Origin of the sequence: Flavobacterium sp. ZB4R12 (assembly GCF_048276375.1) — a bacterium.
Lineage (GTDB): Bacteria > Bacteroidota > Bacteroidia > Flavobacteriales > Flavobacteriaceae > Flavobacterium > Flavobacterium gawalongense.
Window position 1 is genome coordinate 1 of sequence record NZ_JBLNKS010000014.1, and the last position, 115,343, is coordinate 115,343.

Annotated in this window: 113 protein-coding genes and 5 pseudogenes (1 of these 118 running past the window's edge); 83 read left to right on the top strand and 35 right to left on the bottom strand. The window is 33.7% G+C overall.

Annotated elements, in window-relative coordinates; all coding sequences use genetic code 11:
- The first annotated feature begins 216 nt into the window (after positions 1-216).
- A complete protein-coding gene (locus tag ACNO7W_RS11150) occupies positions 217-726 on the top strand; it encodes a hypothetical protein (RefSeq protein WP_417938186.1) in 510 nt (169 codons plus the stop codon).
- An 82-nt stretch (positions 727-808) separates the two neighbouring features.
- Here the strand turns inward: ACNO7W_RS11150 and ACNO7W_RS11155 are convergent, their stop codons facing one another.
- The 5 genes from ACNO7W_RS11155 to ACNO7W_RS11175 all read right to left on the bottom strand — a co-directional run bounded on the left by ACNO7W_RS11155 (position 809) and on the right by ACNO7W_RS11175 (position 5,755).
- Positions 809-1,537, bottom strand: coding sequence for a hypothetical protein (locus ACNO7W_RS11155; protein ID WP_417938187.1), 729 nt, complete (start codon positions 1,535-1,537; stop codon positions 809-811).
- A gap of 98 nt (positions 1,538-1,635) precedes the next feature.
- A complete protein-coding gene (locus tag ACNO7W_RS11160; protein ID WP_417938188.1) occupies positions 1,636-2,700 on the bottom strand; it encodes an ABC transporter transmembrane domain-containing protein in 1,065 nt (354 codons plus the stop codon).
- Positions 2,701-2,734: 34 nt separating this feature from the next.
- Positions 2,735-3,790 (bottom strand): hypothetical protein, encoded by a 1,056-nt coding sequence (locus ACNO7W_RS11165; protein ID WP_417938189.1) that lies wholly within the window; start codon positions 3,788-3,790, stop codon positions 2,735-2,737.
- A 12-nt stretch (positions 3,791-3,802) separates the two neighbouring features.
- The gene (locus ACNO7W_RS11170) at positions 3,803-4,612 is read right to left on the bottom strand and encodes a DUF2490 domain-containing protein (RefSeq protein WP_417938190.1); all 810 of its coding nucleotides are present in this window, start codon (positions 4,610-4,612) and stop codon (positions 3,803-3,805) included.
- A 135-nt stretch (positions 4,613-4,747) separates the two neighbouring features.
- The gene (locus ACNO7W_RS11175) at positions 4,748-5,755 is read right to left on the bottom strand and encodes a hypothetical protein (RefSeq protein WP_417938191.1); all 1,008 of its coding nucleotides are present in this window, start codon (positions 5,753-5,755) and stop codon (positions 4,748-4,750) included.
- Between the two features lie 361 nt (positions 5,756-6,116).
- Here ACNO7W_RS11175 and ACNO7W_RS11180 point away from each other — a divergent pair, with 361 nt between their 5' ends.
- The 3 genes from ACNO7W_RS11180 to ACNO7W_RS11190 all read left to right on the top strand — a co-directional run bounded on the left by ACNO7W_RS11180 (position 6,117) and on the right by ACNO7W_RS11190 (position 8,214).
- Positions 6,117-6,503 (top strand): RNA polymerase sigma factor, encoded by a 387-nt coding sequence (locus ACNO7W_RS11180; protein WP_417938192.1) that lies wholly within the window; start codon positions 6,117-6,119, stop codon positions 6,501-6,503.
- Positions 6,484-7,644 carry an IS4 family transposase gene (locus ACNO7W_RS11185; protein WP_417938193.1) on the top strand — a complete coding sequence of 387 codons (1,161 nt, stop codon included), beginning with the start codon at positions 6,484-6,486 and terminating at the stop codon, positions 7,642-7,644. Before ACNO7W_RS11180 ends, ACNO7W_RS11185 begins: the two co-directional genes overlap by 20 nt.
- Before the next feature lie 129 nt (positions 7,645-7,773).
- On the top strand, positions 7,774-8,214 hold the full coding sequence (locus ACNO7W_RS11190) for a hypothetical protein (protein WP_417938194.1): 441 nt from the start codon (positions 7,774-7,776) through the stop codon (positions 8,212-8,214).
- A 299-nt stretch (positions 8,215-8,513) separates the two neighbouring features.
- On the opposite strand, the gene ACNO7W_RS11195 is transcribed toward ACNO7W_RS11190, so the two are convergent.
- Entirely contained in the window at positions 8,514-9,032 is a 519-nt protein-coding gene (locus ACNO7W_RS11195; protein WP_417938195.1) for a nuclear transport factor 2 family protein, read from the bottom strand.
- A 182-nt stretch (positions 9,033-9,214) separates the two neighbouring features.
- On the opposite strand from ACNO7W_RS11195, the gene ACNO7W_RS11200 reads away from it, so the two are divergent.
- The 6 genes from ACNO7W_RS11200 (at position 9,215) to ACNO7W_RS11225 (ending at position 13,643) form a co-directional block, all read left to right on the top strand.
- On the top strand, positions 9,215-10,120 hold the full coding sequence (locus tag ACNO7W_RS11200) for a helix-turn-helix domain-containing protein (RefSeq protein ID WP_417938196.1): 906 nt from the start codon (positions 9,215-9,217) through the stop codon (positions 10,118-10,120).
- A gap of 321 nt (positions 10,121-10,441) precedes the next feature.
- A complete protein-coding gene (locus tag ACNO7W_RS11205; protein ID WP_143385730.1) occupies positions 10,442-10,954 on the top strand; it encodes a hypothetical protein in 513 nt (170 codons plus the stop codon).
- A 341-nt stretch (positions 10,955-11,295) separates the two neighbouring features.
- The gene (locus tag ACNO7W_RS11210; RefSeq protein WP_143385731.1) at positions 11,296-11,514 is read left to right on the top strand and encodes a helix-turn-helix domain-containing protein; all 219 of its coding nucleotides are present in this window, start codon (positions 11,296-11,298) and stop codon (positions 11,512-11,514) included.
- Positions 11,511-11,840, top strand: coding sequence for a HipA N-terminal domain-containing protein (locus ACNO7W_RS11215; RefSeq protein ID WP_144064397.1), 330 nt, complete (start codon positions 11,511-11,513; stop codon positions 11,838-11,840). The genes ACNO7W_RS11210 and ACNO7W_RS11215 overlap by 4 nt, the downstream gene beginning before the upstream one ends.
- Positions 11,837-12,823: a type II toxin-antitoxin system HipA family toxin gene (locus ACNO7W_RS11220; protein WP_417938197.1), complete on the top strand. Its 987-nt coding sequence runs from the start codon at positions 11,837-11,839 to the stop codon at positions 12,821-12,823. The genes ACNO7W_RS11215 and ACNO7W_RS11220 overlap by 4 nt, the downstream gene beginning before the upstream one ends.
- Positions 12,824-12,980: 157 nt before the next feature.
- The gene (locus tag ACNO7W_RS11225; RefSeq protein ID WP_417938198.1) at positions 12,981-13,643 is read left to right on the top strand and encodes a transposase; all 663 of its coding nucleotides are present in this window, start codon (positions 12,981-12,983) and stop codon (positions 13,641-13,643) included.
- Between the two features lie 222 nt (positions 13,644-13,865).
- Here ACNO7W_RS11225 and ACNO7W_RS11230 read toward each other — a convergent pair whose 3' ends face one another.
- From ACNO7W_RS11230 to ACNO7W_RS11245, 4 genes are all read right to left on the bottom strand, one after another.
- A complete protein-coding gene (locus ACNO7W_RS11230) occupies positions 13,866-14,159 on the bottom strand; it encodes a hypothetical protein (protein ID WP_417938199.1) in 294 nt (97 codons plus the stop codon).
- 132 nt (positions 14,160-14,291) lie between these two features.
- Complete coding sequence (locus tag ACNO7W_RS11235) at positions 14,292-16,520, bottom strand: TonB-dependent receptor (RefSeq protein ID WP_417938200.1); 2,229 nt, start codon at positions 16,518-16,520, stop codon at positions 14,292-14,294.
- Positions 16,521-16,582: 62 nt separating this feature from the next.
- The gene (locus ACNO7W_RS11240; protein WP_132070809.1) at positions 16,583-16,921 is read right to left on the bottom strand and encodes a heavy-metal-associated domain-containing protein; all 339 of its coding nucleotides are present in this window, start codon (positions 16,919-16,921) and stop codon (positions 16,583-16,585) included.
- 77 nt (positions 16,922-16,998) lie between these two features.
- Entirely contained in the window at positions 16,999-17,349 is a 351-nt protein-coding gene (locus tag ACNO7W_RS11245) for a hypothetical protein (protein WP_132070807.1), read from the bottom strand.
- 533 nt (positions 17,350-17,882) lie between these two features.
- On the opposite strand from ACNO7W_RS11245, the gene ACNO7W_RS11250 reads away from it, so the two are divergent.
- On the top strand, positions 17,883-20,042 hold the full coding sequence (locus ACNO7W_RS11250; protein ID WP_417938201.1) for a TonB-dependent receptor: 2,160 nt from the start codon (positions 17,883-17,885) through the stop codon (positions 20,040-20,042).
- A gap of 9 nt (positions 20,043-20,051) precedes the next feature.
- Positions 20,052-21,233 (top strand): MFS transporter, encoded by a 1,182-nt coding sequence (locus ACNO7W_RS11255; protein WP_417938202.1) that lies wholly within the window; start codon positions 20,052-20,054, stop codon positions 21,231-21,233.
- Between the two features lie 167 nt (positions 21,234-21,400).
- Here the strand turns inward: ACNO7W_RS11255 and ACNO7W_RS11260 are convergent, their stop codons facing one another.
- Complete coding sequence (locus ACNO7W_RS11260) at positions 21,401-21,994, bottom strand: TetR/AcrR family transcriptional regulator (RefSeq protein ID WP_417938203.1); 594 nt, start codon at positions 21,992-21,994, stop codon at positions 21,401-21,403.
- A gap of 383 nt (positions 21,995-22,377) precedes the next feature.
- Between ACNO7W_RS11260 and ACNO7W_RS11265 the strand changes: the two genes are divergently transcribed.
- The 17 genes from ACNO7W_RS11265 to ACNO7W_RS11345 all read left to right on the top strand — a co-directional run bounded on the left by ACNO7W_RS11265 (position 22,378) and on the right by ACNO7W_RS11345 (position 40,406).
- On the top strand, positions 22,378-22,656 hold the full coding sequence (locus ACNO7W_RS11265; protein WP_417938204.1) for a hypothetical protein: 279 nt from the start codon (positions 22,378-22,380) through the stop codon (positions 22,654-22,656).
- A 5-nt stretch (positions 22,657-22,661) separates the two neighbouring features.
- Positions 22,662-23,498 (top strand): DUF6671 family protein, encoded by an 837-nt coding sequence (locus tag ACNO7W_RS11270; protein WP_417938205.1) that lies wholly within the window; start codon positions 22,662-22,664, stop codon positions 23,496-23,498.
- 8 nt (positions 23,499-23,506) lie between these two features.
- Positions 23,507-24,466: an L-threonylcarbamoyladenylate synthase gene (locus tag ACNO7W_RS11275; RefSeq protein ID WP_417938206.1), complete on the top strand. Its 960-nt coding sequence runs from the start codon at positions 23,507-23,509 to the stop codon at positions 24,464-24,466.
- Positions 24,467-24,490: 24 nt separating this feature from the next.
- Positions 24,491-25,453, top strand: coding sequence for a sodium-dependent bicarbonate transport family permease (locus ACNO7W_RS11280; protein WP_417938207.1), 963 nt, complete (start codon positions 24,491-24,493; stop codon positions 25,451-25,453).
- A 362-nt stretch (positions 25,454-25,815) separates the two neighbouring features.
- Positions 25,816-26,301 carry a carbonic anhydrase gene (locus ACNO7W_RS11285; protein ID WP_417938208.1) on the top strand — a complete coding sequence of 162 codons (486 nt, stop codon included), beginning with the start codon at positions 25,816-25,818 and terminating at the stop codon, positions 26,299-26,301.
- Between the two features lie 37 nt (positions 26,302-26,338).
- Positions 26,339-26,596 (top strand): hypothetical protein, encoded by a 258-nt coding sequence (locus ACNO7W_RS11290; protein ID WP_417938291.1) that lies wholly within the window; start codon positions 26,339-26,341, stop codon positions 26,594-26,596.
- 136 nt (positions 26,597-26,732) lie between these two features.
- Complete coding sequence (locus tag ACNO7W_RS11295) at positions 26,733-28,391, top strand: peptidase domain-containing ABC transporter (RefSeq protein ID WP_417938209.1); 1,659 nt, start codon at positions 26,733-26,735, stop codon at positions 28,389-28,391.
- 5 nt (positions 28,392-28,396) lie between these two features.
- A complete protein-coding gene (locus ACNO7W_RS11300) occupies positions 28,397-29,746 on the top strand; it encodes an HlyD family secretion protein (RefSeq protein ID WP_417938210.1) in 1,350 nt (449 codons plus the stop codon).
- Positions 29,746-31,134 carry a TolC family protein gene (locus tag ACNO7W_RS11305; RefSeq protein ID WP_417938211.1) on the top strand — a complete coding sequence of 463 codons (1,389 nt, stop codon included), beginning with the start codon at positions 29,746-29,748 and terminating at the stop codon, positions 31,132-31,134. The genes ACNO7W_RS11300 and ACNO7W_RS11305 overlap by 1 nt, the downstream gene beginning before the upstream one ends.
- A gap of 20 nt (positions 31,135-31,154) precedes the next feature.
- Positions 31,155-31,964, top strand: a complete 810-nt coding sequence (locus tag ACNO7W_RS11310) for a DUF2490 domain-containing protein (RefSeq protein WP_417938212.1) — start codon at positions 31,155-31,157, stop codon at positions 31,962-31,964.
- 127 nt (positions 31,965-32,091) lie between these two features.
- Positions 32,092-33,438 (top strand): dihydroorotase, encoded by a 1,347-nt coding sequence (locus tag ACNO7W_RS11315; RefSeq protein WP_417938213.1) that lies wholly within the window; start codon positions 32,092-32,094, stop codon positions 33,436-33,438.
- A gap of 13 nt (positions 33,439-33,451) precedes the next feature.
- Complete coding sequence (bioD, locus tag ACNO7W_RS11320) at positions 33,452-34,072, top strand: dethiobiotin synthase (RefSeq protein ID WP_417938214.1); 621 nt, start codon at positions 33,452-33,454, stop codon at positions 34,070-34,072.
- Positions 34,073-34,648: 576 nt separating this feature from the next.
- Entirely contained in the window at positions 34,649-35,092 is a 444-nt protein-coding gene (locus tag ACNO7W_RS11325; RefSeq protein ID WP_417938215.1) for a phosphate-starvation-inducible PsiE family protein, read from the top strand.
- 66 nt (positions 35,093-35,158) lie between these two features.
- The gene (locus ACNO7W_RS11330) at positions 35,159-37,891 is read left to right on the top strand and encodes a cation-translocating P-type ATPase (RefSeq protein ID WP_417938216.1); all 2,733 of its coding nucleotides are present in this window, start codon (positions 35,159-35,161) and stop codon (positions 37,889-37,891) included.
- Between the two features lie 99 nt (positions 37,892-37,990).
- Positions 37,991-38,113, top strand: coding sequence for a hypothetical protein (locus tag ACNO7W_RS11335; protein WP_417938217.1), 123 nt, complete (start codon positions 37,991-37,993; stop codon positions 38,111-38,113).
- 375 nt (positions 38,114-38,488) lie between these two features.
- Positions 38,489-39,436 carry a TerC family protein gene (locus ACNO7W_RS11340; RefSeq protein WP_417938218.1) on the top strand — a complete coding sequence of 316 codons (948 nt, stop codon included), beginning with the start codon at positions 38,489-38,491 and terminating at the stop codon, positions 39,434-39,436.
- 127 nt (positions 39,437-39,563) lie between these two features.
- The gene (locus ACNO7W_RS11345) at positions 39,564-40,406 is read left to right on the top strand and encodes a universal stress protein (protein ID WP_417938219.1); all 843 of its coding nucleotides are present in this window, start codon (positions 39,564-39,566) and stop codon (positions 40,404-40,406) included.
- A gap of 448 nt (positions 40,407-40,854) precedes the next feature.
- Here the strand turns inward: ACNO7W_RS11345 and ACNO7W_RS11350 are convergent, their stop codons facing one another.
- The 3 genes and pseudogenes from ACNO7W_RS11350 to ACNO7W_RS11360 form a co-directional block, all read right to left on the bottom strand.
- The gene (locus tag ACNO7W_RS11350) at positions 40,855-41,370 is read right to left on the bottom strand and encodes a ferritin (RefSeq protein ID WP_417938220.1); all 516 of its coding nucleotides are present in this window, start codon (positions 41,368-41,370) and stop codon (positions 40,855-40,857) included.
- Between the two features lie 360 nt (positions 41,371-41,730).
- On the bottom strand, positions 41,731-42,078 hold the full coding sequence (locus ACNO7W_RS11355) for a DUF6686 family protein (RefSeq protein WP_417938221.1): 348 nt from the start codon (positions 42,076-42,078) through the stop codon (positions 41,731-41,733).
- 99 nt (positions 42,079-42,177) lie between these two features.
- Positions 42,178-42,409, bottom strand: a pseudogene (locus tag ACNO7W_RS11360) (DUF6607 family protein); the annotation flags it as partial.
- A 617-nt stretch (positions 42,410-43,026) separates the two neighbouring features.
- Between ACNO7W_RS11360 and ACNO7W_RS11365 the strand changes: the two are divergent.
- From ACNO7W_RS11365 to ACNO7W_RS11375, 3 genes are read left to right on the top strand one after another with little or no spacing between them, the layout of a single operon-like run.
- A complete protein-coding gene (locus ACNO7W_RS11365) occupies positions 43,027-43,392 on the top strand; it encodes a c-type cytochrome (RefSeq protein ID WP_143385756.1) in 366 nt (121 codons plus the stop codon).
- Positions 43,393-43,419: 27 nt separating this feature from the next.
- Positions 43,420-43,974, top strand: a complete 555-nt coding sequence (locus tag ACNO7W_RS11370) for a YceI family protein (protein WP_417938222.1) — start codon at positions 43,420-43,422, stop codon at positions 43,972-43,974.
- A gap of 5 nt (positions 43,975-43,979) precedes the next feature.
- On the top strand, positions 43,980-44,927 hold the full coding sequence (locus tag ACNO7W_RS11375; protein ID WP_417938223.1) for a DUF5777 family beta-barrel protein: 948 nt from the start codon (positions 43,980-43,982) through the stop codon (positions 44,925-44,927).
- Between the two features lie 604 nt (positions 44,928-45,531).
- Here ACNO7W_RS11375 and ACNO7W_RS11380 read toward each other — a convergent pair.
- From ACNO7W_RS11380 to ACNO7W_RS11390, 3 genes are all read right to left on the bottom strand, one after another.
- Positions 45,532-45,855: a transposase gene (locus ACNO7W_RS11380; RefSeq protein WP_417938292.1), complete on the bottom strand. Its 324-nt coding sequence runs from the start codon at positions 45,853-45,855 to the stop codon at positions 45,532-45,534.
- Between the two features lie 34 nt (positions 45,856-45,889).
- Entirely contained in the window at positions 45,890-47,119 is a 1,230-nt protein-coding gene (locus ACNO7W_RS11385) for a DUF4856 domain-containing protein (protein ID WP_417938224.1), read from the bottom strand.
- 161 nt (positions 47,120-47,280) lie between these two features.
- Positions 47,281-48,243, bottom strand: a complete 963-nt coding sequence (locus tag ACNO7W_RS11390) for a sterol desaturase family protein (protein WP_417938225.1) — start codon at positions 48,241-48,243, stop codon at positions 47,281-47,283.
- A gap of 281 nt (positions 48,244-48,524) precedes the next feature.
- Here ACNO7W_RS11390 and ACNO7W_RS11395 point away from each other — a divergent pair, with 281 nt between their 5' ends.
- Both ACNO7W_RS11395 and ACNO7W_RS11400 read left to right on the top strand, forming a co-directional pair.
- Positions 48,525-49,688, top strand: coding sequence for an imelysin family protein (locus ACNO7W_RS11395; RefSeq protein ID WP_417938226.1), 1,164 nt, complete (start codon positions 48,525-48,527; stop codon positions 49,686-49,688).
- Positions 49,689-49,755: 67 nt separating this feature from the next.
- A complete protein-coding gene (locus ACNO7W_RS11400; protein ID WP_417938227.1) occupies positions 49,756-51,150 on the top strand; it encodes a di-heme oxidoredictase family protein in 1,395 nt (464 codons plus the stop codon).
- 577 nt (positions 51,151-51,727) lie between these two features.
- Here the strand turns inward: ACNO7W_RS11400 and ACNO7W_RS11405 are convergent.
- Positions 51,728-53,689, bottom strand: coding sequence for an aconitate hydratase (locus ACNO7W_RS11405; protein WP_417938228.1), 1,962 nt, complete (start codon positions 53,687-53,689; stop codon positions 51,728-51,730).
- Positions 53,690-54,398: 709 nt separating this feature from the next.
- Here ACNO7W_RS11405 and ACNO7W_RS11410 point away from each other — a divergent pair.
- The 34 genes and pseudogenes from ACNO7W_RS11410 to ACNO7W_RS11575 all read left to right on the top strand — a co-directional run bounded on the left by ACNO7W_RS11410 (position 54,399) and on the right by ACNO7W_RS11575 (position 87,898).
- Positions 54,399-55,268, top strand: coding sequence for an ABC transporter permease (locus tag ACNO7W_RS11410; protein WP_417938229.1), 870 nt, complete (start codon positions 54,399-54,401; stop codon positions 55,266-55,268).
- A 280-nt stretch (positions 55,269-55,548) separates the two neighbouring features.
- Complete coding sequence (locus tag ACNO7W_RS11415) at positions 55,549-56,913, top strand: ATP-binding protein (RefSeq protein ID WP_417938230.1); 1,365 nt, start codon at positions 55,549-55,551, stop codon at positions 56,911-56,913.
- Between the two features lie 183 nt (positions 56,914-57,096).
- A pseudogene (locus tag ACNO7W_RS11420) lies at positions 57,097-57,492 on the top strand (ATP-binding cassette domain-containing protein); the annotation flags it as partial.
- A gap of 53 nt (positions 57,493-57,545) precedes the next feature.
- Positions 57,546-58,028, top strand: coding sequence for a hypothetical protein (locus tag ACNO7W_RS11425; protein WP_417938231.1), 483 nt, complete (start codon positions 57,546-57,548; stop codon positions 58,026-58,028).
- Positions 58,029-58,124: 96 nt separating this feature from the next.
- Entirely contained in the window at positions 58,125-58,301 is a 177-nt protein-coding gene (locus ACNO7W_RS11430; RefSeq protein WP_417938232.1) for a hypothetical protein, read from the top strand.
- Between the two features lie 465 nt (positions 58,302-58,766).
- On the top strand, positions 58,767-59,126 hold the full coding sequence (locus tag ACNO7W_RS11435) for a DUF1016 N-terminal domain-containing protein (protein ID WP_417938233.1): 360 nt from the start codon (positions 58,767-58,769) through the stop codon (positions 59,124-59,126).
- Positions 59,127-59,205: 79 nt separating this feature from the next.
- Positions 59,206-59,442 carry a hypothetical protein gene (locus tag ACNO7W_RS11440; protein WP_417938234.1) on the top strand — a complete coding sequence of 79 codons (237 nt, stop codon included), beginning with the start codon at positions 59,206-59,208 and terminating at the stop codon, positions 59,440-59,442.
- An 8-nt stretch (positions 59,443-59,450) separates the two neighbouring features.
- Positions 59,451-59,738, top strand: a complete 288-nt coding sequence (locus ACNO7W_RS11445; protein ID WP_417938293.1) for a type II toxin-antitoxin system RelE/ParE family toxin — start codon at positions 59,451-59,453, stop codon at positions 59,736-59,738.
- A 179-nt stretch (positions 59,739-59,917) separates the two neighbouring features.
- Positions 59,918-60,139: pseudogene (locus ACNO7W_RS11450) on the top strand (ABC transporter ATP-binding protein); the annotation flags it as partial.
- A gap of 308 nt (positions 60,140-60,447) precedes the next feature.
- A complete protein-coding gene (locus tag ACNO7W_RS11455) occupies positions 60,448-61,332 on the top strand; it encodes an FkbM family methyltransferase (RefSeq protein ID WP_417938235.1) in 885 nt (294 codons plus the stop codon).
- A 27-nt stretch (positions 61,333-61,359) separates the two neighbouring features.
- Positions 61,360-62,208, top strand: a complete 849-nt coding sequence (locus ACNO7W_RS11460; RefSeq protein ID WP_417938236.1) for a glycosyltransferase family 2 protein — start codon at positions 61,360-61,362, stop codon at positions 62,206-62,208.
- Positions 62,209-62,433: 225 nt separating this feature from the next.
- Positions 62,434-63,705 carry an ABC transporter ATP-binding protein gene (locus tag ACNO7W_RS11465; RefSeq protein WP_417938237.1) on the top strand — a complete coding sequence of 424 codons (1,272 nt, stop codon included), beginning with the start codon at positions 62,434-62,436 and terminating at the stop codon, positions 63,703-63,705.
- Positions 63,706-64,671 (top strand): FkbM family methyltransferase, encoded by a 966-nt coding sequence (locus ACNO7W_RS11470; protein ID WP_417938238.1) that lies wholly within the window; start codon positions 63,706-63,708, stop codon positions 64,669-64,671.
- A 61-nt stretch (positions 64,672-64,732) separates the two neighbouring features.
- On the top strand, positions 64,733-65,968 hold the full coding sequence (locus tag ACNO7W_RS11475; RefSeq protein WP_417938239.1) for a glycosyltransferase family 4 protein: 1,236 nt from the start codon (positions 64,733-64,735) through the stop codon (positions 65,966-65,968).
- A gap of 3 nt (positions 65,969-65,971) precedes the next feature.
- Positions 65,972-67,057: a glycoside hydrolase family 99-like domain-containing protein gene (locus tag ACNO7W_RS11480; protein ID WP_417938240.1), complete on the top strand. Its 1,086-nt coding sequence runs from the start codon at positions 65,972-65,974 to the stop codon at positions 67,055-67,057.
- Positions 67,057-67,983, top strand: coding sequence for a glycosyltransferase (locus ACNO7W_RS11485; RefSeq protein ID WP_417938241.1), 927 nt, complete (start codon positions 67,057-67,059; stop codon positions 67,981-67,983). The genes ACNO7W_RS11480 and ACNO7W_RS11485 overlap by 1 nt, the downstream gene beginning before the upstream one ends.
- A gap of 120 nt (positions 67,984-68,103) precedes the next feature.
- Positions 68,104-68,952, top strand: a complete 849-nt coding sequence (locus tag ACNO7W_RS11490; protein ID WP_417938242.1) for a glycosyltransferase — start codon at positions 68,104-68,106, stop codon at positions 68,950-68,952.
- A 7-nt stretch (positions 68,953-68,959) separates the two neighbouring features.
- Positions 68,960-69,802 (top strand): glycosyltransferase family 2 protein, encoded by an 843-nt coding sequence (locus tag ACNO7W_RS11495; RefSeq protein ID WP_417938243.1) that lies wholly within the window; start codon positions 68,960-68,962, stop codon positions 69,800-69,802.
- A gap of 56 nt (positions 69,803-69,858) precedes the next feature.
- Positions 69,859-70,968, top strand: coding sequence for a non-hydrolyzing UDP-N-acetylglucosamine 2-epimerase (gene wecB, locus ACNO7W_RS11500; protein WP_417938244.1), 1,110 nt, complete (start codon positions 69,859-69,861; stop codon positions 70,966-70,968).
- Positions 70,965-72,206 (top strand): UDP-glycosyltransferase, encoded by a 1,242-nt coding sequence (locus tag ACNO7W_RS11505; protein ID WP_417938245.1) that lies wholly within the window; start codon positions 70,965-70,967, stop codon positions 72,204-72,206. The genes wecB and ACNO7W_RS11505 overlap by 4 nt, the downstream gene beginning before the upstream one ends.
- A gap of 6 nt (positions 72,207-72,212) precedes the next feature.
- Positions 72,213-73,121 carry a glycosyltransferase gene (locus ACNO7W_RS11510; RefSeq protein WP_417938246.1) on the top strand — a complete coding sequence of 303 codons (909 nt, stop codon included), beginning with the start codon at positions 72,213-72,215 and terminating at the stop codon, positions 73,119-73,121.
- Between the two features lie 28 nt (positions 73,122-73,149).
- Positions 73,150-73,827: a cytidylyltransferase domain-containing protein gene (locus ACNO7W_RS11515; RefSeq protein WP_417938247.1), complete on the top strand. Its 678-nt coding sequence runs from the start codon at positions 73,150-73,152 to the stop codon at positions 73,825-73,827.
- 9 nt (positions 73,828-73,836) lie between these two features.
- Positions 73,837-74,877, top strand: coding sequence for an N-acetylneuraminate synthase family protein (locus tag ACNO7W_RS11520; protein WP_417938248.1), 1,041 nt, complete (start codon positions 73,837-73,839; stop codon positions 74,875-74,877).
- Position 74,878: 1 nt separating this feature from the next.
- Positions 74,879-76,000: a UDP-N-acetylglucosamine 2-epimerase gene (gene neuC / locus ACNO7W_RS11525; protein WP_417938249.1), complete on the top strand. Its 1,122-nt coding sequence runs from the start codon at positions 74,879-74,881 to the stop codon at positions 75,998-76,000.
- Between the two features lie 217 nt (positions 76,001-76,217).
- Positions 76,218-77,141 (top strand): annotated as a pseudogene (locus ACNO7W_RS11530) (IS1595 family transposase).
- Positions 77,142-77,193: 52 nt separating this feature from the next.
- A complete protein-coding gene (locus tag ACNO7W_RS11535) occupies positions 77,194-77,937 on the top strand; it encodes an FkbM family methyltransferase (RefSeq protein WP_417938250.1) in 744 nt (247 codons plus the stop codon).
- A 6-nt stretch (positions 77,938-77,943) separates the two neighbouring features.
- Positions 77,944-79,341, top strand: a complete 1,398-nt coding sequence (locus ACNO7W_RS11540; protein ID WP_417938251.1) for a hypothetical protein — start codon at positions 77,944-77,946, stop codon at positions 79,339-79,341.
- A 355-nt stretch (positions 79,342-79,696) separates the two neighbouring features.
- The gene (locus ACNO7W_RS11545) at positions 79,697-80,407 is read left to right on the top strand and encodes a glycosyltransferase (RefSeq protein WP_417938252.1); all 711 of its coding nucleotides are present in this window, start codon (positions 79,697-79,699) and stop codon (positions 80,405-80,407) included.
- A gap of 41 nt (positions 80,408-80,448) precedes the next feature.
- Positions 80,449-81,882 (top strand): MBOAT family O-acyltransferase, encoded by a 1,434-nt coding sequence (locus ACNO7W_RS11550; RefSeq protein WP_417938253.1) that lies wholly within the window; start codon positions 80,449-80,451, stop codon positions 81,880-81,882.
- Positions 81,882-82,760 carry a hypothetical protein gene (locus ACNO7W_RS11555; RefSeq protein WP_417938254.1) on the top strand — a complete coding sequence of 293 codons (879 nt, stop codon included), beginning with the start codon at positions 81,882-81,884 and terminating at the stop codon, positions 82,758-82,760. Before ACNO7W_RS11550 ends, ACNO7W_RS11555 begins: the two co-directional genes overlap by 1 nt.
- A gap of 3 nt (positions 82,761-82,763) precedes the next feature.
- Entirely contained in the window at positions 82,764-83,918 is a 1,155-nt protein-coding gene (locus tag ACNO7W_RS11560; RefSeq protein ID WP_417938255.1) for a glycosyltransferase family 4 protein, read from the top strand.
- 3 nt (positions 83,919-83,921) lie between these two features.
- Positions 83,922-85,463 carry a glycosyltransferase family 2 protein gene (locus ACNO7W_RS11565; protein ID WP_417938256.1) on the top strand — a complete coding sequence of 514 codons (1,542 nt, stop codon included), beginning with the start codon at positions 83,922-83,924 and terminating at the stop codon, positions 85,461-85,463.
- Positions 85,460-86,461: a glycosyltransferase family 2 protein gene (locus tag ACNO7W_RS11570; protein WP_417938257.1), complete on the top strand. Its 1,002-nt coding sequence runs from the start codon at positions 85,460-85,462 to the stop codon at positions 86,459-86,461. The genes ACNO7W_RS11565 and ACNO7W_RS11570 overlap by 4 nt, the downstream gene beginning before the upstream one ends.
- Positions 86,462-86,527: 66 nt before the next feature.
- Positions 86,528-87,898: a hypothetical protein gene (locus ACNO7W_RS11575; RefSeq protein ID WP_417938258.1), complete on the top strand. Its 1,371-nt coding sequence runs from the start codon at positions 86,528-86,530 to the stop codon at positions 87,896-87,898.
- Positions 87,899-87,944: 46 nt separating this feature from the next.
- On the opposite strand, the gene ACNO7W_RS11580 is transcribed toward ACNO7W_RS11575, so the two are convergent.
- Both ACNO7W_RS11580 and ACNO7W_RS11585 read right to left on the bottom strand, forming a co-directional pair.
- Entirely contained in the window at positions 87,945-88,703 is a 759-nt protein-coding gene (locus ACNO7W_RS11580; RefSeq protein WP_417938259.1) for a glycosyltransferase, read from the bottom strand.
- Positions 88,700-89,434: a hypothetical protein gene (locus tag ACNO7W_RS11585; protein ID WP_417938260.1), complete on the bottom strand. Its 735-nt coding sequence runs from the start codon at positions 89,432-89,434 to the stop codon at positions 88,700-88,702. Before ACNO7W_RS11585 ends, ACNO7W_RS11580 begins: the two co-directional genes overlap by 4 nt.
- Positions 89,435-89,803: 369 nt before the next feature.
- On the opposite strand from ACNO7W_RS11585, the gene ACNO7W_RS11590 reads away from it, so the two are divergent.
- From ACNO7W_RS11590 to ACNO7W_RS11615, 6 genes are all read left to right on the top strand, one after another.
- Positions 89,804-90,922, top strand: coding sequence for a glycosyltransferase family 4 protein (locus ACNO7W_RS11590; RefSeq protein ID WP_417938261.1), 1,119 nt, complete (start codon positions 89,804-89,806; stop codon positions 90,920-90,922).
- Positions 90,923-90,958: 36 nt separating this feature from the next.
- Complete coding sequence (locus ACNO7W_RS11595) at positions 90,959-91,669, top strand: class I SAM-dependent methyltransferase (protein WP_417938262.1); 711 nt, start codon at positions 90,959-90,961, stop codon at positions 91,667-91,669.
- The gene (locus tag ACNO7W_RS11600; RefSeq protein ID WP_417938263.1) at positions 91,666-92,784 is read left to right on the top strand and encodes a glycosyltransferase; all 1,119 of its coding nucleotides are present in this window, start codon (positions 91,666-91,668) and stop codon (positions 92,782-92,784) included. The genes ACNO7W_RS11595 and ACNO7W_RS11600 overlap by 4 nt, the downstream gene beginning before the upstream one ends.
- Before the next feature lie 15 nt (positions 92,785-92,799).
- The gene (locus ACNO7W_RS11605; protein WP_417938294.1) at positions 92,800-93,096 is read left to right on the top strand and encodes a glycosyltransferase; all 297 of its coding nucleotides are present in this window, start codon (positions 92,800-92,802) and stop codon (positions 93,094-93,096) included.
- Complete coding sequence (locus tag ACNO7W_RS11610) at positions 93,093-94,439, top strand: O-antigen ligase family protein (RefSeq protein ID WP_417938264.1); 1,347 nt, start codon at positions 93,093-93,095, stop codon at positions 94,437-94,439. Before ACNO7W_RS11605 ends, ACNO7W_RS11610 begins: the two co-directional genes overlap by 4 nt.
- A 229-nt stretch (positions 94,440-94,668) precedes the next feature.
- Positions 94,669-96,063, top strand: a complete 1,395-nt coding sequence (locus ACNO7W_RS11615) for an exopolysaccharide biosynthesis polyprenyl glycosylphosphotransferase (RefSeq protein ID WP_144064431.1) — start codon at positions 94,669-94,671, stop codon at positions 96,061-96,063.
- A gap of 228 nt (positions 96,064-96,291) precedes the next feature.
- Here the strand turns inward: ACNO7W_RS11615 and ACNO7W_RS11620 are convergent, their stop codons facing one another.
- Positions 96,292-97,431 carry a DUF4105 domain-containing protein gene (locus tag ACNO7W_RS11620; RefSeq protein WP_417938265.1) on the bottom strand — a complete coding sequence of 380 codons (1,140 nt, stop codon included), beginning with the start codon at positions 97,429-97,431 and terminating at the stop codon, positions 96,292-96,294.
- 311 nt (positions 97,432-97,742) lie between these two features.
- Positions 97,743-98,729: pseudogene (locus tag ACNO7W_RS11625) on the bottom strand (PorV/PorQ family protein).
- A gap of 662 nt (positions 98,730-99,391) precedes the next feature.
- Here ACNO7W_RS11625 and ACNO7W_RS11630 point away from each other — a divergent pair.
- Together ACNO7W_RS11630 and ACNO7W_RS11635 are read left to right on the top strand one after the other, a co-directional pair.
- Positions 99,392-100,108 (top strand): CDP-alcohol phosphatidyltransferase family protein, encoded by a 717-nt coding sequence (locus tag ACNO7W_RS11630; RefSeq protein ID WP_417938266.1) that lies wholly within the window; start codon positions 99,392-99,394, stop codon positions 100,106-100,108.
- 8 nt (positions 100,109-100,116) lie between these two features.
- Entirely contained in the window at positions 100,117-100,980 is an 864-nt protein-coding gene (locus tag ACNO7W_RS11635; RefSeq protein ID WP_417938267.1) for a glycoside hydrolase family 25 protein, read from the top strand.
- A 1-nt stretch (position 100,981) separates the two neighbouring features.
- Here the strand turns inward: ACNO7W_RS11635 and ACNO7W_RS11640 are convergent, their stop codons facing one another.
- The 5 genes from ACNO7W_RS11640 to ACNO7W_RS11660 form a co-directional block, all read right to left on the bottom strand.
- The gene (locus ACNO7W_RS11640; protein ID WP_417938295.1) at positions 100,982-101,155 is read right to left on the bottom strand and encodes a DUF5808 domain-containing protein; all 174 of its coding nucleotides are present in this window, start codon (positions 101,153-101,155) and stop codon (positions 100,982-100,984) included.
- 122 nt (positions 101,156-101,277) lie between these two features.
- Entirely contained in the window at positions 101,278-102,018 is a 741-nt protein-coding gene (gene lptB, locus ACNO7W_RS11645; protein ID WP_035667905.1) for an LPS export ABC transporter ATP-binding protein, read from the bottom strand.
- Positions 102,019-102,171: 153 nt separating this feature from the next.
- Positions 102,172-102,528 carry a carboxymuconolactone decarboxylase family protein gene (locus ACNO7W_RS11650; RefSeq protein WP_417938268.1) on the bottom strand — a complete coding sequence of 119 codons (357 nt, stop codon included), beginning with the start codon at positions 102,526-102,528 and terminating at the stop codon, positions 102,172-102,174.
- Entirely contained in the window at positions 102,521-103,336 is an 816-nt protein-coding gene (gene tatC, locus ACNO7W_RS11655) for a twin-arginine translocase subunit TatC (RefSeq protein WP_417938269.1), read from the bottom strand. Before tatC ends, ACNO7W_RS11650 begins: the two co-directional genes overlap by 8 nt.
- On the bottom strand, positions 103,336-104,301 hold the full coding sequence (locus ACNO7W_RS11660) for a KpsF/GutQ family sugar-phosphate isomerase (RefSeq protein WP_417938270.1): 966 nt from the start codon (positions 104,299-104,301) through the stop codon (positions 103,336-103,338). Before ACNO7W_RS11660 ends, tatC begins: the two co-directional genes overlap by 1 nt.
- A gap of 85 nt (positions 104,302-104,386) precedes the next feature.
- On the opposite strand from ACNO7W_RS11660, the gene recQ reads away from it, so the two are divergent.
- On the top strand, positions 104,387-106,582 hold the full coding sequence (gene recQ / locus ACNO7W_RS11665) for a DNA helicase RecQ (protein WP_417938271.1): 2,196 nt from the start codon (positions 104,387-104,389) through the stop codon (positions 106,580-106,582).
- 188 nt (positions 106,583-106,770) lie between these two features.
- Here the strand turns inward: recQ and ACNO7W_RS11670 are convergent, their stop codons facing one another.
- The gene (locus ACNO7W_RS11670) at positions 106,771-107,004 is read right to left on the bottom strand and encodes a hypothetical protein (protein WP_417938272.1); all 234 of its coding nucleotides are present in this window, start codon (positions 107,002-107,004) and stop codon (positions 106,771-106,773) included.
- Positions 107,005-107,109: 105 nt separating this feature from the next.
- Here ACNO7W_RS11670 and ACNO7W_RS11675 point away from each other — a divergent pair, with 105 nt between their 5' ends.
- The 3 genes from ACNO7W_RS11675 to ACNO7W_RS11685 are packed head-to-tail and all read left to right on the top strand — an operon-like array spanning position 107,110 to position 109,205.
- Positions 107,110-107,358, top strand: a complete 249-nt coding sequence (locus tag ACNO7W_RS11675; RefSeq protein WP_314897179.1) for a hypothetical protein — start codon at positions 107,110-107,112, stop codon at positions 107,356-107,358.
- On the top strand, positions 107,358-107,624 hold the full coding sequence (locus ACNO7W_RS11680; RefSeq protein WP_314897178.1) for a plasmid stabilization protein: 267 nt from the start codon (positions 107,358-107,360) through the stop codon (positions 107,622-107,624). The genes ACNO7W_RS11675 and ACNO7W_RS11680 overlap by 1 nt, the downstream gene beginning before the upstream one ends.
- Before the next feature lie 18 nt (positions 107,625-107,642).
- Entirely contained in the window at positions 107,643-109,205 is a 1,563-nt protein-coding gene (locus ACNO7W_RS11685; RefSeq protein ID WP_417938273.1) for an FAD-dependent protein, read from the top strand.
- 84 nt (positions 109,206-109,289) lie between these two features.
- Here ACNO7W_RS11685 and ACNO7W_RS11690 read toward each other — a convergent pair whose 3' ends face one another.
- The 7 genes from ACNO7W_RS11690 to ACNO7W_RS11720 form a co-directional block, all read right to left on the bottom strand.
- On the bottom strand, positions 109,290-109,649 hold the full coding sequence (locus tag ACNO7W_RS11690; RefSeq protein ID WP_185963053.1) for a cupin domain-containing protein: 360 nt from the start codon (positions 109,647-109,649) through the stop codon (positions 109,290-109,292).
- A 287-nt stretch (positions 109,650-109,936) separates the two neighbouring features.
- Complete coding sequence (locus ACNO7W_RS11695; protein WP_417938274.1) at positions 109,937-110,542, bottom strand: PAS domain S-box protein; 606 nt, start codon at positions 110,540-110,542, stop codon at positions 109,937-109,939.
- A gap of 253 nt (positions 110,543-110,795) precedes the next feature.
- A complete protein-coding gene (locus ACNO7W_RS11700; protein WP_417938275.1) occupies positions 110,796-111,578 on the bottom strand; it encodes a CHAD domain-containing protein in 783 nt (260 codons plus the stop codon).
- Positions 111,579-111,670: 92 nt separating this feature from the next.
- Positions 111,671-111,883 carry an SHOCT domain-containing protein gene (locus ACNO7W_RS11705; RefSeq protein WP_143385810.1) on the bottom strand — a complete coding sequence of 71 codons (213 nt, stop codon included), beginning with the start codon at positions 111,881-111,883 and terminating at the stop codon, positions 111,671-111,673.
- A gap of 383 nt (positions 111,884-112,266) precedes the next feature.
- Complete coding sequence (gene msrA / locus ACNO7W_RS11710) at positions 112,267-112,893, bottom strand: peptide-methionine (S)-S-oxide reductase MsrA (RefSeq protein WP_417938276.1); 627 nt, start codon at positions 112,891-112,893, stop codon at positions 112,267-112,269.
- A 1-nt stretch (position 112,894) separates the two neighbouring features.
- Positions 112,895-113,455: a peptide-methionine (R)-S-oxide reductase MsrB gene (msrB, locus tag ACNO7W_RS11715; RefSeq protein ID WP_417938277.1), complete on the bottom strand. Its 561-nt coding sequence runs from the start codon at positions 113,453-113,455 to the stop codon at positions 112,895-112,897.
- A 150-nt stretch (positions 113,456-113,605) separates the two neighbouring features.
- Entirely contained in the window at positions 113,606-114,067 is a 462-nt protein-coding gene (locus ACNO7W_RS11720) for a GNAT family N-acetyltransferase (RefSeq protein ID WP_417938278.1), read from the bottom strand.
- Positions 114,068-114,228: 161 nt separating this feature from the next.
- Between ACNO7W_RS11720 and idi the strand changes: the two genes are divergently transcribed.
- The 3 genes from idi to ACNO7W_RS11735 all read left to right on the top strand — a co-directional run.
- Complete coding sequence (idi, locus tag ACNO7W_RS11725; protein WP_143385814.1) at positions 114,229-114,756, top strand: isopentenyl-diphosphate Delta-isomerase; 528 nt, start codon at positions 114,229-114,231, stop codon at positions 114,754-114,756.
- Positions 114,757-114,858: 102 nt separating this feature from the next.
- Complete coding sequence (locus tag ACNO7W_RS11730) at positions 114,859-115,269, top strand: 6-pyruvoyl trahydropterin synthase family protein (RefSeq protein ID WP_417938279.1); 411 nt, start codon at positions 114,859-114,861, stop codon at positions 115,267-115,269.
- Positions 115,269-115,343 carry the start of a peroxiredoxin gene (locus ACNO7W_RS11735; protein ID WP_417938280.1) on the top strand. Its footprint extends 384 nt past the window's final position, so only the first 75 of its 459 coding nucleotides appear in the window; the start codon lies at positions 115,269-115,271; its stop codon lies off the right edge, out of view. The genes ACNO7W_RS11730 and ACNO7W_RS11735 overlap by 1 nt, the downstream gene beginning before the upstream one ends.

Genomic DNA, 115,343 nt, shown 5'->3' on the forward strand with positions numbered 1-115,343 from the left:
TGATTAATCATATGTTTAAAAGTGCGTTGAATACACCTTAAATATACTGATTATCAGACTTTAAAACAAATTAATTGAAAGTTATTTCTTTCTTTTTTTTCAACCCTTGATTCGCATTAAATGTTAACTAATTTATATTGGCATAGTTATTGGCTTCACAAAAAAAGTATTTACTTAAAGAGTTAATATAAAATCATTAAATTAAATATTTGAAAAATGAGAACATTAAAATTAATCGCCGCGGGAATAATCCTTTTTGCATCCAGTTCACTACATGCACAAATTTCAGTTAGTTTAAACATAGGTTCACCACCATCTTGGGGTCCTGTGGGATATGCGGAGGCAGACTATTATTATTTGCCTGATGTTGAAGCTTATTATGATATTAGAGCTACTCAATTTATTTATTTTGGTGGAGGAAGATGGATTAGATCAAGGTATTTGCCAAGAGAGTATAGAAATTATGATTTGTACAGTGGATACAAAGTGGTCTTGAACGATTACCATGGTTCAAGACCTTATAGATATTTTAATGATCATAAAGTGAAATATTGCAGAGGTTACCATGGCAGACCACAAAGAACAATAGGGTATAACAACCGTCGGGAATATGATAATCACAGAGAATACGATAATCGTCGAGAATATGATGATGATGATGATGATGATGATGATGATGATGAGGGACATGGAAATAAACATGGGAATGGACATAGAAGAGACTAATTCCTGATTAATCTTCACAGAATAGAAATAAAAAGAGGCTGTCTTTTATAGATAGCCTCTTTTTTAATAAATCCGTTTTTAATTAGTCCTTATCATCTAAGTCTGTTTCATTTTCAAGCAGATTTCTTATTTGCTCTCCAATATCATGATGTCCATCATCGTTATCGGTACTAATTTCGATAACTCCATCTCCATCGGTATCCTGAAGTAGATTTTGATTGGCTAATGTTGTTAATTTTGCCATTAGAGCATCAAGTTGTATTTTAATATTAAGAGTTACATCATTACTATTAACTGTAAAATCTTTAGTTGGATCTGCAAAATCCATTTCAAGTTCAGCATCTTTGCCACTCCAGATAATAAAGTTTTTACCGTTAATAGTACCTTTAATCAAAAAAGTTTTACCTTCCATTTCGCCAGGCTGAATACTTCTTTCAAACTTAAACTTAATTCCCTCATATTTCGCATTTGGAACATTAACAGAAGTAATAAATTGACTCAAAGTTTTGTTTGGATCAAGCAGATCTAATAAAAAGGGGCCTACAAGTTTTACATCATCATCATAAATAGAATCTGTATGATGCATTTCACCTTCTTCATCTAGTTCAAATTTTACCTTACTAATGTTTATTTTAAAATCCGTGATTACCACTGTTGATGCAGCAGTACGAGCAGTGGTAGAAGTTTTGCCTGTTACAGAAACGGCCGAAGCTTTTAATGTCACATTTCCGCTTGTAGATGGATTATCCGTACAAGAACTTATCATAATGACAAGTAATGCTAAAATTGATGTTTTTTTCATTTTTTTCATTTTTTTAAAGGTTAAGTAATATATAATTAGGGGTTAATAATTAATATTTTTGGCAAACAATTTTTATAAATACATTTATATTTTTTGATTTACATGAATTAAGCATCAAGAATAATATTATTTTTATCATTCCCAGCAACGACTACTTGATCCGCTTGGGTTAGGTTGATAGAGGAGTTAATTATTTCATTTATTTTGCCTAAAGAAATTTTTCCTTTATTTATTACAGAAGGCACTTTCAATAGGCGTTTCATTGGGGAAATCATCAGCAGTGTAATTAATATAAAAACCAGTGCATCAGTGCGGTCAATAGAACTTGAGGATAATGACATTAACCACAACAAGATCCCGATTATTGAGTATTGAAGCAAAGTTAACAATGCCTGCAACACACTGTCGAATTGGTTATTAGACATATTAGCAGTATATAACAGGTTGGACATTCCGTTGAAACGTTGTTCAGCTACTTCTTCTCTACTTTTTTCTTTAATGGATTTATGCCGGTGAAAGGTTCTTGTAACGAAAGCCAATAATTTGCTCCTCTCATTTCTACTATTACTGATCCGTTTTTTTTGCAATTTGGATATGATAAAAATCACTGCCATAATAATCACTGTCATGATCAATAGATAGATGGCAAGCAGGTGATGGATCATCCAAAGTAATACAAAGCCCATCAATACAAAGCATCCATCCTTTATACCACCCATAATGCCTTTGGTAAGGTAATTCTGCATACTCTTCATGTCATTGGTGTAACGCAGCAGGTATTTTCCAAAATGTCTTTGCTGAAATTTCTCCTGACTCCAGCTAATTTGTTTAAGGAATATTTTTTCACGTATATGCTTTGCATACAATTCCCCCTGCCGGTAACTTATCCACCGCTCTAAAAATTCAAATAGTGTCCTTATCAACAACAGAGCAATAAACAGTAGAAAAAATGCATAAAGTGTATGAAGTTTGATTCCAAATAGTTGTAATAATCGCCCTTTACTACTGTGAGAATGGAAATGAATTGTAAAAAACTCACCTATTAAAACAGTTACTAAAAAAGCAGCGCAGCTTTGTATAAGTCCAATAAAAATATATAGGGATAGAGCAGGTTTTATAGTACTGAAATATGCTCTTTGCAGATTTTTATTTTCTGAGGTCATGTTTTTCATAAAGTGCTGTTTACTTGGATATTTCTAATACAATTTAAAGAGCCTTTAATAGATTCCCTTTGTTTTCGAATTTATGTAGTATCTCTACCCCATTAGCAGAAAGTTCTTCAATATTAAGTACAGGCAGCATTGTATTGCTTTTTACCTCATTTATTAATAAAGGACTAGCTGTAAACAATCCGCTTAACACAAAAGGAGTTAGTCCCCATGAAGTTAAGTTATTCGAGCCATTTATAGCTGCAAGGCTGTCACCGGCCGAAAAAATAACACTATGAACCGTTTCTTTGAAACGGGGGTTCGTTAGTAACATAATCGTTTCCCGTTGGTAAAGGCCATCTGCAATTTCCATTACCGTATAGTCTGGTCTAATTGTAATTACTTTTTGAAGAAGTGATTCATATAAATCAAGCAACTCCGATTCTTCGCAGAGATAAGTAGACGGGAAGCCAAAGTCGCTGAAATCGGCTGTAATATCTGCCCCAAGGTCGTAGTTAAAATCACAATCTTTAGTATAGGCTGTTCCCGTAAGTTTAATATAAGCAACTTTATATCCAGCGTTCTTTAACCCGTTTACCATGTAGGCAGCGGAAGTGGTTTTTCCAGAATCCATTGAAGATCCTACTGATAGAATAACTTTAGTTTCTGCAGCGGCAGCTCCTGTAAAGGATGCTATATTGGATTGCTGATTAAGCTTAGTATTCATAACATTACCCCAATTATCTTTGACAAGGCCAACTAACCTAATGGTGGTAGGACCAATATCAATATAATTGTAATGCATGCTATGTACAACGCCTACAATACCCCCTGCACCAAGAATATGTAATTCTTCATTGCATTTATCAGGAACATATCCTTCAAACTGGGCTGTAGCATATCTATTGCCAAATGCGGCCATCATCAAATCACAAGCGATGATCCTTGCATTTCTCTTATCTTCATCCTCTACAGTTTTATGCTTACCTATTTTTATTATTTCAAATATACCAACATCTCCCACTTTGGGGTGGTAATCAGTTAAAATAGTTTCATCGATAGTGTAATCTTTTATATCCTTACAGATATAAGTCTTTTTAATTCGCTTTTTCATGAGATATGTATATTATAGGTTTGAATTCTCATTTGTTTTTGTTGTTTTTTCTTTTTGATTTCTTTTTATAAAGTCAAAATTGAATGTTGCAGTTACTCCTATTACATTATAATTATTAAACGGGCGAACAGTTCTTCCACTAACAGGATTTACCACATTAATTTTATGATAGTCATCTGAAAAAAGATTGAACTCTCGTTGCATCATACCATACAGCGACACAGATAAGTTTTTGGTAATCTTGGAGTTTAGATTTAATGATAACCGGCCCCGATGAAATCCATCAGGAGTTTGTTCAACAGCGAAATCATCATTTTGGTCATAATATTTAATCGGGTTCCCCCCGATATTATAGAACAATGAGTATGAAACTGACGGTCGCAATCGCAAAAAGTCGAACCGTTTTTTAGTTGCAAGCCTTGTAGTATAGAGAATGCGATACTTGTAGTGAGTCTCTTTGGAAGAATGTAACTCACCTTGCACAGAATTTGACCAGACCAATATATCAGCGATTGGAACTTTATAAGTTGAACGAAGTGTTAATCGATTAGCTCCATCTGAAGGAGAAAACCCTCCTATTATAACACCACTGGATACTGAAAATCGCTTAGTAAAATCATAATCAATACCTACCGACGATTGATTGAATTCGCTTATAAAGCCGTTACTGATGTTGTAGGATCGAAGATGGCCGATACTCACATCCATTTTTTTTGAAAGAGACAGATTAAGTTGCAGAGAATTCCAGTTTTTTAAATCATTTTGGGCATAACAAGAACTTATCGCAATGACAAGTAAAGCTAAAATTGATGCTTTTTTCATTTTTTTAAGGGTTAAGTAATAAATAATTAGGGGGCTAATAATTGATATTTTTTGAAAAGAATTTTTATAAATGCATTTATAAAAATCGGTTTCTCAAAATTTAAAGTAATTAATAAGGTTTGTGTTTAGTTTTAATTAGTTCTTAGTAAAATAAAGATAATCTGTTTCTCCACTACTACTGCTTTCATTTTTCAGTCTAACGTTAGTAGTTGTGTATTCCGTAATTTTCCAATCGTCTTCTAATTCATCTAATTTACTGTCATCAAATTTTAACAGCAATATATCTTGACCACTATTTAAAAAAGTTGACCAGGTTCCGCCAATATTATTTGTTCCTTTTACAGCCGCAACACTCCCATTAGAATTGAAAGTAAAATTATAACCATTGTAATTTGAAGTTTCATCAATATTGTCAAAATAGTAAGAAACATGCCATGTTCCATCTGTCAAAATCGAAGTGAAATTCGGATTTCCTCCAGTGCCTGAATTAGTATCACAATCCTTTATACTATCTTCAATACTGTCTTCAAAATCAGAGTTGTTTGTAATTACAACATTTTGACCATTCAGGTTTGTAATAGAAATAGGGTAGTTAATGGAAATAAATACATTACTTTCTATATCTTCTAAAAAGTTATATAAATCTGTATCGTTTTGAACAGTAATAGTCTTTGCAATTTGACTATTTGCATTATAAATATCAATCTTTATTGGGTAATTTATATGTATACAGTCAATCTCATCAAACCCATCATCTTCATCACAATTATCAATAACGTCGTCTAATTGATCAACATTTGTAATCAGTTGCGTACTGAAATTTTGATACTGAATTGTTATTGGATAAACAAAGTTTACTATATCATCATCATTTGAAAAAGCATCTAATGCGTTTTGAACCGTGTGGTAATCATTTTGGTTAGATACTGTAATATGCGTGCCATTTACAATAACAATAACCGGCAACTGAACATTAAAACAGCTAGAATTATCCAAAATATTATCCTTAGACGTAGGGTTTTGTGATACCCTAGAAATCAAACTCGTAAGAGGAGATACAGCCGTTAAGTTTTGAGTAGTATCTTGAATAACCAATGTTTCCTCATTTTGACAAGAAATAAATACTATTGCCGTAAAGCTCATTAATAAATATTTAATTGTTTTCATATGTAGCTAATATTTGTTTTTTTTCTGTCATCGAACTCCGTTTCGTACATCTTCATCGGTGTTTACTTCACTAAAACATTTATTTTTATAGGTGTTCAGTGATTGCTTCGCAGTTGTATCGAGTTTTCATTATGCTCATTTTATATGTTGATATTTATTGTTTTTTATCGGTCATATGTAATTCGCATATCATCATTGGTGTTCGCGACCCAATTACGGTCATGCTCATTTCATATAAAAAAATTAACGGTTTAATAATAAAACAGTTTACATCAACATTACCCTACCAAAATTTAAAAATAAATATACCTTTGTAAAGCAAAAAATCAAGAAATAAATGACAAAAAACTCATTATCAGAAACTTGTAATAAAATCATTTTTTCAATCTTTTTCAGAAGTCATGCAAAGTCACTCCGCAATTTTCTTTTTTATAAGTATGGAAATAAAGACCAAGCCGACGATTTAACCCAAGAAGCTTTTATTAAACTCTGGCAAAACTGTGCTGCGGTCCCCATTGAAAAAGCTAAATCCTATATATATATAATTGCCAATAATAACTCTCTTAACGAAATTGCACATCAAAAAGTAGTTTTGGAATATGAAAAGAATTTTACTGGTCTTGATAAAACAAATGAAAACCCGGAATTTATACTCGAAGAAAAACAATTCAAAAGCAAGCTCTTAAAAGCAATTAAAAATTTGAATGAAACACAACGAGTTTGATATTCTTGCACAAAAACATCAAACCGACCGTTATTACAAGTCATTCTCAGCTTGGACACAACTTGTAACCATGCTTTTCGGAGTTTTTAGTCGTTGCGATTCTATGGGTGAAATTTGCGATGGAATGTTAGCCATGCAAGGCAAATTGAATCATCTTGGTTTGAGTTCTTCTCCAGCCAAAAGCACCGCTGGCGATGGCTTACGTGAAAGAGATAACGAATTTTTTAAAGATTTTTACTTTTTGCTCCTAAAACACTTCGAACCACTTTTGTCGGTCAGCCGAATTGACAAGATTTCATTCGACAAACTTTATATTTTCGATTCCACCACCATTCGTTTGTTTTCACAAATAATGAAAGGTGTTGGTCGTAATCCAAAAGGAGAAGGCAAAAAGAAAGGAGGGCTAAAAGTTCACATGCTAATAGATGCACATTCGGACACCCCAACTTTTGTAAAGATTAGCGAAGCAAAATCACATGACAAGAATTTTATTCAATACCTAAATCTTCCTGCTCATAGCATGATTGTGTTTGATAGGGCCTACAATCATTATCTTCAATTTGCAAAATTCACCCAAAAATACATCAATTTTGTGTGCCGATTAAAGAAAAACGCGGTGTATGAAGTAGTTCAAGAATTATTTTGCCAAACACAGACCGACACAGGGTTTGGGGTGTTAAAAGAAGAACATATTCACTTGAAATATACTGATGAAAAACAAGAAAAAAACCTTTGTTTACGCAAGGTTACTTACCGAGATAACAAAGGTAGAATCTACGAATTTATTACCAATAATTTTGAAATCAGCAATGACGAAGTGGCTTTGGTTTATAAAATTCGTTGGCAAATTGAATTGCTTTTCAAAAAATTGAAGCAAAACTTCCAACTTCACTATTTTTATTCGGAAACAGAAAACGGAATAAAAACCCAAATTTGGATTACTCTTATTGCTCAATTGCTTCTGATGGTTCTAAAAACAAAATCTGAAACAAAAAAAGCATTTTCAACAGTAGCTGCACTTATAAGAATACATCTGATAAGCAATCTTGAAGTGCTTTGGGTAATCGAAAACAGTCGAAGGACTTATACAAAACGACAAAAAAGAAAAAAACCTCCATCATTTCAAACAGAATTATTCTGAAAATAGAGGGAGGTAGGTTTTGAACTTTAAAAGAACATTCTTGTAAATAAAGGGATGCAGGAGTTTCTTTGCCTATTTTTTACTTTAGTCGTTTGGTAGTGATTTTATATACCATTTACTAAAGACTTGTTGACCACCGAAAAACATAAAGATGAATTAACTGCAATTGAAGATGTTTTAATGATTGGATATCCAAATGGGATTTGGGACTCTGTTAATAATATGCCTATTTTCAGAAAAGGAACAACAGCGACAAATCCTTTATTAGATTACAATGGCAAAAAAGAAATAATGATTGACATTGCCGCTTTCCCCGGTTCGAGTGGCTCACCAGTTTTGATTTTTAATGAAGGGGGATATAGAGATAAGAAAGAGAATACCTATATGGGAGCAAATAGAATAATATTTCTTGGAGTTTTATATGCAGGACCTCAAGCAACTGCAACTGGTGAAATTATTATGACTCCAAATTTACAAAGACCAATTTCTGTTTCTCAAATTCCAAATAATTTAGGACTTATAATAAAATCAGAAAGAATATTAGAAATGGAAGACTTATTCAGAGAATAAAAAAACGAGATGTAAAAGCCGTTTGGCAAGATTGGGGTTTTTGTGGAATTAGCGTTTTTAATCGTTCATCCAAAAATACTATACTTATAAAACCCCAGCCACCTGCTCTTCGAGGTCACACGTCTTCGAACTATTGTCAGTTGCACCTAATGGATCCGGAATTGCATTCCATAATTATCAATGAAAAACTACCACTTCCCATACAACCCAATGTAATTGCTGATACTTCTAAATTCCCAAGTTTACATTTGAAGTTATTTAGTGGTGTATTCGTTTTATTATTTTGCATGACCTCTTTTTTAAGGTTTCATTTCTGTTTTTTCCGTCCATGTAAAATTAGATTGTCTTTTATTGATTAACCAATGACCGTTTTCTTTGACATAGTCATCATGGTAGATTACACCCATTGTGGTTTTCATTTTTTTATTATTTTCAGTTCCAATCAATACTACTTGACAGTATGAAATCCCCGAAGCCTTATTCCCATTTAAAGTAACCGTTTGCTGTCCGTTTATGTGATACACCACATCAAAAAGATTGAGAAAACCAGCAAATGCTTCGCCTATTTGTTTTCTTCCTGTTAATGTTCCGCCCGGCTTACCGTTAGTTACAGAAGAAACTTCGGCATTTTCAGTGAAAAGCAATAGTTGCGTTTTCACATCTTTTACATCAGCTAAAACTGAAAATGTATCTACTAAATTTTTGATGGCAATTCTATCTTCAATCACTGTAATTTTTTTGTTGTCGTTATTCATTTTTTGTGCGTTTACTGATAAACAAAGGATTACTAAAGCGAGTGCTAAAACAATTTTTTTCATGCTGATTTTATTTTAATTCTCATAATACTAAATTCTAATTTCTTATAGTACAAAGGTACTGGCACTTTATCCAAAATTTATACCCGTATTACAGAATGACATACCATTATTACAGAATAGATGTAGTATATAGCCAATACAGCAATAGTTTTAATAAATTTGTATAAGATAATTAAAACAATATGAAGCAAATAGCCCACATAGCAACAATAAGTGAGTATAATGATATAGTCGATATTGAAACATTACACCCTTTGGTTAGTTTTATTGATTATTCAAATGTAAAACCAGAAAAGAGAGAATCGGCAGAAGCAGTAAGCTTCGGCTTCTATTCCATTTTTCTAAAAGAGGATAAAAATTGCGAAATAAAATATGGAAGAAATAGTTATGATTATCAGCAGGGAACTTTAGTGTTTATTGCCCCACAGCAAATAGTGAGCATTATAGAAGATGGCAAAAACTATCAGCCAACTGGTTATGCCCTTTTGTTTCATCCTGATTTGATAAGAGGCTCTTCATTAGGAAAAAATATAAAAGAATATACGTTTTTCTCCTATGATGTACACGAAGCCTTGCACCTTTCAAAACAAGAAAAAAAATTGATACAGGAATGTTTCGAGAAAATAGTTTTTGAACTCAAACAATCGATAGACAAGCATAGTAAAAAAATATTGGTATCTAATATTGAATTGTTTCTGGACTATTGTACTCGTTTTTACGACCGCCAATTTATTACCCGTGACAATGCTTATACTGGCGTGGTAGAAAAATTTGATACCTTGTTAAATAATTATTTTCAATCTGAAAACCCACAAGCAATTGGTATACCAACGGTTGCATTTTTTGCCAACGAATTGAATTTATCCGCAAACTATTTCGGAGACCTAATTAAAAAAGAAGCTGGTAAATCGGCTTTGGAATATATCCATTTAAAAATAATTGAGACTGCAAAGGAGTTATTATTCGATACAGGAAAATCGGTGAGTGAAATCGCCTATGAATTGGGATACAAATATCCACAACATTTTACAAGATTATTCAAGCAACAGGTTGGTATTGCACCAAATGAATATAGATTTCTAAATTAAACAAATTAGTGTAACTTCTCAAGCGACTCAGTGTACAATCTGCACCGAATTTTAATTTAATAGACCACAATCTATTAAAGCAGTATCTAAAAGTATTGGCTTTGTATTTTGGGTTTTTAAAAGCGATTTTTAACGCTTTTTACCGTTCGTTTTCTTTTAAGAACTATCAAGTGACTTTTTCTGAAAAGAATTTTATTTGTAGTTTAAATCCAATATATTTACCTTCTAATTAGCTAAATTTAGATTCGTTTGGAGGTTTTATCCCGACGCTTCGAGCGAACTGATGCTAGCAGTAGACTGCTCCCAAAACTTAAAAAAATAATGGAAAAATACTTACGACAATTAATTTCAATAGAATTTGACGACAAAAAAGAAATCTTTAATGGCTTTCTTATTGATTGGACTGAAGATTGGATTTTACTGAAAAACAATCCTGTTGATTTTATAATTGATGGCTATACGATATTAAAAAACAAAAATGTAAAGTCAATTATTCAAGACAAGGATCATGAATTCACAGAAAGAGTAATTAAACTTAAAGGTTTAAAAACAAGCGCAGCGGAAATAATTCCGCTTAAAGATTTGTCTTCAATTATAAATTTTTTAGCAAATAAATATGAGATTTTTCAGATTACAAAAAAGTCAGATAAAGCTGTTTATCTCGGCAAACTCATAGAACTAAATGAGGAAGAACTGGTAATAGATTTTTTGGGAACCGAAGGGGAATTTGAGGGTGAAATGAGTTTTAAGCAAAACAAAATAAGAGTGATAGAATTTGATACTGATTATATCAATTCTTTGAAACTAATTGTTAATGAAGAAAAGAAAAAGTAAGTGGCTGCTACTAACAGATTAGGTTTTTTGGGCTTGAAAAGCCAACAATGAAACCTATGTTTAATGGAACCGAAGTTTTAGGACTTTTAGGCGATGTCGTTTTTCTAATAATTGGTTATTTGAAATTTTTAATAGTGGGAAGAGGTTAGCAGTTTTTTACGACTACTCATATAAGTTAGCATAGTACTCAAAAAAGCAGAGATTAAATAGTGCTTTATAGCGCACTATTTAATAAAAAAAAGCATGAAATAGAATAAAATGTATAATTTAGTGCTTTTTAATGCTCTTTTTATTGTGACTAATAAGATTTGCTATATATTTGTATAAAAAAGAGCCGTATAATGCACTTCGAAGAATTAATAAAAACTATAAAAGAGCGGAGGGAAGTACTGCAGGTGACGCAGGAAACCTTGGCTGAGCTATCTGGTGTTGGATTAAGAACTCTAAAACAGTTTGAAAGTGGAAAAGGAAATCCTACGCTGCTGACTTTAGAAAAGTTAGCTGATGTATTAGGCATGAAGGTTTGCCTAAAGATTAAAAATGTATCTCTTAACAAATGAGAAAGGCTAAAATAGTATACAAGGATGAAGAAGCAGGTGTGTTAACCCAACACGATAATGGTTCGTTTATATTCCGTTATCATGATTCTTGGATGGCAGATAGCAATAAGCCAGGAATCAGTCTTACTTTGCCTAAAAGGGAGCAAGAATTTCATTCAAAATTCTTATTTCCATTTTTTTATAATATGTTACCAGAAGGATCTAATAAACAAATGGTGTGTAAATATAATAGAATTGATCTAGATGATTATTTCGGATTACTGATGACTACCGCAAAATACGACAGTATCGGTGCTGTTAGAGTTATTAAAATAGAAGAGTTATGAGTTTACCTGAAATAAAATATTGTCCGGGTACATTAGCTAAAGGTTTTGATACGTATAGCAGAACCTGTTTAAACAGAGTGTTTCAGGGTAAAAAGGTGCATCATGTATTGCCTTACGATTCACCGGCATCGAATCCTGAAACAGATGCGCTTTTTGAAGAAAACCGAAAACGCATGTCTATTTCAGGAGTACAGGAAAAATTTTCTGTATTGCTTGAAAAAAATAAGTTAAGGCTTATCAACGAAGGTGAACGTGGTACCTATATTCTGAAACCAATTCCAGATGCAGGTAAAAGACTAAACCAAATGCCCGCTAACGAGCATTTGACCATGCAAATTGCCCGTCAGGCCTATGGAATAGAAACGGCCGAAAATGCATTAATATTTTTTAAGAATGGTTCTCCTGCTTACATTACCAAACGTTTTGATGTAAAAGATGACGGCACAAAACTGGCTCAGGATGATTTCGCATCTTTGGCCGGTAGAACACCACAAACCTATGGAGCGCATTATAAGTATTTAGGAAACTATTTAGAGTTATTTCAATTAATGGAGATGCATTTACCTGCTTACAAATTGGAAGCACCAAAGCTATTGAAAATATTGGTATTCAATTACCTGTTTTCAAATGGAGATGCGCACTTTAAAAACTTCTCTTTGCTAGAAACCCCTATGGGAGATTATAGATTAAGTCCAGCTTATGACCTATTGAATAGCCGTATTCACATAGAAGATAAAGACTTTGCGTTGGATGATGGACTATTGCCTAAAAATTTAGCTCAAGGAAAAATCAGCCAACAATTTGCTATACTTAGTGAGCATGCAGGAATCAGTGAAAAGATTTTTAATGATATTTTGGCATTGATGTTATCACAGTCCGAAATGGTAGAAAAAATGATAGCTGCTTCATTCCTCAACGATACCACGAAAAGAAATTATTGGCAGTCTTACCAAGGCCGTTTAAAACAATTGATGAAAGGATGAACTGCGAATATTTAAATATGATAGTTATATATGCGAATCAAGGGTTGAAAAAAAGTATCAAAAGGTAGCTTAAAAAGAAAGAAATATCCCTCAAATAATTTGTTTTAAAGTCTGAAAATCAGTACATTTAAGGTGTATTCGAAGCGCTTTTAAACATATGATTATTCAGACTAAAGCCGTAAAATTAATACAAATTTATTCAACAATTTGTGAAAAATTTGAAAAAGATTTAAAATATACTTGTGAGCGATTCAGTAACAACGATAAGCAAGATTTAACAGATGAAGAAATTATGACCATTTATTTATTTGTAATAGAAGAAGAACAACGATTTACTATAAAGCAAATTCACCGATTTGCTAATGAATATTTGCGTTCTTGGTTTCCAAAACTTGGCTCCTATTCTGCATTTTCTAATAGATTGAATCGATTGTCTGAAGCTTTTAAGGATTTGGTAACAGATTTAATTACAGAGTATTACCCGGAAGATTGTTTTTACAATCAAAGCTTGTTAGATTCTATGCCTATTGTTACTTGTTCTGGAAAACGTTCCGGGAATGTAGCCAAAGACATAACAGACAAGGGATATTGTTCTACAAAAAGCATGTTTTATTATGGAGTTAAACTTCATGCTTTAGCTTTTAGAAGAGAAAACAAAATTCCTTTCCCAGAAGAAATACAAATAACTCCAGCTTCTGTGAATGATTTAACCGTTTTTAAAGAGGCATGGTCAATGAAAGAAGATAGATGTTTTTTTGGAGATAAAATTTATCAAAACAAAGAATTTTTCTCTGATTTGAAAAAGAAAAAAACTCTGTAATGTTGACGCCTGTTAAAGCAGTAAAAGGAGAATGTCAGGAAATTAGAAATAGAGACAAAGCCTCGAATGACCTATATTCAACGGCTGTTTCAAGGGTTAGGCAACCTATTGAATCTTTTTTTAATTGGCTAATTCAAAAAACAGATATTCAAAGAGCCAGCAAGGTTAGATCAACAAAAGGGCTATTGGTACATCTATTTGGTAAAATTGCTGCTGCCTTTATTAACTTAATATTTTAACCCTTGATTCGCATGTATAATTAACCACATGATTAAAAGTATCATTTATAAGATTTCTTACATCTTCAATATCAATCCCTTCTCTCATACCATTCTCATCTCCGATATGTAACCTAATCATGTAGTGTTGATCTGTCCAAACATCAGATTTAAATCCGTGCGTAGAGTCATATAAACGCTTGGCATTTTTCGAGAATTTGTTAGTTGAATATGTTTCTACATCAACTATTTGATTACCCTTGTCAACGGCAATTCTCGGTCTTTTTCCTTCTCTCATTTCAATTTTATAAAAAAACAATATTAAATAAAAAACCGAGACCAATTTCCTGTTAACCAATTTTTTATTCACATTAATAAATATTCCTCGTAATTGAAGTAAACTTTGTGTTGCGCTTCCTATAAGGCGGTTTCATTCATTTGTAAGTTTGAAACGAATGCCAACATATATTTCCCGTCCCCTTGTTGGCCCCCAAACAGATGAAGTGTCAAAGAATGGACTAAATGGGTCTTGCCAACTGATAATAGGTTGCTTCTGTCTGAAGTCAAATACATTTTCGCAACCAGTATATGCTTCAATCTTTTTAAAAATATAAGTAAATTGTGCGTTCACTAAAGTATAAGGTTGTGAAAAATCAGGTCGTTGAAATTCTACTGGATTTGATTTTGTATCGGGTAAACGCTGTTCCCCATACCAATGCACATTTACATCAAAATGAAATTTGTTTGTTAAGGGTTTATAACTGTAAGTCGTCAAAACTTTATGTGCAGGGTTGAAAGGTAAAAGTTGCTTACTTCCATTTACTTCTCTGTAAACATCTAAAAAGTTGTAGCCCACTTTAAATTCAAAGCGTTTCCAAATTTTCAAATATAGCTCAGTTTGAAAACCATTGCTTATGCTTGTTTCAGTAAAGTTTTTAATAATTGCTTTTGATGGGTCACTGTCATAATCAGGAAAAATTTGATTTTGAAAATTAGTTCGATAATAATCTGCACTAATATAACCCGAAAGATTATTGCTTTCAAATTTTTGAGTTAAGTTAATTCCAAAATTTGTTGCTCTTTCAGGTCTTAACTGTTCTGAAAAAACAATATCTCTGGAACTAACTAACAAGCCTATATTTTCACTGAATAAATTAACTGTTCTCCAACCTGTTCCGATACTGGCACGAAAAACAGTTTTCGGGGTAACATCATATTTTAATAAGGTTCTTGGAGTAAGAGTAAAACCAAATTGGTTATGTTGGTCGCCACGAATACCGGCAATCCAAGTTAATTTGTCATTTAAAAAGCTCATTGAGTTTTCAGCAAATACACCTGGAATATTCTCTACTTTTTTGTAATTCCCTGCGTAAGTTCTTTGCAAAGAAGTATCGGTAAAAGCAATGTCTTCATTGAGGTTGGAATAACGGTAGCTAATGCCTGTTTTTAGTGAATTTTTTTGTGAATAAACCAATTCGTATTGCAGATTACTGTAAAAATTTGTTTGCTGTGCGTTGTATTTTACCGTTCCGAAAAAAGATTTTTGGTCTTGGTGAAATGAAGAAACAAACAAAGTTATTTTATGATTGTCATTAAATCGATAAGCAGTTTTTGTCCAAATTTCAGGCTGATTAATATTAACCGTTTGCCCGTAAATAGAAGTACTTCCCTGATCGCTATTGGGATTATAGAATGTTTGACCTCCAATTCGTTTTTCATTCAAAAATCGTAAACCAACTCTACTGCTCCAGCCCCAGTCTTTGTCGTTTCCGTATTTCCATTTATTTGAAATCATATAGCGTGTCAATAGAGGTAAATCGAGAAAGTTATCTTTATCCCTGTCAATTTTATTTGCAGGTTGAACTGTATGAAATGCAGTAAGATTGCTCCATTTGCCTTTCTTCAAAGCATAATTGGCATTAAAATGTTTTTCTTCAAAATTGTTCATATACACATTGAGCAATAATTTATCCGTTTTGTCGGGGTCTTTGGTTTCAACATTAATTTGTCCGCTTATGCTTTCATATCCTTGCAAAACGCTATTCGCTCCTTTTGAAACATAGATGTTGTCAACTAATGTTCCAGGAATTCCGCTAATCCCGTACGTGTATGACAAACCTTGTATCATTGGGAAACCGTCAATCAAAACCTGATTGTAAACGCCAGATAACCCCAAGATGCGAAGCTCTTTTGAGTTGGTAATTACATTCGTTGTTTGTGGTTGTACCGTTGTTTGTGTTTCAAAACAACCTGCTAAATCACAACAAGCGGCTTTTCGCAATTCTGTTTGAGTAATAATTTCTGTTTTGATTGGGGTGATGTTAGAAATAATTACACCGTCTCGTTGTCTTTTTACAATTACTTCATCAAGTGTTTTCGCCCCTTTTAATTTAAATACTACAAATGTTTGATTGGTGATTTCTATCGTATCTGATGTATGTCCTTCAAAACTTGCAATTAATTTATTATTGTTGATGTCTTTGGTTATAATTTCAAATTCTCCTTTGTCACCTGTGGATGTTCCTGTTGTTTGGCCAAGCCAATATACATTTGCACCAATAAGCGGTTCCTTTTTATCGTTGGTAACTTTTCCTAAAATGGTTTGAGCTAATAAACCACACGGGAACAGTAAACCAACAATGAAGATGTATTTTTTCATTGTGATTTTTTTAAAATAAGGCAAGGTTTATTCGAGAGAACAAACCCCGCTTTATCAGTTGTTTACTGTTTTACTTTATATGATTTTTCGTCTGGATTTTCACAACTACCTGTGTTCTCGATGACTCTGTAGATCTCTTTTTCGGTAACCAGTATAGGATTGAATTTTACTTCAAATGAAGAGGTTGTTCCCATTTTTCCTGATTTGCAACTGCTAACGCCTTTCAGTTTTTCAACATTGGCAGCAATCATTTTCAAGTCCATAGAACAAGTAATTCCCTTTACTTTGATGGTAACCGTTTTTGTGCTGTCGGTATTTTGTGTTGTTTTTTGAGCAAACGCAATGCTTGTTGAGGTAATCAATATAATGAATACCAAAACTAATGATTTTATAAATTTCATTTTTTTGATTTTAAAATTGTTGACAATAAAGAAATATTGCTTCGAAGTTGTCGGAGCAAAAGTTTAATTTAATATTGTTAAACAATTTTAGGAGGTTGCCAAAAGTCAGGTGCGAATTGAGAAGTAAAAACTGATTGGTAAGTAAAATTTTGGTTAGTTGAAATTTTAGGTTTAGATATTTCAGCAAGCTGATTTGTAGAACATTGCAACACACAAGAACTGCAAACTTGAAAAGGATTACAGGATTTTCCCGAACGGTCGTCTTTTTGTTTTTGTTGGCTGGATGATTTTTCGTTGTCAGCAGTCGGTTTGCATTGTCCGTCACAACAAGTTTGTTCATTATTATTTTGCAATGAAATCAAATCTATTCCTGGCTTAATAGCGAGGAATAAAATTATTGTTGCTAATATGAGTGTTGAAAATTTCATTACTTTACAAATATACGACGTTTATCTATAAGTTGTGTGAAATGATCCGAGACCGTATAAAAAATAGATAAACCGACAAAAGAGCACATCAATTTCCAACAAAATAATATTATTGTTTATACATTTGCAACGATGAAAGGATACATTAAAATAGTACTTCTGCTTTTGATATCGTGTTGCTATGTCAACACCGTATTTGAATTTTCGGATACCGAGGAGAAGGCTAATTTTGAAAATGAAAGTCATGCCTATATTCAACAATTTAGCAACCAAACCTTTGCAAACAGTGTAACACAAAGTATTCCGCATTGCGACATTAATTGTGATACATCAATCCAATTCCATTTAAGTGCAATTCTACCTGCCTCTAAATGCAATTCATTCTACAAAAGCTCTTTCTTTCCAAAACGGGATAAGCTTTTTATTCTACATTCTTCTTACTTGATTTGATGAATTTCTGATTTGACTTTTTTAGGCAATTGCTACGCAGTTGTCAGTTTTACTATTTCAGAACAATTCTATTTAAATTTAAAATGAAAAAAATAATATTCATTCTTTTGCTATTTCCATTTTTAGCAACAGCCCAAAACACTTTTAAAGCCATCATCAAAGATGAAAAAACAAAGGAAGCACTCGATAGCGTTTCTGTATTCCTAAACGGAACTCAAAACGGCTCAACTTCTGACGAAAAAGGTTTTGTAGTAATTGAAAACATCCCCAACGGTAAACAAACCATTGTTTTCAGTTCTTTTGGTTATCGAAAAATTGAAAGAAACATTTTATTCCCACAAAATGAAACTATTGAAATATTTTTAGAACCATCATCGGAAGAATTAGAAGAAGTTAAAGTTACTTCAACAAGAAGTAGCCGAACAATAAAAAATACTCCAACTCGAATCGAAGCGATTGCAGCGGGCGAATTAGAAGAAAAATCTTCAATGCAACCAGGGAATATAAAAATGTTGCTTACCGAAAGCACCGGAATTCAAACGCAACAAACTTCCCAAGTTTCGGGAAGTGCGAGTATTCGTATTCAAGGTTTAGACGGAAAATATACGCAACTTTTACAGGACGGTTTTCCATTGTATTCAGGTTTTGCAAGTGGTTTGAGCATCTTGCAAATTCCACCTTTGAATTTAAAACGCGTGGAAGTCATTAAGGGTTCCACTTCAACGCTTTATGGCGGCGGAGCCATTGCGGGATTGATAAACCTGATTACAAAAGAACCAACCGACACAAGAGAAATTTCATTTTTAGCAAACATAAATCAAACACAAGCGTTGGATTTAAGTGGTTTTTATGCTGGAAAATACAAGAAATCAGGACTTACAATTTACGCTTCAAGTAATTCCCAAAAAGCATACGATGTAAATAATGACGGGTTTTCGGATATTCCAAAATTCGAGAGATATACCATAAGTCCAAAATTTTTCTATTATCCAAACGAAAAAACAACATTTAGTTTAGGTGTAAATGCAGGATTTGAAAAACGAATTGGTGGAGATATGCAAGTGATTGATAACAAATCAGATGCTACGCATACGTTCTTTGAGCGAAATAACAGTAATCGATATTCGACACAAGCAAAATTTGAAAAAACATTTGACAATAAAAATATATTGACAATTAAAAATAGCGTTGGATATTTTAACCGAAAAATAGAAAAACAAACTTATAATTTTGAAGGACAACAAATAGCCACTTTTACAGAAGCCAATTATCTAATCCCCAACGAAAAATCAGAATGGAATTTGGGGGCGAATTTAGTTTCGGATAATTTCAAACAAATGAATTTAGTCGCTGACAAATTAGATTATTACAATGCTGCCTTTGGTATTTTTGCACAAAACAATCTGAACATAACCGAAAAATTTATTTTGGAAAGCGGTTTGCGTTTAGACATTACAAACAGAAGCAATGTTTTTGTCTTGCCTCGTTTGTCATTATTGTATAAAATTAACGAAAAAATATCTTCAAGATTTGGTGGTGGTTTAGGTTACAAATCACCAACCATTTTCTCGGAAGAAACCGAAGAAAAAGCGTTTCAAAATATAAATCTGCTTGACTTTTCAAAAGTCAATCCTGAAAAATCGTATGGATTAAATGCCGATGTCAATTACAAAACCACCATTTTTAACGAGCTAAGTTTTGCCATTAACCAAATGTTTTTTTACACCATTATCAAAAACCCGTTGGTTCTTAATCCGGTTCCGCTGACGGTAAATTATGCCTTTGAAAATGCCAACGGAAATATAGAAACCAAAGGTTTTGAAACAAACGTAAAACTTCGTTTTGAGGATGTTTCTTGTTACATTGGTTACACTTACATTGACGCTCAGAAAAATTTCGATAATAATTCTACAGTAAATCCATTAACGGCAAAACATAGGATAAACGCAAACGTAATGTATGAATGGGAAGAAAAATTGCGAATCGCTTACGAGGTCTTTTATGTTGGAAATCAGTATTTGACAAACAACGAAAAAGTTAGGGATTATTGGGTTATGGGAGTTTCAGGAGAATACAAATTCAAGTATTTCAGCATATTTTTGAACCTTGAAAACTTTTTGGATAGTCGACAATCGAGATGGGAAAATATGTATTCTGGAACAATTCAAAATCCACAATTTAGAGAAGTTTATACACCTACAGACGGATTTATATTGAACGGTGGAATTAAAATTAAGCTGTAAAGAAGCCAAATGAAAACAAAAATAATCACACGAACCGTCTGGATATTATCCATAGTCAGTTTGTTTACCGATACGGCGAGCGAAATGCTTTATCCAATAATGCCAATTTATTTAAAAACAATCGGATTTTCTATTGTATTAATAGGTGTTTTGGAAGGTTTTGCAGAAGCTTTGGCAGGATTGAGTAAAGGATATTTTGGAAAATTATCGGACAATTCCGGAAAACGCGTTCCCTTTGTTCAACTCGGTTATGCTTTAAGCACTATTTCAAAACCAATGATGGCAGTTTTTACTTTTCCGCTTTGGATTTTCTTTGCGCGAGCTATTGACCGTTTCGGGAAAGGAATTCGCACTGGTGCAAGAGATGCTATTTTATCGGATGAGGCAACATCAGAGAACAAAGGAAAAATCTTTGGTTTTCATCGATCAATGGATACTTTTGGGGCAGTTCTTGGACCCGCAATAGCATTAGTGTATCTATACTTTTATCCACAGGATTACAAAACACTTTTTTATGTCGCTTTTATTCCTGGGTTACTTGCTGTATTAGCTTCCTTTTTTTTGAAAGACAAAACTAAAGCCCATCCAATAGAAAGAAAATCGACACCTTTTTTCTCCTTTCTAAATTATTGGAAAACAAGTCCGTTACAATATCGAAAATTAGTAATCGGGTTATTGGCATTTACATTGTTTAACAGTTCCGATATTTTCTTGTTACTAAAAGCAAAACAAGCAGGATTAAATGACACGGCAGTAATTGGGGTTTATATTTTTTACAATTTGGTTTATGCGCTTTGCGCATTTCCAGTAGGAATTTTTGCTGACAAAATAGGATTAAAGAAAATGTTTGTTTTTGGGCTTTCTTTATTTTCAATCGTATATTTTGGGATGGCTTTCAGTACTAATATTTATGCTATTGCAATGCTGTTCTTTATTTATGGAGTTTATGCAGCAGCAACTGAGGGGATTTCCAAAGCTTGGATTAGTAATATTTCCGACAGAAAGGATACTGCTACAGCAATCGGAACTTATTCAGGTTTTCAAAGTATTTGCACAATGTTAGCGAGTTCATTAGCAGGCTTAATTTGGTATCAATTTGGTGCAAATACTACATTTATAATTACTGGAATAGCAACAGTTTTTATTAACATTTACTTCTCATTTTTTGTGGAAAATAAAACAATATTATGAAACTAAAATCAAACATAGACAAATCAGGAGTGTTTGGACTTTTCTTTACAGCTCTATTTTCACCTTGTTGTTTCCCTTTATTTACCTTCACAGGATCAGCTCTTGGGTTAAGCATGTTTTTTTTTGAATTGGATGGAGCTCCTGCAAAACAGAGATCTCATCGACAACTAAATTTTATTTATGCTGGAAAACACCAAATCATCCAGAAAAGAAATGATTTTTGCCTCGTCCTTATTTTTTCCAAAATCGGTAAGTGAAGGCAGGTTGTTCATGAAAAAATTCTGAAAATGCGCCATTTCAATGATGGTGGTGGCTAATGATTTCGGGTATTTGTATTTCGGATTGCATTCTGAAATTAAATCTCCAATAACGGCACAAAGGTCTTTGTATGGTTTAAAAAAATGGTGTCTATTGTCTTCGCTTACATGCTTTGTTAAATATGCTTTTGAACCTTCTGAAATAACAATTTGATGCAACAAACTTTCATTGACATAACTTGTTTTTTCATCATCTTTTACTGTTGTGGCTAATAGTTTTATCACCATTTTTAACCTAATTGTTGGGTCATTAATATTATTGGTATGAAAGCTTATCTGGTATTCAAGCCAACTCCAATACCAAGCTACAAGATATAACAGCAAGCGATGTTTGTTTTCAAAGTATCGGTAAATACCCGCTTCGGTTGTACCAATGTCTTTTGCCAATTTTTTAAAGGTAAAGGTTTCGAAGCCGCTTTTATAGACCAATTGAATGCTGTGCATAATAATCTTTTTGCCTAACTCCGTCTGTTCAGGGTTACGGAGAAATAACGCCTCATTCATTTTTATTTGCAACTGTAGCTCCATTTGAATCCTTGTATTGATTGGTCTTCGTATAATAAATTGCTAAAAAGAAGATGTCTCATCTTTCTTTGGCAAAGATAGCTAAAAATTATTTTACAATTATTAATAATAGCATTACTATCATTAATAATATCTCTATCTTTGCAGAGTCAAACTAAAAAATACAGTCATGTTGCTAATTCGTAAATTACAGGAATCGCCAGACCCAATTAATAGTTTTGAATTAATATATAGAGGAAATTCAAAAATTTATCAAATAATTAGAAAAGTAAAAAAACTAAAACCTAATAATTAAGTATAAAATGAAAAACGAACAAGTCTTTAAATTAATAGATGGAGTTTTTACTCCCGAAGAAGCAGGAAAAGTATTAGCTGCATTGATAAACAGTAAAATTAACTACCATAACCTAGAGGATTTTAGCAATCATATTCGTTTTAATAATGACATTTCTCAATCCAAAAAGCGAGTAGTGGAACTTAACGAAGCTAAAGAAAAAATTAAAAATTTACTGGAAGTTGCAGAAGCAAATGGAGTAAATTTGGTTCTAAATAGTACGATTGAAATAAGTTTTAACGAATAACTAGTATGTTTCAAGGTAGAAAACTTCTTATCGCAACTAAGCACAAAAAGGAAAACGTGATTGCACCGATTTTTGAAAAAGAATTAGGCGTAAGTTGCTTTGTCTCCGATAAATTTGACACTGACACATTGGGAACTTTTTCGGGAGAGATTGAGAGAAAAGATGGTGCGCTAATGACTCTTCGCAATAAATGTCTCCTTGCGATGAAAGAGAATCATTGTGATTTAGGTATTGCCAGCGAAGGATCTTTTGGTATGCACCCCACCATTTTTTTTGCCCATGCCGATGATGAATTTTTAATTTTTATTGATAAAAAAAATGAGTTAGAAATTATAGTAAGAGAAATCAGTATGAATACCAATTTTAATGGCAGTGAAATTAAGAATGAAATCGAGCTACTGGAATTTGCGACTCAAGTAAAATTTCCATCTCACGGGCTTATTTTAAAACCATCAGAAAAGGATATTTCTAAAATAGTTAAAGGAATCACTGACGAAAGGATTTTAAAGGAAAGCTTTCATGAAATGATGAAAGAATTTGGGAAAGTATATGTCGAAACCGATATGCGCGCACTGTACAATCCAACACGAATGGAAGTGATTGAAAAAGCCACGCTAAAATTAATAAATTCAATTCGGTCGCTATGTCCTATGTGTGAAACACCTGGATTTGTGGTTTCTGATGCCAAATTGGGGTTGCCCTGTGAATGTTGTAATTCAGCTACGCGTTCTACTTTGAGTTTTATTTATACTTGTAAAAAGTGTAATCATACTTCTGAGGAATTTTATCCACATAAAAAAATGACCGAAGATCCTATGTATTGTGATTTTTGCAATCCTTAAAATAAATTATGACAATAGTTTCAAAAGACATATCAAAAGCTGCCAGGATTTTAATCCAAGAAGATTTGGTTGCCATTCCAACAGAAACCGTTTATGGGTTGGCCGGGAATATTTATAGCGAAAAAGCCATAAAGGCGATTTTTGAAATGAAGCAAAGGCCTTTTTTTAATCCGTTAATTGTTCATATTAAATCGGTAGAACAATTAGACGAATTAGCCAAAGATATTCCGGAAAAAGCCAGATTATTAGCTGAGAAATTTTGGCCGGGTCCTTTGACAATGGTGCTGAAAAAACAAGAATCGATTCCCGATTTAGTTACTGCCGGAAAAGATTCGGTGGCTATTAGAATTCCAAATCATGCTACAACTTTGGCATTGTTGGAAACGTTAGATTTTCCATTAGCTGCTCCAAGTGCCAATCCTTTTGGGGCAATAAGTCCCACAACTGCTTTGCATGTTGCAGAATATTTCAGCGAAAAATTACAGCTAGTTTTAGATGGAGGCGATTGCCAAAACGGAATAGAATCTACGATAATTGGTTTTGAAAATGAAGAACCGGTATTATATCGATTGGGTTCTATTTCTGTAGAAGATATTGAAGAAGTTATTGGGAAAATCCAAATTAAAAACAAAAAAGAAAATGCACCAGATGCACCAGGAATGTTATCACGACATTACGCACCGGCAACCGCCACTTTTTTAGAAAGTGATGTAGCACAATTCATAAAAGGATTTCCTGACAAAAAAATTGGATTGTTGCTTTTTAAGAAGAGAATTGAAAATGCTAGTGTAATGCACCAAGAAATTTTATCCGAAAAAGGGGATTTAAAAGAAGCTACATCACATTTGTATGCTGCAATGCATCGATTGGATAAAATGGACTTAGATATGATTGTTGCAGAACGATTTCCGGATTTTGAATTAGGAAAATCCATTAACGATAGATTAGAACGCGCCACAAAAAAATAAAAAATAAAAAATAAAAAATAAAAAATGAATTTAGATTTACTGTTAGATAACTTAACAAATCCGGCTTTATTGTTTTTCCTTCTCGGGATAATTGCCGCAAGATTGAAAAGCGATTTAGAAATTCCTGCCAATACATCCAAGTTTATTTCTTTGTATTTATTGTTCTCTATTGGGTTTAAAGGAGGACAAGAATTGGCGCACAGTGATTTTCATATGGAAATCATTTGGGCAGTCTTATTTGGGATATTAATTGCGTTTGTCATTCCTATTTATTGCTTTTTTATTCTCAAGCGAAAGTTTAGCATTGAAAATTCGGGTGCAATTGCGGCAGCATATGGTTCGGTTAGTGCGGTAACTTTTGTGACAGCAGTAACTTTTTTGGAAATTCAAAAATATACTTTCGGCGGACATATGGTAGCAGTAATGGCATTGATGGAAGCACCTGCAATAATCATCGGAGTAATTTTAATTAGATTATACAACAAGAAAGAAGTTAGTTCCAGTAAAATGAGTTCTGTGATAAGACATTCTTTAACTAATGGAAGTGTTTTATTAATTCTTGGAAGTTTAGTGATTGGTTTTTTAGCTAGTGACCAACAAGCTATGGGAATTAAACCCTTTACTACTGATATTTTTAAAGGATTTTTAGCCATATTTTTACTAGATATGGGTATTGTAAGTGGAAGAAAATTAGATGATTTTATTAAAAGTGGATGGGTTACCCTAGTGTTTGCAATTGTAATACCACTGCTTAATGGTATGGTAGTAGCATTTTTGAGCCAAATAGTAACCGATGAAGTCGGCGACAGATTTATCTTTGCTATTCTTGCAGCAAGTGCTTCCTATATTGCGGTACCAGCTGCTATGAAAATTGCGGCACCAAAAGCCAATCCAGGTTTATTTTTGCCTATGGCATTAGCAGTTACCTTTCCGTTTAACATTACTTTTGGAATGCCTATCTATTTGTCTATTATTCTTTGTTGTTAAAAAATAAGGTTCTTCGCCAAAATTAGTGGAAAACCAAATTAGGTTGATTAGAGATGGAAATTAAAGTTTAAATAAGCACCTGTTTTTAAAGGATATTTTGCGACAATTACGAAATCTATTCATTGATTAATAGATGTCTTTTTTTTGAATTCCACTAATTTAGGCGAAGAACCAAAAATAATAATTGTAATCACAAATAGAATAAAAAAACTATCAACCAAATCAATCAGTTCATTTGTTGTAAATTAGCAATAATAAATTAAATCTTATATAAACATTGAAATTCATAATAATTTAATTTTTAACATTACTTAGAAGTTATTTTATGAATTATTATAGTCTAAACATTAATAATATTATATATGAAAAAATACTTTTTGATCGCTATTGCATTGTTATTAATTCAAAATATTACATATGCACAAACAGAAAGAACTACCAAAAAAAAGGTTAAAACTGTAACGGCAATTGATTCTGTTAAATGGAGGGCTGAGCATTATATTGTAAATAGGGATTCTGCTTATGCAAATCCTCGTTACGCACTTAAAAAACTCCAAGGAGGTAACAGACGATTTATTGAGAGCAAAAGTATACGACCAAGACAAGATGTTAGCTTTATAAAAAAATTAGAAAAAGGACAAGAGCCATTTGCTACAATTGTAGGATGTTCTGACTCCCGTGTGCCAAATGAATTAATTTTTGACCAAGGTTTGGGCGATTTATTTATTATTCGTACAGCAGGTCAAGTTTCTGCGGTTGCGTCTTATGGTAGTATGGAATTTGCTGTTTTAAAATTAAAAACAAAATTAATAGTTGTATTAGGTTCATACAGAATGTGGTGCGGTTGATGCCGCGGTTAAACGTCCTGAAAACGTACTAGGTCATATTGTTACGCTTATTAACGAAATAAAAGGAGCAGTCGCAAAATCTTCTCATATTGCTGGTAATCCTACTAATAATGCTGCTAGACAAAACGGAATTGACCAAGTAGCTGATCTTAGAGACTTAGACCCAATATTACACAAAAAATATATTGATGGCGAAATTTTAATAGTTGGTGCTATGTACGATATTCACACAGGGAAAGTAGAATTTCTAGAAGAAACTTTATTAAATCTACCGCAAGCTAAATCTAAACAATAATATTGTACTAAAATTATAAAAAAATTACACTTTAATTCGGTTTCTATTTCTCTTGAATAAAACTCTTAGACAGTACAGCTTACAACAGAAATATTTAGCGATATTTTAGTAAAAGTCTTGTTAAAATTAAAAAAATATGACTCCATTAGAACGATTCTACGAATTATTAAAATTAGACAAAAAAGATGTTTATCAAATTTTCTTCTATGCTATTTTTTCGGGCCTTGTAAGTTTGTCACTTCCTTTAGGAATTCAAGCCATTACTAATTTTATTCAGTCTGGAAGAGTTAGTGTTTCCTGGGTTGTTCTAATCATACTTGTAGTTATTGGAGTTGCCTTAGTTGGGATTTTGTCACTAATGCAATTGCGAATAACTGAAAATTTGCAGCAGAAAATCTTCGTTCGTTCTTCGTTTGATTTTGCCGTAAGATTCCCGAAAATAAAATTTGAAGAATTATATAATACCTATCCGCCAGAATTAGCCAATCGTTTTTTCGACACAATGACTATCCAAAAAGGAATTTCAAAACTCATAATAGACTTTTCAGGGGCAATGCTCCAGATGTTTTTTGGTATAATTCTTTTATCGTTATATCATCCGTTTTTTATTGTCTTTGGGGTTTTATTGTTTTTTCTTTTGTATATCATATTCAAATACTCTTATAATATCGGATTAGAGACCAGTTTAAAAGAATCGAAATATAAATACAAAGTCGCCAGTTGGTTGCAAGAAATGGCTCGTAACAATTTCAGTTTTAGAAACGAGAATAGTTTTGATTACGCTTTGCAAAAAAACGACAATCTAGTCAATGATTATTTAAATTATCGTGAAAAACATTTCAATGTCATTAAAAAACAATTTAGCCAGCTGATTGTTTTCAAAATGATTATCACGGCAAGCTTATTATCTATTGGTGGTTTCTTGGTCATCAATCAGCAAATAAATATTGGTCAATTTGTTGCTGCTGAAATTATTATTTTATTGGTTATTAACTCTGTAGAGAAGATAATTCTGGGATTAGAAACTTTCTATGACGTTTTGACTTCGGTCGAAAAAATTGGACAAGTAACCGATAAGCATTTAGAAGAGGATTCAGAAACTGACATTACATGTTGCAATACCGATGTTTTTTTAGAAACAGAAAATCTAGGGTTTAACTTTCCGGATTCAAAAAACAACATTTTAACTGCTATTACCTTGAAAATTAATCAAGGTGAAAAGATAGTAATTGACGGGGAAAATGGTTCCGGGAAAACAACTTTGATCCGAATATTATCAGGATTGTTGGGTCAAACTTCAGGGTCTTTTTATATTAACGATGTTACTTTCAGAAAAATAAATCTCAAAGAATATCGTTCACAAATAAGTTCCATTATTTATAATGAAACCCCTTTTGAAGGAACAATTCTTGAAAACATTACTTTCAATGATAAAACCATTTCGGACAAAGATTTAAAATGGGCAATTGATGCGGTACAGCTTTCGTCATTTATCAAAACTTTGCCTAAAGGCTTAGATACCAAAATTTTTCCGGAAGGGAGACAACTTTCATCGTCAAATGCACAAAAGATTCTATTGGCAAGAAGCATCATTCACAAGCCAAAAATACTTTTCTATGAAGACCCAACCGATACAATGGACGAAGAAGTTGCCAACGAAATTATCGATTTTATAAATTCGGATAAAAATCAATGGACTGTAATTGTTTCTTCCAAAAACCCGTATTGGGAAACAAAATGCAATAGAGTAATCACGATGCATAAGGGTACAATTGTTCTTGACACAAAAAAATAAAAAGGATGTTAAATATTTCAAAAGAAAACATAATATTGCTTGAACCTCTTGAAAAATACAGGACTGTCAAGAATTTGAGCAATCGTCCACATTATAAAATTCTAAACCGAATTATTGCAGGAGTTTCTGTTATTGGAGTAATTGCCCTTTTTTTGCCCTGGACACAAAATATTTCGGGCTCAGGATCAGTAACTACTTTAAAACCGAGCCAAAGACCACAAACCATTCAAACCGTGATTTCTGGACGAATAGAAAAATGGTATGTTCAAGAGGGCGATTTTGTCAATAAAGGGGATACAATTTTATTCATTTCTGAAATTAAAGAGGATTATTTAGACCCGAATTTGGTGAAAAACACTAAAAATCAAGCCGACGCAAAAAAATTATCGGTTGAGTCTTATGGTTCAAAAGTAAATACACTTTCAATTCAAATTCAGGCCATTGAAAGCGAAAAAACATTAAAACTGGAACAGGCAAGAAACAAAATAAAACAATCATTGCTGAAAGTACAAAGCGACAGCATGGATCTTGTGGCTGTAAAAACACAACTCAAAATTGCCAATACACAATTTAATCGTTCGGTTCAGTTGAATAAAGAAGGTTTAAAGCCATTGACAGATGTTGAGGAAAAGCGTTTGAAACTACAAGAAGTTGATGCAAAAATTATCACACAAGAAAATAAATTTTTGACCAGCAAAAACGAATTCATCAATGCAAAAATTGAAATAAATAGGATTACGGCCGAATATTCCGAGAAGTCCTCAAAAGCAAAAAGCGATCAATATACCGCTTTGAGCAACAAATACGATACCGAAGCACAAGTCAATAAACTGGAAAACCAATACGTGAATTACTCCATTCGTAACGGAATGTACTACATTAAAGCGCCACAAAGCGGTTATGTAAATCGTGCTTTGCAATCGGGTTTGGGCGAAACAATCAAGGAAGGGACGCCAATTGCGGGCATTATGCCATCAAAATATGATATTGCTGTCGAAACTTTCGTAAAACCGGTCGATTTGCCATTAATCAAAAAAGGGGAAAAGGTGAGGATTTTCTTTGACGGTTGGCCGACAATTGTTTTTTCCGGTTGGCCGGATGTGTCTTACGGGACTTTTGGAGGTGAAATTGTAGCAATCGAAAATTTCATTAGTGATAATGGAAAATACCGAATTTTGATTGCTCCGGATCCCGATGAAGCAAAATGGCCAAAACAATTAAGTATAGGGTCAGGAGCACAAACAATTGCTTTACTGAATACTGTACCCATTTGGTATGAAATATGGAGAACGCTTAGTGGGTTTCCCCCTAATTATTATAAGACAGATGTGAAAAAAAATAAAGAAAAAAAATAATGAAACATCTATTACTGTTTTTTCTGTTTTTTGGATTCTCGACTTATGGACAAGAAAATAATGACAAGGAATTTACTTATAATGAGTTTTTGGGTTATGTAAAAAAATTTCATCCATTAGTGAAAACTGCCAATCTTGAGCTCAATAAAGCACAAGCCAATTTGATGATGTCACGTGGTGGCTTTGACCCTAAAATTGAAGTCGATTTTTCGAAAAAACAATTCAAAAACAGCGAGTATTATTCTATTTTGAACAGCAGTTTCAAAATTCCAACTTGGTACGGAATTGAATTGAAAGCAGGTTTTGACAACAATGAGGGTGTTTATTTAAACCCCGAAAACACGGTTCCAAATCAAGGGTTGACTTCGTTTGGGATTACTATTCCGTTAGGTCAGGGATTGTTTGTCAATCAAAGAATGGCAGATCTTCGAAAAGCCAAAATACAAATTAAATTGAGCCAAGCAGAAAGGAAATTACAAGCTATTGTTGTTTTGTATGATGCTTCGGTGGCCTATTTTAATTGGAAAAAAAACTTTAACGAAGTAGCACTTTATGAAACTTATGTTTCCAATGCGCAAACTCGTTTCAAAGGAATAAAATCCTTAATCCAACAAGGGGATAAACCCGTAATCGATAGTATTGAAGCCGGAATAATCGTAAAAAACAGATTACTCAGTTTAGAGGATTCTAATTTAAAATTAGCAAAATCAAAACTGGAATTATCAAATTTTCTTTGGTTAGAAAACAATATTCCACTTGAACTTTCGGAACAATTAATTCCAGAGGAAAAATTGGAATTTACAATTCAAGAAACTTTAAAGACCAATGATTTATTAAACCGGGATTTTTCGATTTCAAAACATCCAAAAATTAATGCATTACAAAGCAAAGTCGATATTTTGAATGTGGAGCGAAAACTAAAAGCCAATCTGCTTTTGCCAAAAATTGATGTTGGCTATTCCTATTTATCAGAACCAAGTTATATAGACAACTATCAATTCAAAAATTATAAAATAGGTTTGGATTTTTATTTTCCTTTGTTTTTAAGAAAAGAACGAGGCAGTTTGAAATTGGCAAAATTCAAAGTTCAAGAAACTCAATTTGCGCTTGATTTAGAAAAAGTACAATTATCAAATAAAATAAATGCACAAAAAATAGAAATCCAATCTTTAGAAAAACAAAAGCAATTTATAAATGATTTGGTGAAAGACAATTTGACTATGCTAAGTTCAGAAGAAAGATTGTTTTCATTCGGAGAAAGCTCCATCTTTTTAATAAATTCAAGAGAAAATAATTTGGTTAGTGTACAACTTTTACAAATTACGTTAGAAAATCGATATTATATTTCCAACTCTGAATTGTTTAAAATTATGGCAAATCCGGATTAAAGAAAAAAAACGGTAGTAACATGAACATTATAAAGAAGGCAAAGATAGATTGCCTAAAAACGAAGTATAACAAAGAACTTATGACAACTGGAAAATATTTTATTTTTATTTTAACACTATTTCTACACAATTATACTTTTTCGCAAGAACAAAGAATTACGGATAATAACAGTATTGGCTGGCTTGCCTACACCGGCACCTTTAAAATAAGTCCAAAAATTGCTTTGCATACCGAATACCAATGGCGAAGAGTAGAAGGACTAAAAAACCCGCAACAAAGTTTGATGCGAACAGGGGTGAATTATGCCCTGAGAAAGAATGTGAGTTTAAATGCAGGCTATGCTTTTGCCGAAACGGATCCTTATGGGGATTATCCAAATGCAAATGCTTTTTCCGAACATCGCATTTATGAGCAGATAATTTTAAAAAACCCAATAGGGAAAGTGGATGTGTCCCATCGGTTTACATTAGAGCAACGATTTATTGAAAAGTTTTTGATTCAAAATGGAAAAACTAACACCGACTGGGTTTTTCTGAACAGGTTGCGATACAGGCTAAGAACGGAGATTCCTGTATATAAAAACAGCTGGAGCATCATTTTATTGGATGAGGTGTTTATTGGTTTTGGTAAAAATGTCGGAGCAAATGTTTTTGATCAAAATAGATTGGCAGCATTAGTAGGTTATAAAGTAAACAAAAATGTAAAAATTGAAGCGGGTTATTTGAGTCAAATTTTGCAACAAGGGAAAAGGGTAAACGATAAATCGGTATTTCAATATAATAGTGGGTTTATGCTCACTACGCATTTGTCTTTTGATGCCGTGAAATAAGCATAAAGGGAATTAGATAAAGTGAAATAGCCCTGATTTAGAAAGTGCAAGCACCGATGAAAATTTCAAAAGGCGATTTCCAATTTAACCAAAGTAACAATTAACCAAATTAACGAATTAGCTACCTATGCAACATCCTATATTAATAAAAAATGTCAACATCGTAAACGAGGGACAAATTAAAATTGCTGACGTTTTCATTCAAAACGGCGTTATCGAAAACATTGGAAATCTGTCCGGAGAAATCACAAAGGAAACTGAAACCATTGATGGAACCGGCAAGTACCTGTTTCCGGGTATTATAGACGGGCAAGTGCATTTTAGGGAACCCGGACTAACCCATAAAGGGGATCTCTATACTGAAAGCAGAGCGGCTGTTGCGGGTGGCACAACTTCTTTTATCGATATGCCAAACACAGTTCCCAATGTATTGACCACTGAAATTCTCGATGAGAAATTCCGTATCGCCTCAGAAAAATCTTGGGCTAATTATTCTTTCTTTTTAGGGGTTAATAACGACAACTTAGACGAAGTGCTTCAAATGGACACTTCCCAATTCATTGGGGTTTCTGATGATGGACTTTATTTTACCAAGAAGGGAAATTTGCTTGCCGATAGCCCAGATACCATGGAAAAACTTTTTTCGAAATGTAAATCCATTATCGCCATTCATTCTGAATTGGAAAAAATCATTGAGGAAAATGAGGAGATTTATATGGCCAATTACGGTGAAGACGTGCCAATTGCATGTCATCCGTTAATTCGTAGTGAAGAAGGATGTTATCAATCTACCAAAAGAGCCATTGCCATTGCCGAAAAGCACAAGGCAAGGTTGCATATCCTGCATTTAACCACAGAGGCGGAAACCCATTTGTTCCGAAACGACATACCGCTAAAAGAAAAGAATATCACCACCGAAGTATCGGTTCAAAATCTTTGGTTTTCAGACAAGGACTATCAGCGATTGGGGACCTTAATAAAATGGAACCCTGCCATAAAAACCGAAAAGGATAAGAAAGGACTTTTACGGGCGTTACTTGACGACAGAATTGATATTATTACAACCGACCATGCACCGCACACTTTAGAGGAAAAGCAAAAACCATACTTCCAATCCATGTCGGGTGCGCCAATGGTACAGCATTCCTTGTATATTATGCTTGAATTATACAAACAAGGGCTAATTTCATTAGAAAAAATTGCCGAAAAAATGTGTCATAATGTAGTGATACTTTATGGTATTGAAAAGAGAGGCTTTATCCGTGAGGGTTATTTTGCCGATTTAACGCTGGTTGACTTGAATTCGCCTTGGACGGTTGGTAAAGAAAATATTTTATACAAGTGCGGTTGGTCGCCATTAGAAGGCCAAACATTTCAATCAAAAGTGACCCATACGTTTGTTAACGGAAATCTTGTCTATGAGAATGGTAATTTTTCCGAATTCATTCCGGGGCAAAGATTAGAATTCAATTAAAAAACACAGCATAATGAAACGATATTTCATAACAGGCATTGGTACGGATATAGGAAAAACAATCGTATCAGCCATTCTCGTCGAAGCGCTAAAAGCTGATTACTGGAAGCCTGTCCAATCAGGAGATTTGCACCAAACGGATACAATGAAAGTGCAGGGACTTATCAGTAATTCTACTTCTTATTTTTTTCCTGAAGCCTATCGCCTTACAGAACCAATGTCTCCGCACGCCGCTGCTGCGATTGATGGTGTTACGATTAATTTAGATTCCATTAAAGTTCCACAAACCAGCAATAATCTCATTATAGAAGGAGCAGGCGGTTTGATGGTTCCACTCAATGATGATTCTTTGGTAATTGACCTTATTGAAAAATTAAAAGTGGAAGTTATTTTGGTCTCCAGGAATTATCTCGGAAGCATAAACCATACACTGCTTTCTGTCGAAGCTCTTCAGCGTAGAAACATTCCCATTAAAGGAATTATATTTAACGGGAATCCTGTAAATACCAGTGAGAAATTCATTTGTGAATACACGGGGCTGAAATCTTTATTTCGCATTGATAATGAACAAACAGTTGACAAACAAACCATTTTAAAATACGCCTCTGAACCAAATATAAAATCACTGTTTTAAAATTTAGTTGGTTTTTCATTTTTAAATGGCACAACCGTAGTATAGAGTCCAATGTCATTAAGTTAACCCGTTTGAACGATGGTTGGGCATTTTACCTTTTGGCAAATCAGGTTCGTCAGCAAGCAATGACGCAAAAAAACTAAATTTGGAAATAGAAGTGTGAAAAAACTAAATCGCGGAACTTAAGCTGACAATTAAAATGTGGAAAGTGGAAAAGTAAAACTTACGCAAAAAAAACAAAGATCCTGCAAAATTGTCATAGTTGTTAAGCATAAAATATCGACAACTTATTAACTTTTTACGAACCAACAAGCTTATGGTTCTGTATTTTTTGCTAGCAACCAATTAAAAAAACAATTAGATTGGTAAAGACGCCTATTTTTATAACTAAATTTACTTGCAACAACAGGATTTCCATAGCATAAAAGACAATCCTGACAAAATCGATACGGAGGACAAACATAGAATATCGAAAACTTAAGACCAATTTTCGGAGGGATTTTGCCGATTTGACAAGCCAACGCTTAAAAATTGAAATATTTAATTTCTAAATTTAATCCGTTAAAAAGAAACACTATGAATAGCGAAGATAAATTTACAAGAATAATTATAGGCATTAATAAAAATATAATTCGTGTTTTAATTGGCATTATGACTTTAATTTTAATATTGGGCACAGTACATCTTATCTATTTAGAATTTAAAAAAATTACCGCTCCTCCTTATCTATTGATTGATGTTTCCACTTTATTCGAAGTATTTAATTTGATATTGATTATTGCGGTAGGATATGAACTTATAAAAGCATTGCTATTAATTATTTCGTCCAATACAATTCCTACTCTTCAAATTATAGAAATCTCAATTATTGCTATTTCAACTAAAATAATCACACTAGATATACAGCAAACAAATAGTAATATTATTATAAGTTTAGCTTTATTAATTGCTGCACTCGGTCTTGCTTATTTTTTGTTGAAATATTGTAAGAAACCACAAAATAACCCTAAACAAATTTAGTAACGCTCTGTTTTTTAATTATTTAATTGTATTTAAAAAATATAACAACTATAAATTGAAGTTTTTATGGATCACTTACTGCAAAATAAAGAATGGCATTCAGTTTCTTATAATAATGTATTAGAGAACTTCAATGCTTCCTCAAAAGGTCTTAATATGACAGAAGCCGAGAAGCGTCTGAAAATAGTAGGACCCAATATACTGTACAGGCAAAATAGAGAAAGTGCCTTTAAAATTTTGCTGAGGCAATTTCTTAACCCACTTATATATGTTCTCCTTGCTGCTACCATCCTTGCTATAGCCATGGGTAAAATCACCGATGGGATAGTAGTGTTTTGTGTAATAATCATTAATGCTATTATCGGGTTTGTTCAAGAATATCAGGCAGGGAAAACCATTCAGGGGCTTCTCAAATTAATACCGGAAAATGCTACGGTAATGAGAGATGGAAAGCAAAAAAACATCCCAGCTGCTGACCTTGTTCCAGGGGATTATGTATTGCTTCAGGCTGGAGACAAGGTATCAGCAGATATGCGGCTCACTTTCGTAAAAAACATGCAGTGTAATGAATCTATCCTTACGGGAGAATCTTTACCGATAGAAAAAAACACGGATATTATTGACGCAGATACAGGAATTGCTGACCGTAAGAATATGGTTTTTAGCGGTACATTGATTACTTCAGGAACAGCGGAAGGCGTAGTTGTTTTAACAGGTATTAAAACCGAGATCGGTAAAATTTCCGCACTTCTTCAAACCACCACGTCTGTAAAGTCTCCACTGACAAAATCTCTTGAAAAAATTGCACGGGGAATTACGTTTTCCATCATCCTTGTTGGCATTTTAGTTTTTCTAATAGGGATATTTCGTAATCATACATTTATAGACGCAATGTTTTCTGCCATTACTCTTGCGGTAGCAGCTATCCCCGAAGGATTGCCTGCCGTAATTACTATCGCATCAGCTATCGGTATTATGCGAATGGCAAAGAGACACGCTATTATCAGGCATTTATCAGCTGTAGAAACCTTGGGCAGCACTACTGTAATCTGCTCAGACAAAACGGGAACGCTTACCCTTAACGAAATGACCGTTCAGGTACTTTGGAATGGAACGCAAAAATTCAATGTAACAGGAGCAGGCATTAATACTGATGGTAAAATTTTAAAAAATGATTCTGATGAAGAGGGAACTGAGGGTGAAATTGGTGAACTTATACGGGCTGCTGCACTGTGCAATGACGCAACACTTCACAATAAGGATGGTCATTGGAAAGCAGTAGGAGACCCTACGGAGGTTGCCCTTATAGCGGTAGCCGGAAAGTTTGGAATAAACGAGGACGAACTAAGAAGCAAATGGCGGAGGCTGGATGAATTACCCTTTGATTCCGAAAAAAAAATAATGGCTACGCTCCATCTATCCCCTTCCGGAGAAAAAATAATTTACCTTAAAGGAGCACCTGAATCAGTTATCCCCCTTTTATTAAATAGCGAAAATTCATCCATTGTCTTTGACACAGAGCAGGTACGAGCGGAGGCTTTACAAATGGCAGGAACAGGAATGAGAATATTGGCTTTCGCTTCCAGAAAGGTGGATAGTGAACATTCATCACTCATTACGGAAGAGGATCTTTGCGAATTTACCTTTTTAGGGATACAGGCCATAAGTGACCCTCCAAGGATGGAAGTAAAAGAAGCGATCGATTCGTGTCATAATGCAGGTATTACGGTGAAAATGATTACCGGAGACCATCCTGCAACAGCCGCAGCAATAGGCAGGGAACTTGGCTTTATAAATGCAGACAGGGTTATCACCGGAAAGGAACTTCAGAATTTGAACGCCCAGGAGCTTCAGGAGGTAGTAAAAAACACCAATATTTTTGCACGGGTATCCCCCGAAGACAAACTAAATCTTGTGAAAGCACTTCAGGCCAACGGGGAAGTGGTAGCCATGACAGGAGATGGTGTAAATGATGCTCCAGCACTTAAACGTGCAGATATTGGCGTAGCTATGGGTATCAGTGGTACGGCTGTTGCCAAAGAGGCGGCAGACATGATCCTGGCCGATGATAATTTTGAAAGTATAAAGGCTGCTGTTGAAGAAGGACGTAGAGTATTTGATAACCTTTTGAAATCTATTGTATTTCTTCTGCCTACAAGCATAGGATTGGGATTGGTTATTTTTATTGCCGTGTTATTTTTTCCCTTAGAAGGGGGAATTCTACTCATCCCAATGCAGCCTGTTCAGGTATTATGGATCAATCTTATAACTGCCGTTGCCTTGTCATTGCCGCTTGCGCTTGAAGCAATGGAACCCGATGTAATGAATCGTCCTCCACGTAAGCCCAATAAACCGTTATTAAGTTCCTTAATAATTTTCAGGATGATACTGGTTTCTCTGATAATGGCAGGTGGAACAATTGGATTATTTCTTTGGGAATATAATATTGAACTGTCCAGGGGCATGGCACATTCACTGGCCATTTCGGAAGCTCAAACAATGGCTGTAACAGCAATGGTTTTATTTCAGGTGTTTTATCTTATTGATTGCCGATCTCTTAATTTTTCAGTCAATAAAATCGGGCTTTTCTCCAATCCATCTATTTATATCGGAATTGCAACAGTACTGTTTGTTCAGACCGCTTTTGTTTATTTTCCATTTATGAATCGTTGGTTTCATTCATCTCCATTAAAAGCTGAGGCATGGGGGGTGTCTGCCATGGTAGCTTTTTCAATTCTAATAATTATCAGTGTTGAAAAATGGATTCAAAGAAAATATTTTAAAAACATTAAGATATAGTACTTGTTATGAAGGGCATGTTTTAAAAATGCGAGATAAAACTTGTAATCAAGAAGAGTTATTCAAGGATGAAGAATGGGTTGTTTTGCGAACGAATCAATGAACCCAAAACAAGATAAATATGATCCTTATGACGATGAAATAAAAACCATACAGACTGAACTCATGAAACTACTTGGGCAATTACTGCCAAACAACACAGCAACAATTAGAACAATTTAATGGTCATACGGTTTGGAGTACTGAACAAGATTTTATAGCACAACATTTGTGTCAAAACTTACAGCGTATTATAGAGAAACAATCAAGAATAGGAAATAGGACTATAAAATCAATAGCATAGGCATCACAAACCGTGAAGGGTTCGTGCAAGCTTCAAGTTTTTTTCGGGTATAAAATTTTGTTAGGCATTTGCCAAAAAGTTTATTACCTTTAAGAAGCGTTTTCGTTCAATACAGTTTGTACAAGTAAACCCCGAACGGCTTGTAGACGCAAACTGTCAGACCATCGTTATAGGTAAATATTTTGGTAAATGTAAAAATTGACCAAATGAATTTGGTAAAACAAGAGGAGTCGAAAAATTAAACAAGTACAAGTATGCAAACGGATTTGAGTTTTTGGATTGGTTTTAATGTATTTGTACTGTTGATGCTTGCATTGGATTTAGGGGTGTTTAACCGCAAAGCGCATGAAGTAAGCATTAAAGAAGCCATGATTTGGACGGGGGTTTGGGTAACACTTGCCATGTGCTTCAATGTCCTTATTTATTATTGGCAAGGGGAGGTAAAGGCATTGGAGTTTTTTACGGGCTATGTGATTGAAAAAGCATTGAGCGTAGATAATATTTTTGTATTCGTTTTAATTTTTACTTATTTCAAAATACCGGCTATCCATCAGCATAAAATTTTGTTTTGGGGAATTATCGGGGCTTTGATAATGCGGGCTGCTTTTATTTTTGCGGGAGTGGCCTTACTCGAGAAATTCCATTGGACGATTTATGTTTTTGGAGCGATACTGATTTATACAGGATATAAGATGCTTACGCAAAAAGAGATAATAATTGAGCCGGAAAAAAATCCCCTGATAAAATTATTCAGAAGAGTAATGCCTGTTACCAGTGATTTGCATGGCGGAAAATTTTTTGTAAAACAAGACGGGAAACGGTTTGCAACGCCTTTATTTTTAGTTTTGGTGTTGATTGAAACCACCGATTTGATTTTTGCGGCAGATAGCATTCCTGCAATACTGGCAATTACGCAAGACCATTTTATTGTTTACACTTCAAATGTGTTTGCCATACTTGGCTTGCGCTCTCTGTATTTTGCACTGGCGGGGATGATGGATAAATTCCGCTATTTGTCGAAGGGGCTGGCTTTGATATTAATGTTTGTCGGGCTGAAGATGTTGGTGGTTGATTTCTACAAATTGCCGATACAAATTGCTTTGTTGGTGATTGTTGTTATTTTAATCGTAAGCATTGCAGCATCGTTAATGGTTAACAAGCGAGATAATGATGCCTCCGCTTTTCGTGATAAAAATAATTAAAAAAAAATGAAGTGGCTCAGTTTACTAAAGTTAATGAAAGTGGATTAGGCTTTATATAGTAATACCATTGGGTTTGATCAGCCAATTGAATAGTTTTTTGTCAAAATAACAATCAACATAAAAGATAATGGATAAAATTCTTGTTACCACCGATTTTTCTTCTAATTCAAAAGCAGGTTTGCGTTTTGCTATTCAATTGGCAACCCAACATAAATTTGAGTTGACTTTTTTTCATTCCTATTACATTGCAAATCTTACGTCAATGAGCGATGCCGCCTTTGCTGATTATGAAAGGAAAGAAGCGGATAAAATTCAAAAAAAACTGAACCAATTTGTAGCATCGGTTTATAGGGACATTGGTGTTGTTTCCAAAAACAAAAAGTGTGTAATAAATAGTGCTGTTTTTGCAGACAGTAATGTCAGGGAATATGCCCAGGAAAATAAATTCAGTTTTATCTGCATCAGCACCAGAGGCTCGGGAAAGTTGAAAAAAATATTCGGAACAAACACTTCCAGTCTAATCTCCCATTCAATAGTCCCTGTTATAGCCGTACCCCACAATTATCGTCGAAGTGAGATAAAGAGCGTCATTTACGCCTCAGACCTTGTAAATTTTGAAAATGAACTGAAAAAAGTAATTGAATTCACAAAGCCATTAAAGGCAAAAGTTGAAATACTCCATTTCAATTACCCCACCGAAATAACAACAAATAAAAACACCATAAATGAATTGGTAAAAAAAAATGCAAAGCATAATATTAAACTGCATATCGAAAATATCAATCTGGCCAAGAGTTTAATTTCAAACATAGAAGCGGTAATTAAGCAGTCAAAACCTTCCATGATGATTATGTTCACGCAACAAAACAGAAGTTTTTTCGACAAAATATTTTTCTCCAGTAACTCAGCCAATTATTCCTTTAAAGCCAAAGTACCGTTGCTCGTCTTTAATAAAATAGAAGTGCAATAAATGGAGAGATGAAAAAGAACGGTAAAAACACTCTTAGGCAACTTCCAGTAATTTACTGATTTTAATACTTACCAACAACTTTAGGAGAAGAGCCGGGTAGGCTTTTATTACTCTAAAACATTAAAAAACAAATTCTAAAGTCGTGTAAAAAGTTCTAGTATCAGAAGGTATTATTTCTGGTCCTGGGTAGCCAGTTGCTCTTCTTGTAAAATAACTATTGTTTGTGAAATTGGTGATTCCGGCTTCCAGTTTCCATTTTTTCCATTTGTAGGAAGTTGAAAAATCAGCTACATAATAGGCTGGGATTTGACCAAAAATACCATATGTATTGTCATTTGCATCTGTTTCACTGTTGTTTGTTTCCGTAAATTGAGAGGAAACATAGGTAAATTGAATACTTGAAATGAAGATACGTTATTTTTAGGTGTTCTAAATGGTGTTTAGCTATTTAGTGCCCTTTGGATGTGGAGCCGTTTAAGGTTAATTGTTGCACGTCCCTGTCAAACAGATATAAACCGCCTTTATCATCGCCTATTAGGTTGATTTTGTCTAAAATAATTTTAGCTTGGGCTTCTTCTTCAATTTGTTCGGCTACATACCATTGCAAAAAGTTGTGTGTTGCATAATCTTTTTCAGAAAACGCAATGTGAACCAATTCGTTTATGGAAACAGAAACAAAAATTTCATGTTCATAGAGTTCTTGAAACATTTCTTTGAACGTTTTATAGCTTGTTTTTGGCGCTTTTAATTCGCTTACTTGGGCATGGCCACCACGTTCGTTTATGTATTTCACCAATTTGAGCATGTGCATGCGTTCCTCATCGGATTGGGCATACATAAATTTTGAAATTCCTTCCAGACCGTGAGTTTCAGCCCAAGAGGCCATAGAAAGATAGATTTGCGAAGATTCAGCCTCGATATGAATCTGATTATTTAACGAATTTTCAATATTTTTTGATAGCATGGCGTAGTATTTTTATATAAAATTAAAAAAATATATGGATATCTTTACATTTTTGGCTAAAATACTTTCTGCAATTTGAATGAATTTTCATTTTTTTTGAAGAATTTTAAAAGATATGCTCGGAAAATCTGGTGACTATCGGGAGTAAAGACGTGAAATTTTAGGAGATACTTTTTATGCAGTCAGGCAAGTTGTGCGATTTTAGTTTGAAGGAATCGGTATCAATCCTTCAAAAAACCTTGTGTTAGGTAGAAATAGACGCGAATGGTTAAAAAAAGCCCTGTGTCTGCAAGTGCATATCAGGGCTTCAAAACAAAATAAAAAAATGTAATTTTAAGAAATGCTATACTTTAACCGATACTAATTCATCATAATTTTATAGTCAATTTCCCGGAAGGTGACATATTTTGTTTCTTTGGTTTTATAGTTCAACAGTTCGCGTAGTTCAACCAAATCAACCAAATCAAGCAAGATCATTAAATTGGCTTGAACCGACGGAATAGGAATACGCTTGTCATAAACAGAATTTTTATATTCTTCTTCCCAATATGATTCATTAACATTTTCAATATAATGAACAAAACGCTCCAATTCAAAGAGCGTTAAATTATAGTTGATGTTTTTAAACAGCAATTGATACTTATCTGAACAATGGCAATACAATAAAATTCCGTCTTTAGTTCTCTTCAAAAAATTGATTGCACACATAATTTTCAATTATTATTGTTTCACAATGTAACTCTCTATTATTTTATTTATTTCTTCTCTTGAGGTATCCGGTTTTAAATCAAAAAGCTTCATGAAAAGAGGTTGGTCTTCTACTAATTCAACCCATTCCAAACCGGAATCGTGCTTTGTTTTTGATGGTTTATAGTTGACAGTATCTTTTGAATAGCTAAAAGTTTCAGTAAAATTGAATTTCACTTCATAGCAGCCACACATGGATTTGATGACTTTGATGTCTTCACTTTTTTTGTTTTGACTGTAAGTATTTAAGGCAAAATGATGTTGCCAAAATCAGGAATGTTACTTTTTTCATATGTAGATAATATTTGTTTTTTAAAGGAATATGGTATCCCCATGAACAAAATCTTCATTAGTGATTGCGTTTAACGAATCATGGGGATTTCATAAGGTTAAAAATGAGTTAAAATTTATTTCGTAAAAATAATATTTTTATTTAGAATAATTAAAAATAACATATATATTTGCAAATAATTATTAAGAACCAATCTAAATAAAACAAATGACTTCTTTTAAATTGATGAAATACGGTAGCATTTTTAGTCTGATATCTTGATTAAAAGAAGGTGATTCTATTGATGATAGAAAAGTATTCGCATCTCCTGAAATCACAACGGAGAATGTTAGCCATGAAAACTATGTAAAAACTTCTTTTGACAAAAAAAGTGCCACTTGTTATGATGTTACAAGCATATTATTACATTGAATAATAGTAAGTTTTCGGTATCAACACAAGTAATATTGTGAGAAAATATGAATGTTAGGACAGTTGCAGGTTAACCATTTTCGAGTTTAAAAAAGCATAAAATATTAGATTAAGTTCAAATTATCTGATTTTTTCGGTATAGTTATGTATTTTTGTCTAAAAAAATATTTAGTTTTGTCTAAAAATAAATTTACTATAATATAAAAATGAATAAAAATTATCCTGTACACTTTGTATTTCTATTGTTTTTGTTTTCTTGCTCAAAAGAAGGTGATTATATTAATGATAGAATAGTATTTGCATCTCCTGAAATTACATCGGAGAATGTAACCTATCAAAATTATGTTAAACCTCTTTTAACAAAAAACTGCGCAACCTGTCATGGTGTTGACGGCTCCGCTGAAACATGGTGGTTAAACACTCATAGTTATGAAAATGCCCTTCGATTCGCTAATCCAATAGCAACCACAATTATTAATGGAACGATGCCACCGCCACCAAAATTTCCTTTTTCCCAACGCGATCGCGATTTAATGGCCGCATGGATTGCAAAAGGAATGCCTGAAAATTAATCAATTACTTATTTAAATATTTACACAATGAAACCAAAATTATTTTTTGTTGCATTAGCAGCATTGTCCATTACTTCTATGTTTTCACAAGACATTTTTACCACTTCAAACGCAAAAGTGAGTTTCTACTCTAAAACGCCTATACAAGATATAGACGGAACGAGTAATAAAGTAGCTACCGTTTTAAATAACACAACTAAACAGGTATATTTTAAAATTCAAAATACCACTTTCCAGTTTAGAGAAAAATTAATGCAGGAGCATTTCAATGAAAACTATATGGAAAGTGACAAATTTCCGGTATCTGATTTTAATGGTAAAATTTTAGAAGATATTGATTTTGCAAAAAACGGAAATCATAAAGTAACCATCGTTGGTGTATTAAATATACACGGAAAAAAGAAAGAATATAAAATAGCAGGAACGCTCTCCAGTAATGAAAACGGTTTAGTTTTAACTTCCGATTTTAAAATTAAACTAGCCGATCATGGTGTGGAGATACCAACGGTGGTCTTTACCAAAATTGCAGAACAATTAGAGATAAAAATTACAGCAAATTATAAGCCTTACAAAAAAGTATAATGAAAATGAATCAAAGACTTAGAATCGTTTTGGTTGTGATGTTACCTGTATTTAGTGTTACGGCTCAAGACAATATGGAAAACTATTTACCCTCCGAAACGACAAGTGAAAAAGACACTATTCCAGTTTATGCCACTTTTAAATCCTCCAAAATTATTAATGCTCGATCCAATGAACTAGTTCATAAAGGAGAGCTTGATTTTATAATTTCCCATAGATTTGGCGATGCCGGAGGTCATTATGGTGGATTTAAAACCTTCTATGGAACCGATAATGCTGCCGATATTAAAATTGCTTTAGATTATGGAATTTCAGACCATTTGGCTATTGGAATCTCCAGAACAAAAGGAGCAACCGCTATTCGTCAGTTGCTTGAAGCAAATTGTAAATATAAGCTACTCGAGCAAACCGAAAAAGACCGTATTCCATTAGGGATTACTTTCTTTGGTAACGCTGTTGTTTCCACAATGAGCTCTAATGTTAATCCTAAAGTTCCCGATCATTTTGACACGTTTTCTGATCGTTGGTCGTTTGTGGCCCAAACGATTATAGTTAGGAAATTTAGCAGTAATTTTTCATTAGCGTTGCTGCCAACCTACACCCACTATAACCGTGTGGGATATGGAGACAGTAACGATGTTTTTGCTGTCGGAATTGGCGCAAGAGCCAAATTAACTAAAAGAATGGCGCTAATAGCCGATTATTTTTATACTTTCGATAGTGGAAATCGTAAAGCTTATTTTGAAAAAAACGGACTGCCTTTTTATAACCCTTTGGCGGCTGGTCTTGAAATTGAAACAGGCGGCCATGTTTTTCAATTGACATTTATGAATAATACAGCTCTTTTAGAAAATCAATTTATTCCTTATACCACAACTTCTTGGAAAAAAGGTCAATTTCGATGGGGATTTAGTATTTCCAGACCTTTTTCATTTAAAAGGAAAAACAGGTAAAAAAAAGAGGCTGTCACAAAACAAAAAAGAGACAGCTCTTTTAAATATATCGTCGGATAGAATTTTACTTATATACTTTATAGTTAATCTTTACAATAAATCTATGTTAGATTACTCCATATTAATTCTTGAAAAAGTTAGTTTTAGCCCAAATCTTTTTTCTAAAGAGCTTAAAAAAGCAATAAAAATGCTTTTACCCAGAGAGATTGAACAACTGGTAATATGGTTTTTTAGTTTTACAAGAAATAGAACTGAACTTAAGAAATTTAAGATCTGTTTTGAAAGTTAATTAATTTTGAGGCTGTCTCAAAATAAAAACAAGACAGTCTCTTTGATTTGTGTTTCAGAAATATAAAACAAGATTTCAAAAAACCTATTCCACTCTTGTTGAGTTGAAGTTGAATAAAAATGTAAAAAGCAGCCTAATGAGCTACCGTCTGGACATAAGTTTAAAATAGGACACAGATTAAAAAGATTTACAGAGATTTTATGATATTATAAAAAAGACAGCCACGAATTTCACTAATTTACTCTAATTAATTCGTAAAAATTAGTGAAATTCGTGGCTAAAATTTCGTCTGAATATTTGTGTCCAGACGGTAGCCTAATGAGCTGCTTTTTTGCGTATATTTTGTGCAATTGCTAATAAACCCCACTCAATTTGCACTTTTTTGGTACTTCGAAGCATAAAGCGTTGGAACCCATGGTCCTGCTTAATGTTTCCAAAAACTGGTTCCACATCGTGGCATCTTTGTTTACGCCTTTCAATACCTTGTTCGCTATTGAGCAGTTCGTGAGCCTTGTGTTTGAGCTTTTTTAGATTAACATTTATTTCTATAACACGATTGCTTTTTGATTTATGGCAAACACCATTTAGCGGGCAATTTGAACAGTTTCTGGCTTGGTATTTTCTTGTCGTTTGCTCGATCCTGTGCTTGTTTTTCGTTTCGCATCACCTTGAATTAATTTACTGTTGCAGCTTGAGCAACTGTAAAACCAAATTTTGTTGCAATTTGTATAGATATAGCATCTAGTTTTGCTCCCAATGTATCGATAGCCCACAAACCATTTGTTCCACTCACCATAGAAGCCAACATGGCATCTACTTCTGCTTTTGTAAAATAAGGACTATTTGTCCCTGGTTTATTTGTATATCTTAATGACATAATAAAACCGTATGCTTCGGATAAAGCGTGAAATGCTTTTGCACCATTATCGGTTGCTAATTTTCCTTTTCCTTCTTGAAGATAGAACACCGCTCTTACTGCTGGCACCATTGCCAATTTTGCTTTTATAACATCAATTTGTGCATCACGAACTTTATAATCATTGGCAACAATTGCCGCTCTACCTTTACGGAAAGCCAAGTCAATGTCCGCTTTAAGGGTATTAAAATCAGCATCTGCATTGACTTGATTGATATAACTAGACCAGAATTTAAAAACGTTTGGTGTAACAGTTAAATTATCTGCGCCATAAATATAGCCATAAGCCTCATCCCAAGCGTGCTCCATTGTAGTGTAGGATTTGCCAGTTTCTAAAACTTTAGCAGTATTGTTGGCTTTGTTTGTACCTTCGTCCAATTTATTCAAACTCAAATAATTATTTACGATTTGATCCATGAAGCAAGCCCCCATCATTCCTTTTAATAAAACCTGTTGTGGCTCTAATCCATTTGCAGCAAATAATCGTTTACTTGTACCATCTAAATAAACACCTGCAACACCCGCAGAAGCTGTCGCTCCTTGACTGGCAGCATCAGCATTGTCGAATTGAGTTTCAAATAAAGCACGAACGCTTACTTGTTCAGCAGTTGAGCCACCACCAAGATATAGAGAAAAATAATCTTTTGAGGCAGCCGTTTTATCTTTTAATTGTTTTCCTGAAGTGTTTAAACCTGTACCAGTAAAACGATTGTTGGTATTTGCATACATTTCAGATAAAACTGCATCATCAGCCACTGTTCCGTTTGTTGCAGCTGTTTTAAAGTAGTTCCCCATCTCATCAAGCATTAATAAACGGCTCGATTGTCCTGAGTAATCTACAGAAGTCACCGCATTTCTTTCGAATGTGTAAGTTGCGGGAACGGTATAATTGAAGGTTTCTTCAGCTGGTGTGTCGTCATTTGAACAAGAAACAAGTGCCAAGAATAGAATTGATAGTGCGGAAAGAGATAATTTTTTAAATTCCATATTTAGTTAATTTAGATTGAATTAAAATAATTTCCGCAAATATAAGAACGTATTTTAAATTGTCAAACGTTATTTAGAATAAATAAATATAAATTTTTAACAAATTAATATTCAGTATTTTACCGATGATTTTTTTTGTGTTAAACTACAAAAACAGCATTTTAGCGTGTAACTTTATTCGTAATTGCCTTATAAATACCTACAAAAGGGAGAAACAAATTATTGGAAAACGATTCATATTTTTTTTGCAGGTCAACTTCTTTGCTAATTCCGAAGGTGATTTTATGAACTTGTTTCGAGCGCAACAATGTCCCGAACATCCAATCCCAAATGGCCAGCTTTGATCCCATATTATGATCAAAATGTTCCGGATGGTTGCTGTGGTGAATCTGGTGTTGGTATGGACTCATGAATACATATTCAACAAAATTAAAATATTTGAGTTTCACGCTGGAATGACGCAAATTGGCTCCCAAAAACATAAACAAAAAGGACAAAATATTGATGCCCAAATAAGTAATCGCATGAACCTGATGTGCCGACAAATAATCAAAAAGTCCCATAACCAATCCAAAAACAAGGGTTTCCTTGATATTTACCAGAATCAGTTCTACGGGGTGAATGCGATATTGGGTTACTGGATTGAGTGTTGTCGCCGCATGGTGAATTTTGTGAAATTCCCATAGAAATTCAAAACGATGCATGAGATAATGAATGACATAAGTCGTGAAATCACCCAATAATGTTATGGTAAGGGTATATAAAACCAAGGTTTGGGTTGTGCTTAAAGTTATCGTTTCGTAGCCGAAAGTTCGCGCCAAAAAATCATCGGTATAAAATGCCAGATAAAATCCAAAGGCCAGATAAGGGCCAATTAGTACCACTTTAATAATGCTGTTAAAGAACAACATCAAATAATCAACTTTGGCGGATTTACTTAACCATGTTCTTTTATTAAAAATATAGTTAAGAAAAGCCCCCTGATGTTTGGTTTTGAAATACACAAAATAGGCAATCACCCCCGAAGAGATAAAGTACAAAAAATAAAGTCGGTTATCCGAATCCGTAAAATTGCCCAAGGTAACTTTAATTACTTCTTTCAATGTTTGGAAAACCGCTATCATTATTGTTCTTCTTTTACAATTAAATTCAATAAAACGAATGGAATTCTATTCGTTTCATTTATTGAGCTAATTTACTATAATCAAATAATACCTTCTTTTTACCACATCCAGAAAAATCACATCCATAAAAGGAATTATGCAAAAGGAATTTAATTTTTGCAAATGTACAAATCAGTAAACAAAAACAAATATCTATTTAAATTTATTCTAAATAAAGTTTGGTGATTTAACAAAAGATTATATTTTTGCCTTAAATTTAATTATTCTAAATAAAGCAAAATATGAAAAAAGTATTTTTAAAAGTGACGCTACTTTTAATAACAGTGGTCTTAATTACTTCTTGTGATAATAATGATGATTCCAGTAATTCTAATGTTACAAAAAAACAAGTTGTAGAGAACTACGCAAACATTGCCTTCGCAAATTATAAAAAAGCTTATGATGATGCCGTAATATTAGAAACAGCAATAAATACTTTTACAACTACTCCAACAGATGCCAATTTTACAATAGCTAAGACAGCTTGGAAAACATCAAGAGAAAGTTATGGTACAACCGAAGCTTTCCGTTTTGCCGATGGACCAATTGATAATGCCGATGGACCGGAAGGATTATTAAATGCCTGGCCATTAGATGAAAATTATGTTGATTATGTTCAAGGGGCAACAAATGCTGGAATAATCAATGATTTGACAGCATTCCCAACAATCAACAAAGCTCTTTTAGAGAGTTTGAATGAACAAGGCGGGGAAAAAAATATTAGTGTTGGATATCATGCCATAGAATTTTTACTTTGGGGACAAGATTTAACTGCTCCTTCAGAAAATGAAGCTGGATTGAGAGCATATGCAGATTATGTTGTTGGCGGAACAAACTCAAACCAAACCAGAAGAGCTGCTTATTTGAATGCCTGTGCTGATTTATTAACAGATAATTTAGAGTATTTAGTAAACCAATGGAAAGTTGGCGGAACCTATAGAACAACGTTTCTTGCGCTATCTGATGATGTCGCTATTAGAAATATTTATCTGGGAATAACTACACTTGTATCAGCAGAATTGCCTGTAGAGCGTATGGATGTTGCATTGGGAAATGCAGATCAGGAAGACGAACATTCTTGTTTTAGTGACAATACACATAGGGATATTGCTTTAAACCTTCAAGGAGTAATCAACGTATATAAAGGGAATTACGGAACGGTTGATGGAGCATCATTGGAAGATTTAGTTAAGCAGTCTAACACAAATACATACAACAGTACTGATGTATCTTTGAATGCGGCAGTAACTAAAATTAATGCTATATTAACCCCGTTTGATTTGGCAATTTCAGGCGGTTTATCATCAACCGAAGGAGCAAAAGTGAGGGTAGCGGTTTTACAGCTGAAAGATTTTGGCTCTAATTTACTTGCCGGTGCTTCAAATATCGGTATCACTGTAAATTAATGAATCAGTAAATTCAAGTTTAATTAAAGTGTCCTTTTTAACTGGACACTTTTTTCTATTTAACAAAATGAAGAACACTCTTAAAGGTCTCGCTTTTTTAATTTGCTTTCAACTCTTTAGTTGTGCCAATAATGATGATGAATATATAGCATTAACTCCGGAAGAGAGAGAACAATATTCCGGTGGAGAAACTACTGTTTTTAATACTTCGGAAGAAGCTTTTGGCTTTTTTGCTCCCAATTTGACATTCGATGAACAATCCGATTTTGGTATCGGAAACTCCTTTTTTAGACAAAGTTGGATTTCTGCACCTTCTTCTACAACTGCAAGAGATGGTTTGGGGCCATTTTTTAATGCAATAGCCTGTGCCAGTTGTCATTTTAAAGACGGAAGAGGAAGAGCTCCTCTATTTGATGGTGAACTTGGTCACGGATTATTATTAAGGTTAAGCATTCCCGGTACAAACAGTAATGGGGGGTCACTTCCAGATCCAATTTATGGAGGACAATTACAAGACAATGCCATTCTTGGACAAACTGTAGAGGGTAAATATATGATTACCTATCAATCTATCACCGAAACTTTTACAGATGGAACTACTGTAATCTTGCAAAAACCAATCTATCAAATCAATAATTTGGGGTATGGATTATTGGCTAACAATGTACAAATTTCGCCAAGAGTTGCAAGCCAAATGATTGGTTTAGGATTATTGGAAGCCGTTCCGGAAAGTACTATTTTAAGTTTTGCAACCAATAATAATAGCGATGGTATCTCAGGAAAAGCAAACTATGTTTATGATGTTGCTTCAAATAGTCAGAAACTAGGTCGTTTTGGATGGAAAGCAAATCAACCCAGTATTCGTCAACAAGTTGCTGGTGCTTTCTTAGGAGATATGGGGATAACAACCAGTTTATTTCCTAATGAAAATATACCAGCCGGAGTTGATGCAACAACAATTCCAAATGGTGGTACACCCGAAATTTCAGATTTAAATTTAAACCGGGTGGTTTTATATTCCAGTACATTAGCAGTTCCGGCTAGGAGAAACTATTCCAATCAAAATGTGCTAAAAGGGAAAAAAACATTTGAAACTATAGGTTGTACCAATTGCCATATTCCTAAAATCCAAACAGGGAATACCCATCCAATTGCAGCTTTACGCAATCAAACCATCCGCCCGTTTACGGATTTATTATTGCACGATATGGGAGAAGGATTGGCGGATAATACTCCCGATTTTCTAGCCACAGGAAACGAATGGAGAACACCTCCTTTATGGGGTATCGGACTTATTCAAACCGTGAATAATCATACCAATTTATTGCACGATGGTAGAGCAAAAAATTTAGAAGAAGCTATTCTATGGCACGGTGGTGAAGGTCAAAATGCCAAAAATAAATACAAACAACTTTCTGCAAAAGACAGAAATGATTTGTTGAGTTTTATTAATTCTTTATAATGTATTATCCTGATATGAGTTGATATAATAGTCTTCTTATATCAGGAAAAAACAGACTTTGCTTCTAAAGAATTATTACTTGGGTCTTTTACTAAATTGAATTTTGTCCTCAAAATCATCATATCCTCACTCACTTTTTTATCCAAAATTTCAGCATAGTGTTGTGTGGTTCTAATATTTTTATATGACAGTCCACAATATGTTCCAAAGGATAAAATAGGACACACAGATAACACGGATTGAACGGATTTTGCACAGATTTAAATAACAGTTTGATTCACCGAGTAAAAGAATCCGTGTAAATCGGTATAATCTGTACAATCTGTGGGCTAATATTTATGCTTTATAAATGTACAAACGACGAAAATTGTATTCGAAATGATTTTAGTCCGCATTACGGATAGTCATATATTTTTATGTCCCAACATTTTGCTCACGCTTTCTATGGGAACACCATTTGTGAGTGTTACAGTCGTCGCAAAAGTGTGTCGGGTAAATTATTTCCTGGTCTGTTAAATCTTGTTCGTTGTTATTGCTAAAACGTTGAAAAGTATATTTTAAATCTTTTTCAAATTTTTTATGGATTGAAATGTTTCTTATCTTTTACATAATTTATAGCACCACCCTTTAAGATTACTTCAATTTGCCGGTCACTTATATTCAAGACGAGCGGAATTTTCATTTGCTTCCCAATTACTTTTGCATTCAAAACGTTCCTGTTTTTTATTGCTGATCTCAGTCCTTCGATTCTTAGTACATCACCCTGTTCCAGTTTGTCAAAATCATCTTTATTTTGGAATTCGAAAGGGATAATGCCGAAGTTAATCAGGTTCTGCCAACCGATTCGTGCGTACGATTTTGAAATCGTAAATAGTTGGCCTAAATATCTTGGGGCCAATGCTGCATGCTCTCTGCTGGAGCCCTGTGCGTAATTTTCGCCCGCTACCACACAAAAACCATTGTGCTTGTTTTGGTTTTCTATAGCCCGATCGTAAAAGTGCTGGTCAATCACATAATAAGAATATTTGCTGATTTCAGGAATATTGGAGCGTAACGGCAATACATCTGCACCCGCTTTTAATATTTCATCTGTAGAAATGTCATCTCCCATTTTTAAAAGAATGGGGATTTCCAATTCGTCAGGAAGTTCGCCAAACTCGGGGAGCGTTTTAATATTCGGGCCTTTGATCAATTCAACCGATTTTCCATTGGGAGGAATCAGCATTTGCTGATTCACATTAATAGTGTCCGGTTCTTTCCATTTTGGATAAGTAATATTGAATTGTTTTTCGAGATCTCTTGGGTCAGTAATCTTTCCTGTGAGTGCAGCGGCGGCGGCAGTTTCCGGACTACAAAGGTATACCTGATCATCAAGCGTTCCGGAACGTCCCGGGAAATTACGAGGCATTGTTCGGAGACTGATGCTATTGGTAGCAGGTGCCTGCCCCATACCAATACAACCCATGCAACCTGATTGATGAACGCGGGCACCGGCAGCAATCAAGGAAGCAAGAGCCCCCATTTCTGTCAGATTTTGTAATATCTGACGGGTGGAAGGGTTGACATCAAAAGAAACCTCCGGAGATGAAAATTGTCCTTTTACAATTTGGGAAACAATCCAGAAATCACGCAGCCCCGGATTGGCTGATGAACCTAATACAACCTGCGATACAGGTTTGCCACTCACTTCTCTGACCGGGACTACGTTACCGGGGCTACTGGGAATTGCGATTAAAGGTTCCAATTCAGATAAATTAATTTCTTCATCATGATCATAAGCAGCTCCTTCATCTGCTTTCAGCTCTATCCATTGGTCTTTCCGTCCTTCTTTTCGAAGAAACTCTTTTGTGATTTCATCAGAAGGGAATACCGAAGAAGTGGCACCCATTTCGGCACCCATGTTGGCAATAACATGCCGATCCCAAGCGCTAAGGTATTGGAGTCCGGGGCCATAATATTCTAAAATATATCCGCGTCCGCCATTTACATCATAGCGTCTTAACATTTCTAAAATCACATCTTTTGCACTGACCCAATCCGGTAATTTGCCCGTAAGCTTAATCCCCATTATTTTTGGCATCTTCACAAAATACGGTTCGCCGGCAGCTGCAAGAGCCACATCCAATCCGCCGGTACCGATGGCCAGCATTCCGATACCACCCCCTGCGCAGGTATGACTGTCAGAACCTAACAGCGTACTGCCGGGTTTGCCAAATCTTTCCATATGTACGGCATGACTAATTCCGTTCCCCGGTCTACTAAACCAATACCCAAAGCGGGCAGCAGCCGATTGCAGAAAAAGATGATCGTCCATATTTTTGTAATCGGTCTGCAGTAGATTATGATCCACATATTGAACAGCGACTTCAGCTTTGGCTCTTTCTAATTGAAAAGCTTCTAATTCAAGCATGATTAAGGTTCCGGTAGCGTCTTGTTGCAGCACATGATCTATCTTTAATCCAATTTCGCTTCCAGGCTTCATTTCACCTGAAAGAAGATGACTGCTAATCAATTTTTGGCTAACGTTTTGATTGTTCATGATTATTTTCAGATTTGTTTTATGTAATGTATCTGTTTTAAAGTGAATGATTTGTATGTTATTTTAGAGTGTATTAAAGTTACTCATTTTTAACTTACGTTAAATTATATTTATTCCTTTTATAACAGTGTTCTGTTATATATTTTAATCCAATTCAAAATTAATTCTATATTCCCGCTCCCTTTTTTATCTGGTTTTTTTACATAAGTAAAGATTGTGAAAATGTGATAGGCCTATTGCATTTTTATATTTAGGAGTTTGTTTGTAGTTCTAAATCCCTAAAAGTTATAGAATATCAGGAATGTAATCCTTAAAAGTTATAGAATATCGGGAATGTAATCCGTAAAAGTTGTATTTTTATTATTCCTGTATCGTTTAGGACAGATAATTTTTTATAATATAAAACAATTTGAACGGAAGGATGATGGTGATTTTCTTTGATAACGATTCTTTAAATTAGCAAGGTGCTTTAAGTTTATTTTTCTAATCGTAGTTCAGATCGATTGCATTAAATGAATAAAAGCTAATTCGAAAAAGAATTAATCTGTCAAGCGATTTTTAATGCAATACCAAGAGCAAATTATTTATATTTGCTTCGTAATGATAGTATTTAACGAATAAAGAAAAGTGCGCTCGACTGCAGCCTGTCCTGAGCGAAGCCGAAGGGCTCGAGAAGACAAAATCAACACTAGGATTTTAGCACAAACCCATGAGCCAACCCGAACATACAAATACCACTTGGCTGTTTGAAATAACACCCAAAAATAAATTCTTTTCTCTTAATCTTAAAGAGGTTTGGCAATACCGCGATTTGCTGATGCTTTTTGTGAAGAGAGATGTGGTGACTGTTTATAAGCAAACTGTTTTAGGACCCCTCTGGTACCTGATTCAACCTTTGTTTACTTCTATTACTTTTACCATTATTTTTAACAACGTGGCAGGAATTGATACGGGAACAGTACCTCCGTTTTTGTTTAACTTGGCCGGAATTACGGTTTGGAATTATTTTACTGCTTGCCTCAACGATACCTCGGATACATTCAAGAAAAATGCCGCTATTTTTGGAAAAGTTTATTTCCCTAGAATTATTATGCCTCTTTCTATAGTTATTTCTAATTTGCTTAAATTTGGAATTCAATTTCTGATATTTATTGCTTTTTATATTTATTATTACTCTCAGGGTGCAGGGATTAGCTTAAATGGAACGACCCTTTTTTTTCCTTTACTAATTGCCTTGATGGGTATTTTAGGGTTGGGATTGGGAATGTTTATTTCGTCCTTGGTTACCAAATACAGGGATTTTAGTTATCTCATCAGTTTTGGCGTACAATTACTGATGTATGTATCGGCAGTAATGTATCCTATGGCCCTAATCAAGGAAAAAATCCCCAATTATAGTTGGTTGGTTCAATATAATCCGTTGGCTTATGTGATAGAAACCACACGCTATATGTTGCTGAATGTTGGTCATATTTCTATATTGGGTTTAAGTTATACGTTCTTAGTAACGGTAATTGTGTTTTTTGTGGGATTGTTGGTTTTTAATAAGATGGAGAAGAGTTTTATTGATACGGTTTAGGGAGTAGTGGTCAGTGTTCATTCGCATGTATTCAGTTTTTAAAACTTCTGCAATCGAAAATCATCATTCAACAATCAAAAAAATAGTGATCGGTAATCAGGTTTCGGAAGGTAGGTAAATGATTTCAGATAACAGGTTTCAGATGGCAGTTTTCGGGTTTGACATTGTATTAAACATTGCTTTTTTTTACAGAGGACAGGATTTTTTTAATCGTCAGACATCAATAATCACATAATTAGTGCTATATTTGTGATTAAAAACACATAAAACATATTAAATAGTGGGAATTACATTCAAAAGAACCTTAGAGACCGATTTAATCCGGTGGAGTACTGCGCCAAATCATAAGCCATTGATTCTAAATGGTGTACGACAGGTTGGGAAAACCTACTTAATGAAATGGTTAGGAACGCACCACTTTAAAAAGATGGCCTATTTTAATTTTGATGAAAAACCCGAGCTCACGCAATTTTTTGAAAACACAAAAGACGTCCATCGAATTTTGGAAAATTTATCCATTGTTCATGGAGGGGAAATTGACTCTGATACATTGGTTATTTTTGATGAAATTCAAGAATGCCTCCCCGCTTTAAACACCCTTAAATATTTTTTCGAAAATTTACCTCAAGTATATGTTATTAGCGCCGGCTCTTTATTGGGTATTTCACTTGGAAAAGCGCATTCTTTTCCGGTAGGGAAGGTTCAGTTTCTGACGCTTTATCCACTTGGATTTACGGAGTTTTTGGACCAATGCGACCCTAAATTAGGAACCTATTTAAAAGGGATTAAAAAAATAGAACCCATACCGGATCTCTTTTTTTCGTCAATCAAGGACAATTTTAAAAAATATTTAATCACAGGCGGTCTGCCAGCTGTAGCTTTAACATTTTTGGAGACCAAAGATTTTGGGCAAGCTGATGCGGTTCTGAATGACTTAATTCGTTCCTACGAACTTGATTTTGCCAAACATCCTGTTATGAAAGATATAGCCAAAATTAGTTATGTATGGCATTCTCTTCCTTCTCAACTTGGCCGAGAAAATAAAAAATTTGTCTATCAATTGGTGAAACCCGGGGCAAGAGCAAGAGAGTATGAGGATGCTATACGCTGGTTAGAACAAGCTGGATTAGTGTATCGTATTCATTTGTGTAAAATTCCAAAACTGCCTTTATCTGCCTATGATGATTTGAGCGCTTACAAAATTTATGTTTTCGATGTTGGGATATTGCGCAAACAGTCTAAACTTGATCCCATTGCATTTACGGAGGGGAACAGACTGTTTGTTGAATTTAAAGGAGCCCTTTTGGAAAACTATATTTTACAAAGTCTTATTCCTCAATTTGAGGTAATGCCCCGCTATTGGACATCGGGGAATGAAGCCGAGGTTGATTTTATTATTCAATCAAAAAATGAAATCATCCCTATCGAAGTAAAATCGGATGAGAATGTAAGAAGCCGTAGTTTAACGTTTTATGCCAAAAAATACAGTCCTCCCCTTCGAATAAAATATTCCTTAAAAAACCTATCCTATCGAGATGGATTGCTAAATATACCGCACTTTATGGCCGATTATACTACAGCACTAATTGCATTAATTGATACTGTAAGTAGTTTTGAAAATCAGGACACAAAAAATATTGAATAATTGAAATAGCTTCCTTAAATTTGGCAAATGTCATTAGGTGTTCAGTGATTAGGCAGCAGGTTTCAGATTTCAGATTTCAGATTCAGGATTATATCGCTATTGAAATTATTGTTATTTTTTATTTACATTGAAATTATCAGTTAACCATTTCAACACATAACCGATTAACCAATTAAACCTCCCTTGAAAGACATTATATTAAAAGCCGAAAACATATCCAGTGCCATACCGCTTGGGTCAGGTAGGCACCGGTACGCTGCCCTTCGACCCTTCGATAAAAACTCAGGGCAGGCTCTGCTCAGGATGACGACTTAAACCGGTGGTGGCATCAGATGCGCGGCAAAGAAAATCCGTATTTAAAAATTGGCGATACCAATGACCGCAGTACTAAAGGCGAGAGTGATTATGTTTGGGCCTTGCAGGATATTAATTTTGAAGTGGAACGTGGGGAGATTTTAGGTATTATAGGAAAGAATGGAGCGGGGAAGTCTACCTTAAAGATGCTATCCCGCGTGACGGAACCTACAACGGGAAGTATCAAATCTAGGGGGGCGTATTGCTTCTTTGCTGGAAGTTGGTGCCGAATTGATATTTCCGAATTAACTAAAACCTTTTTTTTGTAAATTTGTATAATGAAAGATAATTCAGCAAAAGGACTTGATTTTGTTATTGATAAACTAACCAATTCAATTGAAAATGTGGTTACTGGCGACAGTTTCGCAACCGACATTTCTCTATTGACCTTTAATGATTTAAAAGCAATTACCAAAAGAAATAAATGGCTTTTTGACTGGAAAGCAGAATTTGCCAAACCTGAAAGAGATGTCTATAAACTTACGATTGTAAATAATGCTACAATTATTCAGGGATTGGTAAGTTTAGAAGTGAAAATAGACCATGTTTATATGCATTTGGTAGAAAGTTCACCGTTTAACAAAGGAAATGCGAAAGTTTATTCTGGAGTTCCTGGAAATTTAGTGGCTTATGCCTGTAAACTTTCCTTTCAACGTGGACACGAAGGAAATGTGTCTTTTATATCAAAAACGCAACTTGTTGAACATTACGAAAAAACGCTTGGAGCATTTCATTGTTGGGGGACGTATTATGATTATTGAAACCCAATCAGCACTGAAACTAATTAATAAGTATTTTAAAAATCAATAAGAGAAATTGCGAAGCACATAACAAATACCAACTTAAAAATAGAAATGATGCGTAAGATAAAAAAAATAGAATTAGAAGTAGATTTCATTGGCGGAGAAGGTTCATTGACAATTGAAGAAGAAAAAGCCTTAAGTGACTTTTTTAAACAACGAAAATTGATTTTGTCTAGTCCGGAAATTAAAAAATCGGTGCGAAAAACGAAACAGAAAAATAAAACTACATAAAGACACTTCTTGTAAAATTGGTTTGTTCGAAAATAACTAGCAAGCCATTGTCATCCCAAGCTGAGCCTGCCCAAACCCAAAACCCAATATCATCCTGAGCAGAGCCTGCCCTGAGTTTTTATCGAAGGGTCGAAGGGCCGTTTTATCTGCCAAATCTGTGGGCTAATAAGTCAAATTCAATTACAACTATAAAATTCAATTGCAATAGAATCGCAATGAAAATAATAAATAAACTTCAACCATTTCAACACATAACCCATTAACTATTGAGATTATGTTTTCAAGGCCCTCATTGAAGATAATAGTTTAGAATTTGTAAATTAGTGGTGCAATAAAAAAATGAAAATAGGATTAATGTCATTTATAATAGTATTTTAGTCCAATTGTAACATCTGGCAAACTTTAGAAACTGATTTGTCAAGTATTAAAAATAGGTAAGAGGAACTTTTCGAGAAAAAAGGTAGAATGAAAAATGGATTAAAACATGGCGAAGATGTACTACTATCCGATATTAGGTCAATCATCTATCAAACAAAAGAAACGGTAAGTAAAATTATCACGTCAAATGTTGCCACAATGTATTGGAAAATTGGAAACAGTATAAATTCCGAAATACCGGACAATCAGAGAGCTGAATACGGGAAACAAATTGTCGCTACACTGTCACGACAATTGACAATCGAGTATGGTCGTTCCTACGAAGAGAAAAACTTGCGCAGAATGATACAATTTGCTAATCAATTTTCTGACATAAAAAATGTCGCTACGCTGTGGCGACAATTGAGCTGGTCTCATTTCAAGATAGTAATTCCCAATACTGATTAACTATTGCTTTTTTAGGTTGTAAATCGACTGTAAAATAAAACTATTTGTTACATTTGTTTATAAACTAAAAAAAGCAAAAATGAATGCGATACGACAATTTGTTGAGGTAAAAAACCATACTTTTACCATTGTGCTTCCTGATGATTTTGATGCCAGCAGTGTTGAAGTTATTATTTTGCCCAAACAACAAAATAAAATTGAACTTTCGGACGAAACAAAAACATTACTTGATTCTCGATTAAATGATTACATGCAAAATCCAGATGAAGTGAAAGATTTTGATTTGTTGCTAGATGAATTGGAACAAGAATTATGAAATGGAAGATGGTATATAGGCCATTTGTAAAACATGATTTGCAAATGGCAATACATTATTACAAAGCAATTTCTCCTAATTTAGCAAAGGACTTTTTAAATAGAGTTAGAGAAGCTGAAAAACATATTTCGCAAAATCCTTATGGAGATGATGTTATGTATAAGCAAATTAGAATGCATAACCTAAAACAGTTTCCTTATCATATCTATTTTTTTGTAGATGATGAAAATAAAAAGGTTATTATTCTTGCAGTAGCCTTTTCAAAAAGAGAAAATCTAAATTTTTCCGATAGATAAAAATCCCACTTAATAGATTACAGTAGTTTTATTCAGATAAAATCAATTTTAATATATAGTCTATGATTATTTGTATGTTCTGTGTTAGAATTTTCAGTAATTTTTAGAAAACGCAAGGGGTAATTTTTAAAACAACAATCTATAATGCCATAACCCAACACCCCAAACCCAACACCCAATTGAAAGACATCATCCTTAAAGCCGAAAACATCTCCAAACAATACCGCTTGGGGCAGGTAGGTACGGGCACATTGAGTCATGACCTGAACCGTTGGTGGCATCAGGTGCGTGGTAAGGAAAATCCGTATTTAAGAATTGGAGATACGAACGAACGCAGTATCAAAGGTACAAGTGATTATGTGTGGGCACTACAGGATATTAATTTTGAGGTTGATGACGGCAGTTTTTATAAAAGAGGAAAAAGAGTACCAAATATTCAAAGTAAAGTTTTTATTGGTCGCAAGCATAGTTTAAAACTATGCACTTTAGTGCATTTCGCTTTTAGCTTCTAAAAAAAATCAAACACGAATTTCACTAATTTTCACAAATTAATTCGTGGTAATTTGTGAAATTCGTGTTTAAGTATTACATTTTTCATTCTTGCAGACTTTCAGTCTGCCAACCAAATCTATGAACTTTTAGTCCATAGTGGTTTAGTTGATTTTGAAATGGAATTTAAATAAAAAAGTAAAGATTTAATAATAAATTAATGAAAGAATATATCCATAAAGTATTAAGAAAATTTGGTTACAAAATTTCAAATATATCAAAAAAGGAAAAAGAGTTACAAAATCTGATACGAAGTTTTGCAGTTCAAAATGACATACATAATTTAGTTTTTAGATCAGCTCCTTATTTATTTGAAATTAAAAAATATTTTCCAAAGCTTGTTCTGGAGAGCCATAAGGAGGGTGTTTTAGCCAGTTTTAATGATTTAAAATTATACATAGAAACACCAGAAGAATTTTTTATACTTAAGGAGGTATTTATTGAAAAAGATTATAATTTATTGTCTAATGAAAGCTTCGTTGTTTTTGATATAGGAATGAATATTGGCATCAGTTCTTTGTTTTTTGGATTAAAAAAAAATGTAGCTAAAATATATTCTTTTGAACCTGTTGTAACAACATACAATCAGGCATTGTATAATCTTGAATTAAATAAAGCCTATTCCAGTAAAATAGAAACGTTCAATTATGGTTTAGGCGGTTCCACTCGAATGGAGAAAGTACTATATAATTCACAAGCAAAAGGGAACTGTGGTATACGATTGGATTCAAGCCTTGTTATAGACAGGAATAATGCCAAAGAAATTGAAATAGGTATTAAGAACATTAGCGATATACTTCCTGATTTGATTGCAAAACATTCAGGACAGAAAATGGTCTTAAAAATAGATTGTGAAGGTGCTGAGTATGAGATAATGCAAAAATTGAATGACACAAATTTATTGGTTGACATTGATGTATTGTTAATCGAATGGCATGATAAAGGAGCTAAAATACTGGAAGATATATTAATAAAAAATAATTTTAGAATAATTTCAAGGTTTTTGACTTCAATTACCGGGATGATTTATGCTTTTAAAAAATAAAGACAAATAGTTTTAAAGCTTATGCAAATGCTTGAAGTTTCCATCATTGTTCCTTGCTATAACCAAGCCGAATACTTGGACGAAGCCCTGCAATCCTTATATGACCAAACCTATACTAAGTGGGAATGTATTATTGTCAATGATGGCAGTCCGGATAATACCGAAGCAATTGCACAAAAGTGGGAGGTTAAAGACCCTCGTTTTACCTATTTGTATAAGGAAAATGGAGGCGTTAGCAGTGCCAGAAATTTAGGGATTGAAAACGCAAAAGGAGAATTCATTGTAACTTTGGATGCCGATGACAAGTACGAAGCTACCTTTATTGAAAAAGCACTTACCGTTTTATTGAATAATGACGAAGTGGGCATAGTGAGCAGTTGGGGTATTTATTTTATGGAGGATAAACAATTTCAGGTATATAAATCAATAGGTAAGTCTATTACTGATTTTTTGTTTCATAATGCCGCAATTGGAACATCATTATTCAGAAAAGAATGTTGGGAGAAAGCGGGTGGATATGATGAAAATCCAAGAAATGGTTATGAAGATTGGGAATTTTATATACGAGTATGTAAATTAGGTTGGAAAGTTCATATTATTGAAGAAGTTTTATTTTTTTATAGACAACATGTGGTTTCCAGGAGCACCGGAATGAATCTAGTGGATAAAGAGACTAAGAAATATATTTACATGAAGCATAAGGATGTATATTTTATGCATTATGAAGAATTAATAGATCGTTTTTTAACGGCTTCTGATTTAGAGAAAAAAGAAATTAATAAATTTAAATATACGATTGATTATAAAATAGGGGCTGCACTATTGAAACCATTACGAAGCCTAAAATGGTTTCTTTTAAAAAAGATTTTTAAGTGATAAAAATTTTAGGCAACTTTCAGAAAATCAAAACCCCGAAGATATGGGATAATTGAAATAGCTTCCTTAAATTTGACAAATAGCAGTTGTCCGTTATTGATTATTCTTTGTCCGTTTTTCTGTTGCCAAGTAAAATTAACAACAGATAACAAATTATTTAAATGTTGAATAACGAATGACGAATGGTGAAGTTTTAAAACCCAACACCCCAAACCCAATACCCAATTGAAAGACATCATCCTTAAAGCCGAAAACATCTCCAAGCAATACCGCCTCGGGCAGATAGGTACGGGCACATTGAGTCATGACCTGAACCGCTGGTGGCATCAAGTGCGGGGTAAGGAAAACCCGTATTTAAAAATAGGGGATACCAACGACCGAAGCACCAAAGGCACGAGCGATTACGTTTGGGCCTTGCAGGACATTAATTTTGAAGTGGAGCGTGGCGAGGTGTTGGGTATCATAGGCAAAAACGGAGCGGGAAAATCGACACTGTTGAAAATATTATCCAAGGTTACCGCACCCACTACAGGCAGCATCAAGTCTCGAGGACGCATTGCCTCCTTGCTCGAAGTGGGCACGGGATTTAACCCGGAGTTGACCGGCAAGGAAAATATTTACCTGAACGGCGCCATTCTAGGCATGACCAAAAAAGAAATCGCCTCGAAGATCGACGAAATCATTGATTTCTCTGGTTGCGAGCGCTATATTGACACGCCGGTAAAACGCTACAGCAGCGGGATGACGGTGCGTTTGGCTTTTGCCGTGGCGGCCTTTCTCGAACCCGAAATATTAGTGATTGATGAGGTTTTGGCGGTGGGTGATGCCGAGTTCCAGAAGAAAGCCATTGGCAAGATGCAAGATATTTCCAGAACGGGAGGGAGAACCGTTTTATTTGTGAGTCATAATATGGCGGCGGTACGGAGTTTGTGTACAAGGGGAATTCTGCTCGAAAATGGGAAAATTAAAGATATAAATGACATAAATAGTATAATCTCTAATTATCTATTATTGAATTCAGATTTAAGTGCTGAATGGAAAAGGGATATGAAAACTGAAAGTGATTTATTTTTTGATAGAATTTATGTTTCAAATTCGGATTTGCAAATTACAAATCAAATTGCCTCGGGAGAAGATTTTACAATCAATATTTTTTTAAATGCCATTAATAGTATAAGTCATTCTACAGTTTCAGTTAAGTTTGTGAATACGGAAGGTATTACTGTTTTTACAACTTCTTTACATGATTGTGAAAATGATTTTGAAGTTATAAAAAAAGGAAAATATAAACTAATTGTAAATATTTCAAAAAATATACTTTTATCTGGTAGCTATAGTTTAGTTATTGCTTGTTTCATTTCAAGAATTAAGCTTTTTGATATTTTAGAAGATAAAATATCAATTAAAATTGAGGATTTGGGGATTAGAAAAAGAGATTTAGATAGAGAAGGTTTTTTTGTACCTAATTATAAATGGAATTTTTTGAAATTAGATTAAATGAAAACTAACAAATTCTTCAGTATTATCTTTAACTTATTATTGAAATCTGTTAAGTTAAGAGATAGGAATATATTTTTTAGAAAAGTTTGGTTTTTTGTTTGGAAATATTCAACAAAGAATTACGATGGAGCTGTTTCTACCATAATTCATGGATTTAAAGTTAAAGTTAATAATGGCTATTCTTATCCTTTTTATGCTAGATTATTCCCAAATTACAACAATCCATTAATTCAGCTTGTTTACTCAGTGTATGAATTATTAGGGCGTAAAGTTTCTATAATCGATGTAGGTTCTGCAGTAGGTGATACAAATTTATTATTGATTAGAAATTTGCCAAACATGATAGAAACATTTTATTGCGTTGAAGGAGATTCTGAATTTTTTAAGTATTTAAATGAAAATAAATCACATTTTCCTAAGTGTAAACTTTATAATAATTTATTAAGTGAGAGTGATGGAAATGTTGTCAGAAATTTAATAAAAACCCATTTAGGAACAGCTAGTTCAATTGGTGATAACAATGTTGAGACATTAAGTTTAGATACTTTATTACAGGATACTTTATCTAATCAGATAGATATTCTTAAAATTGACGTGGATGGTTTTGATGGTAAAATATTAAAAGGTAGTAAAAAAATAATATTAAAATTTAAACCTTTGATAATTTTTGAGTGGCATCCAATGATGATTAAAAATACTAAAAATGATTTTCATGAGCCTTTTGAAGTTTTAAACAATTTAGGATATAATAAATTTTTATGGTATACTAAATATGGTAATTTTAGTCATTTTAGTTTAAATGATGATTATCTAAACAGAATAGAATTAAATAAAATTTGTTTAAGAAATATTCATGATTATGATTGGCATTATGATATAATTGCAATTCATGATGATTCTAGTATTGACTTAGTAAAACTTGCAGAATTAGAGAAAGCTAAAAAAAAATCTTCTAGATTTTAATTTTTTATAAAAAATAATTATTGATTTTCGATTGTATTATATAAACTGACAATTACTTAAGATGAATGTATTGTTTGACGCTACTTGGATTGGATCCAACTTAAATAAAAATGCTATGCATGGTGGTCTAAGAGTTATTTATGAATTAACTAAAAAGTTAGAAAACAGTAATGAAGTTGATTTATTTTATTCAATAAATCATTATAATAAAAGTTTAATTAAAAATTTGGTTTCGATACTTGAAGAAGATTACGAATTGAATTCAATAAATAAAATTTTAAATAAGCAAAGTGAATTATTTAGATATGAACATTTTTTAAATTCGAAAATAAACTCTTATCTATTTAAGTATTTGGGCTTGAAAGAAACTTTTAAACTAAATAACTTCAACAATAATAAATTGAGGTTAATAGATGTATATCATTCACCTATGGAAGCAATTCCTAATGAAATAAAAAATTATAAAAATATAAAAAGAATATTTACATCACATGATGTAATGCCCTTTGTTCGTCCAGATTTAGCTCCCAAGAGTTTTGGTAATCTTTTAAAACCTGCTTATGATTCAGTTGATAAAGATACTAATGTAATTTGTGTTTCAAATTTTACAAAATCTGAATTGTTGAGTTTTAGAAAAGATTTAGTGGAAGATAAAATTGATGTTGTTTACCTTGGCGCGGATAAGAAACTTTTTTTTCCTAATGAATGTCAAACTCAATTTTCATTTATCAAGAGTAAATATGATTTAAAATTTGAAAAATATTTATTGTGCTTAAATAGAAATCAGAAGTATAAAAATACTGAACATATTATTAAAGCTTATATTGAATTAATTTTGAGTGAAAAAATATCAGATTTAGGAATTATTTTAATAGGTACTTTTGAAAATGATGAATTAAAAAGAAAATTTTTAAATAAATATAAAACTTATAAAAATATTCATTTTATAGAATATGTTCCAGATAATGAGTTGTCTGTTTTTTATTCAAATGCTTTATGTTTTTTATATATGTCACTTTATGAGGGATTTGGACTTCCAGTAATTGAAGCAATGCAATGTGGAACACCAGTAATTGCATCAAATCAAGCATCTTTGCCTGAAGTTATTGAAAGCGCAGGTATTTGTATTGACCCTTTTAATGTAGAATTATTAAGCGATAAAATTAACTCCATTTATAAAAATCATGAATTAGCCAATGAATTATCTATAAGATCTTTAAAAAGAGCTAAATTCTTTTCATGGGAAAAGAATTTAGACGAAACAATTAAGATTTATAAAAAAGCAATCAATAATTGATTTATGATTAAAATAAAACCCATTGCCATTTATTTACCCCAATTTCACCCCATTCCCGAGAATGACGAATGGTGGGGGAAAGGTTTTACGGAATGGACAAATGTTGTAAAAGCGAAACCTCGTTTTGAAGGGCATTATCAGCCTCATTTACCAGCAGATTTGGGCTTTTATGATTTACGATTAGAAGAAACTCGTTTAGCACAAGAAGCGATGGCTAAAGAATATGGAATTTATGGTTTTTGTTACTACCATTATTGGTTCAATGGTAAAAGAGTTCTTCATGAGCCATTAGATCGTAAGTTAAAGAATTTGAATGAAGATTTTCCATTCATGATGTGTTGGGCTAATGAGAATTGGACAAGAGTTTGGGATGGAGGAGAAAAGGATGTTTTATTGAAGCAAGATTATTCTACAGAGGATGATAGAAATCATATTCAGGTTTTAATAAAGTACTTTAGAGACGAAAGATATATAAAAGTTGAAGGAAAGCCTGTTTTTATAATTTATCGACCTAAATTGTTTCCAGATATACAAAAAACGATAGCGATATGGCGAGAGGAAGTAAAGAAGTCAGGTTTTCCCGATTTATATTTGGGTTTTTCTCAAAATTTTGAGCATCGATACGAACCCAAAAGTAAAGGATTTGATTTTGCTTTTGAGTTTCAACCTAACTTTTTGAATACTTCATCAAAAATATCATTTCCAAGAACTTTTATAGAGAAAGCTCTTCGAAGAATTAAAAAGAAAATAAAACTTAAAGTATCGGATTTAAATTATTATATTGATTATTCTAGTTTTGCAGTCAAACAGATAGAAAGTACCTTCAAAAAAGATGTATATCCAGGAATTACTCCTATGTGGGATAATTCAGCAAGAAGAAAAGAGAATCCTTTTATTCTTCATGATTCAACTCCTGAGAAATATAAAAATTGGTTCCAATATATCAAAGAAAATTATCCTTGGGACACCGTTCCAGAGAATTTTTTATTTATCAATGCTTGGAACGAATGGGCGGAAGGGAATCATTTAGAACCCTGCCAAAAATGGGGAACGGCTTATTTGGAAGCTACTAAAGCCGCATTGAAATAATGCTAGCTATCGTTATTCCATACTACAAGCTCACTTTTTTTGAAGCCACATTACGGTCGTTGGCCAATCAAACGGATAAACGATTTAAAGTATATATTGGTGATGATGCAAGTCCTGAAAATCCAACTAATTTATTAGAAAAATATAAAGGATTATTTGAATTTGTTTATCATCGATTTGATAGTAATCTAGGAGGTATTTCTTTAGTAAAACAATGGGAACGTTGTGTGGCAATGATTGGTGATGAAGAATGGGTGATGATTTTGGGTGATGATGATTATTTGGAAAAAAATGTTGTGGCTTCTTGGCATGAGAATTACCGTATTTTTAATAAAAAAGCGAATGTTATTCGTTTTGCATCCAAAATAGTAAATGAAGTATTGGGTGTTATTTCGAATACTTTTCGGCATCCTAAATTTGAAAATGCTGGTGATTCTTGGTTTAGAAAATCTAAAGGAAAAACTAGAAGTTCTCTATCTGAATATATTTTTTCAAAAGAATCCTATCGTTTATTTGGATTTAAAAATTATCCTTTAGCTTGGCATAGTGATGATAGAATTTGGTTAGATTTTGCAAACGGAAAGCCAATTTATACTATTAATGAAAGTAATGTATTTATTAGGGAATCAAATAGTAGTATATCAGGAAAACAAGACAATAAAGATTTAAAATATATAGCGAAATTACAATTTTTAAAAGATATTATTTTTGAAAAATTGCAAATATTTAATAAGAAGCAACGTTTAGAATTACTGCTTGATTATGAAGTTAAAATAAAATGGGTAAGAAAGTTAACTTTAAAAGAATGGTTTTTTATGTTTCAATTCTATTTGAAAAATTTTAGTATTATACCATTTCTTAAATTGATAAGAAGGTTTTTAATCTCTTTAGGTTTAATTTCTCGAAGCTCTGCTTCGAATGAATAAAAATATTTCATTTAATACCTCGCGGGCTCTGCCCTGAGGTAGTTTATTTGATGAAATCATCCGTTTAGATTTTTAGCTTTATGGTAAATCAAGAAATATTTAATATTTTAGTTAAATTAAGTGAAAAGTAAATTATTTTTATATAGAATTAAAAGATTTTTGATCAACTCCTTTTCCTTATTGGACTGGAGGGTTAGATTTATTTTTTTTTATTTTTACAATCCTATTTTTAATAAAATAGTTAAAGAACAAAATCTAGATTTAAAAAAAATTCCAATAATAATAATAAATTTTAATCAATTGGAATACCTGAAAAAATTGATTGATTTTTTGGTAAAAAACGATTATGAGAATATTGTTGTCATTGATAATAATTCAACTTATCCTCCTTTACTAAATTATTATGAGAAAATAAATGATTTAGCTAATGTTATTAAAATGAAAACAAATCAAGGTCATAGAGTTTTTTGGAAAAACAAAGGTTTATATCAAATATATGGGAAAGGCTATTATGTAATTTCCGATTCAGATATTGAGCCAAATGATAATTGTCCAAAAGATTTTTTGCTGCATTTTAAAAAGATTTTAGATAAAAATAAAAATGTAATAAAAGTGGGATTTAGTTTAAGAATTAACGATATACCAGATTCAAACAAACATAAGAGTAAAATATTAAATTGGGAAAAACAATTTTGGGATAAGAAAGATAGAAATGATAATTATATTTCTGAGATTGACACAACTTTTGCTTTGTATAGACCAATTAATCAATTTAATCTTAAATTTTTTTATAAAGCAATTAGAACTAAATCACCGTATATTGCAAAACATGGTGGTTGGTATATTGACCATGAAAATTTAACGGAAGAACAAGATTTTTACATGAAAACGGCTAATGGATCAAGCTCCTGGAAAGTAGATAATAAGGGCGAAGTTTTAGAGGGAATGTATAAACAATATTTAAAATAAAATCCAAATGGATGTAAGTATAATTTTTGTGAATTATAATACTTGTAAACTAACAATTGAATCTATTGCTTCTGTTTATAAATATACAAAAAAAATAAATTTCGAAATTATAGTTGTTGATAATGATTCAATGGATAACTCGGTAAATGAAATTAAAAACAAATATCCAGATGTTAATGTTATAAAAAACAGTAAAAATATTGGATTTGGTCAAGCCAATAATAAAGGAATGGAAATTGCAAAAGGAAATTATTATTTCTTGTTAAATACTGATACTTATTTAATTAATAATGCAATAGAAATTTTTTTTGATTTTTTGGAAAGAAAAGAAAATAATGAAATTGCAGTAGTAGGGGGGCATTTGTATAAACCAAATGGAGATTGGAATGTATCTTCAGGACATTTTCCCAATTTTAAACTTTTTATTAAAGGTTGTTTTTGGAGGTATTTCTATAAAAAAGAATTTTATGAAGAGGAAGTCTTAAATCCAATATTAATAAATAGTGAACAGCCTTATGCAGTTGACTATGTTTCTGGTGCGAATTTTTTTGTTAGAAGCCATGTTATAAAAAGAGTTGGGGGTTTTAATAAAAGGTTTTTTTTATATTTTGAGGAAACTGAGCTGACCCTGAGAATTAAAAGAATATTACAACAATCTAAAGTATATATAATTCCACAAGCCAATATTGTACATATTGGTCAAGGCTCTAGTTTAGATAGTATAAAAAGTTTAAAATTTAAATTACAGTACTTAAAAAGTAGATCTTTATATTTTAAATATCAAAATGGTTATTGTGCTTGTATAATGGTCTACATTAAAGGTTTAATTAGGATCTTTTTTAAAAGATAGTATTCACTAATAGAATTTAAAAATTTATAAAATTACTTTAAAAAGAATATTAGTACATGAAAATCTTACTCTGTTTTGGTACTCGTCCTGAAGCTATAAAAATGGCACCATTATATCACGAACTCCAAAAAAGTAGTTGTGAGGTGAAGGTATGTGTCACGGCACAACATCGTCAAATGCTCGACCAAGTGTTAGATTTTTTTGCTATTGTTCCCGATTATGATCTCGATTTGATGCAGCCCAATCAAACTTTAAATGGATTGAGTGCTAATATTATTTCAAAAATGGATGAAGTTTTGACTAAAGAAATGCCAGATTTAGTTTTGGTGCATGGTGACACCACAACTTCTTCTATGGTAGCTTTGGCAGCTTTTCATTTAGGGATACGAGTGGGGCATATAGAGGCAGGATTGCGTACCTACAACAAACAAGTGCCATTTCCGGAGGAAATCAATCGTCAAATCACCAGTAGGATAGCTGATATTCATTTTACGCCCACAACACAAGCTACAAAAAATTTGTTGAACGAAGGAGTTTCTGAAACATACATAGTCGAAACCGGAAACACTGTTATTGACGCCTTGTTTTGGACTGCCAATAAAATTCAAGAAGCAGGTTATTTGCATCCCGAAATAGAACAATTAAAAAAGTGTATTCCAACCAATAAAAAAATAGTATTGGTAACCGGGCATCGCCGTGAAAGTTTTGGTGAAGGTTTTCAAAACATTTGCGAGGCATTGTTGGCAATTTCAGAAAGAGCCGATGTAACTATTGTATATCCAGTACATTTAAACCCCAATGTGAAAGATGTGGTATATGAATTTTTATCCAACAAAGAAAATATTTTTCTTATTCCACCTGTATCATACCCAGCATTTGTTTGGTTAATGCAACAATCTTTTTTGATAGTATCTGATTCGGGGGGTATTCAAGAAGAAGCGCCATCACTGGGAAAACCTGTTTTAGTTACAAGAACTATTTCTGAGAGACCCGAAGGAGTGTCAGCAGGATTTTCGAAATTGGTAGGAACGGATACACAAAAAATCATGAAGAATATGGAGGCTATTCTAGATGATTTCACAGGTTTTGAAGAAAAACGAAATCCATATGGGAATGGAAAAGCCTCCCAACAAATTGTGGATTTTTTATTAAAAGAACCAAAATGAAAATACTCGTAGTAGTCGACTCCATAAACATCGAGGACAGCAGTGGCTCAAAGGCCAATGTGGCACTGATTCATAATCTGGCAGAAGCGGGTTTTGAAGTTTTGGTGTACCATTATACTCTTAAAAATATTCAATTATCTGGTGTGAGTTGCTTTGCCGTTCCAGAGATAAAATACAGTCCTTTGTATTTTTTAAGTCGGATGCAACGGGTTTTAAGCCGGAATTTTAATGTTAATTTAGCCTCTTTTCTGGAGCAACTGTTTGGCTTTTCGTTTACTTTTTTCAATGATGCCAAAAGTATTGCACGAGCCTTGAAAAAAAGTACGTTCGAACCTGATTTAGTACTGACCTTGAGTAAAGGCACTAGTTTTAGACCACATTATGCCGTTTTAAAAATGTCAAAATTACATGATAAATGGATGGCGTATGTACATGATCCATATCCGATTCATTATTATCCACGACCTTACAATTGGATAGAATCTAGTTACAAACAAAAAGATCAATTCTTTATAAAGGTTTCCCAAAAAGCCAAATATTCTGCGTTTCCCAGTTTGTTGCTCCAAGAATGGATGGGAAGTTATTTTCCAAATTTTCTCATAACTGGGATGGTTATTCCGCACCAAAATGCCAAATATGATGTTGAAAATACTAAGTTTCCTTCCTATTTTGATAAGTCAAGATTCAATATTTTGCATGCCGGGAATCTGTTGGCGCAACGTTCTCCTGAGGGTTTAATTGAGGGATTTAAATTGTTTTTACAACAAAATCAAGATGCCAGAAAAGAGGTACGACTTCTTTTATTGGGGAATGCCTCAGATCATACTATAATGCTCGAAGAGTATAAAAAAAACTGTCCCGAGATTTATATTTACAATGGCAATGTGGTTTTTGATACCGTATACCACCTTCAGCAAAATGTTTCCGTTAATGTTATTTTGGAAGCAAAATCAGAAATAAGTCTCTTTCTTCCAGCTAAGTTTCCCCATTGCATAGCAGCTAATACGGCAATCCTTTTGTTGGCACCCTATTATAGCGAAACCCGAAGATTGTTGGGTAACAACTATCGGTATTGGTCAGAAGTGGATGATGTAGAAAGTATTGCTTTCATAATTGAAAAGTTGTATCAATTATGGAAACAGAATCCCGATAATTTGCTTTTGAATAGAAGTGATTTAGAGGACTATTTGTCTGTCAATTATTTGAAGAATGTTATTAATGATTTGAAAATAAATTAATCAGCAATGACCGAAGCCTCTTTTTCCATACTCATCACCACCAAAAATCGTAAAAATGATTTGGCTTTTACGTTAAATAAAATCAATTATCTCTTAGAAGATAAGACCGTGGAATGCGTAGTTTTTGATGATGGATCCACTGATGGTACTTATGAGTATGCAAAGCAAAACTTCCCCAATATAAAACTTCAAAGGAATGCCGTTTCAAAAGGCTATCTTTTTTGCAGGAATAAAATGTTGAATGAAACCAAGGCCGCTTATGCCATTTCATTAGACGATGATGCTCATTTTGTTACCAAAAATCCTTTGGGATCCATACGAAAACATTTTGAGGAAAATACCAATTGTGGTTTGCTCGCCTTGCGCATTTTTTGGGGATTGGAAGAACCTGTTTCCGAATTATCTAACGAAAAATCACATCGTGTGCAAGGATTTGTGGGTTGTGCGCATGTGTGGAGAATGCAGGCTTGGCGTGACATTCCCAATTATCCGGAATGGTTTATTTTTTATGGAGAGGAAGATTTTGCTTCTTGTCAATTGTTTAAAAAAAACTGGGAAGTTCATTATCTGTCCGAAGTCTTGGTGAACCACAGGGTAGATGTAAAATCGAGAAAAAATAATGCGGATTATGCCGTTCGTTTGCGAAGATCCTTGCGTTCGGGTTGGTATTTGTTCTTTTTGTTTTATCCCATTCGTATTATCCCCAAAAAAATGGGGTATTCTATTTGGATGCAATTCAAACTAAAGGTTTTTAAAGGTGATTTTAAGGCTTTAAAAGCTATTGTTCTGGCGGTATTAGATTTAGTATTGGCTATTCCTAAAATTATGCAGTATAGCAACCGATTGTCGGAGCAGGAGTTTGATTCCTATCAGAAATTAGAAATGACAAAAATATATTGGCAACCAAAAAAATAACTATTTTTAGCAAATACTTTTTTTTAAAATGAAAAACATAGCAATAATTCCAGCGCGTAGGGGTTCTAAAAGGTTACCAAATAAAAATAATCTTCTTTTTGGAGGAATCCCGCTTATTGCTCACAGTATTTTATTGGCTCAAAAGAATAAAGATATTATAGATGAAGTTTATGTATCTACAAATGATGAAACAATAAAAAAAATTGCACTACAATATGGAGTGAAAGTGATTGACAGACCGGAACATTTGTCAGGGGAATTTGAATCGACATTGACTGCACTACAGCATGCGCTGGAAGTTATCGAAGATAGTACTGTTGAAAATGTAATTTTATTACAACCAACAAATCCTTTGCGGCCTGAAAATTTGCTTCAGGAAGCTTTTGAAAGGTATCGAATGACTGATTCGGATAGCTTGTTTACCGTTACCAGGAATCATCAAAAATTAGGGAAGATAACAAGCAATTGTTTTGAACCTTATAATTATACTATAGGGCAACGCAGTCAGGATTTGGAACCGCTTTATTTTGAAAATGGGTTGTTATATATCAGTAAATCAAGATTGATAAGAGAAGGTAAAATTATTTCAGAAAATAGTATCCCTTATGTAGTAAATCATATTTTTGCCAGTATTGATATTGATACTCAAGATGATTTCGATTATGCAGAATATTTATATCAAAAACTCATAACTTATAATTTATAACTTACTTTGATGAATCCATACATAGAAATAGCCGGAAGAAAAATTGGCTCTGATTTCCCTCCATTGGTTATTGCCGAGATTGGCATTAATCATGAAGGGTCTTTACAAATAGCAAAGGAAATGGTCGATGCAGCGCATAGGGCAGGTGTTGAGATGGTCAAACACCAGACTCATATAGTCGAAGACGAAATGAGTGGTGCCGCCAAGAAAGTGATTCCGGGCAATGCCGATGTTTCTATTTATGAAATAATGGAAAGGTGTTCGTTAAACGAAGCCGATGAATTAGAGTTGAAAAACTATGTAGAAAGTAAGGGCATGATTTTTATTTCTACCCCTTTTTCAAGAGCTGCTGCCGAAAGGTTGAAAACTTTTGATATTCCAGCTTATAAAATAGGTTCAGGTGAATGTAATAATTATCCTTTGTTGGAACATATTGCTTCTTTTGGCAAACCAGTTATTCTAAGTACCGGGATGAATACTATTGAAAGTATTCGCAAAGCAGTTGCCATTTTTGAAAAACTTACTGTTCCTGTGGCGCTTTTACATACCACTAATTTGTATCCAACTCCAATTCATTTAGTACGCTTTGGCGCAATGGCGGCCATGCATAATGCCTTTCCTGATAAAGTATTTGGGTTGTCAGATCATACTCTCAATAATAATGCATGTTTAGGAGCTGTGGCATTGGGAGCTTCTATTCTGGAACGTCATTTTACAGACCACATGAATCGAACCGGCCCCGATATTGTATGCAGTATGGATGAGAATGCTTGCATCGCACTCATTGTAAATAGTGCTGAAATAGCACAAATGCGAGGAGGAACTAAACAGCCTGCTTTAGAGGAACAAGTTACAATCGATTTTGCTTTTGCAACTGTTTGTACTATTGCTACCATTAAAAAAGGAGAGCTACTTACCAAAGAAAATATTTGGGTAAAAAGGCCAGGAACTGGTCAGATTTTAGCAGAACACTATGAAGATATTATAGGTAAAATTGCAGTCAAAGATATTCAAATTGATATGCAAGTAGATTGGAGCGATTTTGAATAATATGAAAAAAATCTTATTCCTAACCGGAACCCGTGCTGATTTTGGAAAAATAAAATCATTAATTTCTGTGCTTGATATCCATCAAGATTTTGAAGTTTTTGTTTTTGTTACGGGTATGCATTTGCAAAAAGAATATGGATATACTCTTTTAGAAATAGAACGTTGCGATTTTAAAAATATCCATAGGTTTGAAAATCATACCCACGAAACTACAATGGATTTAACATTAGCCAAAACTATTGAAGGTTTATCCGGCTATTGTAAACAAGTACAACCGGATTTGATTGTGGTTCATGGTGATCGTGTAGAAACTTTAGCAGGAGCTATCGTTGGTTCTTTAAATAATATTTTAGTAGCACACATTGAAGGTGGAGAATTATCAGGAACGGTTGATGAATTAATTCGGCACAGTGTCAGTAAATTAAGTCATATTCATTTTGTTTCTAGTGGTGATGCAGCAAAACGTTTGGTTCAAATGGGTGAAATGGAATCTTCAATTTACACTATTGGTTCTCCCGACATTGATATTATGTTTTCAGATTCGCTTCCTGATTTAGAAACAGTGAAACGGTATTACGAAATAGATTTTGAGGACTATGCCATAGTGATGTTTCATCCGGTAACTACAGAAGCCAAAGAAATGAAGCTGCATGCTAATAATTTTGTGGAAGCTATATTAAAAGACACTCATAATTATGTTGTAATCTATCCAAATAATGATTTAGGAAGTAAATGCATTATTGAGGAATATGAAAAATTAAAGAATAACTCCAGATTTAGAGTTTTTCCATCCCTTCGTTTTGAATATTTTTTGAGTTTATTAAAAGATAGCCAGTTTATTATAGGAAACAGCAGTGCCGGGATTAGAGAGGCACCCTATTATGGCATTCCAATTATCAATATCGGGACACGTCAACAAAACAGGACAGTGCTTACAGCCATTATTAATGTTGATTATACACCTGAAAATATTGCTGCCGCTTTGAAAAAGATACATAGGCACGAAGTTAAAAAAACGAATCCGGATTTTGGTCAGGGAAATAGTACCCAATTGTTTCTGGAATCAATGGAAAATGGAAATATTTGGGTAATCAACCATCAGAAACAATTTAGGGATATATAATGCTTTTCAATTCTTTTCAATTCCTGATATTTCTCCCCATTGTTTTTACCATATATTGGTGGGTCAATAATAAAAGCCTGCATCTTCAAAATTTTGTGCTGTTACTGGCCAGTTATTTCTTTTATGCGTGTAGGGATTGGCGTTTTTTGTTTTATGACTGTCCGTAACTTGTACCAATAAGTAAAAAAGACTATATTTGGGTATATAGACTCCTAAAATCCATCACATGAATTTACGTGCCTTTTTCGAAAAATATCCCGACGAATCATCTTCAATAGAAGGTTTTAAAACGCACCGTTTAGAATTAGGTGTTGTTTGTAAAAAATGTCAACACACTGAACACTATTTTAGGAAGACCGATTTGAAATTTCAATGTAAAAAATGTGGTAGCCGTGTTAGTTTGCGTTCAGGCACGGTTATGGAAAATTCGAACTTACCGTTTCAATATTGGATGCTTTGTATAGAGTTGATGACTTTATCAAAGAAGAGTTTTTCAGCTTTAGAAATGCAACGTATGTTAGGGCATCAACGGTATGAGCCAATTTGGTTTATGATGCATAAAATACGACGAGTGATGAGTAAACGAGATGAAAAATACCAATTGAAAGGATGTTTAGAATTTGATGAAGGTTTTTTTGAAAGAGTTGACAATAAAGAGGTAGTGAAAGAGAAAGAAGAGCCGAATAGTGGTGAATCTACTCAAAATAAAAGAGGCAGAGGTTGCGAAAGACAGTCCAAAGTTTTGGTAATGGTAGAGTCTGAGCCAAGTTTATCTGCTCCAAAAAAAGGTAAACCGAACAGTAGGTTATCTAAAAATGGTAGTCATGGAAGATTTAAAAGCAGAAACGATAAATAAAGAAGTTGAAAAATCTGTAGATAAATCAGCAAATATTTTAACAGATGGCTAATTAGTGGAGGTAATTGCTAAACATAGCGTTATAATAGAACCTAACAAAACAAAATCTGCTAAAATTTTTCCATGGGTCAATCGAACAATTAGCAACGCAAAAAAAAGGGCTTTTAGGAATACATCATAAATGATCAATACATGCAAAATTATTTAGATGAATTTTGTTATAAATTTAACAGAAGGTATTTTGGAGACCAACTATCGGAAAGACTCCTAATTGCAGCTCTTTAAACGACTTGGTATTAGTAACGGACAGTCATATAAAAAAATATAGATATACAATATGAATACAAAAAAGCTAAAGATTTATCTTAAAAAAATGATTTATAAAAAGGGATATAAATTTAGTAGAACCCGTAATTTTGTTTTTTTGGATAGTATTTTGAATAAATTATTAGCTAGAAATGGCGAAATTTGTTTTGTTCAAATTGGAGGGAATGATGGTATTAATGATGACCCTTTATATCATTTTGTAACTTGGAATAAAAATAAAATTAAGGGATTTATTTTAGAACCCGTATTGGATTACTTTAACGAATTACAAAAAAATTATAGAAATCATCCTTTAATTAATACGCTTAATTTGGCCATTCATAACACAGAGGAAAATATAATAATCCATCGAGTAAACCCAAATAAAGCCTCTATGTTACCTAAATACTCTAAAGGTATAGCTTCATTCAATAAAGAACACCATATAAATTGTAAAATAGATTCAAAGCATATTTTAGAAGAAAAAGTGGTTTGTATTTCATTAGAAAATCTAATAAAAACTAATAATATTAAAAATATTGATTTGCTTCAAATTGATGCGGAGGGATATGACTCTGAAATTATCTTAAATATTGATTTTAAAGAGATAAAACCATCAATTATTAATTTTGAGTATTATATTCCTAACACAATGAGTAAGGAAACTTTTAATCAAATTTTGAAAATATTGAATGACAATGATTATGAAATTTGGCAAGAAGTTAATGACATAACTGCTTATCAACGCAATTTATTTGTTAAAATCGATTCTTAAATATAAATGAAAAAACTAGGAATAGTTATAACAGATGGTGTAGGTTACCGCAATTTCATCATGAGTGATTTCTTGACGGAAGCTGCTCAACAATTTGATATAGTTACAATATATTCTGGCCTGCCGATAAGTGCTTATCGTTCTATTCCACAATCCAATATAACCATCAAAGAATTGGATGTTTTCGTGGAAGGAAAATTGACTTGGTTTTTTAGAAAGTGGAAAGAAGTGGCGCATTTGCAAAAACATCACTCTTTTTATGGAATGAAGGATAATCTGGTTACGGGTTATCCAAAAAATAATTCGGCACACTCCCTATTGGTTAAAATTATTTATTTTTTCACCTATTTTATTCATTCTAACGGTAGTATTTTGTTAGCCGAAAAATTGCAATTTCTATCTTTTTCCAATCATAAAATAACAAAATCGTATAGTCAATTATTGAAAGAAGACCAACCATCACATGTTTTCTTCACACACCAAAGACCATCATATTTAGCTCCTTTCTTACATGCTGTCATTCAATTAAAAATACCGGTCAGCACCTTTATTTTTAGTTGGGATAATTTGGCTTCTAAAGGGAGAATGCTAGGTGCTTTTGATTATTTTCTGGTTTGGAGCAATCTGATGAAAGCCGAATTGTTGTATTTTTATCCGAATGTAAAGGAGAAAAATGTAAAAGTGGTGGGAACTCCGCAATTCGAGCCTTATGTAATGGGAAAATATGAAACTAAAGGCGAAGATTTTTATCGTAAATTTCATTTGGAAACCAATAAAAAAACCATTTGTTTTAGTTGTGCTGATGTTTCCATTGGACAAAATGATCCAATTGTAATCAAAGCCATGGCCAATGCTATTCGAAATAAAAGTATTTCCACCGACGTACAATTGATTGTGAGAACTTCTCCTGCCGAAGACGATGCCCGATTTAAAGCTGTTAAGAATGAATTTCCTGAAATAGTTTGGAATGTTCCGAAATGGATATTGACTCGGGAAAACCATACCGAAAGTTGGTCGCAAAGAATTCCCACTGAAGAAGATATTACTGATTTACGGTCCCTGTTGGAACATGTCGATTTGAATATCAATATGTGCTCGACTATGAGCCTGGATTTTATGTTATTTGACAAGCCTGTGATCAATACCGTTTTTGGTAATCCGGAAAATGGCTTGTACAATGATCAGCGGTTTTTAAATTATGATCATTTTAAAAAAGTAGTCAATAGTCATTGCGTGACCATTGCTAAAAATAAGGAAGAATTGATAAGTCAAATCAATGACGCATTGACTAATCCTAAGTCTAGAACAACAGAAAGAAAAGCAATGATTGATTTGCAGATTAGCGAACCCTTATTGCACACCAGTAAAAGAATTGCGGAAACCTTATCCCAATTTCATGATTGAGCATCGAAAAATAGCCATACTCTGTAATTATGAACTGTTGCCGGAACGGGTAGGCGGAATGGACTACTTTTTTTGGCTGTTTGATGAACAATGTAAAGAAAGAGGCATACAGATAGACTGGTTTTTTCCGAATCAATCCGGCCATGGAGCGTATTCCGACCTGAGTATTCATGATTGTAATTATAAGGTGGAAAACTATTTTTTTATTTTTTGTAAGCAAAATAAAACAAACTATTCGCATATTATGACTCATTTCTTAGAGCTGTGCACGCCTTCATTTTATAAAATAAAGAAGTTTTCCAAAGCTAAAATTATTGCAATAGATCACAATCCTCGGCCGTTAAATGGCTATCCTTTGAAAAAGAAAATAGAGAAAAGAATCAAAGGAATTTTGTTTTCGAGATATATTGATTTGTTTGTTGGGGTTTCAGAATATTCCAAAAGTGAATTAATTAGAGAATTTGGCGCGCAAATAGAGAAGAGATCAATCGTTATTTTTAATGGTTTAGAGATTGGTAAATATATAAAGAAAGAAATTTTTAACTCTAATACCCAGTTTATTGTGGTTTCTCATCTTAGAAAAGACAAAGGAATTCAAGACTTAATTTTAGCGGTGAAGGATTTAAAATCGTTTGACTTTACTATTGATATTTACGGTAAAGGATATTTTGAAGAGGAATTAAAAAAAATGATTGAGGATTTTTCTCTTCAAAAATTTTTTAATTTTAAAGGAAGTGTTTCTAACTTAAACGAAATCTATTGCAAGTACGATTATTTAATTCATCCTTCTCATGGTGAAACATTTTGTTATTCAGTTGTCGAAAGTTTAATGAGTAATTTACCTGTAATTACCACCAAAGATCAGGGTAATGTGCTGCAATTAGTTGAAGAGAATAGAAATGGTTTTTTATTTGAAGTCGCTAAAGTTGATGAGTTGAACGAAATTTTACGTAAAATTTTGAATAAGGAGTCTAGAATAACCAATTGCTCTGCGGTAAATAAAAATGTAAATGATTTGACTTTGACAAAAATGGTTGCGAATCATTTGGCTTTGGTATTGGATTAATAAATCTTAATTTTACATTCTTAAATTTGTTACATTAGTCTATGTTTTTTAATTCCTTATCTTTTGCTGTTTTCCTGCCCATTGTATTCTTGCTGTATTGGTTTGTATTTAATAAAACCAAGAGTGCACAAAATGCAATCCTCATTGTAGCGAGTTATTACTTTTATTCCTGTTGGGATTGGAGGTTTTTGTTTCTGTTGGTTTTCTCCACTTTTTTGGATTATTATACCGGTATTCGAATCGAGAAGGCTAAGAATGAAACTGCTCGAAAATTTTGGTTTTGGTTGAGTATTATTTTGAATCTGGGGTTTCTGGGTATATTTAAATATTATAATTTTTTTGTATCTTCTTTTTCAGAATTGTTGAATGGTTTCGGACTGCAAACGAGTCCGCTATTGCTAAATGTTATTCTTCCTGTCGGTATCTCTTTTTATACTTTTCACGGATTATCCTATGTGATTGATATTTATTTAAAGCGAATTAAAGCAGAATATAATTTTGTAGATTACTCTCTGTTTGTTAGTTATTTTCCGCTTTTAGTGGCGGGACCAATTGAAAGAGCCACTCATTTACTGCCACAAGTAAAAGTAAAAAGAGCCTTTGATTTTGAAAAAGCCAAAGAAGGTGTTTATCAAATCATCTGGGGATTAGTGAAGAAAGTGGTCATTGCGGATACTTGTGCGACTTATGCTAATGCCATTTTTGATCATTACACTTCGATGAACTCGTTGTCGCTGTTGTTGGGAGCTTTTTATTTTGCTTTCCAGATTTATGGAGATTTTTCGGGTTATTCGGACATGGCGTTAGGGATGTCCAAATTGTTTGGATTGGATTTGTTACGAAATTTTAATTATCCTTACTTCTCCAGAGATATAGCCGAGTTTTGGCGCCGTTGGCACATTTCCTTGTCTTCTTGGTTTCGGGATTATGTTTATATTCCCTTGGGAGGCAGTAAAGGGAGTAAATTAAAACAGGTTCGTAATGTATTTGTTATTTTTTTGTTGAGTGGTTTTTGGCATGGCGCTAGTTGGACTTTCATAGCATGGGGTTTTATCAACGCCCTTTATTTTTTACCCTTATTGCTTCGAGATAAAAATCGGTCTAATATCGAAACGGTTCAGTTGCAATGGGATTTTAGTTCCCTTAGAGTATTAGGAAGTATGTTTGTTACTTTTGCTTTATGCTGCTTGGCGTGGGTCTTTTTTAGGGCGAAATCCATAGATGCTGCATTTGACTATATAAAGCGTATTTTTACTAACAGGAATTTTCAAGCACAGTATCTGGAAAATGAGCGATATAACTACGAAATTATAGTGTTGATTCTTGCTTTCATTCTTGTAGAATGGAATAGCAGGAATCAAATAGAGCCAATTTCAGGAAGATATAGTGGATTGAAAGTAGCATTGTGCATTATGGCGATTCTCGCTTTAGGAACCTATTCGGATTACAAAGAATTTATCTATTTTCAATTTTAATGAAAAATTTTTTACGATTAACTAGCCAGATTTTAGTTACCATATTTTTATTATTGGTTGTTTTGGATTTTTTTTATACGACTGTTTATTTACATTCTTCCAAAAGAGGAAAAATTGAAGAGGTGTTCAATTCAAAGTCTCAACGGTTGGATGTAGTTTTTTTGGGGAGCTCCAGAGCCAACAATCATTTCGTTGCTCCAATGTTTGCTGACAAGGGTTTAAAAACATTTAATTTTGGCATGAGTGGAGGTCATTTGTTTGAAGCATCGTTGTTGTTGCAGCTAATGATAGAGCGTAAGTACATAATTAGAAATGTGATTGTAGAAGCCGATTTGAATCTGTCTTATGAAGGCAGGGCAGATGGTGTTGCGACCAAGTTTTTGCCTTACATACATCAATCAGAAACTATTAAGAACCATTTTTCAGGAGAGTCTGATTTTTTTGCTTGTTATTATGTTCCTTTTTACCGCTATATTGCATATGAGACTAAGATTGGTTTTAGAGAAGTATTTTTCACAGCAGTTCATAAAGAGGGAGTCGGATTTAAAAATTTGGGATATTATCCGCTGGGAGTGAATCCTAATGCCAATATGAAAAATGATATAAGGAACTTAAAACCCGTCCGTAATAAGCATTACGAAAATATTAAACGTCTTTGTAAGGAAAACAAGATTAATCTAATTGGGATTATGACGCCAATGTGTTCCAATACTAAAGGATTGGATTATTTTCAGAAAGTAAATGCAATCTATCCTGAAATTCACAATTATGAAGATGTCGTTCAAGGAGATCAGTATTTCTCGTCCTGCGGACATTTAAATGATTCAGGGGCACGGTTGTTTACAAAGATAATTTTAAAAGATTTTTTCAAAAAATAAGATATGAAAATTGCCTTTTTAACACCAGAATATCCACACCTTAAAACCGGAATCTCCGGTGGCATAGGTACCAGTATCAAGAACTTGGCTTTAGGACTTTTACAACAAGGCTGTTCGGTTCGGGTTTTAGTCTATGGACAAAAGGAAGAGGGTGTTTTTGATGATAATGGTATTTGTATTCAACAAATAAAAAATGTAAAACTAAAAGGATTATCCTGGTATCTTACGCGGAAAAAGCTCCAAGAAATTATCGATAACTTATACAATGAAAAAGAAATTGATTTGGTAGAAGCACCGGATTGGACTGGTATTACCTCTTTTATCTCCCCTAAAAAATGTCCCATCGTTATTCGGTTGAATGGTTCGGATACGTATTTCTGTCATTTAGATCAACGACCCGTGAAATGGATTAATAAATTTCATGAAAAAAGAGCGTTGCAAAAAGCCGACGCCTTGCTTTCGGTAAGTCAGTTTACGGCTGATAAAACGAATGAAGTTTTTGGTTTAGAGAGGAAATTCACGATCATCCCAAATTCGATTGATATAGGGCTCTTTAATCAGAATAACAATGACAGTGAAAAGAACAAAGGCAATAACACCATTCTTTATTTTGGCAGCTTAATCCGTAAAAAAGGATTGTTGGAATTACCTCTTATTTTTAATGAAGTAGTAAAAAAAAGACCGGATGTAAAATTAGTTTTGGTTGGTAGAGATGTTTCTGATATACTATCTGGAAATGTTTCAACTTGGCAGATGATGCAGGAGCTTTTTACGGAAGAGGCAAGGACGAATGCGAACTATTTGGGAAGTGTACCCTATGAAGACGTAAAAAAGCAGATTAATGCAGCAACACTTTGCGTTTTTCCTACATTTGCCGAGGCTCTTCCTGTCTCTTGGATAGAAGCGATGGCCATGCAGAAACCAATCGTTGCTTCCAACATTGGCTGGGCAACTGAAGTGATTGATGATGGAGTACAAGGTTTTTTAGTGCATCCAACAGATCATACTGTTTATGCAAGTAAAATTATTGACTTACTTGAAAATAAAGAATTGCAAAAAGAATTTGGCCTAAAAGCAAGAGAAAAGGCAGTCCTGAAATTTAGCATGGAAATAGTGGCACAACAGAGTTTGTCATTTTACAAATCTATAATAGACTAAGTTTTGATAGTAGTTTACCATTTAAACAACAAAATTACAGAAGTAATTTCAACACAAGATCAAAAAAATGAATTTGATCCTAATGAATCTATGGCTTTAGGTTTGCAAAAATTGGCTTTGGCATTTCCTGATGAAAAAATAGTTTGGTGTCATTCAAATTGTAAAGGTTATCTCAATTTGGAGATAATAAATACTGTTTTTTATCACAACAAAATGATGCTTTCGTATCGTCCTGATGAAGGAAATTATTTTGGTAAAAAAATGGGCTATGTAGAAGAATCTCCTTTTATTAAAATTAACAAAAATGTAAGCTATCCTACTTGGCAAATGAGCAGTGTTGTAGGTCTAGTTCACGCCTCGTTTTTGATTGCAATAAAAGACAGTATTCCTGTCGATTCGGATTTCGATTATTACATTAATTCGGTTGCAAAACTGTGTATGCCATTGGGAATACTGTGTTATTCCGAGCCGCAACTTTTAAGACATATAGAAATAGGCAAAATGGCAAAAGCGAATATGTACCTCCTTTTCCGTTTTGTAAAACAGCATTATAAAACACAATGGGTATTTTTATTGTTATTGAATTTGCTGTTGTATAAAAGAAAATTTCCAGTAGTACCTTTTATTTGTTCGCTTTTTTATAAGAATAGGAGTAAGGTAAATATTGACTTAGATAACATCACGGTACGATCATCGAGGAGAAATATTGAGAAAGCAACTGTTGATGTCATTATTCCTACTATTGGGAGAAGGAACTATTTGTACGATGTTTTAATGGATTTAAAATCACAAACCCATTTACCAACTAATGTCATTATAGTGGAACAAAATTCAAACGAAGGAAGTGAGTCGGAATTGGATTATTTAACCAATGAAATTTGGCCATTTGTTATAAAACATATTTTTACCCGTCAGGCGGGTGCCTGTAATGCAAGGAATATTGCTTTAGAACAAATATCAAGTGAATGGGTTTTTCTTGCTGATGATGATATTCGGATGGAGAATAATTTGATCCAAAAAGCATTTGAAGGTATAGATAAATTCGGCGTTAAAGCGGTTTCTATGAAGTGTTTTCAAAAGAAGGAACATCAAAAAGAACCTGTTGTTTTTCAGTGGATGACATTTGGTACTGGCTGTAGTTTTGTATTTGCGGATAGTTTGAAGAATTGTAAATTTAAGATGGGCTATGAATTTGGCTTTGGTGAAGACGGTGATTTTGGAATGCAATTGCGAAATAAAGGACATGATATTTTATATTTACCAGAACCTGAAATACTGCATTTGAAAGCTCCCGTTGGTGGTTTCAGGACACAACCGGAGTTGCAATGGCAAAAGGACGAGATTCAGCCGAAACCTTCGCCAACAATAATGTTGTATCAAATTTTGCACCATACACAAGAACAAGTTAGAGGTTACAAAACTACTTTGTTTTTTAAGTATTATAAATATCAAAACATAAAAAATCCGGTGCGTTATTTTATGAATTATAGAAAACAATGGGAAAGAAGTGTCTTTTGGGCTAATGAATTGAAAAAAAGAGAATGAAATTTACACTAATTATTTGTACTTATATGCGTTCTCAATCCTTGTTGCATTTATTGCAGTCGATTCAGAAACAAACGGTGTATCCTGATGAAATCCTGATTATTGACGGTTCAACGAATACTGAAACTGAAATCATTTTACAAGAAAATCATTTCATAAACCTATCCTATTTTCTGGTTCCACCAACTCATCGTGGTTTGACCAAACAAAGAAATTATGGGATTGAGCGAGTTGGAAATGATGTAGAAATTGTTTGTTTCTTGGATGATGATACAGTTTTAGAAAGTGATTATTTTGAACAATTACTAAGCACCTATCAAATATATCCGGAAGCCTTAGGAGTAGGTGGCTATATTATTAATGAGACAGAATGTGAATGGGTAGGATCTGATTATCAACCCAAAATAGATGAATATTTTTTTGACGGATGGAAGCGAAAGGATGGGAGCCGATTTATATTGAGAAAAAGATTAGGGTTAGACAGCGACTGTTCCCCAGGATTTTCACCGTTATTTTCCCATGGAAGAAGTGTAAGTTTTTTACCTCCTAGCGGGAAAATTTATGAAGTTGAACAATTGATGGGAGGGGTTTCTTCTTTTAGAACGGAAGTTTTTAGAAAGCTACAATTCTCTTCCTATTTTGAAGGATATGGCTTGTATGAGGATACTGATTTCACCTTGAGAGTAGCCAAAATAGGCAAATTATATGTGAATACGGCAGCTAAATTAAGTCATTTTCATAACCCATCAGGACGACCTAACCAATACCAATATGGTAAAATGGTAGTGAGGAATGGTTGGTATGTCTGGAGAATCAAGAACCCAAAACCTTCCTTAAAGGCAAAATTAAAATGGAATTTGATCACGCTTCTTTTAACATTGATTCGATTTAGCAATACTTTTACCACCAGTAAAAGAAAGGAAGCCTTTACCGAAGCTATAGGAAGAACAGTTGGGTGTTTAACTTTACTATTTAATAAGCCTCAACAAATAATTTAAAATCTAAATTTTAGTCAATTTTCAACATTACCCATTTTTGAAAACTGGTCCTTAGGAGTTTATTATATGAATAGTAGAAATTTTTCAACTAAAAGAATTAATGGTATTATTGTATTGATTTCATCATTGATGATGTTGGTCGTTCTAAATCTTCCTTTTAAAGCGAAGCCTTTTGGGGATATTACCTTCCATGAAGAATCTAAGAATTTAGCCTTATTTATTAAAGGAAAAATTCCATATGATCAGGTTGTAATTACGAAAGCGCCCGGGCCCATACTGTTTTATACTCCTGCTTATTTATTAGCGCCGTCAAATGCGACTGACGACCAACTTTGGGTTTATGGAGTTGTTTTTACTACTATTATTATTACCATTAGTTTACTTTTGATATTTAGAATTGGAACTTCTCTTTTTTCGAAAGAGGTTGGTATATTAAGTGTCCTGTTTTTTTTTCTTTTTCCGATTCATTGTTATTATTCTTTAGGAATAATGGCAGAAGCTCCCGCCTTTTTTTCTTCAACTTTAGCTATTTATGGATGGTCAATTGCCCTTCATCAACCTGATAAGAAATCCGGTTGGATTTTTATGATACTGGGTATGTGGTTTCTGATTTTGAACAGACCCAATACATTATTGCTTTTAGGACTAGGTTTTTTAGTCGTTTTCTATGCCTTTTTTAAGAATAAATCTTTCTTTTTATCTTATGGAAAAAAAATGATGGTATCCTTTGTTTGTGTTGGATTATTAGGGTCGGGCATTTTACAGCTTGCAAAAATCATAACGGGAACTAAATCAGGAGGGAATCAGGAAACCTTATTTTATTATGTAGCGCATCAAGGAAGATTTCAATTCCGGGAAGAACCAACGGATTTCCGTTTTTGGGAAAGTGATATTCGACCGGACAGTAAAGACTATCAGAACTGGAATAAAAGCGGCGCTGCACTTTCTGCGGTTATGGATCAAACGCATCAATCCTATGTTGATGTTTACAAAAAATTTCTAACTGATGATGCATTGGAACATCCGGGTTTATTTATCAGGCAGTTTTTTGTAAAATGTTTTTACGGTCATGTTTATTTTATCAATAGTGTTCAGCCTAATCAGTTTGATTTAGGACCATTGAAAGGACCTATTGGCTATTGGATTTTTATTTTGCTTATCAATTCTATTAATTTAATTATTGTTGCCGGTGCTGTATTATTTTTATTCCGAGAGAAAAATTTAATTCGGTATTGGATTTTTTGGGGGATCATTATTTCTTTGCTTATTTTTCACGGATTAACGTATATGGAGCCAAGATATATTTTTCCTTCGCGAGTTGCTTTGTATCTTATGAGTGCTGCGGGTTTGTATCGTATTTCTTGGATTCAAAAAATAATCAATAAAATTTCATTTCATATGTTTCCAAATAGAATCAAAGCTGATTTTAATCAATAATTACAATTTTTTAGAATTGTATCTAGAATTTGATTTGGCTTTCTTTTTATATTTTGTAATGATATTTTAATTTGATTAATTCGAAAGGGGCATTAAAATAATCTGATAATTTTATTTTTGATCCTTTTTCATCTTTCCATGTAGTAATAAAAAATTCTTGTGCAATTTTATTGATGTCAGTATTAGGAAAATTTTTTTTAATTCGACAGAACAATTCAATATCAAAAAACCATTTAGATTGGAATGTCTCGTCAAACAAAGGTTTGACAATAATTGGTCTAAAAAATTTGAAACCGCATTGGGTATCATATACAGCTATTTTTAAAAGCCAACTACTAACAATTGTAGCGAAAATTCGCCCTAAAATATATCTGATAAATTCTCTTTCTACATAACCTCCAACGTGTTTAATTCTGGAGCCAAAAACAATAAGTTTTTTATCATTATTAAATTGTGTAACAATCCTTTCTATTTCATCTAGTGGTGTTGATAAATCAGCATCTAAAAAGCCAAGTATATCAAATTTTTTTTGAGATAAGAGATGATTAATGCCGCTTCTGACTGCTTCTGCTTTGCCAAAATTGATTTTATTATCAACAACAGATACCCGATTTGGATATTTACAGGAAAAAGTCTGTAATGTTTTTAATGTTATATCGGTACTTCCATCATTTACAAAGCAAAAAAAATGATTTTGATTTTTATTAATATGTTTTTCAAATTCAATTAATGAAATTCTATTTGCTTCATTATAGCATGGAACAACAATTCCTATCTGAAATAATCTGTTTTTAATTTCTATCATTTATTTGTATATTTTCCAAATGCAACACATGAAACTCCTGCTAATTTGTTTTTGTCCATATAATTTGCATCAAAGTTGCCAATGAAAAGTAATATTTTGTTTAAAATAGGATGAACAGGCTTCATTTCTGAAGTGATTTCTTTAGAAGGGAACAAGCCAGATATTTTTCTGGTAATCCATACCAATGGAAATAATGTTCCGTACAAATAGTATATTGAATCGAACGGAAATTTGCTTTTTAATAATAATTCTTTTAGTGTAGTTATTGTATATCTTCTATGATGGCATAAATAGTCATCATGAGCAGACCATAACGATTGAAATGCTGGAACGGTAATAAAATAATAATTAGCATTGCCAACTGAATTGTTTTTTATATCGATTAACATTTGAAAATCATCCTCCAAATGTTCTAAAACATCCATTAAAATGACCAATGAATTTGAAACTGCATTAGGTATTTTATTTTGTTTAAGAAACTTAGTACCCAATGACTCAGTAATTTCTTTATCAGTATATTCGGTGTCAATTAAATAACAAATATTAATTTTATCTGGAAAAGTATGTAATAGTTCTTTAGCAAAAAATCCTGAGCCAGAACCAACATCAATTATATTATATTTAATGCCATCCGGTAATTTTTTAAAATAATTGAACAGGGGAAGTTTTTTACTTTGATAATACCAATGTGTATTTTGGTCAACACCAGAAGAAATTTCCTTTAAGTCCATTAGAATATAAGATTAGAGAATAATATGATGTAAATATAGAAGTCTTTTCCTTAATTAATTTATAGCATTAGTGAAATTATTAAATAAGTAGATTCATAGATTTTATCTTGATAAATTTATAATTTGAGAAGATTGGAAGTCCGTAGAAAAAAACTAAGTCAAACAAACTTTTTTTAGTTCTAAATCTTAGTTTTATCTAAAGGGGGAAATAATAATTCAAATTCGGATTTAAAAAAAGGTTTGGCCTAAGTTATTTTTGAGTTTCTTCCTTGAAAACCAGAAGTAAATTTAAATACTCTTGTTGATAATGATTAGATTTAACAATACATTTACTGGAAGAAAAAGTAAATCGCAATTGAATATTATAAAATGACTTTCGTTATTATCACCCATGTACCCCATATTCAGGACCAAGACAATTATTTTGCTTACGGTCCTTATGTTCGTGAAATGAATGTGTGGGCAAAGTATGTTGAGTTACTGATCATTGTGGCACCAATTACTGTGTCAGCTAAAACGCCTATTGATAGCCGTTATCAGCACAAAGACATCACATTTATAGGGATTGACACTTTTGATATTTTAAGTGTAAAAAGTGTTTTTAAAGCCGTTTTAAAAATACCAGGAATCAGTTGGCGAATTTATACTGCAATGAAAAAAGCAGATCACATCCATTTGCGATGCCCTGGTAATATAGGTTTATTGGCCTGTTTCATTCAGATTTTGTTTCCCAATACTCCCAAAACTGCCAAATACGCCGGCAACTGGGATCCCAAATCTAAACAGTTCTGGACTTATAAATTGCAGCAGTTGATACTGGGAAATACATTTTTAACCCGGAATATGAAGGTTTTGGTTTATGGTGAATGGGAAGGGAGTTCAAAAAATTTAAAACCTTTTTTTACTGCCACTTACCATGAAATCGATAAGTTGCCTATTTTAAAAAAAGACTTAAAAGGGCGCATTGATTTTGTTTTTGCTGGAACTTTGGTTAAAGGCAAGAACCCTTTGTATGCAATACAATTGATAGAAGCTTTATTTCAGAAAGGATATGATCTCACTTTAGCTCTGTATGGGGAGGGTGCTGAAAGAAATACATTGGAACAGTATATTATCCAAAATGATTTAAGAAAAATCATTTCACTGGAAGGAAACCAATCAAAGGAAATCGTTAAAAAAGCATATCAAAATAGTCATTTTGTATTGTTGCCTTCTGACAGCGAAGGCTGGCCGAAAGTTATCGCTGAAGGTATGTTTTGGGGTTGTGTTCCCGTAGCTACTTCTGTATCTTGTGTGCCTTTTATGTTGGATTATGGGGAAAGAGGGGTTTTGTTGGAAATGAATTTGGAAAAAGACCTCGCTCAATTGGAAGCTCTTTTGTATAGTGGGTCGGATTACATAAGCAAACGCCAAAAGGCGTCGGACTGGTCTAGAAAATATACCCTAGATGTTTTTGAGGAAGAGATTACTAAATTAATAGCAAAATAGTGTATATTGCCTTTTTGTGCCATAAAATAGATTTATATGTATTCAGAAGGTATTTATTTTCAAGATCCAAATAGGCATCAAGAGGATACGAAATATAAAGTTGAGTCAATTAAAAAATTATTGTTTAAGTATTTAAAGAACAATAATATTCAACTTTCCTCTTATGCAGATGTTGGTTGTGGTTCAGGAGAAATAATTAAATTATTAGGAAAAGAATTAAAGCTAAATTTTGAATCTCTTCAAATTTTAAAAGGTTTCGATGTATCTCCTCACGTTGAAAAAATAAAAGGTGAAAACGTCGAATTTTCATTCCAAGATTTTACCAAATCAAGTGAAAATTTTGATTTGGTTACCTTAAATGATGTCTTTGAACATGTGACTAATCCAATCTCTTTTTTGACAGAAGTTGGAAAAAGGGCTAAATATGTAGTGATGCATATTCCTTTAGAAGATTGCTTGTCGGTTAATATTAGAAATTTGCAAAAAACAAAAATTAAAAACCCCGGTCATTTAATCTTTTTAAATATTAATTCGGCCATTAATTTGATTACTTATTCTGGGTTAAAAGTTATAGATTACGAGTATTCTCTGGATTCAATTAATGCACCGTCAAATAATAGTACTATCTTACAAAAAATGACTTACCCTTTTAAATATGTCTTATTAAAGATAAACCCATATCTGTTTTCTAAATTTTTTGGAATCAGTCTAGTTGTTATCGCTGAAGGAATTGAAATAAATGGATGAAAAAGGATTGTAAAATACTTCAAATTGTGGATTCTCTAGATATTGGGGGAACGGAGCGCATGAGTGTTAATATTTATAATACTTTGACTTCGTATAACATTCCGAATTATTTGGTTGTTTCGAGAAAAGTGGGGCCGCTTTATAATTTCATTAAAAAGAAAAATAACGTGTTGTTCTTAAACAAACGCAGTGTTTTAGATTTTTTTGCTTTTTTTAAACTGTTTAAATTAATTTTAAATTATAAACCATCAATAATTCATGCCCATCAAACTTCCATTTATTGGAGTTTTATATTAAAATTACTATTTCCAAGAATAACTGTTATTTGGCATGATCACTGGGGATTCAGTGATTTATTAACTGATACTGACAGGAAAATTATTAAGTTTTTTTCTTTTTTAATTGATGGTGTGGTATGCGTGAATGATAAAATAAAGGAATGGAATATTCAAAATTTAAAAGTGAAAGAAAAGTGTATTGTTTACATTCCAAATTTTCCATTGATAGAGATAAATCAAAAGAAAAAAAGTGATATACCGATACTATTATGCTTAGCAAATATTCGAGACCAAAAAGATCATATAAATTTATTGGAAGCATGTGCTTTTTTGAGAGGAGAAAATGTCAATTTTAAATTACTATTAGCCGGTTCGTTAGAAGATGATAATTGGGTTGAAAAAGTTAAAGAAAAGGTTGATGTTTTAAATCTTAATGAAAACGTAGTTTTTCTAGGTTCAGTTATAAATATTTCTGAGCTTCTGAGTAAAGCAGATGTTGGTGTATTAAGTTCTATTAGTGAAGGATTGCCAATAGCGCTTTTAGAATATGGTTTAGCTGGGTTGCCTGTAGTTTGTACAGATGTTGGCCAATGTAAAGAAGTTTTAGGAAATGGAGATTTTGGGTGGATTGTTCCCCCGAAATCTTCTGAAAAATTAGCTATAGCAATTAAACAGGCTCTTTTTGATACCCAGTTGGCAAAGGGAAAAGCTGAAGGATTGAAAAAGAATATAAATGATAACTACGGTTCTAAAGGGTTTATTAAAAAGTATTTTGTATTGGTAAACAATATTAAGGATGTGGAAAAATTTGCAAAACACAAAAACAGTCTTAATTAAAGAGCGGTTGCCATTCTGACATCAGAATCGGAAGGTTTTCCCGTGACACTTTTGGAATACGGATGGTATAAAAAACCCGTTGTGGTGACTGATGTGGGCGAGATTTCGTCTTTGGTGCAAAATGGAAAAAATGGATTTATTGTTGCTTCACAACAACACGAATTGTTTTATGATGCACTAGTTAAATTAATGGCAAGTGAGTTCTTGCAGAGGGATTTCGGTCAGGAACTGTTTAAGAAGATAGTAGTGAATCATTCAGAAGAAGCTGTGATACAACAGTATTTAAATTGGTTAGCTCATAGTTGCAAATGAAAAAAGAGGATTTATCGTATCTCTATATAATTTTATTCCATGTTACCATTGGTACATTAGGATATATATTGCCTTTTACCACCAAAATATACGGCTATTCCATTTTTATATTTGGAGTGTATTACATTATAAAAAAGCAGAATAGAAATAATGAAGCACTTATAGCAGCAGCATATGTGGTGGGAAGCGAGGTTTTTTTGAGAATGACGGGAGGAAATCCGCTATATGAAATTTCCAAGTATGGAGTGATGGCTTTTCTTCTTCTTGGGATGTACTTTAGCGGTTTTTCAAAAGGTGCCACACCGTATTGGATTTTTTTGTTATTGTTAGTTCCCAGCGTGGTATTAAGCACTTTTGTTTTGGATTTTGATACCAATATAAGAACAACTGTAGCGTTTAATATTTCAGGTCCCGTCTGTTTAGGAGTGGCTTCTTTATATACTTTTAGGCGGAAAATTGCATTAGAGCAGATGAACAATATATTGTTAAGCATGGGGTTGCCTATTATCAGTTGTATGGTCTACTTGACATTTTATACGCCAAATATTAGGGATGTTATTACTAATACCCAATCGAATTTTGAAACCTCTGGAGGCTATGGTCCCAATCAGGTGGCCACCATTTTGGGCTTGGGCATGTTTATTTTTTTTTCCAGAATCATATTAGAATCCAGAACAAAATTTCTGGCGGCAACTAACTTAATCATTGCACTAAACATAACCTATCGCGGGATGCTTACCTTTTCGCGTGGAGGTATGGTAACGGGTTTTATAATGATTGTTTTGTTGTTGTTTTTCCTGTATTTGAAATCAAACTTTAGAGGAAGGGTGAAACTCAATTATATTATTGTTTTGGTGGTTTTAGCCATGATGGTTACTTGGGGGTACACTTCATTTCAAACGGGCGGACTTATTGACAAGCGCTATGCCAATCAGGACGCGCAGGGAAGGGTGAAAGAGAGTAAGTTTACGGGCAGGGAAGAAATAGCACAGGACGAAATTAACATTTTTCTGAAGAATCCCATTTTTGGGGTGGGGGTTGGAAAAGGGGTTGAAGCAAGAAAAGCCGAAACAGGAGATGGTTCGTTATCCCATGACGAGATTACCAGGATGCTTGCGGAACATGGTTCACTCGGCATATTTGGATTGTTGATTCTGTTTTTCACACCGCTGGTTTTGTATCTGGAAAACAAGTTCAACATGTTTCTATTGTGTTTTATTGTGTTTTGGTTTTTAACAATTAACCATGCGGCGATGCGAACCGCTGCACCTGCCTTTGTGTATTCCTTGTCACTGCTTAATATACAGTTAGGCGGAACTCCTAAAAGAAAGATATCAAATTAACTTATTTGGGTTAATTCGTTTTTATTAATGACGAGGGTTCTCGATCTGTTTATTTTTTATTAGACAAAATCTCGAAGTATCGGGATAAACTGACAGTTCATATTAATTAGATCTAAGCTGGCAACAGATTAATTCGTTAAAAAGAGAATTTTGTTAAAATATTCAACATTTCTTAGAATGATATGAGTTCAAAATGGCTAAATTGCACCAGTAATCCTAAATACCATCCATGTTTTCAGTTGACAAAATTCATTTTGAAATATCAGAGCGGAAGATGATTCTTCGCTTCTTTGATGTTTTTTTTGTTTTGGGTGCACTGTTCTTTGTTGGTAAGATGTTCGATTTCGATTATTTCACATTCTCTACCATTAATTTCTACTGGACAATCGTTTTAGGTGTTTATCTCAATTTTTTTGGAACGATATTCGAAATGTACAACCTTCAGGTAGCCAGTAATCAATTTCAGGTGCTGCGAAGTGCCATTCTTACGGCATCAACGACCGTTTTAGTGTATTTATTAACACCGGTTTTTTCTCCGGAATTGCCATCCAAAAGAATTGAAATCCTAGTGTTTTATTTGGTTGTATTTGTGGCTTTGTTTTTATGGAGGATGTTTTATGTTAAATTCTTAGCATCCAAGCGGTTTCTTCAAAATGCTGTTTTAATATGTGATAAGGAGCAGGTAGAAGAGTTGATTTCCGGATTAGAGCATATCGATCCGCATTATAAAATCGTAGCGTATGTCAATTCGGATTGCACAGTTAAGGATGATTCTAAATACCATTATGTTCCAAACATAAAAAGTGACGAGTTGTTTTCCTTTGTAATTGAAAATTCCATATCAGAAATTGTGATTGCCTCTCAAAAAACAGAAGGAATCACCGCTGAATTGTATCAACAATTGCTTCGTTTACTGGAAAGGGGAAGTGTTATCCGGGAGTACACCCAAGTATATGAAAATAAAACGCATCGTATCCCTGTACATTATATATCCAGAGATTTTTATCGATTTTTCCCTTTTAGCAGAAGCAACCACAATACGTTGTATCTGTTAAGCATCAGAATTTTTGAAATAAGCATGTCGGTGCTTGGATTGGCTGTTGGTCTGGTCTTATTCCCTTTGATTTTAATTGGAAATGCAATAGGGAACAGGGGGAAGTTGTTTTATAGCCAAGAACGTGTAGGCAAAGACGGAGTTGTATTTGAAATTTTTAAATTCAGGACTATGATCAGTAATGCCGAATCAAACGGAGCTGTTTTTACCACTACAAGCGACTCGAGAGTAACGGCATTCGGAAAATTTTTAAGAAAAACCAGGATTGATGAATTTCCCCAATTTATAAATATTTTAAAAGGGGATATGGCGGTTATTGGCCCTCGCCCTGAACGTCCTTTCTTCGTCAAAGAAATAGCTGAAATAATGCCTTTTTATGAAACCAGACATGTTATAAAACCAGGCCTTACGGGTTGGGCACAAGTCAATTATGCTTATGGAGGGACTATTGATGACAGCTTGATCAAACTGCAATACGACCTGTATTATATCAAACACAGAAGTATTTTTTTAGATTTGAGCATTGCTTTTAAAACGATTACCACTGTGTTGTTTTATAGAGGGCAGTAGTTTGCTTATTCGTATTCTCTATTATTATTATTATTATTATTATGACTGTCCGCTTAGCGGACTATAATTATTTTTTTAGCCACGAATTTCCACAAATTTCACGAATTAGTGTTTAATTTTTCTTTTAAGGATAAAAAATTCGTGACAAATTCGTGAAATTTGTGGCTAAATTTTTTTTTAGTATTATTTACGGATAGTCATTATTATTTATAATCTAAAGTTGCATTTTTAAATAATGATAGGAATGCGTTTTTTATTTTGAATTGCCAGGCGGACTAAAATAATTCCACTTGCAATTACCAAAGGCAGTACGATCAACAAATGGGCTTTATTGATTAGAATGATCAGGTAAACAAGTAATGACAGGATGTTGAATGCCGCCAGGTTGTAAATTCCTTTTTTGTTTTTTGTCGCATAAAAGTAGAGCAGTCCCAATAAGGAGGGGTTAAACAATAAGATATTATAATTGTAGCCTAATTCTTGATGAAACGAATAAAATCCAACAAACACGAAGAATAGCCCTAATATTCCCATCATAATGAGGTAAAACAGATCGATACTTTTGTTATTTATCAGGACAACAAAGCCAAGAAGTACTAGATACGTATAAACATTATTCCACCAAGAGCCGGAAACTTCTTTTTCGAATTCGATTATAGTTTTGTTTTCGGGAGCCAGCAGCTGATTCTGAAAAGAAACTTTTTTCAGACTTTTTTGTAATTCGAAAGGCAAAAAGATTTGTGTCCCCAAGCCGTCGACTTTTTTACCGAAGATAATGCTCGTTCCTAATTTTTCATAAAAGTGATTGTCAAAATAGGGATACAATATGGTTCTATAGGTGATATCAGTATCTGTGTTTTTAACAATTGCAATCGTGTCTAATGTTTTGTTGATGATATCGACGACCATTGACGTACAGTTTTTGTCAATAAATTTATAGGTGTAATGACTTTCCCCCGAAGCTAAAGAAATATTCAGGTTGTCAAATAATTGCTGTTTCAGGTTTGAAGGAATATTCAATTCCTGCTCATAAACGGATCTTTTTTCGTACGTGTATTCATTGATGAAATCAGCGTAGGAATGCGATACTGCAAAATATTGTAAATCGCCTTTGATGAATTTCAAAACAAAATTAGGGGTATTAAAGTCGAAAGCACCATAATTATACACCACATCGATGTTGTTGTAAGCGTCATTGATACGGATTGCGGTATGGCCAAACATTGAATAGGATTCGTTACCCGTTCCGCAAGTGAGCACACTGACTTTTGCCTCTTTTGACAACAAAAGGTTTTGACCGAAACTATGGTTTATGGTTGAAAACAGCAGTATGAAAAGAACTATTTTTTTTAAAGAGGGTCTATTCATTAGGAGATATTATTAAAAATGGAACACAGATGGCACAGATGGCACAAATTTACACGGATTTTTCAGTTCAGCATGTAAAAGGTAACACGAATTTCACTAATTGTCACTAATTGTTTTGTGTAAATTAGTGAAATTCGTGTTACCCTTTTTGTCTGCTATTTATGGGCTACACGTTAGTCTTTTTGGTGTGGGTGAGTTAAGTTAAGAAGCAATTATTTATTTATTATGTTCTTAATCAGTGCAAATCTTTTTCATCAGTATTATTGGTGTGCTATTTTAATTTAAGTATGCATATGTATTTTTAAAATTAATTAATTTCTAAACAACCCTAAATCTACTTTAACCGAAAAAATATTCGAATACAAAGCGGTACTTTGATTGCCTAAATCGGTCAACGCATAATCAATCTGGATGCCTTTGTATTTAAATCCCAATCCAATATTGGGCTGAAACCCTACTTTTTCGGTGCTGTCCAATTGTTCTACATTCTGAAAATTTCCCGCACCCGCACGTACGAAGACCAAATCGGTATAGCCAAATTCCAAGCCTATCGCCGGATCGATACTTACAAAATCGGTCGAGATAAGGTCATTCGTTTTGGTAAATCGCATATTCATATTGGCTACAGCCAAAATACTATAGTCATACCGAATGATAAATTTTTTTGCTATTCCCAGTTGGGCTTTTGGGGCTGTAATCTCTGTGCTTTCCGGTAATTCCTGATTTTCTCCGGGTACCGCATTAGCGATTTTTTTTGTACTCTTCTTCATCAATATTCCATACATTGTAGGTGGTTGTGATGTCGCGAAGCATTAATCCAAATTGCCAGTTGTTTTTTTCGAATTGTAATCCAACATCAAAACCAAATCCCAAGAGCTGGCAAATTTCCCGATTATTCGCCTTATTACTTTGGCATTTGCACCATATTGAAATCCGGGAACGGGGAGTTTTCGGGCATACGAAAAGGTGAAGCCATAATCAGCTGTCGAAAAAAGGCTGATTCGGTTGTGGTCGATATTGCCTTGGCTGTCGATTAATTCCGTGGTATTCAAAATATCATCCACGCCAAAACGGATTAACGAAATTCCCCAAGCGCTCTGGTCGTCAATGGGACTCGCATAAGCTAAGTAATCGTATTGGGCAATATTGGCAAAATAATTGGCATGCATTAACGATACCTGATGGTCTTCCAAGTGCATCATTCCCGCCGGATTCCAATAGCCTGAATTGACATCGCCGGTTGAAGCCACAACAGTATTTGACATACCCAAAGCCGCCGCATCAACGCCAATATTCATAAACTCATTCGAGTATTTCCTGACGGCCTGACTGTAATTTAGGGTACTAGCCAAAAGCAATACAAATAAGGAGGCTTTTTTCAAGGGTATTGTTTTGACAAACCGAAAGTCTGTTTGATTTTTTGTCAAAAATATAATTTTTTACTGAGGTTATTTCATTTTACTATTGAATTTACCGTGACGGACTAATTGATTATGGATCATTCTAAGCATTTGTTAGTCCTGTAGTTTTTAAAGGTAGAAAAATGGTATTGCCTCGATGGCTAACGGAAATTTGAAATAGCACGCGGATGACGCAGATAAAACGGATTTACACGGATTTTTGAAGATTGTAAAAAAGGGAACAGTGAAAATTTGTGTCTAAAGAACGTTTAGGCTTAAAAAATATTTCAAGAACTGTCTTTTAAGCAAGGCTTCTCGATACATTTCTGGCTTAACTAATACTTGCTTTCAATCTAATTTCATCAAGCAAAGTCCCGAAGTGTCGGGACGAAGTGACGTCGTCGAGGTGATAATCCCGTCAGTTCGAGTGATTTTTGTGTAATGCAATGAAACAAAAATAGTATCGAGAACAGCTGTTGAAAAATCTCTATTAAAAAACGTACTTCTCCTTCACTTATTATACTAAATTTGTCAACTTTGGTCCACTAAACTCTATCACTATGAATATTAAAAAGCATATCCCCAATAGTATCACCTTGCTTAATCTTTTTTGCGGCTGTATCGCTTTGGTTTTTGCATTTCACCGTAATTTTGAAATGGCTTTTTATTTCGTTTGTCTGGGTATCTTTTTGGACTTTTTTGATGGCTTTTTTGCCCGATTGTTCAAAGTTTCCAGTCCGCTGGGTTTGCAGTTGGATTCCTTGGCAGACATGGTTACCAGTGGTGTTGTGCCCGGTTTAGTGATGTATCAAATGATGGTGGACAATTCAACTGCTGCTTCTGAAAGTTATTTGCAAATCTTCCCTTATTTGGGTTTTTTGATTGCTTTAGGTTCTTGTTACCGTTTGGCGAATTTTAATATCGATACCCGTCAGACTGATTCTTTTATTGGTTTGCCAACGCCTGCCAACGCCTTGTTTATTTTAAGTTTGCCTTTGGTTTTAAGTTATTCCGATTCCCTATTTGTTTTCGAAATTTTGACAAATCAATGGGTTCTGTTGGCGATTACTTTAGTAAGCGCGTATATTTTGAATGCCGAAATTCCGCTATTTTCCTTAAAAATCAAAAAGTTTAATTTTGTGGCCAATGCACTCCAAATTAGCTTTCTGATGCTGTCCCTTTTATTATTGATTTTCTTCCAATATTTAGGAATTCCTTTGCTGATCATTTCTTATGTTTTACTATCGGTCGTGAATAATAAATGGCTGAAAAAGTAGGTTTTTGAATGAAAAGAAAAACGGTTAGAAGGAAAACCACTCCAATTCGTAAACCCAAAAAGAAAGTGTCTGTTTTCTCGGGTAAGTTCGTACGGTATTTGATTGTTACTTTTGTTATTGTACTAGTTATTGCTCTTGGTTATCATTATCGGGATGGTTTAGCCTATTATTTTAGTTTTAAATCAGATAAAATTCTGAAAAAGGAGGCCGAAGCCAAACGCATTTCGGATGTTCGGAATTTTCAGGTTTTAGAAAAACACGAAGGAAAAAGCGTCGGTTTGGATGTTTCAGAATATCAGGGAAAAATCCAATGGACTTATGTAGATACTTTAGAAAAAAAATATCCCTTACATTTTGTGTTTATTCGCGCTACGGTAGGAAGAGACAGAAAAGACCGTCGGTTTAATCGGAATTGGCTTGGCGCCAAAGAAAATAAAATGATTCGTGGAGCCTATCATTATTACCGTCCCAATGAAAATTCGCTCGAGCAAGCCGAACTTTTTATTCAAACCGTTACCCTTCAAAAAGGGGATTTGCCTCCTGTTTTAGATATTGAAAAACTGCCTAAAAATCAATCGCTTGATCGCTTAAAAGTAGGTCTGAAAAGATGGTTGAAAACAGTGGAGCTGCATTACGGGGTAAAACCTATTATCTATACCGGTGAGAAATATTACGACGATTTTTTAAAAGAGGAATTCAGTGACTATCTTTTTTGGATTGCCAATTACAATTTTTACAGGGAGGAAATAAACGAAGATTGGTTGTTCTGGCAATTCACCGAAAAAGCATCGATTCCGGGTATAAAAGGGAATGTCGATGTTAATATTTACAATGGTGATTTAGAACAGTTGCAGTTTATAACCAAGGAATAAATTAGAGATTTTTTTTGATGATTGAGAAAAGAATGAAAGCGAAAAATAAAATAGCTCCAATCATAAAAAGAACTGATTTCGGGTTGGCAAAATTTATCGTAAATCCTATCGATGGAATTCTTTTAGGAGGTGTAATTCTTTTGTCTTCGGGATTGAAATAGAAAACACCCCAAATCCAATTTTTAGGGTCTTTGGATCATTTTTCTTCAGTTTCTTTACTCGGGTTCTCCATAATTAATAGAATTACAATCGGGTAAATTTAGTTTTTGCAAAAGCGATCTGTAAAGGGTTACAATTTTAAAACTCCAATTTCTTCTTTCTTAACTCGAAATTTTGACCCAAATAGACTCTTCGTACCATTTCGTCTTCCACTAATTCTTCCGGAATACCTGCTTTTAAGATTCCACCTTCAAACATCAGGTAGGTTTTGTCTGTAATAGCCAATGTTTCCTGAACGTTGTGGTCGGTAATAAGAATACCAATATTTTTATTTTTTAATTGCGCTACGATTCGTTGAATATCTTCTACGGCAACCGGATCGACACCCGCAAATGGTTCATCCAGTAAGATGAATTTTGGATCAGTAGCAAGACAACGTGCAATTTCGGTACGACGACGTTCACCCCCTGAAAGTAAATCTCCGCGATTGGTACGAATGTGTTCCAAGCTAAACTCTTCGATTAAACTTTCCATCTTCGCTTCTTGTTCGGCTTTGGATAGTTTTGTCAATTGTAAAACGCTCAAGATATTGTCTTCGATACTTAATTTTCTAAAAACGGAAGCTTCTTGCGCTAAATAACCAATTCCCTGTTGCGCTCTTTTGTACATGGGATAATCGGTAATGTTCAAATCGTCCAGGAATATGTTGCCCGAATTTGGTTTAACCAATCCTACAATCATATAAAATGAAGTCGTTTTTCCGGCACCGTTGGGTCCTAAAAGTCCCACGATTTCGCCTTGATTTACTTCTACCGAAATGCCTTTTACAACACTGCGTCCTTTATAGGTTTTGATTAGATTTTCGGCTCTTAATTTCATATTCAGATTCTTAGATTTTTAGATTCTTAGATTTTAGGCAAATAAACGAATAAACCTATAGTCCAATCCTTCCTTTAACAATTATTTAGTTTCTTTTCCTATTCGGCTATTTGCCTAAAATGGTCAGGAGCCACTTTTTATTTGATGGAAATATTATTTTGTAGTGGTGGTTTCTTCTAATGCTTCCCAAAATTCATAGGCTCTGCGCAAATGAGGCACCACAATAGTTCCGCCAACAAGCGTAGCGATTCCCATGGCTTCCATCATTTCTTCTTTAGTTACCCCTTCTTTGAAACTGGTTTCCAAATGGTATTTTACACAATCATCACAACGTAATACTGCCGAAGCTACCAGTCCTAAAAGTTCTTTGGTTTTTACATCTAATGCACCTGCTGCATAGGCATTGGTGTCCAGATTAAAAATTCGCTTTACGATTTTATTATTGTCCGCCAATAATTTTTCGTTCATTTTAGAACGGTAGTCGTTGAATTCTTGAATGATATCAGCCATTTATCTTTTTTTGATTTTTTACTACAATTTTTGAAATTAAGATGCTTGCCTCGTAGATCAATAACATCGGAATAGTTACAATTATCTGACTCACCACATCCGGTGGGGTAACAATTGCGGCAACGATAAGGATGATAATCACGGCATATTTCCAATATTTTCTTAAAAAAACAGGAGTTACTAGCCCTAATTTTGTTAAGAAATAGATAATGATAGGCAATTCAAAAAACAAACCACAAGCAATCACACTTGTTTTTACCAGCCCAATGTAAGAATCAATACTAAATTGGTTTTTTACCACGGCACTAATGGTGAAAGTGGCAAAAAAGTTGACTGACATGGGTACAATTACAAAATAGCCAAACAACACTCCCAAAAAGAAGAGCAATGAGGATGAAATCACGAAAAGTCTCGCATGTTTTTTTTCTGTTTCATACAATGCCGGGCTGATGAATTTCCATACTTCCCACAATATGAAGGGGAATCCAAGGATGAATCCGGCGGTTATACAAGTCCAGATCAACACGTTGATCTGTCCCTCCATATTCGTGTTTTGGATAATGAAAGGCATTTCGGTTACACAAATGCTTTCGGCAAAACCCAAATGATTTGATAAATCACAAAAGAATCGGTACGTTATAAAATTAGCATTTGTTGGTCCAAAAATGATAACATCAAAAATGTAATCACTGACAAAAAAAGTAACCGTAGCAAGAATTAATATCGCAATCGTACTTCTAACCAATAACCATCTCAATTCTTCAAGATGATCTAAAAACGACATTTCGTTTAAGTTTTTCTTCGCCATTATACTATTCCCTCTTTTAAAATATCGTGTAAATGTAATACTCCTTTGTACTCACCATTGTCTACCACAACTAATTGTGTAATGGAGAAGTCTTCCAGAATGTTCAATGCGTCTGCAACCATGGCTGTAGATGGTATTAATTTTGGATTTTTAGTCATAATATCTTTGGCGGTCAAATCAGTGAAGGAGTCTCTGTCATTTAGCATTCTTCGAATGTCGCCATCGGTAATAATTCCGACAACTTTATTCTCATCTACAACTGCAGTTACTCCAAGACGTTTTTCGGAAATTTCGAAAATTACTTTTTTTATCGGTGTATCCGGTGCTACCATTGGTTTCAAAGTGTGTTCCAGCATGTCCTTCACACGTAACAATAATTTTTTACCTAAAGCGCCTCCTGGGTGGTATACGGCAAAATCTTCCGGTTTGAAATCCCGCATTTCCATCAGGCAAACGGCAATGGCGTCTCCCATTACTAATTGTGCCGTGGTGCTATTGGTTGGTGCCAGATTATTAGGACAGGCCTCAGCCTCTACTGTGGTGTTCAAAACAAAATCGGAACCTTTGGCAAGAAAAGAAGTCATATTTCCTGTAATCGCAACCAAGGTATTGCCAAAACGTTTTAAAAGCGGCACCAGAACTTTTATTTCCGGGCTGTTGCCACTTTTTGAAATGCAAATAATTATATCCTCGTTTTGAACCATTCCTAAATCGCCATGAATGGCTTCTGAGGCATGAAGAAATAGGGAAGGTGTTCCGGTAGAATTAAAAGTGGCTACCATTTTTTGAGCAATAATGGCACTTTTTCCAATACCTGTTACCACTAATCTTCCTTTGGAATTGTAGATGCTTTGTGTGGCTTCAATGAAGTTTTCATCAAGAAATTCAGTTAGTTTGGCAATTGCTTCACTTTCAGATAAAATAGTTTTTTTGGCGCTAGCCAATATATTTTCTTTTGTTATCAAAACAGAATGGTTAAAATTTGTATGTTTAAAAGAATTTTGTATCTTTATGTGATGCAAATTTATACAAAATACCACATAATCAAGAATGAATTCAAACGAAATTGATATCCACAAAGAATTAAAAAAATATTTTGGCTTCAGCCAATTTAAGGGGTTACAAGAACAAGTCATAAAAAGTCTGCTGAATAAGCAAAACACATTTGTGATTATGCCCACAGGAGGTGGGAAGTCGCTCTGTTACCAATTGCCTGCTTTAATTCAAGAAGGAACTGCCATTGTAGTTTCGCCTTTAATCGCTTTGATGAAAAATCAAGTTGATGCCATTCGAAGTTTATCTTCTGAAAATGGTGTCGCCCATGTTTTAAACTCCTCCCTTACCAAAACCGAAATTACCCAAGTTAAAAAGGATATCACTTCCGGTTTGACAAAATTATTATACGTTGCTCCAGAGTCTTTGACCAAGGAAGAGTATGTCGCTTTTCTTCAAACGGTACCCATTTCCTTTGTGGCTATCGATGAAGCCCATTGCATCTCCGAATGGGGCCATGATTTTAGACCTGAATACCGGAATCTAAAACACATCATTAAGCAATTAGGGGATGTGCCTATCATAGGTTTGACCGCTACAGCTACACCAAAAGTGCAGGAAGATATTCTGAAAAACTTAGATATGACTGATGCGACTACTTTTAAAGCATCGTTCAACAGACCTAATTTATATTACGAAGTACGTACTAAAACTAAAAATATTGAATCGGATATTATCCGTTTTATAAAGCAACACAAAGGCAAATCAGGAATTATTTATTGCTTAAGCCGCAAGAAAGTAGAGGCTATTGCCGAAGTTTTGCAGGTAAACGGAATAAGTGCCGTGCCTTATCATGCGGGATTAGACGCTAAAACCCGTGCCAAACACCAGGACATGTTTCTGATGGAAGATGTTGATGTGGTGGTGGCAACTATCGCTTTTGGAATGGGAATCGATAAACCGGATGTGCGTTTTGTGATTCACCACGATATTCCTAAATCATTGGAAAGTTATTATCAGGAAACCGGTCGTGCGGGTCGTGATGGAGGCGAAGGACATTGTCTTGCCTATTATTCCTATAAAGATGTCGAGAAATTAGAAAAATTCATGTCGGGTAAACCTGTTGCCGAGCAGGAAATTGGTTTTGCTTTATTACAGGAAGTGGTGGCTTATGCCGAAACTTCCATGTCCAGAAGGAGATTTCTACTGCATTATTTCGGAGAAGAATTTGACGATGTCAATGGAGAAGGAGCTGATATGGATGACAATGTCAGAAACCCGAAAACAAAAGTGGAAGCCATAGATCAAGTGGTGAAACTACTGGAAGTGGTACGGGATACGAAACATTTATACAAATCGAAAGAAGTTGTTTTTACGTTGATTGGTCGTGTCAATGCCGTCATTAAAGCACATCGAACAGATACGCAATCTTTTTTTGGATGTGGTTCGGATCACGATGAGAAATATTGGATGGCTTTATTGCGACAGGTTCTTGTTGCCGGGTTTTTGTCGAAAGACATTGAAACCTATGGAATCGTAAAAATCACTAAAAAAGGATTGGATTTTATAAAAAATAGAGAATCTTTTATGATGTCTGAAGATCATGAATACAATGAATCTGAGGATGAAGCGATTGTAACTGCATCAAAATCTACAGGAGCTGTCGATGAAGTTTTGATGGGTATGTTGCGTGATTTACGTAAAAAAGTAGCCAAGAAATTAGGCGTTCCCCCGTTTGTGGTTTTTCAAGATCCATCATTGGAAGATATGGCCTTGAAATATCCGGTTTCTCAAGATGAATTGATTAATATTCATGGCGTTGGGGAAGGGAAAGCTAAAAAATACGGTGCAGCATTTCTAGAATTAATTAGTCGGTATGTAGAAGATAACGATATCATTCGTCCGGAGGATTTAGTGGTAAAATCTACCGGAGTCAATTCAGTAAATAAACTCTATATCATTCAAAATATTGACAGGAAATTATCTCTTGATGATATTGCTTCCGCGAAAGGGATTAACATGGATGCTTTAATAAAAGAAATGGAGCAAATTGTTTATTCTGGAACCAAGCTGAACATAAAATATTGGATTGACGATATGCTTGACGATGATCAGCAAGAAGAAATTCATGGCTATTTTATGGAATCCGAATCGGATAATATAGAAGATGCCCTCAAAGAGTTTGATGGGGATTATGATCTTGATGAATTGCGCTTGATGCGTATAAAATTTATCAGCGAAGTGGCGAATTAAAGAAGTGTTCAATGGTCAGCTTTTTAGTGATCAGTCCAATTAATACTGAATTTTAGTGGTCAGTTTTTTAATAATCAGTCCTAATTAATACCGAAATAACTGAACACTAAAAAAAACGAACACTTTTTTAGTAGTCAATCCAATTAAAACAGAAAACAACTGAACACTAAAAAGCTGACCACTGAACACTAAAAAACCTCTCCTCGATGCGGTTTCAAAGCGTCTCTTACCTGAATCATATTTTCGTCGGTAACCACCATAAAAGCGATGGCTTGCATTTCGCCATGAATTTCAAAACCCGTGATATTCAAGGGTAATTTTTCAATTGCGATATATTCTTTCAAATGAATTTCGTGGTGCTCGGCAGTTTTTGCGGAAGCAGATCCACGGAAATCCCATATCAGTTTTATTTTTCTGGACATTTTTATGACTTTCAAAGTTTCAATGCGCCAAAGTTACAAAGTTTAAGTTAATAGATTTTGTATATATTGTATATATCATGTACTTTTGTATAAAATTTAATTCTAATGAGAAAATTAATTGATTTAGACGAAATTACATTAACAAAGTTAAAAATGATTTCGGTCTTTGAAAAATTAAGCGTCAAAGCATTGATGGAAAATGCGGTGCAATCTTATGTCAAAAATAAAGAATTAGAACGCTTTAATAAGCTAACGGATGACGAAAAAGAAGATTTAGGATTGTTATTATTGATGCAAGAAGCCGATAGAACTGATAAAGTGAGTGAAGAAGAAATTTTCAACGCATTGAAATAATGGAAGTTGAATATTTAAAAAATTTCATGAAAGATTTGCAAAAATTAAATGATGTTACTTTGAAAAAGCAACTTTTCGATGTGATTAATGATTTTAAATTAGCCGATAATCTTAATAATTTATCAAACATAAAAAAACTTAAAGGGCATCCGGAAGCTTATAGAATGCGAATTGGAAAATATCGATTGGGATTTTATTTCAATGGAAAAACAATAGAAATGGCTCGATTTGTAAAAAGAGAAAATATCTATAAATTATTCCCTTAATGCCTTTAGAATAAAAAAATGCCTCAAGAACTCCTCTTACAAGTATCACCAGAAATAGCGGCGAATGAATCGTTGCTAAAAGACTATTTGTCGAAGCAAATTAAAGTTTCTGTAAATGAAATTCAGCATGTTTCTATTTTAAAACGCTCGATTGATGCGCGTCAAAAAGCGATAAAAATCAATTTGAAAGTGGCAATCTATTTGAAAGGAGAACCTTTTCAGGAACATAAATTCCAACTTCCCGATTATAAATATGTGGCTGCAGCTCAGGAAGTAATCGTGATAGGCGCTGGTCCCGCCGGACTTTTTGCCGCTTTGCAATTGATAGAGTTGGGTTTGAAACCCATAGTTATTGAGCGTGGAAAAGATGTTAGAGGCAGAAGAAGAGATTTGAAAGCCATCAATGTCGATCATCTTGTCAATGAAGATTCTAATTATTGTTTTGGCGAAGGTGGGGCAGGAACCTATTCGGACGGAAAATTATATACTCGTTCTAAAAAACGTGGTGATGTAACGAGAATTTTGGAGTTATTAGTGGCTTTTGGGGCTTCGGAAGATATTCTGATTGAAGCGCATCCGCATATTGGAACTAATAAATTGCCTCAAATTATTCAGGACATTCGGGAGAAAATCATTGCATGTGGCGGACAGGTTTTGTTTGAAACACGACTAACCGATATTTTGGTAAAAAATAATGAAGTGCAAGGAATTGTTACTCAAAACGGAGATACGATTCTTGCTAACAAAATAATCTTGGCTACAGGACATTCTGCCCGAGATATTTTCGAATTATTGGACCGAAAGCAGATTTTTATCGAAGCCAAGCCTTTTGCCTTAGGTGTAAGAGCCGAGCATCCACAATCGTTAATTGACAGTATTCAGTACAGTTGCGATTATCGTGGGGAACTTTTGCCTCCGGCACCGTATTCTATTGTGAAGCAAGTGGGCGGTAGAGGAATGTATTCTTTTTGTATGTGTCCCGGTGGCGTGATTGCACCTTGTGCCACCAGTCCTGGTGAAGTGGTTACCAATGGTTGGTCGCCATCCAAAAGGGATCAGGCTACTGCCAATTCCGGAATTGTAATCGAGTTAAAATTGGAAGATTTTAAACCGTTTGCCAAATTTGGTGCTTTAGCCGGAATGGAATTCCAAAAAAGTATCGAGCAAAAAGCATGGCATTTGGCTGGGAAAACCCAAAAAGTTCCTGCGCAGCGCATGATCGATTTTACCCAAAATAAAGTTTCCTCCGAAATTCCGAAAACGTCCTATGTTCCCGGAACGACATCCGTTGAAATGGGGCAGGTTTTTCCCGGGTTTTTAACGCAAATATTGCGAGAAGGTTTTTCTGAATTTGGGAAATCCATGCGCGGTTATTTGACCAATGAAGCCATACTTCACGCACCGGAATCAAGAACTTCTTCGCCAGTGCGTATTCCCAGAGATCCGTTGACTTACGAGCACGTACAAATAAAAGGCTTGTATCCCTGTGGTGAAGGAGCAGGTTATGCTGGTGGAATTATCTCGGCGGCAATCGATGGCGAGAAATGTGCGTTGATGATAAAAGAGAGTATTGGAAATTAATTTTTTTATCAATCAATCCATTGCTTTTAAAAAGGAAACAGCCCGATACAGGCTGCTTCATTATAATTTTTTAAATAAAATCTGTTATTTTTTCGGAGCAGGTTTTATTTCTGTCACAACAATCTTGAATGTGGTAGTTCCTGTGTTTTTTGCCATGTGCATTACGGGTGGGAAATACAGTACTTCTCCTGCCTTGATATTGGATGTGGTTGCCGGCTTGCCTTTTTCTGTGATTTGAATTTTACCACCGGTCAAAGCATACACGGTGTGATGAGGGTGGCTATGCCATGGCATTGTTGCGCCTGGGGCAAATTCTGCCGACATGACCCTCACTTTATCATTGTCAAGGAGGATTTTTTTATACACTTTCGGACCAGCTTTCATAGGGTCTTGTGCATGCATACCTGTACTCATCATCAGGAATAATCCAACGAGCAACGACATCGAAATCTTTTTAATTGTTTTCATTTTATTTCATTTTTATTGATTAAACATATAGTGGGCAATGGTCGCATTGTCCATTTTTTTAATACTATTTTGTCACGTTTTTTATGATGCAAATAAAATTATGTTAATCGTGCGAAATTTAATTTATAAACAAGTGAATGCTTCTCAATTTGAAAAAGGCTGAATTGTGGCTTTCAGGGTTTTGCCTTTTCAATAATCGTTAGCTCTTTATTTTTGTTTTTATCAGTGTTGTCAACACAAAAAGCAACTTTTTTTGGGGACTACTAATTTACAAAAAATAGTAAAAGGAATATATTTATTTTACGTATTTGTTTTGTAAAATACTGTTGTGTAGTTTGTTGTAATAAATCTTTATTGAGTATAATCATGGTTTCATGAATAGTATCAATGATTGCTTCGGTAAATTCACAGGATTCTGTCAGCTTTTCATTATTTTTTTTTAATTCCTGAATGTTGGAAATAAGTTCTTGATTTTCGGTGATATCTTCCCCACGCTGGATGATATATTTTACATTATTATCAGCATCTAATATGGGAGAGTGACTTACTTTCCAATATCTAACTTCAAACCCACCGCCATCGGCCACCGGTTTTTTAATATCGCATTTTTGAACCGGTAGAGTATCGGTTCGCTTATTTTTAATCACACTATTAAAAGAAGCACGTATCTTTTTTTCTCCATCGGGATTTATATCATCAGGGTTAATAGGAAATACATCAAAAATATTCTTGTCTAAAACATTTTTTCTTTCCGTCATCGTGACTTCCAAGAAAGCATCAGTAACTGCGATTATTGTAAAATTAGTATCTAAAACTAATAACAATGCCGGAGCGTGATTGAATAACTCTTTGTAATTATTTTCACCCATACATATTCTATTTTAGTTTTATAGCTATAATTTTTTATACTTTGAAAAGGTTACAAAAGCTGTTGTATTTCGATAGTATTACTTTGATTTCAAAAGCTTGCAAAGTTGATAAATTCAAATTCAAAAGATTTGTATTGTTTCTAATTATTATTTGACTAATAAAAACAGGAAATAGAATCAATTTTGGCTATTTCTATATAAAATCATGTTTCGGTTCTTATCGACTCAACTAATTCTATTATTTCAACCGTTTCTATAAACGACTACAGGGTAAAGTTGCATTTATTTTATGAAATAACAATTCATTTTCGAAAGTAAATGATGCTTTGATGTTTTCAAGTTGAGCGCTTTCATTTGGATTGATTTCACCGGAATCTATCACTTTTTTCAAATGTTTGATAATTATCCGGTTATCGTGCCATTCTCCAAGTAGTTCCGGTAAAATAAGATTGCTTCTGGTCAGCTTGTTTTGCTTGCCATAATTCAGACTTTTATAGCTATACTCATATTCTTTTAATCGCTTGCGAAGTGGGTGAATTTGTTTGCTTTTTAAGGCATTTTGACGGAGTAATTTTTCAATTTTAGTTCTTTTTTTATCCATATAACGGTTCGCCTTTTTTTTACTTGTTTTGGCAAGCAAAGGAACAATTTTGCGATACTTTTTTTTTAGAGTTTGAGATAAACCGTTATTTGTAATCAAGAAAAAAACTTTTAGTTCTCTGGTTAGGAGCTTTTTTAAATGATCCTTGTATTCCGGAAGTAAATTGAAAGCAAAATATTCCTCAAGCAGGGATTCTTCCACCTGAAGCTCTCTTACTTTTCCTGCCTGACGAAAAATACGTTTGAAGGGTTTGAAAGTCTTTTTTTTCTTAAATCCTTTGGAATAATAATTTGCCAAATTAAATAAAGCATTAAGCTTTTTGATTTCTACTCTGAGTGCATGAAAAGTATCGGGTGTGTAGGATTGTTGCTGTTTTTCCAAAAGAAAGCTAATGGTGCATTTTCGTTTTTTTAAATATTTTTTAAGCGCTTTCATCTTTTAAAAATATTTATTAACCGTTTTATTCTAGAATTAAAATAGAACGGTTAATACTTCTTCATTGCGTTTAATGAAGTGAAGGTTGTTATTTAATTCTCATCAAGAAATTTCTTTTTTTCGTCGAATTCTTCTTTCGTAATTTCTCCTTTGGCAAATCTTTTTTTTAGAATGTCCAATGGGGTGTCGTTTTTTGTTCGTTGACCAGGAATGTTATAAGGAGTTGCGAATATCCATATTACCAGGATTACCCAAAATATCCACCACAATAAATGCATTCCCCAAAAGTGATGTCCGTTATGCATAATATAGTGTTTAAGAGATTGATATGTAGTGTAAATATATGAATTTCAGTGCCAGAAAACAATTTATTGTAATGGATTCTCTTACAGGGAGGTAAAACAAACCGTCTTATTACATTAAACGAGACGGTTCTTTATAATTGTTATTTTTTCTTTTATGACTATCCGTAATGCGGACTAAAATCATTTCGAATACAATTTTCGTCGTTTGTACATTTATAAAGCATAAATATTAGCCCACAGATTGTACAGATTGTACAGATTATACCGATTTATACGGATTTTTTTACTTGGTGAATCAAACTGTTATTTAAATCTGTGCAAAATCCGTTCAATCCGTGTTATCTGTGTGTCATATTTTATCCTTTGGAACATATTGCGGACTGTCATATTTTCTTTTTCAATCGGTTTTTAAATAGTTTTTCAAATTTTTCTATTTTGGGTTGAATGACCATTTGGCAATAGGGTTGATTTTTATTGTTTGCATAATAATTCTGATGGTACGCTTCGGCTTTATAAAACTTGGTCAGCGGTTCCAATGTCGTTACTATGGGACTGTCATATACTTTCGCTTTTTTCAACGCATTGATAATTGCTTGCGCCGCTACTTTTTGTTCCTGATTTTTATAAAAAATGGACGAACGGTATTGTGTTCCGGTATCAGCACCCTGACGGTTTAATGTTGTTGGGTCGTGAACAGTAAAGAAAACTTTGAAAATTTCGTCCAGATTCGTTACCGTTTTATCATACGTGATTTGCACCACTTCGGCATAACCCGATCTTCCGGTGGAAACATCCTCGTAAGTAGGATTCGCAATTTTACCACCTGCATATCCTGATACCGCTGATTTTACTCCGTTTAGATTCTCATAAACCGCTTCGACGCACCAGTAACAGCCCCCGGCTAAAGTGATGGTTTCGAGATTGGATTGTTTTGTGGCTTTGCCAGTTGTGTTGTTTTGTCCCAACAGACTCAGTGTTGTCAATAGACCAATTAAAAATAAATTCTTCATATTATTTTGTGTCAGGTATAAAGTCAAGGGCTATAGAATTCATGCAATATCTTTTTCCGGTTGGCGCAGGTCCATCATCAAAAAGATGTCCTAAATGACCACCGCATCTGCCGCAAAGGGCTTCAATTCTTTCCATTCCAAGTGAATTGTCAGTTTTATAAACAATACTGTTTTTATTGTCTTGTTCAAAAAAACTGGGCCAACCGCAACTGCTTGAAAATTTGGCTCCGGAACGGAATAATTTATTTCCACAAGCAGCGCAATAATAGGTTCCTTTTTCATCCGTGTTCCAATATTTTCCTGTAAATGGTCTTTCGGTGTCCGCATGTCGCATTACTTCGTAAACATCTTCAGGTAATACCTTTTTCCATTCGGCATCCGTAAGGTTTAGTTTTGTGGTGTCTGTATTGGAGTAATATGGGTTTTCGGGTTTGTTGATCGGATTTTCCATGCCAGAAGTTTTTTTTTTGTTGTTTTGGTTGTTTGTATTTTGCCCACAGGCAGTAAAGATGAATAATGGGAGCAAAAATAATGCGCTTAAAAAACGGGTTGTTGTTTTCATATTTTTCTTTTTTGTTCTACAAATGTAAAGCGGTTTTTCACTACAATGTGTCGCCTACTTTACAAATTAATAGCGATTTAAGTAAGTTTTAACTAGTGTTATTTACGTAAAAAAATCGTTCTTGGATTTGTAATTAAAAAAAACGTATTGCTATAAACCCATTCGCATGTTTATTAAGTGTTTTTTGAACCCCACTTTTTCATACGCTGTAATTGCCGGACTGTTGTCATTATAAACATCCAGTCGAAGTTCAACTATATATTGAGAACGGCACCAGTCCTTGAGTGCTTCAATAATTCTGGCATTTACTCCTTTTCCTCTGTGATTCGGATCAGTGTACATAAATCCTAAATACCCATATGTTTCATGATTCAAATACGGTTTTGCGGTCTCTATTCGCGCATATCCGGAACCAATAATCTCCGAATCCATTTCGGCTACCAATACTTCAATATGAGATGCTGAAATCATTTTTTCAATGTCGTAATAATGGATTTTTTCCTCTTTTAAAGTAGGGTCAAAAGGACGTTCGGCAATAATAATCCCCTGTTCGAATTCCAGGAGTTTTTCTAAATCGTTAGGATGTGCTTTTCGGATGTTTATAGTATGCATTGCAGTATTTATATTTGATTATAAAAATACAAAAGAAATAGATGGGGTTGTATTTTATTTGGCTTTCTTCAAAATGATTTCGCTTCAACAAATCGAAACAGAACGTTAAAGCCCCCTTCGATAATTATCTTTTTTGTATTTTTGTAAGGCTAAAAACACCTATGAAAGAAGAAAACGTAATATTAGTTAACGAAAATGATGTGCAAATTGGGTTGATGCCAAAGCTTGAAGCGCATGAAAAAGCCATTTTGCATCGTGCTTTTTCCGTTTTTATATTAAACAGTACAAATGAAATTATGCTGCAACAACGGGCGCATCAAAAATACCATTCCCCTTTATTGTGGACCAATACCTGTTGCAGTCATCAGCGTGAAGGAGAATCTAATATTGAGGCGGGAAGCCGAAGATTGTATGAAGAAATGGGTTTTGAAACGGAACTTAAAGAGCTTTTCCATTTTATATACAAAGCTCCTTTTGATAATGGCTTGACCGAACACGAACTCGATCATGTTATGATAGGATATTATAACGATAATCCAAAAATAAATACGGAAGAAGTCGAAGACTGGAAATGGATGAAAATTGAGGATGTAAAAATCGATATGGAAATTCATCCGGAACGATATACCGTTTGGTTCAAAATAATCTTCGATGAATTTTATCATTTCCTTGAAGAACATAAAGTGTAAGATTGCAGGTATAAAATTTCAGAATGCAGTAATCTGAAATTGTAAATTAAAAATCTAATTGTCACCCTTGAGCACAGCTGAAGGTTAACACCATAAATTAACATGAGAGTTACTATTTCACGAAAAGCCCATTTTAATGCGGCACATAGATTATATAGAAAAGACTGGACTTTCGAGCAAAACGATGCTGTTTTTGGCAAATGCAACAATCCTAATTATCATGGCCACAACTACGAATTGATTGTTGGTGTAACCGGTGAAATTGACCCTGAAACCGGATTTGTCATGGATGTGAAATTCCTGAGCGAAATCATTAAAGAAGAAGTTGAGGATCGGTTTGATCATAAAAATCTTAATCTCGATGTGCTGGAGTTTCAGGATTTAAATCCAACAGCCGAAAATATCGCAGTGGTAATTTGGAATAGAATCAGAAAAAGAATCAAACCACAATTTGAATTGGAAGTCGTTCTTTATGAAACGCCTCGAAATTTTGTAACCTACAAAGGGGAATAATGGGACTAAAAGTAGGAGATAAAATCCCAAATTTTAAAGCAAAAGACACCAATGGCAATGATTTTGACAGTCAA

What these genes read in the sequence shown, in the direction of transcription:
- msrB (WP_417938277.1), bottom strand. Translation starts at nt 113,455, where the DNA reads ATGAAAACAACAACCCGTTTTTTAAGCGCATTATTTTTGCTCCCATTA.
- ACNO7W_RS11435 (WP_417938233.1), top strand. Translation starts at nt 58,767, where the DNA reads ATGAAAAATGGATTAAAACATGGCGAAGATGTACTACTATCCGATATT.
- ACNO7W_RS11495 (WP_417938243.1), top strand. Translation starts at nt 68,960, where the DNA reads ATGGATGTAAGTATAATTTTTGTGAATTATAATACTTGTAAACTAACA.
- ACNO7W_RS11600 (WP_417938263.1), top strand. Translation starts at nt 91,666, where the DNA reads ATGAAAAAGGATTGTAAAATACTTCAAATTGTGGATTCTCTAGATATT.
- neuC (WP_417938249.1), top strand. Translation starts at nt 74,879, where the DNA reads ATGAAAAAAATCTTATTCCTAACCGGAACCCGTGCTGATTTTGGAAAA.
- ACNO7W_RS11305 (WP_417938211.1), top strand. Translation starts at nt 29,746, where the DNA reads ATGAAACATCTATTACTGTTTTTTCTGTTTTTTGGATTCTCGACTTAT.
- ACNO7W_RS11595 (WP_417938262.1), top strand. Translation starts at nt 90,959, where the DNA reads ATGTATTCAGAAGGTATTTATTTTCAAGATCCAAATAGGCATCAAGAG.
- ACNO7W_RS11275 (WP_417938206.1), top strand. Translation starts at nt 23,507, where the DNA reads ATGACAATAGTTTCAAAAGACATATCAAAAGCTGCCAGGATTTTAATC.
- ACNO7W_RS11555 (WP_417938254.1), top strand. Translation starts at nt 81,882, where the DNA reads ATGAAAAATTTTTTACGATTAACTAGCCAGATTTTAGTTACCATATTT.
- ACNO7W_RS11535 (WP_417938250.1), top strand. Translation starts at nt 77,194, where the DNA reads ATGAATACAAAAAAGCTAAAGATTTATCTTAAAAAAATGATTTATAAA.
- ACNO7W_RS11440 (WP_417938234.1), top strand. Translation starts at nt 59,206, where the DNA reads ATGAATGCGATACGACAATTTGTTGAGGTAAAAAACCATACTTTTACC.
- ACNO7W_RS11635 (WP_417938267.1), top strand. Translation starts at nt 100,117, where the DNA reads ATGAAAAGAAAAACGGTTAGAAGGAAAACCACTCCAATTCGTAAACCC.
- ACNO7W_RS11455 (WP_417938235.1), top strand. Translation starts at nt 60,448, where the DNA reads ATGAAAGAATATATCCATAAAGTATTAAGAAAATTTGGTTACAAAATT.
- ACNO7W_RS11520 (WP_417938248.1), top strand. Translation starts at nt 73,837, where the DNA reads ATGAATCCATACATAGAAATAGCCGGAAGAAAAATTGGCTCTGATTTC.
- ACNO7W_RS11575 (WP_417938258.1), top strand. Translation starts at nt 86,528, where the DNA reads ATGAATAGTAGAAATTTTTCAACTAAAAGAATTAATGGTATTATTGTA.
- ACNO7W_RS11200 (WP_417938196.1), top strand. Translation starts at nt 9,215, where the DNA reads ATGAAGCAAATAGCCCACATAGCAACAATAAGTGAGTATAATGATATA.
- ACNO7W_RS11260 (WP_417938203.1), bottom strand. Translation starts at nt 21,994, where the DNA reads ATGCACAGCATTCAATTGGTCTATAAAAGCGGCTTCGAAACCTTTACC.
- ACNO7W_RS11410 (WP_417938229.1), top strand. Translation starts at nt 54,399, where the DNA reads ATGAGCCAACCCGAACATACAAATACCACTTGGCTGTTTGAAATAACA.
- ACNO7W_RS11425 (WP_417938231.1), top strand. Translation starts at nt 57,546, where the DNA reads ATGAAAGATAATTCAGCAAAAGGACTTGATTTTGTTATTGATAAACTA.
- ACNO7W_RS11180 (WP_417938192.1), top strand. Translation starts at nt 6,117, where the DNA reads ATGACAAAAAACTCATTATCAGAAACTTGTAATAAAATCATTTTTTCA.
- recQ (WP_417938271.1), top strand. Translation starts at nt 104,387, where the DNA reads ATGAATTCAAACGAAATTGATATCCACAAAGAATTAAAAAAATATTTT.
- ACNO7W_RS11220 (WP_417938197.1), top strand. Translation starts at nt 11,837, where the DNA reads ATGAGTTTACCTGAAATAAAATATTGTCCGGGTACATTAGCTAAAGGT.
- ACNO7W_RS11345 (WP_417938219.1), top strand. Translation starts at nt 39,564, where the DNA reads ATGGATAAAATTCTTGTTACCACCGATTTTTCTTCTAATTCAAAAGCA.
- ACNO7W_RS11335 (WP_417938217.1), top strand. Translation starts at nt 37,991, where the DNA reads ATGAACCCAAAACAAGATAAATATGATCCTTATGACGATGAAATAAAA.
- ACNO7W_RS11340 (WP_417938218.1), top strand. Translation starts at nt 38,489, where the DNA reads ATGCAAACGGATTTGAGTTTTTGGATTGGTTTTAATGTATTTGTACTG.
- ACNO7W_RS11695 (WP_417938274.1), bottom strand. Translation starts at nt 110,542, where the DNA reads ATGGGTGAAAATAATTACAAAGAGTTATTCAATCACGCTCCGGCATTG.
- ACNO7W_RS11330 (WP_417938216.1), top strand. Translation starts at nt 35,159, where the DNA reads ATGGATCACTTACTGCAAAATAAAGAATGGCATTCAGTTTCTTATAAT.
- ACNO7W_RS11235 (WP_417938200.1), bottom strand. Translation starts at nt 16,520, where the DNA reads ATGAAAAAATACATCTTCATTGTTGGTTTACTGTTCCCGTGTGGTTTA.
- ACNO7W_RS11690 (WP_185963053.1), bottom strand. Translation starts at nt 109,649, where the DNA reads ATGTCGTTGCTCGTTGGATTATTCCTGATGATGAGTACAGGTATGCAT.
- ACNO7W_RS11510 (WP_417938246.1), top strand. Translation starts at nt 72,213, where the DNA reads ATGACCGAAGCCTCTTTTTCCATACTCATCACCACCAAAAATCGTAAA.
- ACNO7W_RS11325 (WP_417938215.1), top strand. Translation starts at nt 34,649, where the DNA reads ATGAATAGCGAAGATAAATTTACAAGAATAATTATAGGCATTAATAAA.
- ACNO7W_RS11670 (WP_417938272.1), bottom strand. Translation starts at nt 107,004, where the DNA reads ATGTCCAGAAAAATAAAACTGATATGGGATTTCCGTGGATCTGCTTCC.
- ACNO7W_RS11480 (WP_417938240.1), top strand. Translation starts at nt 65,972, where the DNA reads ATGATTAAAATAAAACCCATTGCCATTTATTTACCCCAATTTCACCCC.
- ACNO7W_RS11310 (WP_417938212.1), top strand. Translation starts at nt 31,155, where the DNA reads ATGAACATTATAAAGAAGGCAAAGATAGATTGCCTAAAAACGAAGTAT.
- ACNO7W_RS11175 (WP_417938191.1), bottom strand. Translation starts at nt 5,755, where the DNA reads ATGAGCTTTACGGCAATAGTATTTATTTCTTGTCAAAATGAGGAAACA.
- ACNO7W_RS11460 (WP_417938236.1), top strand. Translation starts at nt 61,360, where the DNA reads ATGCTTGAAGTTTCCATCATTGTTCCTTGCTATAACCAAGCCGAATAC.
- ACNO7W_RS11395 (WP_417938226.1), top strand. Translation starts at nt 48,525, where the DNA reads ATGAAAAAAGTATTTTTAAAAGTGACGCTACTTTTAATAACAGTGGTC.
- ACNO7W_RS11700 (WP_417938275.1), bottom strand. Translation starts at nt 111,578, where the DNA reads ATGAAAGCGCTTAAAAAATATTTAAAAAAACGAAAATGCACCATTAGC.
- ACNO7W_RS11215 (WP_144064397.1), top strand. Translation starts at nt 11,511, where the DNA reads ATGAGAAAGGCTAAAATAGTATACAAGGATGAAGAAGCAGGTGTGTTA.
- ACNO7W_RS11185 (WP_417938193.1), top strand. Translation starts at nt 6,484, where the DNA reads ATGAAACACAACGAGTTTGATATTCTTGCACAAAAACATCAAACCGAC.
- ACNO7W_RS11580 (WP_417938259.1), bottom strand. Translation starts at nt 88,703, where the DNA reads ATGATAGAAATTAAAAACAGATTATTTCAGATAGGAATTGTTGTTCCA.
- ACNO7W_RS11705 (WP_143385810.1), bottom strand. Translation starts at nt 111,883, where the DNA reads ATGCATAACGGACATCACTTTTGGGGAATGCATTTATTGTGGTGGATA.
- ACNO7W_RS11680 (WP_314897178.1), top strand. Translation starts at nt 107,358, where the DNA reads ATGGAAGTTGAATATTTAAAAAATTTCATGAAAGATTTGCAAAAATTA.
- ACNO7W_RS11385 (WP_417938224.1), bottom strand. Translation starts at nt 47,119, where the DNA reads ATGGAATTTAAAAAATTATCTCTTTCCGCACTATCAATTCTATTCTTG.
- ACNO7W_RS11585 (WP_417938260.1), bottom strand. Translation starts at nt 89,434, where the DNA reads ATGGACTTAAAGGAAATTTCTTCTGGTGTTGACCAAAATACACATTGG.
- ACNO7W_RS11470 (WP_417938238.1), top strand. Translation starts at nt 63,706, where the DNA reads ATGAAAACTAACAAATTCTTCAGTATTATCTTTAACTTATTATTGAAA.
- ACNO7W_RS11390 (WP_417938225.1), bottom strand. Translation starts at nt 48,243, where the DNA reads ATGATAGCGGTTTTCCAAACATTGAAAGAAGTAATTAAAGTTACCTTG.
- ACNO7W_RS11150 (WP_417938186.1), top strand. Translation starts at nt 217, where the DNA reads ATGAGAACATTAAAATTAATCGCCGCGGGAATAATCCTTTTTGCATCC.
- ACNO7W_RS11590 (WP_417938261.1), top strand. Translation starts at nt 89,804, where the DNA reads ATGACTTTCGTTATTATCACCCATGTACCCCATATTCAGGACCAAGAC.
- ACNO7W_RS11160 (WP_417938188.1), bottom strand. Translation starts at nt 2,700, where the DNA reads ATGAAAAACATGACCTCAGAAAATAAAAATCTGCAAAGAGCATATTTC.
- ACNO7W_RS11620 (WP_417938265.1), bottom strand. Translation starts at nt 97,431, where the DNA reads ATGAATAGACCCTCTTTAAAAAAAATAGTTCTTTTCATACTGCTGTTT.
- ACNO7W_RS11560 (WP_417938255.1), top strand. Translation starts at nt 82,764, where the DNA reads ATGAAAATTGCCTTTTTAACACCAGAATATCCACACCTTAAAACCGGA.
- ACNO7W_RS11315 (WP_417938213.1), top strand. Translation starts at nt 32,092, where the DNA reads ATGCAACATCCTATATTAATAAAAAATGTCAACATCGTAAACGAGGGA.
- ACNO7W_RS11225 (WP_417938198.1), top strand. Translation starts at nt 12,981, where the DNA reads ATGATTATTCAGACTAAAGCCGTAAAATTAATACAAATTTATTCAACA.
- ACNO7W_RS11515 (WP_417938247.1), top strand. Translation starts at nt 73,150, where the DNA reads ATGAAAAACATAGCAATAATTCCAGCGCGTAGGGGTTCTAAAAGGTTA.
- ACNO7W_RS11370 (WP_417938222.1), top strand. Translation starts at nt 43,420, where the DNA reads ATGAAACCAAAATTATTTTTTGTTGCATTAGCAGCATTGTCCATTACT.
- ACNO7W_RS11210 (WP_143385731.1), top strand. Translation starts at nt 11,296, where the DNA reads ATGCACTTCGAAGAATTAATAAAAACTATAAAAGAGCGGAGGGAAGTA.
- ACNO7W_RS11475 (WP_417938239.1), top strand. Translation starts at nt 64,733, where the DNA reads ATGAATGTATTGTTTGACGCTACTTGGATTGGATCCAACTTAAATAAA.
- wecB (WP_417938244.1), top strand. Translation starts at nt 69,859, where the DNA reads ATGAAAATCTTACTCTGTTTTGGTACTCGTCCTGAAGCTATAAAAATG.
- ACNO7W_RS11430 (WP_417938232.1), top strand. Translation starts at nt 58,125, where the DNA reads ATGCGTAAGATAAAAAAAATAGAATTAGAAGTAGATTTCATTGGCGGA.
- ACNO7W_RS11615 (WP_144064431.1), top strand. Translation starts at nt 94,669, where the DNA reads ATGTTTTCAGTTGACAAAATTCATTTTGAAATATCAGAGCGGAAGATG.
- ACNO7W_RS11350 (WP_417938220.1), bottom strand. Translation starts at nt 41,370, where the DNA reads ATGCTATCAAAAAATATTGAAAATTCGTTAAATAATCAGATTCATATC.
- ACNO7W_RS11400 (WP_417938227.1), top strand. Translation starts at nt 49,756, where the DNA reads ATGAAGAACACTCTTAAAGGTCTCGCTTTTTTAATTTGCTTTCAACTC.
- ACNO7W_RS11730 (WP_417938279.1), top strand. Translation starts at nt 114,859, where the DNA reads ATGAGAGTTACTATTTCACGAAAAGCCCATTTTAATGCGGCACATAGA.
- ACNO7W_RS11650 (WP_417938268.1), bottom strand. Translation starts at nt 102,528, where the DNA reads ATGGCTGATATCATTCAAGAATTCAACGACTACCGTTCTAAAATGAAC.
- lptB (WP_035667905.1), bottom strand. Translation starts at nt 102,018, where the DNA reads ATGAAATTAAGAGCCGAAAATCTAATCAAAACCTATAAAGGACGCAGT.
- ACNO7W_RS11255 (WP_417938202.1), top strand. Translation starts at nt 20,052, where the DNA reads ATGAAAACAAAAATAATCACACGAACCGTCTGGATATTATCCATAGTC.
- ACNO7W_RS11155 (WP_417938187.1), bottom strand. Translation starts at nt 1,537, where the DNA reads ATGAAAAAAATGAAAAAAACATCAATTTTAGCATTACTTGTCATTATG.
- ACNO7W_RS11205 (WP_143385730.1), top strand. Translation starts at nt 10,442, where the DNA reads ATGGAAAAATACTTACGACAATTAATTTCAATAGAATTTGACGACAAA.
- idi (WP_143385814.1), top strand. Translation starts at nt 114,229, where the DNA reads ATGAAAGAAGAAAACGTAATATTAGTTAACGAAAATGATGTGCAAATT.
- tatC (WP_417938269.1), bottom strand. Translation starts at nt 103,336, where the DNA reads ATGGCGAAGAAAAACTTAAACGAAATGTCGTTTTTAGATCATCTTGAA.
- ACNO7W_RS11375 (WP_417938223.1), top strand. Translation starts at nt 43,980, where the DNA reads ATGAATCAAAGACTTAGAATCGTTTTGGTTGTGATGTTACCTGTATTT.
- ACNO7W_RS11720 (WP_417938278.1), bottom strand. Translation starts at nt 114,067, where the DNA reads ATGCATACTATAAACATCCGAAAAGCACATCCTAACGATTTAGAAAAA.
- ACNO7W_RS11165 (WP_417938189.1), bottom strand. Translation starts at nt 3,790, where the DNA reads ATGAAAAAGCGAATTAAAAAGACTTATATCTGTAAGGATATAAAAGAT.
- ACNO7W_RS11540 (WP_417938251.1), top strand. Translation starts at nt 77,944, where the DNA reads ATGAAAAAACTAGGAATAGTTATAACAGATGGTGTAGGTTACCGCAAT.
- ACNO7W_RS11485 (WP_417938241.1), top strand. Translation starts at nt 67,057, where the DNA reads ATGCTAGCTATCGTTATTCCATACTACAAGCTCACTTTTTTTGAAGCC.
- bioD (WP_417938214.1), top strand. Translation starts at nt 33,452, where the DNA reads ATGAAACGATATTTCATAACAGGCATTGGTACGGATATAGGAAAAACA.
- ACNO7W_RS11405 (WP_417938228.1), bottom strand. Translation starts at nt 53,689, where the DNA reads ATGAACAATCAAAACGTTAGCCAAAAATTGATTAGCAGTCATCTTCTT.
- ACNO7W_RS11285 (WP_417938208.1), top strand. Translation starts at nt 25,816, where the DNA reads ATGAAAAAATACTTTTTGATCGCTATTGCATTGTTATTAATTCAAAAT.
- ACNO7W_RS11295 (WP_417938209.1), top strand. Translation starts at nt 26,733, where the DNA reads ATGACTCCATTAGAACGATTCTACGAATTATTAAAATTAGACAAAAAA.
- ACNO7W_RS11265 (WP_417938204.1), top strand. Translation starts at nt 22,378, where the DNA reads ATGAAAAACGAACAAGTCTTTAAATTAATAGATGGAGTTTTTACTCCC.
- ACNO7W_RS11195 (WP_417938195.1), bottom strand. Translation starts at nt 9,032, where the DNA reads ATGAAAAAAATTGTTTTAGCACTCGCTTTAGTAATCCTTTGTTTATCA.
- ACNO7W_RS11365 (WP_143385756.1), top strand. Translation starts at nt 43,027, where the DNA reads ATGAATAAAAATTATCCTGTACACTTTGTATTTCTATTGTTTTTGTTT.
- ACNO7W_RS11675 (WP_314897179.1), top strand. Translation starts at nt 107,110, where the DNA reads ATGAGAAAATTAATTGATTTAGACGAAATTACATTAACAAAGTTAAAA.
- ACNO7W_RS11445 (WP_417938293.1), top strand. Translation starts at nt 59,451, where the DNA reads ATGGTATATAGGCCATTTGTAAAACATGATTTGCAAATGGCAATACAT.
- ACNO7W_RS11245 (WP_132070807.1), bottom strand. Translation starts at nt 17,349, where the DNA reads ATGAAATTTTCAACACTCATATTAGCAACAATAATTTTATTCCTCGCT.
- msrA (WP_417938276.1), bottom strand. Translation starts at nt 112,893, where the DNA reads ATGAAGAATTTATTTTTAATTGGTCTATTGACAACACTGAGTCTGTTG.
- ACNO7W_RS11355 (WP_417938221.1), bottom strand. Translation starts at nt 42,078, where the DNA reads ATGTGTGCAATCAATTTTTTGAAGAGAACTAAAGACGGAATTTTATTG.
- ACNO7W_RS11630 (WP_417938266.1), top strand. Translation starts at nt 99,392, where the DNA reads ATGAATATTAAAAAGCATATCCCCAATAGTATCACCTTGCTTAATCTT.
- ACNO7W_RS11170 (WP_417938190.1), bottom strand. Translation starts at nt 4,612, where the DNA reads ATGAAAAAAGCATCAATTTTAGCTTTACTTGTCATTGCGATAAGTTCT.
- ACNO7W_RS11570 (WP_417938257.1), top strand. Translation starts at nt 85,460, where the DNA reads ATGAAATTTACACTAATTATTTGTACTTATATGCGTTCTCAATCCTTG.
- ACNO7W_RS11685 (WP_417938273.1), top strand. Translation starts at nt 107,643, where the DNA reads ATGCCTCAAGAACTCCTCTTACAAGTATCACCAGAAATAGCGGCGAAT.
- ACNO7W_RS11230 (WP_417938199.1), bottom strand. Translation starts at nt 14,159, where the DNA reads ATGAGAGAAGGAAAAAGACCGAGAATTGCCGTTGACAAGGGTAATCAA.
- ACNO7W_RS11270 (WP_417938205.1), top strand. Translation starts at nt 22,662, where the DNA reads ATGTTTCAAGGTAGAAAACTTCTTATCGCAACTAAGCACAAAAAGGAA.
- ACNO7W_RS11250 (WP_417938201.1), top strand. Translation starts at nt 17,883, where the DNA reads ATGAAAAAAATAATATTCATTCTTTTGCTATTTCCATTTTTAGCAACA.
- ACNO7W_RS11550 (WP_417938253.1), top strand. Translation starts at nt 80,449, where the DNA reads ATGTTTTTTAATTCCTTATCTTTTGCTGTTTTCCTGCCCATTGTATTC.
- ACNO7W_RS11280 (WP_417938207.1), top strand. Translation starts at nt 24,491, where the DNA reads ATGAATTTAGATTTACTGTTAGATAACTTAACAAATCCGGCTTTATTG.
- ACNO7W_RS11505 (WP_417938245.1), top strand. Translation starts at nt 70,965, where the DNA reads ATGAAAATACTCGTAGTAGTCGACTCCATAAACATCGAGGACAGCAGT.
- ACNO7W_RS11300 (WP_417938210.1), top strand. Translation starts at nt 28,397, where the DNA reads ATGTTAAATATTTCAAAAGAAAACATAATATTGCTTGAACCTCTTGAA.
- ACNO7W_RS11240 (WP_132070809.1), bottom strand. Translation starts at nt 16,921, where the DNA reads ATGAAATTTATAAAATCATTAGTTTTGGTATTCATTATATTGATTACC.
- ACNO7W_RS11610 (WP_417938264.1), top strand. Translation starts at nt 93,093, where the DNA reads ATGAAAAAAGAGGATTTATCGTATCTCTATATAATTTTATTCCATGTT.